Below are 115,343 nucleotides of genomic sequence, written 5' to 3' on the forward strand. Positions count from 1 at the left end.
ACGACCCAGGAATCTGCGGTGCGGTAATAATCTATACCACTCCCGTTGGTACCGACAATTGTACCGGTGCCACTACTTCGCAGACCGCTGGCTTGCCTTCAGGCGCTACCTTCCCCATCGGAACAACCACCAACACTTTTGTGGTTACCGATGGAGCCGGACTTCAATCTACGTGTAGTTTTGATGTAACAGTAAACGATACCGAAGCCCCCGTAGCAAACTGCGCTGCACCGTTCACCCTTCAATTGGATGCCAGTGGAAACGCTTCAATTACCGTTGCCGATATTGAAAATGGGAGCACCGACAATTGTGGTATTGCGACTACTTCCATAGATAAGTCAACGTTCAGCTGTGCCAACATAGGACCCAATACGGTGACACTCACCGTAACCGATGTAAACGGTAATACTTCAACCTGTACAACAGTTGTAACCGTTGAAGACACCGTAGCCCCAGTAGCAAACTGTGCCGCGCCGTTTACCCTTCAATTGGATGCAACAGGAAACGCAAGTATTACCGTTGGCGATATTGACGCTGGAAGCACAGACGCCTGCGGTATCGCAACCACGACAATTGACAAATCAACATTCACCTGTGCAGATGTAGGTCCGAACACGATTACCTTAACCGTAACCGATGTAAACGGAAACGTGTCAACCTGTACAACAACGGTTACCGTTGAGGATAGCATTGCACCAACAATTATTTGCCCAGCAGACATTACCGCCAACACAGATGCGGGAGATTGTGCTGCAACGGTAACCTTTGTTACTCCGGTGGCTTTCGATAATTGCGGCATTGCAAGCGTCGTCCAAACAATGGGCGACCCCAGCGGAAGTGGTTTCCCGGTAGGCGTAAACACCATTGAATTCACCGCGACCGATGTAAATGGAAACACCAGCACCTGCAGTTTTACTATTACCGTAACGGATAATGAACCACCCACTATGGTCTGCCAGAATATCACCATTCAACTTGATGCGGCCGGTAACGCAACAATTACCCCGGCAGATGTTGATGGAGGTAGTTCCGATAACTGTGGAATAGCGACTTCTTTAGTAAGTCCAAGCACGTTTGATTGTAGCGATGTTGGTACCAACAACGTAACGCTAACGGTAACCGATGTTCACGGAAATACGTCAACCTGTACCGCAATAGTAACCGTTGAGGATGTTACGGCACCCGTAGCTGTTTGCCAGGACATCACGGTAGCGCTTGATGCGTCGGGCACGGTAACCATTGCAGGAATAAACGTTGACGGAGGAAGCACCGATGCTTGTGGCATTGCGAGCTATGATCTCGATATAGATACCTTCGACTGTTCAAATGTTGGCGATAACATTGTAACATTAACAGTAACCGATGTAAACGGCAATACATCAACTTGTACGGCTACCGTAACGGTAGAAGACAATACAAGCCCAGTATTAGTTTGTCAAGACTTTACGCTTGAACTTGGTGCAGATGGTACTGCCGTTCTTGACCCAAGTGATGTGATAGCCTCTAACGATGACGCTTGTGGAATCTTTGCTTCGGCAGTAGATATTACAAACTTTAGCTGTGCCGATATAGGAGCGCCAATTACCGTTCAAGTATTCACAATGGATGTAAACGGCAACCTTGCAACTTGTACAGCGCAAGTTACAGTTGTAGACTTATTAGCGCCGGTTATTACCTGCCCTGCAGATCAGACCGTTGATCCGGGACCTGGCAACATTTTCTATATCCTTCCAGATTACTTTGCAACGGGTGAAGCTACAGCAATAGACAACTGTACAGATCCGGTTACGTTAACCTCTCAGAGCCCGGCGGCAGGAACGCCACTTTCTGACGGTACCTATACAATTTCCTTTACGGCCACCGATGCCTATGGCAACACCAGCACCTGCGACTTCGAGTTAATCGTTGAGAGCGAACTGGGGGTTGGCGAGAATAGCTACGACCTTGGAAGCATTACGATGTATCCGGTACCGGCCAAGAATATTCTAAACATCGGCAATCCGAAGTTATTGGAATTGGAGCGACTGGAGATTTACGATCTAAGAGGAAGATTGGTGCAGACCGCAGACCTTCGAGGTATGGGCAATGTTAAACCAATAAACGTTGACCAACTTGCCGCTGCTTCCTATTATGTGAAGATAAAGGGTAAATACGGACAGACAACCAAACGCCTTTTAAAAGAGTAGTTTTATAAGTGAATATTGAAATGAAAACCCTTCCGTTAGTAAATGGAAGGGTTTTTTTTTTAACTAATGCTTTTTTTAATTTTAAAAATTTGCAACCTCTTTTTTTGCCATTTCGAACTCTAAAACCATATCCTTTAAAATTTCTGCTGCTGGTTTTATATCGTGAATAAGTCCAGCAATTTGCCCTATTTCCAATTCTCCCTCTTCCAAATCGCCTTCGAACATGCCACGTTTGGCACGGGCCCGACCTAAATGTTTTATGAGATCTACTTTGGTAGGATTGGTAGTGTATAGTTGAACAACACTTTCAAAAAATTTATTCTTCAACATTCTAACAGGAGCCAATTCTTTTAATGTTAGTTGGGTGTCGCCTTCCTTAGCATCAACAACCATTTGTTTAAATGCACGGTGCGATGAAGCTTCTTCCGAAGCCACAAACCGACTTCCCACTTGCACTCCGTCTGCGCCCAAAACCATTGCGGCGAGCATTCCACGACCCGTGGCAATTCCCCCTGCGGCAATTAATGGCACCTTTAATTGTTCCTTCACCATTGGTATTAATGTAAAAGTCGTAGTTTCTTCCCGACCGTTGTGGCCACCGGCTTCAAAACCTTCGGCAACGATAGCATCTACACCAGCTTCCTGTGCTTTTAATGCAAATTTTACACTGCTTACAACGTGTACCACAGTAATTCCGTTTTCTTTCAATTTTGAAGTAAACGTTTTTGGGTTTCCTGCGGAAGTAAAAACAATTTTTACACCTTCTTCAATAATTATATCAATAATTTTTTCAATATCGGGGTAGAGCATTGGCACGTTAACGCCAAAAGGTTTATCTGTAGCTTTTTTGCATTTTACAATATGTTCGCGAAGAACTTCTGGATACATTGAACCTGCACCCAAAAGTCCCAAGCCACCAGCATTTGACGCTGCTGAAGCAAGACGCCAACCGCTGTTCCAAATCATTCCCGCTTGAATTATAGGGTGTTCTATATTAAAAAGCTTGGTAATTCGGTTTTCCACTACTTCTTAATAATTTTGTAACTGGTTGTCTTGTTATCTGAAGTTATAGAAGCAATATACATACCCGAAGCTAGCCCCGAAACATCAACACTGTTTTGTACCGTGGTAATGTTTGTTATAAGAATTCTTTCACCTAACACATTGAAAAGTGCAAATTCTGCACTATCCGAATTTTTTGGAAATGATATATTTATTTGTGTACTAACAGGGTTAGGGTATAAGGCAAAATGTGTATCCTGCATTTCTTCTTCAACACTCAATAAAAGTAGGGCGTTTAGGGCCTCTCCAAAATTTGGAATACCATAACCCAACTTATCGGTAGGGTTGGTGTATCTGCTCGCTGACTCGCGAATGGCCTGAGTAACAACTTCATTTTTTAAATGCGGAACAGCACTCCATAACGAAGCTACCGCTCCTGCTGTAATGGGTGAACTAAAAGAAGTTCCACTGGACGTTGTAACATTTCCGTATTGATCAACTACGGCAGCACTTGAACCTTGGGCTACCACATCGGGTTTAATACGGCCATCAACGGTTGGTCCGTATGAACTAAATCCCGAAGGATTCCCTGAACTGTTTACAGAACCAATAGTAAAACTGCCAGGCGCATCTCCTGGAGTGGCAACATATCCAAAATCGCCCGGTCTGCCATCGTTTCCGGCAGAAGTAACATTTATCATTCCTTTGTCATAAGCGGCGTTGGCTCCTCTGGCAGCAATTGTGGTTTGTCCGTCTAAATCTTGGTAGGTATGATCGTAAGAAGAATTATCAAAATCCTGATACCCTAGGGAAGTATTGGTTACATACACTCCCAAACTATCGGCGCGTTCTAACGCCTCTACCCAATATGCTTCTTCAGCAGGAGTTTCATCGCTGTCTTCGGTAATGTATAAATAGTACGAAGCCCCGGGAGCAGTACCTACAAACTGACCGTTTAATAATCCAGCAGCATCGCTAAAAGTACTAGCGCCGTGACTGCCATTGCCATTCGGATTTTCAACACGTGCAGCAAAATCGTAGTATCCTAATAGCCTGCCTTCATTTCTCAGAGTGGCATATGCCGGATTCGTTAATACACCAGGATATCCATTATCCATAAAAGCAACCAGTATATCTTGCCCAATAAAATCGTTTTCGTGAAGATAATCCACGGCAATCATTTCGGTTTGGTTTGTTGCAGAACCATAATTATACACTACTCTAGACTGTAATTCGTTTTCAACTTCAAACTTGTCCTTTGTAAATTGCTTTCCGCTGGTGGGTCTGTTTAAAGTTTTATCTGCAAATTCAATATCTTCAACAAAAGGAAGATTTAAAAGATTGTTGATGTTGTTTTCCGTCCCGCGAACGTAAACCGCATTTAACCATTTAGATTTAGCGAGAACAGTAATTCCGGTAGATGCGTTTATTTCGGCTTTTTGAGTTTCGTTTAAAGGAACATCACGGTCGTCTATTGGAGTGCCTTGGGCGTATTTTCTATCGAGTGCCGCTTGTGTTAAAATGCTAAGCGGATTTGCCAAGGCCGCAGAAACTACTGCTGGATCCTTCGACTCTAAAAACACCAAGGCGTCTTCTACTTGTGAAAAACAGAGGGTGGTAACAAATACAAATACAAATAGGGATAATTTTTTCATCATAGATTTTTTTTAGGAAATTACTCCGCTTCCCAATAACTCAGCACCTTTATACCAGGCAACAAATTGCCCTTCAGTTATTGCAGATTGCGGGTTTTCAAATATAATATAAAGTCCGGAAACAGTGCGGTGCAATGTGGCTTTTTCTAAAGGTTGCCTATAACGAATGCGTGCATCCACTTCCATTTTTTCGTCTTCAACAAGCTCCAAGTCTTCGCGAACCCAGTGAATTTCTTCTTTTTTTACAAATAGCCCACGTCTGTAAAGACCGGGATGTGATTTGCCTTGCCCCGTGTAAATTACATTTTCATCTACATCTGTTTCTATTACAAATAGTGGCTCTTTGGTTCCGCCAACTGCCAAACCTTTGCGTTGCCCTTTTGTAAAATAGTGCGCTCCATGATGCACTCCCACTTGCTTGCCATCGGTTATGGAATATTTGTGTTTTGAAGATAAATATGCCAGTTCTTCTTCTTCGGAAGAAAAAGTAGGGGCGGCAATTTTATATTCTGAAAAACTAGCGGGAACTTCTACTATAGCACCGTCTTTGGGAGCTAATTTTTGCTGAAGAAATTCAGGCAATCTCACTTTTCCGATAAAACACAACCCTTGCGAATCGCGCTTTTCGGCGGTAATTAACCCTTGCTCAGCTGCAATTTTTCGAACTTCGGGTTTTAATAATTCGCCAATAGGGAAGAGGGTTTTTGCAAGTTGCTCCTGCGAAAGTTGACACAAAAAATACGATTGATCCTTATTCGGATCTTTACCGGCCAATAAATGAAAAATTTCTTTCGTTTTGCCATTTTGGTCATTGTGCGAAGTTGAAGTGCCTTTGCGACAATAATGTCCCGTAGCTACATAATCGGCACCCAAACCAAGCGCAATTTTCATAAAAACGTCAAATTTTATTTCACGATTGCACAACACATCGGGGTTTGGCGTACGGCCCATCTTATACTCGCGAAACATATAATCTACAATGCGCTCTTTATAAGCTTCACTTAAATCTACAGTTTGAAAGGGAATGCCCAATTTTTCGGCTACGAGCATGGCGTCATTACTGTCCTCTAACCACGGGCATTCATCAGAAATTGTTACGGTGTCATCGTGCCAATTTTTCATAAAAAGACCAATAACATCGTAGCCCTGTTTCTTTAAAAGATAGGCTGCAACGCTGGAATCAACTCCTCCGCTCAGTCCTACAACTACTCGTTTTTTCATAGCAATTAAATGTGTAATCGTTTGCCTTATTGGCTAAAACCCACCGAGGTGCAAAGATAAAAAATACTTTTTGATTATATCTGTCGATCGGGAGGGTGCAAACTTACCGAACAGGCTAATTTTTAGGGTCTTTGGGGTAGGTTTCTTCCAAAATTACTTCCCCGTTTTTGTAATATTTCCAAAGTCCGTGTTTTTTGCCGTCTTTGTAAAAACCTTCAATGAGTACAGCACCCGCAGCATCGTAATAAGTGGCTGCACCGTGTAATTGGCCGTTGGTGTACTGCAGCTTTTTCAACAATACGCCTGTGGGGGAATAATAATTGTCTGCTCCCTCCTTTATGCCATTAATATATGTGGTTTCTTCAGTAATATTTCCGTTGGGATAATACGTAATTACTTTTCCGTCCAACTTGCCATTTGTGTACTGCTCGCGCGTCATTACATTTTTCGACTTTTCATGATAATAAACCCATTCGCCAATACGGTCCTTATCCCGCATTTGGCCTTCGCTTACCACTTTGCCCTTAATCGTAAAATACTTCACTTCCGCAACATTGTCTTTCCCGGTGAAGTTTTTAATTACCGTGGGCTTGTCTTTGCATTCTTCGCAATAAAACTTAAATGTTCCTACTTCTTTTCCATGCTCAAAAGTACCTTCGTACCGAAGTTGATTTGTGCCTTCATAGTTCTTTTTCCACACGCCATGACGTTTTCCCTGTGCGTCTAATTGATTAATTTCACCTTGTGAAAAACCATCAGTGGAGGTAAAAGCTATTCCGAAGAAAAGAATAAAAAGTAGTTTTTTCATTGTCTTGTTTTATTTCCCTAAAATGTAGAACGCCGTAATACAACTTCTATTTTAATACACCGTGATTATAGATTCTGGCATCCCAATCTTTACCTCTACAAAAAAAGGAGAGAAAGATTGGTTTTATTTTAAGAAAAAGCTGCGAGAGTTGGGGATTTTAAAAAATTCCTACTGCAGCCAAAAGGTTTTATTTTCCTCTTTTTTGCTGCTCAGCCTGTTCCATCATTTCAGCCATTTTACGCTGAAATTTATTCTGTTTTTTAGGCGTGGCTTTTTTCACTTGAATTTTAGCGTGAATTTTATCCTCATCAATAATAAAATTCTTTATCACAAGCATGATACCAATGGTAATCAAGTTTGAAACAAAGTAATACAAGGAAAGTCCACTGGCATAGTTGTTAAAGAACACCAACATAAACAAAGGCGACAAATACATTAGGAATTTCATATTTGGCATCCCCGGCTGTTGCTGCTGCTGCATATTCTGACCCATAGTCATCATCATATAAACAAAGATGGCAATGGAGGCCAAAATTGGAAATAAACTTACGTGGTCTCCGTAAAATGGTATGTGAAATGGCAATTCTGCAATGGTGTCATAACTCGAAAGATCGTCTGCCCAAAGAAAACTTTTCTGCCTTAAATCGAAGGCGGAAGGGAAAAACGTAAACAACGCATAAAACACGGGAATTTGAAGCAAGGCAGGTAAACATCCCTTTAACGGACTCGCGCCGGCAGAGTTTTGAAGCTTCATGGTTTCCTGCTGAATTTTCAGTTTGTTGTCTTTGTACTTTGCTTTTATCTCGTCCATTTCAGGCTTTAAAACCTTCATTTTTGCCTGCGCCAAATACTGTTTGTACTGTACGGGTGATAGTAAAAGTTTTATTAAAATGGTTAAAACAATAATGGCTATTCCCGCAGGTAAAAAGTCTGTTAAAAAGCCAAATACAGGAATAATTATATATTTGTTAATCATTCCAAATATTCCCCAACCCAGTGGCATAGCCTCGTCTAAATTGCGATCGTATTTTTTGAAAATCTGATAATCAGACGGTCCAATATACATATTCATATGCTGGGCCAGAGCACCATTCTTAGGCTCTATTAGCATTTTTGCCCCGTATTGTTTGGTGAAAACCGTATCTATTTCTTCGTCTTTCACCAAATCTACCGAAGTAAGTTTTACCTCTTTAAACGGCGTATCGGTAAGCAACATAGAACTGAAGAAATGCTGACGGAAGTTCATCCACGTTACATCCTTTTCCAACTCGTCATCTTCGCCAGTAGGGGAAAGTTTTGAATGTTTTTCACCGTCGTATTCATAGGTTAAACGCGAATATCGATTTTCGTACGAAATACTTTTCGCATGGCGATATCCCTTTAAATTCCAGTCTAAATACATGGGTTGCGATGTATTGATAACACCGTCTAAACCTTGGCTGTTAATGCTAAAATCTAACATATATTCGCCCGGGTGCAGTGTATAGCGGTATTCAATGAAACCATTTTCTGAAGTTTTAAGCTTCATAGAGAGCACTTGGTCCTCTCCATTGTTGCTCAGGGTAGGTTCAAAAAATAAATCTTGGGTATTTAGTGTTCTGTTTTCCGATGAAAACTGAAGGTTTAACGAAGCATTGCCATCCTTTATTAAATAAACGGGAACAGAATCGTACTTGGTAAAATTTTTCAGAAGCGCTTCGGCAATATACCCGCCTTTATTGCTTACTTCCAAATACAACACATCGTTTTCAAAAACAGTGATATCGTCTGTAGCAGAAGGTAGCGTTCCCGAATATGCAAAGGAACCTAATTTGTTTTTTAACTGCTCGTACGCCAAAGAATCTCCAGGCTTAACAGATTTCATTGTATCGGCGGTTGCTTCAGAGAGCGTAACATCCCCGGCTATTTTTTTGGCTTCGGCTTCTTGCTTGGCAGCCGCTTCGGTTTTGGCTTTTTCAGCTTGAAGCTCGGCTTCGGTGGGTTTGTTCATATAGAGCATCCAGATTAGGATACCACCAATTAATAAAAAGCCTACGAGTGAGTTTAAGTCGAATTTTTTTTGTTCCATCTTTTGTTTCTTCTTTTGAAATATTTCAAAAGTGTATTATCGTTAATTTTATAAGGCAAAACAATAATCCCGCCTATTTTGGCTTTACGCCAAATTGTCTTATTTTTTCTTTAAGGAATGGTCGTGTACAGCTTTTACAAAGGCCACAAAAAGTGGATGTGGATTGGCAACCGTACTTTTGTATTCTGGGTGATATTGTACACCTACAAACCACGGATGACTGGGTATTTCAATAATTTCAACCAAACCGGTATCCGGATTTACTCCCGTGGCCACAAGCCCCGCCGCCTCCAATTGCTCGCGATATTTATCGTTAAATTCATATCTGTGGCGATGCCGCTCTTCAATGGTATTGGCCTTATAAACGTTTCTGGCAATACTTCCTTTTTTTAGATCGCATTTCCAAGCACCCAAACGCATGGTGCCTCCCATGTCTGTTATATTTTTCTGATCCTCCATAATACTAATTACAGGATCTTTGGTTTGTGTGTCCATTTCGGTGCTATTTGCATCTTTAAGTTTTAAAACATTTCGTGCAAACTCAATTACCGCCATTTGCATTCCCAAACAAATGCCCAAAAAGGGTAAATTGTTTTCACGCGCGTAACGCACCGCAGCAACTTTGCCTTCAATTCCTCGTTCACCAAAGCCGGGAGCCACTAAAATTCCATCGAGTTTAGATAGTTTTTTCCCGATAGTTTTAGCATTTATATGTTCCGAATGAATAAATTCTAACTTTACCTTTACTTCGTTTTCCGCTCCTGCATGAATAAACGATTCTAAAATAGATTTATAACTGTCTTGCAATTCTACATATTTGCCAATTAACCCAATATGTACTTCGCCCTTTGGATTTTTATGTCTCTGTAGAAATTTATTCCACTGCTTTAAATCTGGTTTTTTTGAATTCTTTAAATTTAATTTCTGAAGTGTAACGGTATCCAACCCTTCATCGAGCATCATATTTGGCACATCGTAAATGGTTGAAGCATCTATAGATTGTATAACGGCTTCCTCTTTTACATTACAGAATAACGCCAATTTTCTTCTTAAATCAGAAGAAAGTTCGTGCTCCGTTCGGCAAACTAAAATATCTGCGCGAATTCCGCTTTCCATCAAGGTTTTTACCGAATGCTGTGTGGGTTTTGTTTTTAACTCGCCAGCAGCAGAAAGATAGGGCACAAGGGTTAAATGAATTACCAAGGCATTGTCATCGCCCATTTCCCACTTCATTTGGCGTACCGCTTCTATATAGGGCAACGACTCAATATCGCCCACTGTACCGCCAATTTCGGTGATAATAATATCGTACTCTCCAGTATTTCCTAGTAATTGTACGCGTTCCTTTATTTCGTTTGTAATATGTGGAATTACCTGAACGGTCTTTCCTAAAAATTCGCCTCGGCGTTCCTTTTGGATTACGCTCTGGTAAATTCGCCCCGTAGTTACGTTATTGGCTTGCGATGTATTTACATTCAAAAAACGCTCGTAATGCCCTAAATCTAAATCGGTTTCGGCTCCGTCATCAGTTACATAGCACTCGCCGTGTTCGTACGGGTTTAAGGTCCCTGGATCTACATTTATATAAGGATCTAATTTTTGCAGGGTAACACGATATCCTCTGGCCTGAAGTAGCTTCGCCAGCGATGCCGCAATAATTCCTTTCCCTAAAGATGATGAAACCCCGCCCGTAACGAAGATGTATTTTGTAGTATTCATGAGTGCCTGTGCTGAAATGTCTATACGGGATGCAAAGGTACATTTTTATTGTGGAAAGGAGGAAACGATACTAGTTAATTGTTAACAGTTTCTCGAAGTAGTTTTTTTTTACTATAAACTGCCTTTTTGAGCCACCAATAAGGTGTTTGTTCCTTGTACTTTTTTATAATGCTGAAATTGAAAATCACTGCCAAAATTAGTGCTAACCGTTTCAATTGTTTTTGAGGTTTTAGCGAGATTGATACCCGCATTAAATATTAAATAACCCTCAGTTTGCAGTAATTTAGATACATTTATACAAAATTCCTTTCCGAAAAAAATAGGAGGGACCTCCGTGTCAATAAATAAATCGATGATGATTAATTGAAATTGGTCTTTAGAGTTTTTTACAAATTGAAAAGCATCTTCCTCCACAATTTGTAGCTTTTCAGACGCCGAAACTGCAAATTCCGCCTTGGCTATATTTATTATTTGTGGGTCTATTTCAACGGCCACAATATTATTTTTATAGTCAAATGTTTCTCGTAGCGATTTTATAATACTACCGCCACCCATCCCCAGCAACAGTAAATTGTCAACCTTGTTTAAATCTACTTTTGTCAGACCTATTTCTAATATTTTTTGGAGCGAGCCATACGAGTAATTTGCGTTTTTTGTATCTAAAACTTTTTTACCATTAATATAGGTAACCTCCAGAATGCCATTTATTTCTGAAGAAAAACGACGCGTACTTGGCCAAAGATAGCTGAATAGCTTCTTCATTTTTTAATTAACTTTTGAAGTAATCCCTCCAAGCCATTTAATTTAAGCTCGTACATTTCAGCCATCATCCGTCCCAACTTGCCTTCGGGAAAGCCTTTCTGTTTAAACCACACAAAATAGTATTCGGGAATATTCGCCAGATAATAACCTTCGTATTTTCCAAAAGGCATTTTGTAATTGGCAAGTTCTACCAAGTGGTTTGGGTCTGGGCTATTTCCAGGATTCATAAGCAGCGAGTTGTTGTGCGATGTACTTTTGCCAAAATGCTTCTTTATCTGCATTTCTGGAATGGTCCGTCTCAGCATCGAACTTGGTTTGCATGGCGCGTCTTTTTTGTTCTACTTGCCTATAAATAGATTCGATTTCTGACTTAATTTTTTTTGAAAATTTTTTTCCCTCCAAGTTTTTTCGAAGCATACGTGCGTGCAATTCTGAAATATCAAAATGCGCTTGCTCGTGTTGTAATATGTGATCGTTTACCTTTTCAGGAATAAACCAAGAACTTTCAGGAGTAAAAAAACTAGCTATGGTATAGGTTACATTTACAACATTGTTTTTAATGGTATAGCTATATTCAAAACTTATCCCAGTATTGGTGCTGGCAACAAAACTAGCGCTGGGAATAGGCTTTCCGCGAAAATCTTCCCAAGTTAGTTTTTGATGTTCCCTCCAAAATAATTTTTCGGGCTTGTGCTGCGGAAAAAGCAACATAGAAAATACAAGAGCCAAAAATAGTTTCATAATCACGATATATCAAAAACAATACCTAGTTGGCCGCTTCCAAAAAAAGAAGTGTCCGAAGCCTACCAATTAAATTTAATTACCTTCTCAATATCCGGATGCAGGCTGTAGAGTACAGGGCAGGTTCTACCTGTGTTTTCAAGTATTTTTCTCGATTTTTCATCTATTCCCTTGGGAAAATCCAGAATCACTTCCACTTTTGAAATACGGCGCGGATTGGCGGCCATGGTTTTTGTTACCATCGCTGTGGTGCCATCCATATTTACGTTTATATCGCGCGCTTTAATGCCCATAACCGTAATCATACAATTTGCAAGGCCCGTAGCCACAGTGTCTGTTGGGGAAAATGCTTCTCCCTTGCCATTATTATCGGTGGGAGCATCGGTAATAAATTTATTGCCCGATTTTAAATGTTCGTTTTCAGTTCGCAGGTTGCCCAAATAGGTTACTTTGGAAGTGCTCATTCTACTATGTCAAATTTAAGTTCGTCGTTGTATTTTAAAATATAGGCAGCTTCATTGTGATAGCCACGACTTTCCGAAGGTTCGTATCTAAACTTGTTTTCAATGTATGTTGTTTCGCTTTCAGGATAAACAGCGTCGTAAATATTGTTATCTGATGCCAAGCGCAGCAACACGTCGTATGTAACATCAAAACCTCGAATGGCGTACCTATTGGGTAAAACCCCATACTTGTTTTTATAACTGATCATAAATGGATTTTTATCCACTTCTGAAATATTTTTATTCACCGATGGAAATGTGAAATTTAGCTTTGCCAAGCGCCTGCTCGATACCTCGTGCCATTCAAAAGCATCGTTTTTATCTAAAGTAAACAATCGCGTTTTATAGTTGGCAGGCATTGCTGCAGCAGCATTTACCGCACTACTAATTAAAACCGGATTTTTTGATTCGAGAAGAACCCAGTTTTCGCTGCCCTCCGTAGCGGCAGCAGTAATATCGCTCATTTGCACATAACCACCTCCGCGAGGTGTTACGGTTTTAGCCGATGGTATGGCCGCTATAATCATATCTCGTTGCTGCGTGTGTTTTGCATCGGAAATTATAATAATATTTTTCCCTGCACTGTGCTGCTTTATATACCGAATCATCGTTTTTTGAAGAATGGCATCTGTTGGTAGGGTCTGGAAAAGATTGTCGTTCATGGCCATTTCCCGATTGCTTAAAGGTGAAAAAACTGGAATCTTTTCGTCTTTTAATAGATCGGAAGCTCGTTCTACATTTTTTTGAAGTAGCGGGCCAATTACCGCATCCGCATTTTTAAATTTACCGCTGGAAACAATAGCAGCAACTTTGCTTTCGCTTTTTTCGGTATCATATACGTCTATCGTTACTGAAATGCCGTTGTCTTTGGCAAATTCAGCTGCCATTAAGGCTCCGCTATAAAAATCTAAGGCTACGCGAAGTGTGGGATCTCTTTTTAATAAATCGGTATTATTACTGGTAGAATCGCTCGGATTGCCCATTAATCGAAACGGTAACATTAAGGCAACCGTTTTCATTTTCTTATTCTTGATTCTGTTTTCTAGATTTATTTCTGAAACATCATCTTTAGTAATATCTGCTTTTTCCTTGGGAAGTTTTAGGATCATACCTTCTTTTAATCCATCTTTTGCATAGGGGTTTAAAGCGATAATTTCTTCCTCCGAAAGTCCAAATTTCACCTTCAGTCTATAAAATCCTTCTTTTGGGTTTACTTCGTAATACTGAAAGTTTTCTTCGTCTATTTCAGCATTTTCAAGTACAATTTTTTCGGGTACAACAAGTGTTGCGCCAACGTTTAATCCTTTTCCTAAATCTGGATTTAAATCCTCGAGTTCGGCAATGCTAATTCCAAATTTTCTGGCAATGCCAAACTTGGTTTCCTTTGCTTTTACAGTATAATGCTTAGTTCCGGGTGCTAATTCTGTATCTTTTCCTGTGGTTTTATTCGCCGCCGGAATTAGCAGCCTTTCGCCCTTTTTTAATCCACGTGAATACAATTCCTTATTCAGCTTTTTAATATCGTCCACACTTACGTTGTACATCTGTGCAATACCGTAAAGCGTTTCTTTTCTTTTTACCTTGTGGTCGCGATAATTATTTTTGTTTGTTCCGGAGCTAATTACACTGTTCGAAGGAATTATTAGCACGCTATTTACCTTGAGTTCACTTCTGGAATCTGGGTTGAGATTATAAATGGTCTCTTCCGAAATATTATACGCTTTGGCAATGCTATAAACCGTTTCGCCTTTTTGGACCGCATGACTTTTGTATTGTTGTTGAGCAGCGGAACCACAACTAACCATAAATAATAAGGTTACTGAAACGTATATTAAACACTTTAACATAGGGATAATCAATTTTTTAAATTTGCCAAACATAGTCTCTAATTTTAGTTATTCCCACTCAATGGTTGCAGGCGGTTTGGAGCTAATATCGTAGACTACTCTATTAACGCCTTTAACCCGATTTATTATATGGTTGCTCACTTCCTGCAAAAATTCGTAGGGCAAATCTACCCAGTCTGCGGTCATGCCATCGGTAGATTGCACGGCACGCAGCGCCACTACTTTTTCATATGTACGTTCGTCGCCCATAACACCTACACTATTTATAGGTAATAAAATAGCTCCGGCTTGCCATACCTTGTCGTAGAGTTCCCATTTTTTGAGCCCGTTGATAAAAATTGCATCAACCTCTTGTAATATACGAACTTTTTCGGCCGTAATATCGCCTAAAATTCTAATGGCCAATCCAGGCCCTGGAAAGGGATGTCTTCCCAAAAGTTCTGCATCAATTCCCATTTCCTTTCCAACCCGGCGAACTTCGTCTTTAAAAAGCATTCGCAAAGGTTCTACCACCTTCAACTTCATAAAATCGGGGAGTCCCCCAACATTGTGGTGGCTTTTAATTGTAACCGATGGCCCGTTTACCGAAACACTTTCAATAACATCCGGATAGATGGTGCCTTGACCAAGCCAATCTACTCCCGTTAATTGATGTGCTTCGTCGTCAAAGACTTCAATAAAGGCATTGCCAATGGCTTTTCGCTTTCGTTCGGGGTCGCTTTCGTTTCGCAACGCTTCCAAAAAACGCTCGGAGGCATCTACACCTTTTACGTTTAACCCCATGTCTTTATATTGGTGAAGCACGCTTTCAAATTCATTTTTACGAAGCAAACCGTTGTTTACAAAAATACAGTACAAGTTTCCGCCGATAGCTTTGTTCAAAAGAATCGCTGCTACCGTAGAATCTACACCCCCACTTAAACCAAGTACTACTTTGCCATCGCCAATTTGCTCTTTTAAGGTGGCAACCGTAGTTTCTACAAAAGCTGCAGGAGTCCAAGTTTGTGGTACTTCGGCAATGTTTACCAAGAAATTTTCAAGCAAGTGCTTCCCGTGGGTAGTGTGGTAAACCTCTGGATGAAATTGAATGGCATAGGTTTCTTCTCCTTCAATTCTATATGCGGCATTTAGCACATCTACCGTACTCGCCAAACGCACTCCGTTTTCGGGAAGTTTGGCGATGGTATCGCTATGGCTCATCCACACATTAGTGTTTTCTGGAATGCCTTGAAAGAAAGCTTCCCCAGATTTTATCATGGAAAGCTTTGCTCTCCCGTATTCGCGAATGTTTGAAGGCTCCACGCTACCGCCGCTAAAATGAGCCAAATATTGCGCTCCGTAACAAACTGCCAAAAGAGGCTTGTGGCCGCGAATTTTTGAAAGATCGGGGTGTGGTGCATCCTCCGCACGAACGGAAAACGGACTGCCGGAAAGTATTACCGCCTTAAAAGGGTCAAGGCTTTCCGGAATATGATGGTAAGGGTGTATTTCGCAGTAAATGTTCAGCTCCCGCACGCGTCTTGCGATTAATTGGGTGTACTGCGAACCAAAATCTAAAATGAGGACGTTGTTTTGCATAGGCAAAAATACTTTAAATATATAAGTTTGTAAATGGGTTGTGCGGAATTTTTTAATGGCTTTTCAACAGCGGTGTTTTCTGTCAATAATACACGAATAAATTTGAAATAATACTGCCGATTAAACCAAACAGGTTTTTTAAAACCTATTTGGTTTTGCCTTAATTTTGTATATTTATTCATAGAACAATAGTAATTATGAAGACAATCATCGTCCATGCTGTAAGCGATAAAATGAAAAAAATTACAGAATATTTGAAAGAACTAAAAGTTGCTTTTGAAACTGGAGACGAAGATAGTCCATACAACCCTGATTTTGTTGAAAAAATTAAAAAGAGTCGAAAACAGTATAAAGAAAGTAATTATTCAACCGTGGCTCAAGAAGATTTAGAGAAATATATTTAATATCGATTAAACCTAACAGGTCTTAAAGACCTGTTAGGTTTGGTTGTTCGAGCCGCAAAATAGAATAGTGTATGAAGTGAAGGAAAATAGAATTATTGTTCTATCATTAAATGGACATTATTGAATATATTGAAAAAATAGTTGATGAAAGTTCTTACTTCAATTGCTTTCTTAATTTCCTTGGATCCTGTCGAGTGTCGAAGAAAGTGATAATTTCAATTTCATTTAATTCAAAGCGTATTCGGTAATAAAATGTATTTTGTTTAGTAACAACACACTTATATACACCACCAGATTCTTTTGAAAATGGACAACTTTCTGGCTGTAATGCAATCTGTTCTATCTTTTTATTGAGTTTTAATAAAAAATCTTTTTTTACTTTATAACTCCATTTCGATAATAAATAAGTTGTTAGCTCTTCTAATTTAGTTTCGGCAATATCAGAAAAGTAGACATCCATCACGAAATTTTGTCTAAAACTTCTTTATAAGACTTTCTATTGCCTTGGTTTAACTGCTCAATCCCTCTTTTTATCTCTGCTTGTTCCTCTGCATTCAGTTCATTCCAGAAATCTGCCTTTTCATTATTTATAAAATCAGTTAATCTTTGAATAAATGTATCGTTCTCAATATTGAGAATCATTTTTACCAGTTCTATTTTTGAAGTTTTAATATCCATTGTTCGAGCTTTTTTCAAAGTTAAGGAATAAAATTTATTGAGCTAAATAGACCTATAGTTCTTATTACCCTGTTTGGGTTGTTATTACAGTTCCAAAACCGTAAAATTGAAATCCAGCGGATCCAAATTTTCTTTCAATAATGCCAGCAATTCTTCTTCGTATTCCAAGTAAAACTCTGAGAAATTAAGGTGCCGTTCCTGTAACCCCTGCTTCGGAAAAAGTTGGTTTTGAAGGTTTTTTAATCGGTCTAATTCTTCAGAAAATTTCCGTTTTTGGGCTTTTATCAAACGTTTTTCCAGATTGTCTAGCCCGTTTAACTGTTTTTTTTCTTGCGCGCCCACTGCTCCCAAAAAGGAAACATCGGTCTTTTCGGCCAAGGTGTACAAATCTTTAAATTGCTGCTGTAAAAATTCTTTTTGTTTAGAAAAATCTAGATCTATTGCCGAAACTTTATGCGTGTGCCGCGTAATGAGCTCGTGCTGTTTCAGGAATAATTCCTCAATTTCGGTATTCAGTTTTTTTAATTTATCAGAAATATGCTTCGGAATTAACAATGCCGAATTACGAAGCAACAGCATTGGGAAAGGAACTTCCACTTTCTGAAAATAATCTTTTAACTGAAACCAATACGCCAGCTCGCCCCCGCCGCCAATGTAACAGAGATTTGGCAAAATAACCTCTTGGTATAAAGGGCGCAGCAATGCATTTGGTGAAAAGCGCTCTGGATTATCGTGGAGTTCCGTTAAAATTTCTTCTTTGGAAAAGGAGATGTCTGTTTCATTTACATAAAACCGTCCCTCTTTTTCTATAATACGCTCTCGGAGATTTTCTTTTATATAAAACAAATTTATTTCTCGCGGATGTACCTGTTCCGGAAAACCTAAGGCGGTTAATTTTTTAGTGGTTTCAGAAATTAATTTAAAGCTGAGGTTTTCGGTTAGTTCCTTTTCGGCATAGGGAATAAATTCTTTTTTAAGTTCCGGATCGTTGCCATCTATAATTACCAACCCGTATTCCCAAAACATTAAATTGGCAAGATGGCGTGTGGCATCGGCAAGATTAGAGTTTTCTTTATATGCCTGCGCAAAATATGCGACCAATTTTTCGGCGTTCTTTCCAGGCCCTAATTTCTTTTTGAGAATTGCCTTTACTTCGTTTAAACCTTCGGTTGAAAGTTCGCCTACGGCACCGGAGGCATCGCGATTCCATTCTACCTTGCTTCCAAATAGATTAAAATAGTTTATCTCGTCGAAATCGTGATCTTCCGTGGCCATCCAATATATAGGTACAAAATAATGCTTTGGATATTCCTTATTTAACTGTTCGGCCAAATTTATTGTTGAAAAAATTTTATACAAAAAATACAACGGCCCAGTAAATAGATTGAGCTGATGCCCCGTGGTTACAGTAAATGTATCGGGTTCGTACAGCAAATCTATATTGCTTAAAGTGCTTTGTGAAAGATTGTTATAGCCGTACTGAAACATGATGCGTTTGGCCAATGCACGTCGCTGGTCTAGGGATAACTGACTCCTTTTTTCCTCAAATTGGGCTCGAAAGTTTTCCAGCTTTGGAAACCTGTTGTAAAAAGGTGAAATAGTTGGGTTTTCATCCAGATAATCGCAGATTAATTTTGTGAAATAACCTGTTTTTTTATAGGGAAGGGAATGGGTTCGCATAGAAAGTATAAAACGATTAAAACAAAAATACATTTTAATTCAGAATCCTGAATCCTGAATATGGTAAAACTTTAGTAGTTTTAACCCTTTCTTTAAACTGTTTATAATGACGCGTATTTTCAGCATTTTCGTTTTCCTTTTTCCCATTGTATTTTTTGGTCAACTTAAATCTCCATCCGAATTTTTAGGATATGAAATTGGTACCCAGTTTTCTCGCCACGCAAACGTGGTTTCGTATTTTGAACACCTTGCGGCTAATAGTGAAATGGTGCAATATTCAGACTACGGCAAAACAAATGAACGCCGAAGGCTTACGTATGCGGTAATTTCTTCAAAAGAAAACCTAAATAACCTTGAACAAATACGCACCGACAATTTAAAGAAAATTGGGATTATAATCGGCTCGGCTACACCCGAAAAGGCCATTGTTTGGCTTAGTTATAACGTACACGGCAACGAAGCCAGTAGTAGCGAAGCCGCCATGAATACCGCTTATAAGTTAATTACCGAACACGGAGATTGGCTAGAAAATACGGTGATTATTATGGATCCCAACGTAAATCCCGACGGTCGCGATAGATATGTAAATTGGTACAACCAAGTTAAGGCCAGTCCGTATAATTCGTCGCGCGACGCCGTAGAGCACAATGAGCCCTGGCCCGGCGGACGCCCAAATCATTATTTATTCGATTTAAACCGCGATTGGATGTGGGCAAGCCAAGTAGAAACCCAACAACGGTTAAAAATTTACAACCAATGGATGCCGCATATTCACGTAGATTTTCACGAGCAATTTATTAATAATCCATACTATTTTGCACCGGGTGCAGAACCTTATCACAGTATAATTACACCTTTCCAACGTGAATTTCAAACTAAAATAGGAAAAAACAACGCTAAATATTTCGACGACAACGGCTGGTTGTTCTTTACCCGCGAAAGTTTCGATTTGCTTTACCCAAGTTATGGCGATACCTATCCACTTTTTATGGGTGCCATTGGAATGACGTACGAACAAGCGGGCCACGGTATGGCAGGCCTGGGGATTATTAATGACGAAGCCATTGAACTCACCCTCATTGATCGCGTGGCACACCACACCACTACAGGACTTTCTACCATTGAGGTTGCTTCACAACAAGCGGCTTCGCTAAACGCCGAGTTTGGAAAATTCTTTAAAAATGAAAATTTAAAATATAAAAGCTTTGTGCTTAAAGGCAATCCCGATAACCTAAAGGCATTGACGCATATGCTGGATCGCCACCAAATAAAATACGGTTACGCCACGGGCGGTAAGGTCACTGGCTTCAATTATACCGACAATAAAAAGGGGACTATAGATGCTGCCGGGGCGTTGGTAGTAAGTACAAACCAACCAAAAGGAAAAATGGTACAGGTGCTTTTTGAGCCCAATGCGGCCCTTTCAACTCCCCTCACTTACGATATTACTGCTTGGAGTCTGCCTTATGCGTATGGGTTAGATGCAGTTGCCACAACTAGCTTACTTCCAGCAAATACTGAGGCTCCCGCCATTGCAGCTGTAAATGTTGCTTCCCCAACAGCAGCTGGATATATTGCAAAGTGGAATAGCTTACAAGATGCCGAATTTCTTTCCGCATTGTTACAGCAAAATATTAAGGTGCGTTTTTCAGAAAATGAACTCAGTTTTGGCGGGAATAATTTTGGCCGCGGAAGTTTAATTATTACGCGAAGCGACAATAAAAACAACGCAAATTTTGATAAAACTATTACTGAAATTGCCAACAAAATGGGACGACAATTATATGCTTCACCCACGAGTTTTGCAGATAGATTAACCGATTTTGGCTCGCAATATGTACATTTAATTAAAAATAAAAAGATTGCAATCTTACAGGGCGAAGGTACCTCCTCGCTTAGTTATGGTGCGCTTTGGCACTTTTTTGAAACGCAATTAAAATACCCTATTACAGCTATAAACACTGGCGATATTGGTAAAATACAATGGAGCGATTATGATGTTTTGGTGTTGCCTAACGGAAATTATAATTCTATTTTAAACGATGATGTTTTTAAGAATATAGAAACTTGGATTGCCGATGGAGGAAAGGTAGTGGCTATTGGCAGTGCATTAAAAGTATTTGAAAACAAGGATGGTTTTGAACTAAAAAAGAACGAAACTGAAGAAAGCAAAAAAGAAAGTGATAGTTTGGGAAATATGACTCCTTATGCTCAACGTGAAATGGAAAGCACAAAAAATTTTATTACCGGGAGTATTTACAAAATAGGATTGGATAATACACACCCCTTGGCATTTGGCTACGGAGATACTTATTATACGCTAAAGCTTGGCAGCCATTCCTATAAATTTTTAAACGATGGTTATAACGTTGGCTATATTAACGATAAACCCGAAAGTGTGTCGGGCTTTTCTGGAGAAAATGCTAAAAATAAATTAAGCAATTCCATTGTTTTTGCCGAAGCTAAAAAAGGCAGGGGTAGTGTAATTTATATGGTTGACGATGTTTCTTTTCGTTCCTTTTGGCAAAATGGGAAGTTGTTCTTAGCGAATGCTGTCTTCTTCGTAAACGCGGGGAATTTCTAACAATTTCTGAAAGTTGTCGTGTAAATAAAAAAGGACAAAAAGATTTTCATAAAAATCACAAAGAAAATTTCGTGTACTTTGCGCCACCTTAGTATTTTCCGTGGTTAAATTGTTCGAGCCTCAACCAATTCAGTTAAAACTTGCTTAAATACAGCTACGGCTTGCGCTCCTGTAACGGCACTTGTTCTATTAAAAACGAAAGTAGGTACAGAGTTTACGCCTAAATCGCGCCAATAGTTCTCCTTGCTTTTTACCTCTTTCCGTGCATTTTCATCAGCTAATTTTGAGAGTGCCTCATCGGCATTTAAACCTACATCTAGCAATGCTTGTTTTAAAATGGCTCTATCAGACACGTCTTTTTGTTCACTAAAAAAGGCTGTTATAAGTCGTAAATTTAATTCTGTTTGCTTGCCAAAATCTTTGGCATAGCCCAATAAAACGTGCGCATCAAAGGTGTTTCCCATTCGCATTTCCTCATAATAATTAAAGGTAAACCCCAGTTCGGCACCAGCCTTCGCCATAAATTGCTGCGACTCTTTTTGCTGTTCTAAACTAGAACCGTATTTTTCGGCAATATGTTCGTGTACATTTTGGCCTTCAACTGGCATGTTTGGATTTAGCTCAAAGGGTTGCCATTCAATTTCAACCAAATCTTCAATGCCCATTTCAGAAATAGCCTTCTCCAAGCGTTTGTAACCTATAATGCACCACGGACATACTACATCTGAAACGATATCTATTTTTATTTTTCCATCCATATACTTACACTATTTATCAAACTTCAACAATAGCCTTTTGCGAGCTACTTTTTATTAATCCTTCTTTGGCTTTATAGGCTTCACCGAAATATCTTCAGTATTAATTTCTGAAAGAAAAGTGAGCTCATTGGCTTCAAACAGCTCACCAAGGGTTTGCATTTCTACCGACTTCCACGGTTCAATCTTGTAATTTTCGTAATCTACAAAACGCAGCCCATTAATTATTCTTGGATTAACTGCCTTTCTAAAGCGAATGCCACCTTTGCCCGTATAAAATTTATATGCCAAATAATCTACCGTAAAATCTTCTTTGGCAATCCAATACATATACACATCTTCGTGATCGGTTCCGCCTCCATTTTCTGAAAACGTAACTTGAATTTCGTAGTAGTCCTTCCCGTTAATTTTTGATTCCCCAACCAATTTTTTGTTTACCGCAGCATCGTTTAAACCATACGGCAATTGCACAAAATAATGTACCGAATTAACCGAGTTGGAATATTTATTAACGGTAGAATCTGCCAAGGAGAGCTTGGTACCGTTCGCATACCGCTCAAAACTATTGTTGGTGAGCACATCGCGAGTTTCGCCCAAAGAATCTACGATGGTGCGCGTAAACTCAAAATCGCCGTTGTTTCTACGACTGCTGTATTTAATATCGCGAAAGCTAAACTGTATTGCTGCAGATTTGTATTTATCTCCCCCCGCATTATCAATGGTTTTATCAACTATTTGTTGGGCGGTGAGTTCTTTTGTTTCCTCTTTGCAGGAACCAAAAATTATTAGGAAACCGATTATTGGAAGGATTCGCATGGCAGGATTTTTATTTCAAAGATACGAATGAAGTTGCTATTTGTTGCGTAGATTATTTACAATTAGAACAATCTGCCTCTCCAACTAAATCGCCATTCTTATCGAACTCATATTTACAGCATTGGCTAAATTTTTCTTTTAAAATATCTTTTGACCGCCGGATGCGCGCCTTTAAATTTGCCAAGCTGATAGCTAAAATTTTTGCGGCTTCGTCCTGTTTTTTTCCTTTAATATAAACCAATTCAACGCTCTCTTTGTAGATTGTGGGCAGATCGTTTATAAATTTATCAAAACAGCAGTAATCGTCTTTTTTATCCGAAAATATAGTTTCCCTTTCTTTAACGGGCGCTACGTATTTAGATTCATTTTTAAAATAATTTGCAATTTCATTTCGCGCAATTTGGAACACCCACGCCTTTACTTTTTCCTCCTCCTGTATCTGCTTTAGATTTTTGTGAACCTTTAAAAAGGTATTCTGAAAAATATCGCTGGTGCTGGTTTCATTTTTCACTTTTTTTAAGATAAAAAAATATAGTTCCTCGTGAAATTCCCGCCAAATTTTTTCTGTTTCCATATTCAAAAATAAAAACAAAGGTTAGCTTTTACACTAACCTTTGGGAATTTAACAACAACTGCATTTATTGCATTCGCATCTATCACACGGACACGTATTTGCTGAGCAGTCTGTGCAATTGCATTTGGTGCAATCGCAATTGGTACATTTACAAGTATTCATAATATTGGTTTTTGATGTTTGTATAGTAGACTCAAAAACGGCAAAAAGGATACATTTTAAATACTGTTTTTTTCAATTCAACCAGCCTTTGCGTAAAAATTAGAGCGTTTTAATTACAAAATGAAATACATCATTTGAGTTATAAAGATAGTAAGGCCGCCATCGCTTATTTACAGAAGTGTTTTTTATTCTATCCCTATACTACTATACTCCAAATCCAAAATAATCCGTCCCTTCTTTTGGTCTTCTTCCCGCATCTTTTTAAGATCTACTTTTACGTCCTTCCCAGCAAAATTAAGCGGAATGCGTATTTTTTCAATTTCAAAGGAAATGGTAAGATTGGTAGGCAAAATAGCTTTGCTATCGGGATATACCAGTTGTAAGGCATAGGTACCGTCTTTTTTGGTATTGATCTCTGCCCAATCTATTCGTGTGTTTTTCGTGTCTAAATGCAGGGTAGCAACGCTAAAATCTGCTTTGTCGCTAGTAGGCAGGATGGAAACAGCACGTAGATCGGTTTTATTAGAAACTTCACCTCTATCAACAACAATAAAAGGATGTTCAAACAATTCGCGAAACGAAAGGTCTAAACCGCGTTTGGGAATAAGTGTAAAATCTTCGGAAGTAACAACAATAGGTTTGCCTTTTGTAAATATTGCCGCAGCTACTTTATCGGGCATTTGGATAAAGGATATATCTGCGTGCAATTTTATAGTTGCCGAAAAACTTTCAATACTGTCTAGTCTGGCCTTAACCTGTAAAACATCTTCTTCGGCGGTCTGCGCTGTAACTGCTAGACCTGTAGTAATTGCTATTATAACCAATAGTTTTTTCATGCGGTATCATTTTTTTGAAATACAAAAAGCCCTATTCCCACCGTAACTAAAGTATATACCAGCAACAGTGATGTATTAACTAGTATTACTTGCCAGTCAATTATAAACGTGAAAAAATTCTGCCAGGTATTGTTCAGTTTAAAATATGCTATTTGGTTTAAGAAATCGTTTGGCAGGTCTATCTTCAGCAAGAGCGTAGAAATAATCAAAAACAAGGCAGCTACAATCAAGGTTTTAAAGCTCTCTTTAAACAGCACCGCCAAAGTTAAACTCACCACCGAAAAGAAAACCAAGGAAAGCGTCCCAATCAAAAACGCAGAACACAACCGTAAAAAAGCTTCGTCCTGTTCAAAAAATGTGAGACCATCGCTATAAACCACTAAATCGCCCGTGCCGAATATAGCATACGAAAATACAAATGAAGTAGCTGCAAGAAAAAGCACTAAAACTACTGTAAAGAGGATGGCAGTTATATATTTTGCCAACAGGTATTTCCACTTTACAACGGGCTGCATAAGTACTGTTTGCAGGGTTTTATCTTCGTATTCGGTAGTGAATAATCCCGAAACTATAATCATACATAACAGCGGCACGTGAAACCAAAAGGAGTTAAGAATAAAATAAATAATTAAGTTGCCGTTGAGTAAATTTCCTTCAAAATAAAAGGTGTCTTTTAAATTCGCCAAGACAATATCTAAAATCTCCGCCCCCTGATAGTAACCGCTTACCAACACCACCGTTTCTATAAAGAGCAGCGCCAAAATTGCGTAGTAGGTGCGACTTTGTTTGCACAATTTGTAAATTTCTAAATACACCAATTGCCTCATACAGCTGTAGCCTTAAAAAGTTGCGCAACGTCTAACCGTGGTGTACAGGATGTAATTGCAATCCCCTGTTCGGACAACTTGAAAATGATCTCGGAAATTTCAGTCGCCGATGCGGGAATAGTGATACAGTTGGAGTGGGCGGCAGCGCTATATTCTTTTAAAAAGGAAACTTTTTGAAGTTCATTTCCGCAAAGTGTATAACTCTTTACACATTTGCTCAATATAGCTTGCGTTGGCCCCTGTTGTAATATTTCACCATTGTGTATTACGAATAATTTTGAGCAGAGTGTACTTAATACTTCAACAATGTGCGAGGAAATAAGAATTGCCATTCCGTGATCTTTTGCCAAGCTAACAATCAGTTTTTTCAACGCCTGAATCCCTACGGGGTCGAGACCCGAAAAAGGTTCGTCCAATAGTAAACACGAAGGTTTATTGAGCAAGGCAACAGCAATCCCCAAACGCTGTTTCATTCCCATGGAATAGTTTCGGCTTGGGTCTTCTCTGTCAAGCGATAAACCCACTTGTAATAAAGCTTCGTCAATAGCTTTATTATCTGCCGCAGCATTTTGCATTTTTGCAAAAACCCTTAAATTTTCGCGCGCGCTTAAATACGGATATAAAGAGGGTTTTTCAATAATACCGCCTATTTTTTTTGCTCCTTCACCTTGAAGGGTTATTGTGCCACTATCTGCAGAAACCAACCCCAATAAAATTTTAAACAAGGTAGATTTTCCCGCCCCATTGGCACCTACCAATCCGCAGATCTCTCCGCTATTACAAGCTATACTAACGTTTTGGAGCGCTTGCAGTTTTCCGTAGCTTTTAGATATATTTCGTCCTGAAATCATACAGACTGTGTTTCGGCGAGAAGGTGGTAATTGTATTTTGGTTTGTAGTGATTTTCTAAAAATGTACGCGACCAAAATTTTTTCTTAAAGAGGAAAAATGGCTCTTGTATCATAAAATAGGGGATGTAATGAAACCATTTTACACCACATTCTTTGTATAAATCTTGCACCTGCTGCTTGATCCCCAATTCTTCGGCAGCAGTTTCAGCGGCCATTCGCTGACATTTAGACCCCATATATAACATTGCGATTTTAGGATGAAAGCCGTGTTCAAAAAATTGGTCCTTCGCACGTTTATAATTTTGGTATCGAGACCATCCGTCCATAATTACCAAATAGATATGTACGAATGAAAAGAGAAAAAAACTGGCCCAGAAAATTATTTTAATTGTCGATAACGACGAGACAGCATTGCTTAATTGTATTCCGTATATCCAGGATTCCAATATAAAAAGCAGTAGGGCACCATACAAAAGCCTCCCAACCCTAAAATAGGAAACTAGGGGATGAGGCTGTTTAGGGATTACATTTATTTTCATTATTGCTAAGATAGGCTATATGCTTTCAAAGTGCAAGTGGATAGAGCGCACACACTAAATACAAAGTTTAAGCCCAAACAATTATTAGTGAATCCTTTTCGAGCGTAGCGAAGGAAAATAAAATTTGTGTATTTAACCAATTAACGAATCCCGATTCCCTAATATTCAACCCCCAAATTCTCAACCCCTACCGAGTTCGCACTCCTAAATAAATAATACGTTCCCTGCACCTCCTGATAAAATTTTAACCCAAGAACGGCTATCGCAGTACCGGCCACATCGGGTAAGTTAACTTGCATTTCAATGGAATTGGCACTGTAGCTTTTATCCAAATACAGCGGCGCACTGCTCTTTAATTGATTTTCAAGGCTGTTAAAATCAAAATGCAAAAGCCCCAAAGTAAGCGCCAAATGTGTGGCGCCTGTCGGAAATTGTACATTCCTCATATCAAAATTACTGATGTTCAAGCTACGTGTTGTAAAGTCAAAATTGCCTGAAGCCGCCAAAGTCTCCATAACGTTACACAAGGGCGTAAATTCAAAATCCTTTAACAATTGTCTGCCCCTGGGGGTTTCCACGCCAGGGCCAACGCCTCTCATTCCTCTGCTGTTAATTCTATCTTGATCCTTTATTCTGGTAAACAATTGTACCATCCGGCCGTGAAGATCCCCGTCTTTTCTCACGCATAAAAAAGGCGCAAGTGCCATTTTAAATGCTTTCTTCGTCTTGCTACACCTCCCGAATTCCGAAGCGTTTTCCATAGTTCGCACCGGTTTCTTCTTCTGATCTTTACTAAAACCGCCTCCCGCTTTTCGCGCTAGGGGTCCTGCATTTTTGGTATTGTAAAAATTAAGATCTCCAATGGTTCCTTTTAACTTAATAATTCCTACTTGCTTTGCCATAATATAAAGTTTAAATAAGGTAAATATACTACGTAAATATCTTAAAGTCAAGTTTATAGTAAAAATATTGTATTGATACAATAAGATTATAGTATGTTTATAGTAACTTTATAGTATGTTTATAGTATATATTAAGTATAAAATATTCTAGTTAATTACACCACTCTAATTATCTATAATAGATATAAGGTGTTTTATCCTAATACTTGTAAGCACAAGCATCCGTCTCTTTCCGCTCAAAAAAATTCTCAATGCTAAAAACCATACAGACTGTACGCCAGTATCAGTAAAAATGGGGGAGGTGTTTAAGTAATTTACCTTGAGTTCAAAAATTATAGTGATGTAATCTAAATCAACAAAAGTAAAATCAAGCCGATAATTAGTATTGTCTTGGTGAAAAGAATTGATTTTAGATAATATGCTAACCCTCTCTCCTGAATCCATTTTTTTACAAGTATAAACCAACTTGTAGCGGCAATAAAAATGGTTATAATGGATAGTTTAAATTCAAAAGTGCCTTTTATAATTTTTGCGTTACTGCCTTGAGTGAAGGTTTTATCAAGAAGCAAAGAAACCGAAGTAAACAAAAGCATAAGCGCAATTACATGAAATATAATTAATGCTATCTTATTTACTTCTGCAGTTTTCATTAAATTTTGGTGAGTTGTTTCATTACTTGTTAGTTGCGGTTAACGCTTCAAAATTCAGCAAACAGATATGCTTTTAAAACTTTAAATCTCCGAATTGTTGTTTTGTAGGGATGAGCTATTGTGCAGCTAACTTAACAATTACAAATTAAACTTTTCTGCGAGTTTGTGGATAATTGGCAAGGATGGGTGTTTAGATATTTGTAAGCAAGCGTGTGCTCACAATTATTTTTAGCCAGTGCTGGTTTTAGGTTTTGCTAAATTTAATTAATGGTTTGATGTTTCCGTCGTCTGCCGCTTGTAATGCAGTAATATATTTTTTTCTCGTGTCATCTACACTTGTCATATTTGAATTATGCCAACTGAAAATATCTTTTTTGAAAATAGATTCAATAATTATATCGGCCATCATTCTTGAGTGCCTACCATTTCCATTTGGAAAGCAATAAATTGAGACAATTCTATGCTTAAACCTAATTGCTATTTCTTCTGGCGAATACGTTTTATTTTTTATCCAGTATTTGGTGTCGTCAATGAGCTTTTTTAATTCTACACCAATTTGACTCCAATGTATTCCAATATTTTTGTCGGTCTTTCTAAATTCTCCTGCCCATTTCCAAACATCGCCATACATTCTTTTATGAAAGTCTTTTATAAATTTTTCAGTTAGTATTTTTTCTGGTTTTAAATTGGCGTGTATAGTCCATTCAACAGCCTTTTCAATGTTTAGCTGTTCAAATTGATCCAATTCTTTTTGCGTGGTTATAGACTTAATCTTAAGGCCTTCCTTTTCTTCTTCATCTAAAGGCGTTTGACTATCCTGGTCTTGCAATTCTAATCCCATAATGATTTTTTCATCTCGCGTTTTATTTCATTCGCCAGTTCTTTAATGGTTTCATTAATATTTTTATCTCCTATTCCTTGGTTTTCTAATTTCATATTTTGATTGGTTCTTAGCACTATTTTCTCAGCCAGTTTCTCAGCTTTTAAACTAATAAGATTATCAATGGTTCCATCTTTAGGGACAAATCCATAAACTAATTTTAAATCTAATGCTTCGCCCACTTCTTTTAATGACTTAATTGAAATAGAACCTTTTGCCTCGCTCTCTTCAATATTCCTAACACCTTGTCTGGTAATTTTAAGCTTGGCGCCAAGTTGCGCCATAGTCATATTAAGGGCAGTCCGAATTGTATTTATCCATCCTTTAGCAGGAACCAAAACCATTTCTGTTTTTTGAAAAGGCTGAAGTTTTTGGTCTAATTGTTCAATTAAAAGTTTCCTCTTATTTCTCATAATTTGTAATGAATTAGGTTTGCAAATTTTCTATAATGTAAACTAATATAATTACAAATATATAAATAAGTAAAGATATATCCTTACATATTACAGAATAAGTACAGGTGATGGTTTACTTTTTTAGAATTTTTTGATTGTGCGAGGGGGGAATAATGGAGATTGGTTTAGTAATTAGGAAGCCAATTTTGTTGTAACTGTACAGAAATTTCGCAAGTTAAGAATCGTTGTGTACAATCCCGATAGCCCTTTTTTTTCTTAATTCTATGGTGAATTATAAATAACAATGCCCCAAGCAAAAGCGCAATAAATGCACTTCAAAAGCTTAAAAAGTTAGCCCAAACCCCAAATTCAAAATCACTAAAGAGTAACAATTTAATCTTTACCCTACTATCGTTCTAAATGTCAAATTAACCCTCGGAAAATCCACTTTTTTAGTGGGCGGTAAACGGTGTAGCCAGTGCTTTTGGGTGGTGCCAGCCATTATTAAAAGGCTACCGTGTTCTAAATTTATTGAAATTGTTTCCTTCGTCTCTTTGTGTTTAAAAGCAAATTTCCGCTCCGCCCCAAAACTTACTGAGGCAATAGCGCCGTTCTTTTTAAGATCCTTTTCAGCATCACTGTGCCACGTCATGCCCTCTTCGCCAGTGTGGTAAAGGTTTAGTAAACAACTGTTAAATGTTTCACCGCAAACGGATTCAATGTGTTTTTTTAGTTGAAGCAATTCAGGAGTCCACAAATGGGCTGTCTTGGTTACTTTGGAATACGTGTATTCAAATTCGCGTTCGCCATACCAAGCTGCCTTTCGTTTGGTAATAATCTTTTTTCCGAAAATAATTACTTCGTCATTTTTCCAAACAATTGTGTGTAACAATAAGTCGAAATAACGGTTTGCCGCTGCTTCAGTAAAAACCCTGCCGTAGTAATTTACCGTTCCGTCCTTGGGTAGCAAATTGCGATTGGTATCCATTTTAAAATTGAACAATTCCATTTCTGTCAAAACTATTATATTTTTCTATTGATGGACAAATAAAATAGCGACTAATTCGGTAAATTCCATAATATATATGCCAGCTATTGATTGCAATGTTTAGCGCATTCCACTATTTCTTACTATTTATGGCCTTCGTTTAAATAATTCAATTACAATATATTATACCGCTATTTTTGGATGGATGTTTTCCACATTTTAAAAGAATTATAGTATCTTAGTTTTTCATTTTAAACTAACAACCAAATACTATGAGTACCATTCTACTTTTAATAGGCGTAATAGTTGTTGCGGGCCTTTTGCTCGTAATTGTTTACAACCGTTTTGTGAAAAACAAAAATATGGTAAAAGACGCCTGGAGCAATATAGACGTGGCCCTAAAACGTCGATACGATTTAATTCCAAACCTTGTTGAAACCGTAAAAGGCTACGCCGCACACGAAAAGTCAACTTTAGAAAACGTAATACAAGCCAGAAATGCAGCAATGGCAGTGCCTTCCGATGAAATAAATGCAAAGATAAAAGCCGAAAACCAATTGCAGCAAACCTTGCGAAGTATTTTTGCTTTAAGCGAAGCATATCCAGACCTAAAGGCAAATGCAGGGTTTATAGACCTTCAGCAGAAACTCAACGAAATAGAGGAAAATCTTGAACGCAGCCGCAGATACTACAATGGCACGGTTCGCGAAAACAATACCTATGGCGAAAGTTTCCCCGGAGTACTGTTTGCCGGTATGCTAAACTATCAACACTTCGATTATTTTGAAGTTGACGAGGCTACCCGTGAAAACGTAAAAGTGAGTTTTAACTAAGGCCGTATCTACCTCATGCCAGTTTTTGGGGCAAACCCAGTGAACAAAACTTGAAACTATTGCACTATTTTAATAACTGAAAAGGTGACTATAAGTAAAAAGCATAATTGTTATTATCGTAAAACCCTGTTGCTGTTGCTCTTTGCACTACTGCTTGGTTTTAAATCCATCGCACAGGGATTTACGGTAAATCATTGCCAAGTAGATATCTACATTCACGAAGAAGGTTATTTTGATGTAGTTGAAAAATACGATTTAACTTTTTCGGTTTACAAACACGGCATTTACCGAAATATTCAAACCAATTATGAGCTGCTAACAGAAAATGGAACCCAGGAAGAACGCCGTATTAAAATTAAGAACATAAAGGTGCCAAACCATAAGTTTGAAGCCGATTTCGATTTTGTACAAAAGCTTAGTGACAATCTTCAAATAAAAATTGGCGATAAGGATGTAACGGTTATCGGACCGCAACATTACGAAATAAAATACCGGGTTTACAATGCTTTCCTTTTCGAAAAGGAATATATACGCTTTTATTGGAACATTAAAGCTTCAGACTGGAGCGCCGCTTTCGATAAAATAGACTTCTCCATTCACCTTCCCCAAAACATGGAATTAGGGTTGGATGATATATTTGTATATTCTGGGTTTACAGGTGAAACGGTGGAAAGTTCAAATTTTAATGTAGCCTATAATGATGGCGTGTTTACCGCTAAAAGCATTCCAGAATTTAAATCCTACAGCGGTCAGAGTGTTACGGTTCTGGTAAACCTACCTTTAAATTCGGTAACGGAAATTAAACCCATGTGGCCTTTTTGGACGCATTACGGATGGACCCTAATTTTGGGCGTATTACTGCTAGTGTTTTACGCAATTTGGAATAAATACGGGAAAGACGATAGGGTAGTGGCAACCACCAGTTATTTTCCACCAAATGGCATTGATCCGTCTATGGCCGGATTTTTAATTGACGATAGTGAAGATACACAAGACCTAATTTCATTAATCCCATATTGGGGCTCACGCGGACTTATAACTATGGAGCAGATTCCCAAAAAGGGCTGGTTCGCGAAGGACGATACCAAACTTACCCGACTTAGACCCTTACCCGATGGCGCTCCGGATTATGAAGTAAAAATTTTTAGTGGCCTTTTTGGAAGTGCTTCCAATCACGGAAAGGAAGAAGTGCTAATCAGCAGTCTTAAGGATACTTTTTACACTAAAATGGCTAGCGCCAAAACCATGTTAAAACAAAAGGCTCAAAAATATTACGATCCCAAAGCCAAAAAAATTCAAACACGAACCATCATTGGAGTCTTACTAAGTGGGGTAGTGCTATTTATGATATTTCTGTTCTCATGGGGCCTCCTTGAAGCTCTGGCAGTAATTCCTGTTGTTGTTTTCTTATTGTTTATGAGCGTACATTTAGTGAAGAAAAACGCCAAAGGCAACCAAATACTCTCCGAATTAAAAGGGTTTAGAAACTTTATAAAAATAGCCGAAGAAAACAAACTAAAAATGCTGCTTCACGATAGTCCTTCCTATTTTGAAACTACCATGGGCTACGCTCTTGCCTTTGGTTTGTTTGAACAATGGGCAAAGAAGTTTGAGGCACTCAACGTTCAACCGCCAAGTTGGTACACCTCGTCAACGGGTGCTTTTACTATGAATAATTTCTCTAATTCGTTTACTTCTTCTATTTCAGCCGCAAAATCTACCATGGTAAGCTCGCCTTCCAGCAGTAGTTCCGGAGGTGGTGGGTCTTCGGGAGGTGGCTTTGGTGGCGGTGGTGGCGGCAGCTGGTAGTTACCATAGCCTTAAAACACCAAATTAGCACAACAAGACACTCACACAAGCGAACTTTTTATAGTTTTATAAAATACATCGGTTTTCACCTGTATAAAACATGCGGCCATTCTTAATGTTACACCGCAACACTGTATTCGCGCAGCGCATCGTTTAACGAGGTTTTAAGATTGGTGCTTTCCTTTCGTTGCCCGATAATTAAGGCGCAGGGTACTTGGTATTCCCCAGCGGGAAACTTTTTGGTATAGCTGCCTGGAATAACCACAGAACGCGGCGGCACGGCTCCTTTTAACTCAACCGGGGTTTCTCCCGTAACGTCTATTATTTTTGTTGAAGCCGTTAGCACCACATTGGCGCCTAACACAGCTTCCTTTCCAACGCGAATGCCTTCCACCACAATACAGCGCGAACCAATAAATGCACCATCCTCAATTATAACTGGTGCGGCTTGCAAAGGTTCTAAAACCCCTCCTATGCCTACACCACCGCTGAGGTGTACATTTTTTCCAATCTGGGCACAACTGCCCACTGTGGCCCAAGTATCTACCATTGTGCCTTCATCTACATAAGCGCCAATATTTACATAACTCGGCATTAAAATCACTCCGCTCGAAATATAGGCCCCGTGTCGTGCAACCGCATGTGGCACTACGCGAATTCCTTTCGCCTCGTACCCGGATTTTAAAGGAATTTTATCGTGATATTCAAAAATACCAACCTCCATTGTTTTCATCATTTGAATAGGGAAGTAGAGCACAATTGCCTTTTTAACCCATTCGTTTACCAGCCACCCGTCTTCCGAAGGCTCGGCGCAGCGCAATTTGCCTTGGTCGCAGTAATTAACTACTTCACGTATTGCTACAATTGTTTCGGTTTCAGACAAAAGGGAACGATCGTCCCAAGCTTTTTCTATGGTTTTTTGTAATTCTTGCATGGTTATAAGGCTTTTATTATTGGTACATAAGTGTAAGATACGCATCTCCGTTACTATGGGGTAAAACTATTTTTGTGGGATAGTTTTCAATATTGTATTCAAAATTAAACGTTCCAATACCGTCTGCTGATTCAACCGAACTAATATTGTTTTTATTGAAATAGACAATCAGGTTATCGTCATCTCCGGGCGAATAACCCCCAAAATTAGGATGCGAATCTACAGCTTCAAGTTGTTTAATTGTTAACCCATTTGGAAGTTTGTAGTCAAAAACAAATAATGGGTTCAATTTATCGTCAAAAGTATAATTGAATGTACGGTAAGGATCGTTTCTACTGAAACGTTGCGACGCAACGGTTACATTGCCATTTGCATCATATTCAAAGTTTATAAAATTTATAAAATCCTGTACATCGTCATAAAACCTATCTGCAGATACAATATATCCAGCTGCATTTAAATTCATTCTAATGGCGTTAGTTGTACCTTCGTCTATATAAATCGCGTTGTTCCGGTAAGTGAAAGTTTGAGTGTAATCTGAATTATAACCCACGAAATGACGAGTCTTTAAGTTTCCATCGGAATAATACGTATAGGTAGTTTCCCTCGAAGGGAAGGTAGAAGTAGAGTGTATTTTGCTAATTTTAATTAACTCACCTGAATTGTTATAAATGAAATGATGATTATAATCTAGAAAATCTCCAACGTACTCTTTTCTAAGAATAAGGGTGTTGTTGGCATACACTAACGTGTCCGTGGTAGTTTCACCCACCGAAGTAAAAGCAGTAAGATACTGCCGTTCGGCTATTGGATCTTCGTTTTCTTCCTGCGTAATTGGGTCGTCAGTAGAGCTACAGGAAAGGAGTATAAGGCAACTAAGAAGTATATAAATTGGGGACTGCATAGTATATATTTAAGTAAAAGTACAAATATAGCTTCTGTTATTTAATTATAAAATGGAATTTTAGCATACTATTTCTTAATCCCTTATTTTTGCAGTCGGTATGGGACGGATTTTAGCTTTAGATTACGGTAGCAAACGCACAGGCATCGCCATTACAGACGAGTTGCAATTAATTGCTTCTGGTTTAACCACAGTAGCTACTCCTGAATTATTAGATTTTCTGAAAAAGTATTTTACTTCAGAAAAAGTTGAATTAGTTCTGGTTGGGGAGCCAAAACAAAAAGATGGCACTCCTTCCAACATCGAAGATGAAATTCAAAAGTTCTTAAAGAAATTTTCGAATGTTTTTCCCGACCTACAAGTTAAGCGGGTTGATGAACGCTATACCAGTAAAATGGCTTTTCAAACAATGATTGATAGCGGCCTTAAAAAAAAACAACGCCAAAATAAAGCCTTGGTAGACGAAATAAGCGCGACTATTATTTTGCAAGAATATCTTTATAACAAATAGATTGACGATTTTTCAATTCATTGAAGCCAAACAAATAACAATATCAATATACATTAAAAATGATTTTACCCATAATAGCCTACGGCGACCCTGTTTTACGAAAAGAAACCGTAGAAGTAACCCCAGATTATCCCAATCTGGATAAGGTAATCGAAAATATGTTCGAAACCATGTACGAGGCTCACGGCATTGGCCTTGCAGCGCCACAGGTAAATTTGCCAATCCGTTTATTTATAGTAGATGCCACCCCGTTTGAAGAAGACGAAGACCTTTCGGACGAAGAACAAAAATTTGTTTCTACCTTTAAAAGGGTTTTTATAAATGCGCGTATTATTGAAGAATCCGGCGATGAATGGGCTTTTAACGAAGGTTGTTTAAGCATTCCAGACGTGCGCGAAGATGTTTTTCGCCAACCCGATATTGTAATGGAATATCAAGACGAAAACTTCAAAAAACACAAAGAAACTTTTAGCGGTATTGTGGCCCGTATCATTCAGCACGAATACGATCATATTGAGGGAATTCTCTTTACAGACAAGCTTTCCCCCTTGAAAAAGAGATTGATTAAAAGCAAGCTGATCAACATTTCTAAAGGAAAAGTGGGCATAGATTATAAGATGAAATTTCCCAACGCAAAAAAGAAACGTTAACACGCTTGTTTATATTAACCAAACCAAAGATATTTGTATCCATTAAAACATTTTAAAGGTAATTTATGAGCTTAGAAAAAGTGCTTTCCATTTCAGGTAAACCTGGACTTTACAAATTAAAATCACAAACCCGAGCGGGCTTTTTGGCCGAATCGCTATTAGACGGTAAAACAATAAACGTAAGCGGTCGCCACAATGTGAGCCTGCTTTCCGAAATTGCTATTTATACCCTCACCGAAGAAGTGCCGCTTCGCGAAGTTTTCAAGAAAATTTCTGAAAAGGAAAACGGCAAGGAAACCATAAATCACAAAGCCTCCAAAGAGGAATTGGAAGAGTTCTTCTTCGGGGTTATGCCAGACTATGACGAAGATCGCGTATATGCAAGCGATATTAAAAAAGTGGTGCAATGGTATAATATGCTCATCAAAAACGGAATAACAGATTTCTCTGAAGCCGAAGAAAGCGAGGAAGACCAAACCGAAACTGACGAAACTAAAGACACAAAAAAGCCAGCCGCCAAAAAAGCCGCTGCGCCAAAGGCCGCAACTCCTAAGGCTGCTGCTCCTAAAGCTTCTTCAGCTAAAAAAGGCGGATCTACCAAAAATGCAGCTTCACGCAAAACCTAAAATTTAACTACTGAACTTTTAGGCTATTAAGTTATACAGTATAAATCCTCAAGTCCTAAATGGATTTGGGGATTTTTTGTTACGTTAAAACTGGGCAAACAAAGTAGTCGTTATTTAGTGGCAAATTATTTACATTGTAACCCACAAATCACGAATTCCAAATTAATCAATCCCGAAGCAAAATGAATTCCCGAAAAGACCAACTAAAAGCATTCGATAGATTATTAACCATTATGGATGAGTTGCGCGAGCAATGCCCGTGGGACAAAAAACAAACCATGGAAACCCTGCGCCATCTAACCATCGAAGAAACCTACGAGTTGGGCGATGCTATCTTGGAAAACAATCTGCAGGAAGTAAAAAAGGAATTGGGCGATGTGCTGTTGCATATTGTTTTTTATGCAAAAATAGGCAGCGAAACAAACCATTTTGACATCGCAGATGTATGCAATACTATTTGCGATAAGTTAATTTCGCGTCACCCACATATTTATAGCGATGTAAAGGTGAAAGATGAAGAAGAAGTAAAACGAAATTGGGAAAACTTAAAGCTAAAAGAAGGAAAAACAAGCGTATTGGAAGGCGTTCCCAAATCGCTTCCGGCCTTGGTAAAAGCCAGCAGAATTCAAGAAAAGGTCGCCGGTGTAGGATTTGACTGGGAAGAACCACAGCAGGTTTTTGAAAAATTACAGGAAGAACTCGGGGAGCTACAACACGAGATAAATGATAATAATCCTGAAAAAATAGAAGCCGAATTTGGCGATGTACTCTTCTCTATGATTAACTACGCCAGATTTCTGAATGTAAATCCTGAAAACGCGCTGGAACGTACCAATAAAAAGTTTATTAATCGCTTTCAATATTTGGAAGGCAAAGCCAAGGAAATGAACAAATCTCTAAAAGATATGACCCTGGCCGAAATGGATATATATTGGAACGAAGCCAAAAAATCAGATACCCCCTCGTCCCCCGCGTAGAGAAGCAGTGCGGTGCGTCTCTACAGGACAACAAAAATATATATTATTCCCGCACCTCTTTTATTTTCGATAATTTAGCCTTCCAAACCTCTAATTGTTCCTTGTGGCGTGCAATGTTATTATGCACTTCCTTTACCAACGGATTGCTTTCATCTACATGATGGAAAAAACCTAAATTGTTTTCCAGCTGTCTAATTTCATCCCGGGTTTCATCAATCTTTTTCGAAATAAAGAAATGCTCGTTTTGTAGTTTTCGTTCGTCTTCGCGATTTACTAACGTATTAAGTTTATTGTCAAATTTAATAAGCTCGGTTTCTTTTTTGCCCAAATCTAGCTTAGAGAATAAACCGTCTAATGTTTTATTAAATTTCTGCTCAATATTTCGCTTGTTATACGGTACGCGGCCTATTTCTTTCCAAGCGGTAATATGTTCCTTAATCGATTTTAAATCGGCTTTATGGTCGCCACTCAATTCAAAAGAATTCAGTTTTTCAAGCATTTTTTGCTTAGTTTCAAAATGTGCAACTTCTTCTTTGTTAGCCTCGTTTTTCTGGGCGTGCAATCTGTCAAAATAATGATTGCAGGCTTTTTTAAACTGCTTCCAAATTTTGTCGCTGTCCTTACGCGGTACGTGCCCGATGCTTTTCCAATCGTTCTGAATTTTCTTCATCAATTGGGTGGTGGCGTCAAAATCTTCGCTGTCCTTATTTTCCTCTGCAATTTTTATAAGCTCGCGTTTCTTTTCCAGATTAGCGTATTGCTCCTTTTTCTGGTTTTTATAAAAACTGTTTTTTAAGTGATTAAAGTTTCCGGTGGCATCTTTAAATGCCTTCCAAATTTCCTTGTTGTTTGCGCGTGGTACTCTTCCGGTGTTAAAAAATGTATCCCGAAGTTCCTGAACATTTTTAATGGCATTTTGCCAGCCCTGATGACTCGGTTTTGCTTCTTCCGCAGCCTTCTTTATAGCTTCAATTAGTTCTTTTTTCTTTTCGAGGTTTTCCTCAAAATCCTTTTCCATGGCTGCCAATTGTTCTTGGCGTCTATCGTGGATTACCTTTGTGGCCTCACTAAATTTATCCCAAACTTCGTCGCGATATTCCTTAGCAACGGGACCAATATCTTCCTTCCACATTTTGTGAAGCATCTGCAATTCGCGGAATGCCTTATTTATATCGGCTTCCTGGGTAAGTTCTTCGGCACGGGTAATAAGCTTTAACTTGGCGTCGAGATTGTGTTTAAAATCTAAGTCGCGAAACTCGCGGTTTAAATGCAAAAAGTCGTAAAAATTCTCAACGTGATGATGGTACGTATTCCAAACGGTGTTGTACTTATCTCTGGGAATAGCGCCGGCCAAGTGCCACTTTTCCTGAATTTCCTTAAAGTGCTTATACGTAGTATTTATATTTTCCTCAGCGCCTAAAAGCCCTTTTAATTCCTCAATTAATTCCCAGCGTTTGTCTAGGTTAGATTGAAGATCCTTTTTAAGATTTTTATAGTGGTTGTTGCGCTTCTCTTTATAATCGAAATAAAGCGAATTAAATTCCTTTTTTAAAGGCGTTGTATAATGAAAGTCAATAATGTTTCCGCCGTCTGCTAAAAATTCTTCCTTTTTGCGTTCCAATTCTTCATTAAACTTGCTGTTAAATTCAGAACGGATTTCTTCAACATCGTGCTTTAATTCCTGTATTTTCTTGCTCTTTAAAAGTTTGTCGAACTCTGCCACCAATTCTTTTTCCGAAAGGGTACTGTAGTCTTTTTGAGCAGTTTCCTCGGCATGCTCATCTTCTTCTTCATCTTCAGACGAGGCAACTTCCTCTTCATCTTCCTCTTCCGAAGCTTCAGTTTCCGCAACGGTCGTTTCGGTAGTATCGCTATCTGCAGATTCTATTTTTTCGTTGGTAGTTGGCTCTAAAGTATCTTTTTCAGCAACAGCTTGCTTTTCATCTACCATAGCATTTTCAACAACGGTTCCCTTTTCCAATTTTTCCGCTTCCGTAGTAGTTTTATCAGCAGCGTCATCAGTTTTTAAACTGTTTTCTGAATTTTCCTCAGAAGGTTTATCCGTTTCCGTTTTTACAGCAGTATCTTCAGTCGTAACTTCTTCTACCGTTTCTTCTTTTGAAGTTGCAGTATCTTCAGTTTCATCTTTTGTTCGCTCAGTGGTTTTGCTGGTTGAAATTTCTTTCTCGTTTTCTTCCTGTGGCAAGTTTTTGTCAGACATTTTTTTCAATGTTTAGGTTCTTTTTTCTTGGAGGGTCAATATACTAACAACTGCGCAATTGGCAAAGCACACAGCGGTTTTTTGAAATTTTTTATACGAATTTTATGAATTCCAGATTTCCCAGGCTTTCTCTGCTTGTAGCTCTAGCATTTTTAAGCCATTGCTGCATTTAGCCCCGTGTTGTTTTCCGCGTTTTAAAAATTCCGTCTCGGCGGGGTTGTAGATTAAATCGAAAAGTAAATGCTCTTTCGTAAGAAATTGATAGGGAATTGCCGGACATTCGCTTACATTCGGAAAAGTGCCCAAGGGCGTGCAGTTAACAACTAAGGAGTGATTTTCAATTGTGCTGCGGTCTATTTCAGCATAAGTTAACCTATTTGTGCCCTGCTTTCTGCTAACAAATTTATATGTGAATCCTAACTTTTCCAACGCGTACGCCACGGCTTTGGAAGCCCCGCCCGTTCCTAAAATTAATGCCGTTTTTTGCCGAAGTGGCAAATAAGACTCCAGTGCCTTTTGAAATCCGAAATAATCGGTGTTGTAACCCGTTAATCGGTTGTCTGAAGATATTTTAACAGTGTTTACAGCTCCTATTTTCTCTGCTTCAATATGTAAAGCGTTTAAATACGGAAGTATTGCCTGCTTATACGGAATAGTAACGTTTAACCCCTTTAATGATTGGTTTTCCTGCAAAACCTTTGGAAAGAGCTCAATTGTTTTTATATCGAAATTCAAATAAATGTGGGAAAGATCTTCTCTTTCAAATTTTTTGGAAAAATACGTTCTTGAAAATGAATAATCAATATTTCTGCCCAATAACCCAAACTTAGCCATGATGTCTGTTTTTATGATTGTCATACCAATCTAGGCTTAGCACGATTAAAATTCCTATAATTATAAAAACAATGGCATACATGGTTTCTGAATTAAATTCCGAAGGAAAATATCGGGTGTAGCCCACGATTATATCTCTACCATTGGCATCCACTTTTATATTGCCGAAGCTGTCAAAAACGTACTTTTCTTCCTTCCACGGCCAAACCACTCCCAACGAACCGGCAATAAACCCAATAATTACCGCGTACGTGGCTTTTTTAAATCGTTTTAAAACATAGGCCAAAAGGTGTGATAACGAAACTAAACCTACCAACGAACCCAACGAAAATACCGCCAAAACCTCTAGTAATTCAATGCGTTGTGTGTTGTAAATCCAGCTAAAATCAAATTGAAATACATCTATAAACGTATCGAATAGGGCATTTACGGAATCTACCAAAAGCAGCACATAATTCCCCAAAAGCATAAGAATAAACGAACCGGAAAGCCCCGGAAGCGTCATCCCCGAAACACTGATTATTCCGCAGAAAAATACAAAAAATAGATTGTTGTTTTCCTTGGCTGGTTCTAAGAAACTAATTGCAACTCCCGCAATTACCCCGCATAAAAGATAGGCTACGTACTTTCGATTCCAATCCCCAAAATCCTTCGCAATAAAATAAATGGAGCCGATAATCATTCCGAAGAAGGCACTCCAAACGTACAGTTCGTAATGCACTATAAGATAATCCAGAATTTTGGAAACGCTAAAATAGCTAATTACCATTCCTAAAATCAACAACCCCAAAAACTGTCCGTTTATATATTGGTAAAAACTTTTAAAACGGCCTCCCCACAGGAGCTTAAAAGCTTTCTTGTTTATTTTTTGAAGTGAATAAATAAATTCCTCGTAAAATCCAGCCACAAATGCCACTACTCCGCCCGAAACTCCAGGTACCTTATTGGCCGCACCCATCCCGAGCCCTTTTAGGACTAGCCAAGTTTTATCTGAAATGGAGCGATTTTCGTACAATGCGAATGTTTCTTGTTAAGCGTTTATAGCTACTTAATTATTGTATTTTCAATTGCCAATTGTTTCTTTTTTCGTTGCAACCCGTTCCAATAAAAAGATTGTCAGAAAACCTATTACTGCGAAAATTAACGCGTATAAAATTTGTGGATTGCCATCAAAATTTTGAGGTAGCACACTCCGTTCAATAAATGGAACTTCCTGCCCAGCGTGATTCATTCTGTATTGCAGCACTTCTTTCCACGGCCATATTTTGTTTAACGCCCCAATCATAAAACCGGTAAGTACCGCCAAAATTAGATTTTTATGATGTTTAAACATCCAGTTTAAGACTTTAGAAAATACTTTTAATCCTAAAATTGCACCCACGGCAAAGATTAATAGTTTCCCCAACGCCCCCATTATTAGCGAGCTGTTTAATGTTGTAACGCCTTCCCCAAATTGGGTTACAATACCAATAACGGTAGTGTATGCGCCCAATAGCAATAAAATAAAAGCGCCCGATATACCGGGAAGTATCATTGCTATAATTGCAATAAATCCTGCAAAAAACAGGAACCAAGTACTATCTGGCGAACCCACAGGATCTGCAATGGTAATTAAATATGATGCCACGGAGGCGAGTAATATTGCCACAATTACACTCCACCGCCAATTACTTATTTGATTGCCCACATATACAATACTGGCGATTACAAGACCGAAGAAAAACGACCAAACCAGTATCGGGTAAACGTCTAATAGATAGGTTATAAGTTTTGCAAGGGAGATTATACTTATAAAAACTCCCGAAAACAAGGCGAGTAAAAAGCCCAGATTGTAATGTTTCCAAGCTGTTATAAAACTTTCGTTTTTCCAGATTTTGAAAAAGCCAAGATCTATGTTATGAATGGTTTCAATAAGCTCTTCGTAAATTCCGGAAATAAAGGCGATAGTACCGCCGGAGACACCTGGAACAACATCGGCAGCGCCCATTGCGAGCCCTTTGGCAGTTATTGTTAAATACTGAATAAAATTTCTTTGAGGCATAGGTTTTCTTTACAAATAACCCCAAAAATACAGAAATTAAATCGAAGGATTTTTGTGTTGTTTAATTATTTCCACAACCGATTTCATTTGGATTATCTGCGGGAACAGCTCTTCGATAATCATTAAAAATTCAGGTTCAGATTTCAAGGCATTTTTAAGGTGAAATGCGCCCTTGTCGCTTTCGCTTAGCGTGTAGTACAGTCCAGAAAGACGGTATTCTATCTCGGCGTGCTCGGGGTAAAATTCCAAAGCTTGGTTAAAATTGTTTACCGCTGCTTCAAATTCGCCGAGGTTAATTAATATATCGCCGCGGGTTAACCACGATTCTATTTCGTAATTGCCTAACTCCAAGGCTTTTCTAAATCCAACTTCTGCTTCTTCAAAAAGGTTTAACTTGTTGTTTATTTTAGCATAACGCTTCCAATAATGCACGTTTTCGCCATCAATGCTTATTGCTTTTTCAATATAATATAACGCTTTTTGAAACTGCTTATTTTTTAAATAGAAATCGGTTATGGCAATCCAGCCCTTGTCTAAGAGCGAATCCTCGGCTACACATTTGGTGTAAAATTGAATCGCCATTTCGGTATTGCCCAATTTTTCGTAACATTTCCCCATTCGCAATAGCGCATAGGAGGTAGGATCGTCTAAGCCCAAAGTAATGCTATAACTATCTATCGCTTCGGTATATCTTTTTAGTTTTTCGAGTACGCGGCCCTTTTCTAGATATGCGCCAATAAAACGGTCGTCGCTAATAATGGCAAAATCGTAGGCGGCAAGCGCTTTTTTATAGTCTTTAAGCTCGTAATACATTTTACCAACTTGGTGCCAAGCAACTTCGCAATAGGGGTTTTTATTTAGGAAATCGTTTAAATAATTTATGGCAGCTTCGTATTCATCAAGAAATTCAAAACAATAGATTACGTTGTAAAGCGCTGAATAATCTTCTTCGTCTATTTCCAAACACTTTATAAAACATTGTTTCGCGTTCTGGTAATCTTCCAGAAAAAGATGTTCCATTCCCAATAATGACAAAACATCGGCCTTGTCGTCTGTAATTTCTAGGGCTTGTTCCAAAAGAAGGATTGCCTCTTTGTGCTTATCGCGGCGCGAAAAGATATTTGCTTTTTGAATGTAAATTTCCTCATTGCCCTGCTCTAATAAGTGGAGCTCGTCCAATAATTCATCTGCGATGTCTAATTGGTTTTCAAAAATGTACATTTCAATTCTAAAAAGTTTCAGATTGGTGGAAGATGGATGCTGCTCCAATCCTAATTTGGTGGCTTTTTTAGCTAGTGCAATTTTGCCGTTTTCTAGGTAATGGTGCACTATCTCTTCAAATTCCTCTGAGTCGAAAAATAGAACGCTGTTGGTTTTCAACATGGATTCAAATCTTTCCAGCGAGAAGTTGTTATGCTCGTTTGAACTTAATTGCATACGCACGTTTTAACGGGTTTCTTCTATTTTAAAGATAATAATGTATAAATAAGTTCAATAGTTATGCCGTGTTTCTTGTTAACGTACTTATCAACAAAAACGAAGCTTGTAAAAGCTTATATATAAAGGCTTTATGTGTTTTTTATTGCTGTTTTACCGCGTTTAAAACCTCTGTCAGTATTTTACAGCCTTCCTCAATTTCGTCAATACTGATTGTGAGCGGTGGCGTTATACGGATGGCGCGGCCTTCAAAAAGCAGCCAAAAAAGAACCAATCCGCGATCTTTGCAGGCGAGGATTACTTCGCTGGCAATATCTGCAGTTTCAACCATTGCCGCAAGCATTAAACCTCTTCCACGCACTTCTTTTATCATGGGGTGTTTAAGCAATTTTCTGAAAAGCTTTTCCTTTTGAAGCGTTTGCGCAATAAGATCTGTTTCGGTAATTTCCTGAAGTGTTGCCAAAGCGGCAGCGGCAATTACGGGGTTTCCGCCAAAAGTAGTAATATGCCCCAACTTAGGATTGTCCTGTAGCAAGGCCATTACCGTTCGTGAAGCCGTAAATGCACCAATTGGTAGCCCACCGCCCATTCCTTTTCCCATTACCAATATGTCGGGCGTAATGCCAAAATGTTGAAAAGCAAATAGCTTTCCGGTTCGGCCAAAACCGGGCTGTATTTCATCTAAAATTAAAAGGGTGCCGGTTTTATCACATTGCTGCCGTACTTTTTTTAGAAAATCATTCTTGGGTTCAATAAAACCGGCGCCGCCTTGAATGGTTTCCAAAATTATGGCTGCCGTTTTCTCGGTTATCTTTTGGATAGCTGCTTCGCTATTAAAATTTATAGCAAAACAATCTGGCACCAATGGTTTAAATGCATTTTTGCGTTCCTCAAAACCCATCACGCTCATCGAGCCCATAGTATTGCCGTGATATGCGTTGTTTGCGTACAAAATTTGCGTTCTTCCCGTGGCACGGCGCGCGAGCTTTAAAGCGCCCTCAATTGCCTCGGTACCACTGTTTACAAGGTATGTAGTGTCTAAACTCTTTGGGAGATTATCTGCGAGCAACTTTGCAAGGGCCACCGGTTGGTTCTGAATATACTCGCCATAAACCATAACATGCAAATATTTTTCAGCTTGTTCTTTTATTGCCGAAACAACTCGCGGATGGCAATGCCCCAATGTGCAAGCTGAAACGCCCGCAACAAAATCTAAGTGCTTTTTACCGGAAGTGTCATAAATATAACTCCCTACAGCATGCGAAATTTCCAACGCCAACGGATGGGGTGTAGTCTGCGCTTGGTATTTGTAGAAATCGTCTTTCATTTAATTGGGTGTCAGCTTTTGCATAATCGAAGCCTTCTTTGAGGTTCTTGACTGGGCTCGAACGGACATTATTAATTAATGTTTGGTATAGAATCATTCCCCTTCTTTTGGATGGAATCCCGTTTCGCTTCGCTTTCCAAAGTTTCGGGTTTGGGATCGTCGGGTCTATTTTGCAAATCTTTCGGACTCAGTTTTGATTCCTCGGGAAGTTCAATTTCATCTTCTGGCAGCTCCTCAAAAAATTCACCTTCATCTTTCGGTAACGGTATTCCAGTTATCTTCGGAAGTACGGGTGCAGGTTTTCCCTTAAATAAATCTTCTACAGCAAATAATCGTTCATCGCCCCGCCATTGAAAGCCCGGAAGCAATCGTGCATTTTCGGGTAGCAGGGAGGGCGGATACACTTTTCCATCAGCTTTTTTTATAAACCTAATTCCGGTAATTTGCTGCTCTTCCAAATACATTTGAATGGAACTGGAAACTGTATTGTTTATACCTACCAATTCGTCTTTGTCGTTTCGCGAATAATAGATTACTTGTGTGTTTTTATTGATATTTACGGTATCTAATTCATTATTTGTGAATAGCCCAATAAGCCGCTCTCCCTTTACTTGATTAAAGCCCATACTGTCTTTTTGCACCAAAAATGCATTGTTGAATACTTTAAGCGTATCGAGTTTATCGGTAATGGTATCTGAAAGTAAATGAATGGTGTCGCCAGTCATTTGGTTTTCGCCGCTCCAAAGTACAGGATTTCGCAAAAGTTTGGTAATTCCGCGTTTTTCATTCACATAAATAGAATCGCATTTTCCACTGGTTGGGTCGTCGCCAGCTTTCCCGGGTTTAAAAAGACGAGCGCGATAAAACCCTCTTAAAATTCTATTGTCCGGCTTACCGGTAACCCGCAAGGTATCTGCATGTACATAAATGGAATCTGTATCGCGTACCGTTATCGCTACAGCGCGTTTGGTAATAAAAACGGAGTCCTTTTCGCGGAAAACTTCTGCGTAATGCCCGCGGATTACACTTTTGTTGATAGTGTCTAACACGCGAATGTTATTGGTGGCAGAAGCAAAATTTTTATTGCGATCAAAATAAATACTATCGCCGTACAAGGTTCGGTTCTCGTAATCTACTTTTGAATTTTTTACAAAATAACCCGTATCCCCACGCGTGTCGTAATATCCGCGTTCACAGTAAACAGTGCTAGTTTCGCTTACAATTGTGGAAGGGCCGTAAAGATACGCAGCTCCAGACTCCGAATAAAAATCTAATTGATTGCTGTTTACGGTATATTTCGGATTAACAATTTTTACATTTTGAAGGAATTGATATTTTTTACTTTCAGCAAAATACCTACCCGATCTACTTGTTAACACGCTGGCAGTATCCTGTACCGTGCCGCCGGTTCTGTAATAAGCCTGTTGTTTTATTCGGTCAAAATAGAGAGTATCTGTTTTTAATGTGGTTTTTGGCTCGGTTAAAACTACATCGCCAGTAGCGAATGCAAACTGTGTATTTCCGTTGTATTCGGCGTATTTGCTGTTCATAGACACCGTGTCGCCTTGACTTATACGCACGTCGCCATAAGCTTTTACAAAATTACTTTTTAAGTAAACAAACGCTTGGTCGCACCACATTTCTACCCCTTCGTGCACAATATAAACTTGGCCTGTCTCGTCTTTGGTATAAATAGCCGCGTCGGGAAATTCTGGTCGTAATTCCAGATAACCGGATTGTATATCTACCTTTTGTTTTTCCTGGGCAGTAAGGGTGGCTCCATATCCGAAAAGAAGAAAAAAAAGAAAAAAACTATATATCGAATTTACTCTCAAATAATATTATGTTTAAAATCCCAAGTTTCAAATCCCAAATCCCAAATTTCAAATCCCAAGATTTTCATCCTAGCGCAGTCAAAGGGCTAAATCCCAACCTAAAACCTCCAGCTTAATCCCGATGAATGGTCTGTTTTCTATCTGGCCCAACGGAAACTATTTTAATAGGCACTTCCAGTTCTTTTTCCAGGAAATCGATATAATCATTTAAAGCTTGTGGCATTTGTGAAGCGTCAGTCATTTGGGTTAAATCTGCATGCCAGCCTTTCATTTCGGTGTAAACCGGCGTAACATTTTCGGCTTCAATATTATATGGAAAATGATGAATGGTTTCACCATTATAATTATAAGCGGTACATACTTTTAGGGTTTCAAAACCACTTAAAACGTCGCCTTTCATCATTATTAACTGGGTTACTCCATTTACCTGCACCGCATAGCGTAGTGCTACCAAATCTAACCAGCCACAGCGTCTCGGACGCCCTGTGGTTGCGCCAAACTCATTCCCGATACGGCCCATGGATTCGCCAACTTCATCAAAAAGTTCAGTAGGGAAGGGGCCACTACCCACGCGGGTTGTGTATGCTTTAAATATTCCAAAAACTTCCTTTATTTTACCCGGTGCTACCCCTAAGCCTGTACAGGCTCCGGCAGCTGTGGTATTGGATGAGGTAACAAAAGGATAGGTTCCAAAATCTATATCGAGCAACGAACCTTGAGCGCCTTCGGCAAGAATTGTTTTACCTTCCTTTTGTGCTTGATGAAGGTATTCTTCACTATCAATAAATGTTAGGTTTTTTAAGACTTCAACAGCCTTAAAGAATTCGGCTTCAAGATCGGCTAAATCGTACTGCACATCTACATTGTAAAAACCAATCATCGCTTCGTGCTTATCGGCCAAAGCTCTATATTTTTCTTGCCAATTTTCCAATTCCAGATCGCCTACCCGTATTCCGTTTCTACCTGTTTTGTCCATATAGGTAGGGCCAATTCCCTTTAAAGTAGAGCCTATTTTTGCCTTTCCTTTTGAAGCTTCGGAAGCCGCATCCAACAAGCGGTGAGTGGGTAATATAAGATGTGCTTTTCGCGAAATAAGTAAGCTCTTTTTAAGGTCTAGATTAAATTTCGCGAGATTGTCTAATTCCCTTTTAAAAATTACCGGATCAATTACAACCCCGTTGCCGACCAAATTGATGGTGCCTTCGTGAAAAATTCCACTCGGGATGGTGTGCAACACGTGTTTATGACCGTCAAATTCCAGTGTATGCCCAGCATTTGGTCCGCCCTGAAAACGTGCAATTATATTGTAGTTTTTTGTTAGAACATCGACAATTTTTCCTTTGCCTTCGTCGCCCCATTGTAGTCCAAGTAGTAAGTCTACTGCCATAATTTTTTATTGATTGTTCCCGTCATCGGATGTGGCGGGCGTTTTTTTAGTTCCGTAGAAATATAGTGAATGGTTTGTTATTTCAATATTAAAAACCTCTTCAATTGTTTTTTTGATGCTGTGGATGCGCGGGTCGCAAAACTCAATTACCTCGCCATCTGTAAGGATAACATGATCGTGATTGCGATCAAAATACGACTTTTCGTAATGAGCTTGGTTTTGGCCAAATTGATGCTTGCGTACCAAGCCGCACTCTAATAGTAATTCAATGGTATTGTAAAGCGTGGCACGGCTAACGCGGTAATTTTTATTCTTCATATTTATGTACAGCGACTCAATATCGAAATGGTCGTCGTGGTCGTAAATTTCTTGTAGAATAGCGTAGCGTTCAGGCGTTTTTCGGTGTCCCTTATCTTCGAGAAAACCGGTGAAAACATTCTTTACAATGGCCTGATTTGTTATGTCTGTTTTTGAACTCATAATTAAGTTTGCAAAGTTACTCAAATTTTAGATGTGGCATTGGCGAAATGATAGAAAATGAAAGTCATCCGTGAAATGGACCTAACCTTCACCCGACAACCCACAACCTCCAACCGATAACCGTCAACCCACAACCCACAACCGTCACCCGTCAACCGACAACCGACAACCGACAACTGACAACCGACAACTGACAACCGACAACTGACAACCGTCACCCGACAACCGTCACCCGACAATTAAATTCGCGTAACCTTATCAATTCCATTAATTTTTTTAATGTTTTCAACAAGATTGTTTAGTATGGTTTTGTTTTTTACAACTACTACAATTTTACCTGTGAAAACCCCGTCGTTACTGTCAAAATGAACACTCTTCATATCTATGTGCAGGTTGTTCGAAATTACTTTTGTCACTTCGTTTACCAACCCAATGGTATCAATACCGCTTATGGTTAAAACTGCTTTAAATTCGCGTTGGGTGCTGTCAATCCATTTGGCAGGCATAATGCGATAGCTGTAATTGCTCTGTAATTGCAATGCGTTAGGGCAATTGGTTTTATGAATTTTAATACCTTCATTAACGGTTACAAAGCCGAAAACATTATCGCCCGGAATTGGGTTACAACAGTTCGCTATTTTATAATCCAGCTTATCTTCGTTTTTGCCGAATACAAGTTGGTCAAATTTTTCGGTTATTTCCTCCTTATTAACATCTTCGGGCTTCTCTGGCTTGCGTATCCTATTTTTAAAGAAGCTAATAAATGCATTGCTTCGCGAAGCTGCAAAATCCTTCAGTTTCGGGTTGTCAATAATACCTGCCCCTACGCGGTAGTACAAGTCTAAACTCGTTTTTACCTTAAAGAAAACAACTAGTTGATTTAAGGTGTGTTCGTCTAAATTTATCTTTAAGGATTTTAATTTGCGCGCTAATATTATTTTTCCTTCTTCGGCAAGTTGTTTCTTTTCGTCTTTTAATGAAGATTTAATCTTGGAACGGGCGCGACCCGTAGTGGCATAATTTAGCCAGTTGGCCGTTGGCTTAGAGCTTTCGGAGGTTATAACTTCTACTTGATCGCCGCTTTTAAGTTCGTGGCTTAGCGGCACTAATTTTCCGTTTACTTTTGTGCCACGGGTGTGCATTCCTATTTCGGTGTGAATGTGGAATGCGAAATCCAAACCAGTTGCTCCTTTTGGAAGGGAATACAAATCGCCCTTTGGTGAAAACACGAAGATTTCCTTTGCATAGAGATTCAGTTTAAATTCCTCCACAAAATCCACCGCGCTGATTTCTGAATTCTCTAAGGTTTCCTGTAATTTGTTTAACCAATTTTCAAGACCTCCGTCGTCTTTTTCCTTGTTTTTGTATTTGTAGTGAGCAGCAAAACCTTTTTCGGCAATTTCATTCATTCGTTCACTGCGAATCTGTACTTCTACCCAGCGTCCTTTTGGCCCCATAACGGTAATGTGCAGTGCCTCGTAACCAGTAGATTTGGGTGAGGAAATCCAATCGCGCAAACGAATAGGGTTGGGGCGAAAATGATCTGTAACGATAGAATATATTTTCCAAGCAAAGAACTTTTCGTTTTCGGGGGCGCTTTTATAAATAATCCGAACGGCGAACTTGTCGTAAACCTCGTCAAAACTCACATTTTGAGCCAGCATTTTCCTTCGGATTGAAAAGATAGACTTTGGCCTACCTTTAATTTCGTATTCTAAATTTTCGGCGTCCAAAGTGTTTTTAATCACTTTTGTAAATGCTTCAATATATGCGTCCTGTTCTTCTTTGCTTTCCTTTATTCTTCCTAAAATATCTGCATAAACTTCGGGTTCGGTAAACTTTAAGCCTAAATCCTCCAATTCAGATTTTATGTTATAAAGCCCTATCCGGTGGGCTAGGGGAGCATAAATATAAAGCGTTTCCGAAGCTATTTTTTGCTGTTTATCCCGCGGCATGCTTTCCATGGTTTGCATATTGTGCAACCTATCTGCAATTTTTATAATAATTACACGAATGTCTTCATTTAACGTAAGAAGCATTTTCCGAAAGTTTTCGGCTTGCATAGAAACATCTTCGGCCATGTTTATATGTGCAATCTTAGTGAGGCCGTCTACAATTCGTGCCACCACCACGCCAAACATTCGTTCTATGTCGTCTAGGTTGTAATCGGTGTCCTCCACCACATCGTGCAAAAGGGCAGCTGCAATAGATGTAGCGTCTAATCCAATCTCCGAAGCAACGATTTTAGCGACCGCAATGGGGTGAAAAATATAAGCCTCGCCACTTTTGCGGCGCTGGTCTTTATGGGCATCTACAGCCAAGTCAAAAGCACTGCGAATCAGTTTTTTATCCTCTTTTGTGAGGGTCCTGTAACTAATTTTCAGCAACTGTTTGTATTGCTTTGCGAGCTCCTTTTTCTCTTCTTCTATTGCGGCTTCTGTCATAAACCTAAATGTACTGATAACTAATTTAATTGGCAAGAAAATTATCGCGACGCCTTAAAATACCCAGATTCGTAAAAGCACGGCTAATTCTTAAACTGAAAAGAGAAATGATAGCGGTACGCATGATTTAATCGTGAGTTATAGGATTGTTTTACCGCTCTAATAGTTTGTTCGAAACTTTATAAGTAGCCGAATATGTAAGCTCAGCCTGCGAAGTTTTAAAAGTTAAATACGCTTTATTATACCATCTTGGGTCGGTGGCTTTTTTCTTAAAATCGGTATGTGCAGCAGTTGTGTGCATTTTATTTTGCTCCCAAGTTTCAATAGTGTAAACGCCAATTCCGAAGTAGGCAACACGCTCAAGAACAATTTTGAAATCGGCTTCAGAAAATCGATGCACATCCACATCGTCGTTGTTCAGGTTTTCTAAATCTACAAAAATGTTCTTTTCTAAAAACTCTGATTGTTCCATATGCTAACGGTTGTGTTGTTTTTATAATTGCTAATTAAATGTAAAACTAGCATTCTTTAAATAAAATAAGAGGTTGAATTAATGGCTTATTCCAAAACAATTTTTTTAACTACCCGATAATTTTCGGACTGAAATATTCCGAAGTAAATTCCTCTTTTTAAACCAGATATGCTAATGTAGTTGGTTGAATTGTTTAAGGGGTTGTTATAAATCATCTTTCCCAATACATCAAATACGGTAAGCTCAATTTTTTCCGCTGGAAGTGCGCTAAATGAAACCGTAAATTGGCCCTTGGAAGGATTGGGAAAAATAACAATATTTTTAGTAAAGTCATTTTCAAAAACACCTAACGGTTCGCGTCCCAACGCAAAATGTAGAGCCGATCCCAAAGCTCCTTTGGTTACTTCAAAAACGTAATTGAGATCCATGTTTTCAATAACATCGTCTGGAGTATGCGGATAAGGCGATTCATTTGCTTCGTATAAACCGGTAATTATTTCACCATTATTTTCAAATGGCACATAGTCTGATCCGTATGCGTTTGAAATTGTAGTTTGCAAACTTGAATAAAGCCCAAAGCAGTTAGCCATTTCTTGAGTGGCCTGTGCAGATGCAGCATTGTTTGAGTTAGGCGCACTTTCGTCGCGTTCGCAAACAATTGTATTGTTGTTCATACCGGCAACACCTCCTACTTCGTCTATGTTTAAAACCAATTTTATATCTAGATTTTCTGGTATTACAGTGTTGTTTACATAGTACTCACTGCCAATTAAACCTTCTTCCTCGCCGCTAAAGTGAATAAATTTGATGGAGTATTCGGTATCTACGTTTTTTAGCAGTCTTGCCAATTCTAATAAAAGTACCGTGCCACTGCCATTATCATTGGCACCAGGGCCATTTAGGGTGTCGTAATGGCCGTCTAGTATTAAAAAGGTATTTGGGTAAACGCTCCCTGTTTTTGTAACAATTATATTTGATGTTACCTGGCCGTAAACGGTAAAGGGTTGCGTTTCAATGTCGGTATATCCCAAGGTTTGGTATCTGTTAATTATCCAGTCCTTCGCATTTTCAATAGCATTGGTTCCGGGCTCTTTAACGCCAAAATTGACCAAAGTTGTAAGGTCGTTACTTAAGTTGGCGGCTGATACGTTTTCAGCAATTTCGTTGTAAAAGGAGTTAAAAACCTGTGCCTTGCTACCCGAAATTGAAAAAACCAGAAGACAGAAAGTTAAGGGGAGTGCAAATTTCATTTTAAATTATTTTTTGCGAAAGTATTTCTTTTTCAGTTAAAACTGAACCGGGATGTCTGTTTTTGTGGAAGATAATTTAAAATCTGCATAAAGTTTTACGCCGCTTGTAAACTTTTTTAAGTTCGCAAATTCTGGATGGCAGCAATTTCACGGTTGCGTTGGGTGCCAGTTACTTTATTTTGGTAAAATAAAAGTCGGTTATATCGCTTAAAAGCAGATGTCCTTCTTCATTTACAGCATAAGACGTGGTTTTAATGTCGCCATTAAAATCTAGGGTTAGGGTGCTGTCATCCATAGTCCATTCAAAAGTCATTGCGCTGGAAATTCCTTGGGTACTGTTTCCTTCGCGCTGAAATCTAATGCCGCTATTGTTGGAGTGAAAAGTTAATTTGTACTCAAATTCATCGTTAAAATCGCTACGACGCCATTCGCCTATTAAATCTACGGTTTGCTTTTCGTCTTTTGGATCGTCATTACACGCTATTACGGAAATTGCAACAATTATAAGAAGACTTAAGTTAAGTAATTTAAAAATTTTCATGCCGTGTTTTTTCGAAATTACCATACTGCTTTAATGGGTTTTTATTTTTTTTCAAATGTAATCAAAAGACATTGTTTTTTTAGATTTATTTTTAGAATTCAGTATCGCTATGTTATTCTTTTATGAAATATAATTCCAAATATTCCGATATTTCACAAGCTGTGCATAGGTGTTCTTTATAGGAATATTTTCCGTGGAAGTGAGGTTGGGGTCTGCTTTTAAGATTTGGGCGGCATAGCTTCGGGCTATTTTTAATATCTCTGAATCTTTTACAATATCTGCAATGCGAAGGTTTAATACGCCGCTTTGCTGGGTGCCCATAATATCGCCGGGGCCGCGTAGTTTTAAATCTACTTCGGCAATTTCAAATCCGTCGCTGGTACGCACCATGGTGGCCAAACGGGTTTTTGCGTCTGCCGAAAGTTTGTGGCTGGTCATTAAGATACAGTAGCTCTGTTCCGCACCGCGACCCACACGACCACGCAACTGATGCAATTGCGAAAGCCCGAAACGTTCCGCGCTTTCAATAATCATTACACTGGCATTTGGTACATTCACGCCAACTTCAATTACCGTGGTGGCGACCATAATATGGGTTTCGCCTTTTATAAATCGGTTCATTTCGTATTCCTTGTCGGCAGGTTTCATCTGTCCATGCACAATGGATACTTGATACTTCGGCTGTGGAAATTCGCGCACAATACTTTCGTACCCGTCCATCAAATCCTTGTAATCCATTGTTTCGCTTTCCTGTATTAAGGGATACACAATATACACCTGCCGGCCCTTGTTAATTTCATCCTTTATAAAGCGAAAAACCTTTAGTCTATTTGCATCAAAACGGTGTACGGTTTTAATGTCTTTTCTGCCCGGCGGAAGCTCGTCAATTACACTAATATCCAGGTCGCCATAAACGCTCATGGCGAGGGTGCGGGGGATGGGGGTAGCGGTCATTACGAGAATGTGCGGAGGGATAGCCCCGGCCCCTCCAACCTCCCCCGAGGGGAGGCTTTTTAAAATAGTTTCTATTTTTTTTAACGAGGCATCGATATTGCCTATTATTTCTTCATTTGTGAACCGTAGTACTTTAAACTTCAGTTCTTTTAAAATTTGCGTTCTTAGTTCATCAGCTTCTTTTTGTTGTGGGTGGTTGTGATAGCCTCCATCTACTTCAATTATCAGCTTTTTTTCGAGACAGACAAAATCGACAATAAACTCATCTATGATATGTTGTCTTCTGAATTTATAATCAAGTTTTTTGGTCCGTAAACAATCCCATAAAATTGCTTCTGCTTGGGTTGGTTGCTTCTTGTTTTTTTGCTGAAGCTCTTTCAGCAAGTTATAAGTAGATGACCTAGCTGTCATGTACTTTTTACGCACCCTAGCTGCTTCCTCCCTCAGGGAGGATTGAGGTGGGCCTCCCTTATGCCATAATTTACTTCTTTGTTCAACTCCAAAACGGTGTTGCTCATCCACAATTGCAAGCCCTAAATTTTTAAATTTCACCTTGTCTTCCAATAGGGCGTGAGTGCCAATTAAGATGTTTAATTCGCCGTTTTCCAATTTTTCATGAATCTCTCTTCTCTTTGAAGTTTTAGTTGAACCAGTTAAAAGTTCTATACTGGTATTGAGGTTTTTACATAAATCAATTAAACCGTTATAATGTTGGACTGACAAAATTTCAGTAGGCGCCATTAAACAGGCTTGAAAACCATTGTCAATAGCTATTAACATTGACATGAGCGCTACAATTGTTTTGCCAGAACCCACATCGCCCTGCAAAAGTCTATTCATTTGCGCATGGCTACCCAAATCATTGCGAATTTCTTTAACAACTCGCTTCTGCGCATTGGTTAAATTAAAGGGTAAATGTTCTTTGTAAAAAGTATTAAAATTATGCCCTATTTTATCGAAAGTATGGCCCTTGATTTTTGATTTATGGATGAGGTTTTTCCGAATTAATTGCAGTTGAATATAGAATAATTCTTCAAACTTTAATCGGTATTGTGCCCGTGCTAAATGCGCCTGACTTTTTGGAAAATGTATATTGAAAAGTGCTTCCTTTTTCGACACCAATTTTAGCTGTTCCAAAAGTGTTTTTGCAAGTGTTTCGGCGAAGGCATTTTTGCTCTCTAAAAATAGTTGTTGCATCAATCCGTTTATCACTCTATTTGTAATCCCGCTATTGCTTAATTTTTCGGTTGAAGGATAAACGGGCTGCATGGCAGAACGAATGCTTTTTTCATGTGCCTCCAGCAATTCCATTTCGGGATGTGGCATGGAAAAACTACCGTTGAAATAATTGGTCTTTCCGAAAACTACATACGGAACGTTGAGCTTTAAATTGTCGCGAATCCATTTTTGACCACGGAACCAAACCAATTCCATGCTGCCTGTTTCATCAATAAAAGTTGCAACCAATCGCTTTCCTCTTTTCTGTTCCACACTTTTTATGTGGGTAATCTTTCCCACAATTTGCACCTCGGCATTGGTTTGTTGCAATTGACCAATTTTGTAGTATTGCGTTCGGTCCAAATATCTATTCGGAAAAAGATTCAGCAAATCCTGAAAGGTATGAATGCCCAATTCTTTTTTTAGCAAATCGGCCCTATTCGGTCCTACGCCTTTTAAATAATCTATTGGGGTTTGTAAAAAATTATTATTCATAAATTTGGCTTGCAATTTTCTCCAAATAAAATCGCGCTAATTGCAACTAATGTACTTAAAAAGATATATTTGTTAAAACATTGGCTAATTTAAACATTCCAATTCACCCAAAGTCCATCGTAAAAACATAAACTATTTCAGGAAGTCTATTTGGACCTTGCAACTTCCTAAAAATCAAACCTTATTTAAAGATGAAAAAAAACTACTTTCTTTTTGCTTTAACGCTTTTGCTCCAAATGTCGGTATTTGCGGCAGCGCTAAGTACTCCGGAACTAACAACCAGGCTAACGGAAGATTATCCCCTCGAAATGCCCGTTTTAAAACCGTACCCAATTTATATGAATGCATCGGTAGATTTGCCTGATAGCATTTCGGAAGTGATTGTAAACATTAATGGCACAGATTACCCCGCAGTGGCTGAAACAGGGTTTTATTATTATTTATGGACTCCCGCTAATTACGGAGCGCATACAATTGTAATTACCGCGAAAACTACTAACGGCGATGAAGCTACACTAACGCGAAATATTACCGTGAATGAAACTTCAACAACCCAAGTAGTGCGAAGTTTGGAAGATGTAGTAATTGAATTTACCGGTCAAAACGACCGTTGGTACTACGGAATGCACACCTTTCCGCAATTTGTTGGCGCATACAACGATTTAAATGCTTTTTTAGAAGTTGAATGTCCAAATATTTCAGGTGGTTGCGACGACTGGGATCGTTGGGCCTTTATAGATGTAAAGGCACCGGACGGCAATTGGATTCAGCTTATTAGATACATCACACCTTTTGGAGTAGGGTGCAATCACCAATTGAATATTACTGATTATTCGTCTCTGCTGCAAGGTGAAGTAGAAATACGCGTGTTTATTGATACGTGGGGCACTGGTGGCTGGCAGCTTACCTTAGACACAGAATATACCGCTGGCGCGCCTCAATACGCTTACAGCAATGTAGTAGAGGTTTGGGACGACGGTTACGCCTTTGGCGATCCTGCAAACTTGCAACCTGTTGAAACGTTTAGTGTAGCTATTCCTGCGCAGGTTGAAGCTTCGCATTTGCGTGTTTCTAACACGGGTCATGGCTGGGGCGCTAACAATACTGCAAACGCAGCAGAGTTTTTTAATGCATATCACTACTTTGATATTGATGGGGTTGAAACCTTTGAGCAGCATCTTTTTAACTCCTGTAATCCCAATCCGGATAACTGTACGGGCCAGCAGGGAACGTGGCAGTACAACCGTTCGGGATGGTGCCCGGGAGCAATTTCGCCACCACATATTTACGATTTTACACAGTATGCAGGAACTACATTTAATTTAGATTACCGCTTTCACCCATCGTATCAGGATTTTTGTCACCCAAACAATCCCGATTGTGTTTCGGGACAAACTTGCCCCGATTGTAACGATGGCTATAACCCAATTTATTATGTAGATACACACATAATTAACCAAAGTAACAACCCAATGGTTTACGGCAACATTTTGGGTGTGAACAGCATAGACAATACCCAGATTTACGATATTTCTGTATTTCCGAATCCTTCTAATGGAATATTTCACATAAAAACCAAGTATCCTGAAACCATTTCACGATTGACCATTAATACTGTTGATGGCAAATCTGTAAAGGCTTATTACTTTCAATCGGTTGCCGAATTAAACAATTATTCTTTCGATGTTTCTAACTTATCAAGCGGTGTTTACTTCATCAATCTTGAAAATAGTTACGGTACCGGCGTTAAAAGGATTATATTAGAATAGAAATATATTTCACAGACTTTTAAAAAGGTTATTTTTGAATATCAAGAATAACCTTTTTTTATGCTTTATTTTTTGAAATTAAACGCGACTAAGTTGCAGCGAAGATTTTCGGCAATACTATTTCTGCTAGTTCTTGTGTCTGCAACAAACTCAAGATTGCAAGCGCAACAAACAGCGGTTGTAGATTTTTTAAAGATTGATGCTTCCATCGGTACGGATGCTGCTGAAAAGAAAGTTGAAGGAAGATTTCTTGCCACCTTTAAGGTTTTAAAAGAAACAGACTCCATTTTTATGGATGCCGTACAAATTCAATTAAACGATATAAACTCTAAAGACTTCAGTATAACTTCCACAGAAAATAAGGTTTGGTTTATCGGTGATTTTAAAGTAGATAAAACGTACAAAGCAGTTTTTTGGTACGAAATGAAGCCGAAACAAACGGTGTATTTTTTTGAAGACCAGATTTGGACGCAGGGCCAGGGAAAGTACACTTCGCATTGGTTGCCAAGCATTGACGATGTAAACGATAAAATTGAGTTCGATTTACAACTTTTGGCACCAAGTGATAAAGTGGTAATTGCCAATGGAAAATTAATAGATGTACAAAAAATACACGAAATTAATGCTTGGCGTTTCAATATGAAAAACGCAATGTCCAGCTATTTGGTAGCCTTCGCAATTGGCGATTTCAACAAAAAAGAACTCGTTTCAAACTCTGGAATTCCTATTGAATTATACTTCAATCCGAAAGATTCACTTAAAGTTGAACCAACCTATCGTTACAGCAAACAAATCTTCAACTTTTTAGAAGCTGAAATTGGCGTGCCGTATCCGTGGCAAAACTACAAGCAAGTACCCGTACGCGATTTTCTGTATGCAGGAATGGAAAACACAACCGCCACCTTTTTTTCCGAAGCATTTATGGTGGATTCCACAGGTTATAGCGATAGAAATTACGTAAACGTAAACGCCCACGAATTGGCGCATCAATGGTTTGGGAATTTGGTGACCGCATCGGCAAACGAGCATCATTGGCTGCAGGAAGGGTTTGCAACCTATTTCGCGCTGCTGGCGGAAAGAGACGTTTTTGGCGATGATTATTATTACTGGCAATTGTACCAAACCGCAGAGCAGTTAAAGGCAATGAGCGACGAGGGCAAAGGTGAATCGCTACTAAATCCGAAAGCCAGCTCGCTTACCTTTTATCAAAAAGGGGCGTGGGCACTCCATATTTTAAAAGAATTGATTGGTGAAGAAGCGTTTAAACTAGCTGTAGCAAATTATCTTTTAAAATACCAGTTTACCAACGTTACCACCGAAGATTTTTTGGAGGAAGTGCGCGCTGCTACCTTTGTTGATATTACCCAATGGGAAGAAAATTGGTTGTATCAATCGGCTTTTCAAAGTGAAGATGCCTATCAAGCTTTGTTGAAATCGCCTTTTATAAAAAACTATTTTGAAATTTCTGCGCTTCGGGCAATGCCTATTTCAGCTAAGAAATTGCAGTTAAAAACAGCACTTACCTTTCCAAATGATTTTATTGGGCAGGAAGCCGTGTATCAATTGCTGGACGAACCGCTTTCTGAAACGCTTCCGTTGTATAAAGCTGCTTTTAACAGCAATAATCTATATGTTCGGCAGGCTATTTCACTTTCGCTCCAAACCATTCCGAAGGAGCTTCAAACCGAATACGAAAGTTTGTTAAAAGATGAATCTTATGTTACCAATGAAACGGCACTATATAACTTGTGGATGCAATTTCCCGATAAAAGAGTAGATTATCTTAACCAAACAAAAGGTGTTGAAGGTTTTCAAAATAAAAATATTAGGCAGTTGTGGCTTGCCTTGGCATTGATTACAGAAGGATATGAAACTTTAAAAAAGGAAGAGTTTTTAATTGAATTAAAAAAATATTCCTCCCCAACCTATAGTTTTGAAATTCGTGAAAAAGCATTTAATTATATAAACGAGCTTCAATTGTGGGATTTGGAAACACTTAAAAATTTGGTTGAAGCAACTGTGCACCCCACTTGGCGTTTTGCAAAAACTTCCAAAGAATTGTTGGGGGAGCTGCTTCAAAATGAAAAATATCACAATCAAATTAAAATTTTGGGCAAACAGGTTTCAGAAAAAGCGGCAAATTATTTAAATTCAATGATAAAGGAATGAGAGCGTTGGTAATATCAGGAGGAGGGAGTAAGGGCGCCTTTGCAGGCGGCGTGGCGCAGTATTTAATTCAAAAACTTAATTATAAATACGATCTTTTTGTTGGCACATCTACGGGTAGTTTGCTTATATCGCACTTAGCGCTGGACAAGGTGGAAAAAATAAAAAACGTATATACTTCGGTAAACCAAAAGAGCATTTTTAGCAGTTGCCCATTTGTGGTAAAGAAAGATAAATTTGGCGGAAAACAAATTGGTATTGACCACCTAACGGTACTTCGAAATTTTATTAAAGGCAAAAAGACTTTTGGTGAAAGTTTAAATTTGAGAAAACTGATAGGAAAAACAGTAACCGAAGAAGAATTCAATATTTTAAAGTCTTCTGAGAAAGAAGTAGTTGTAACGGTTTCGAACCTATCGCTAAATCAAGTAGAATACAAATCGGTTAACGATTTTGAATACGCAGATTTTTTAGATTGGATTTGGATTTCTTCAAATTACACCCCTTTTATGAGTCTTGTAAAAAAAGACGGCTGCGAATATGCCGACGGCGGTTTTGGGAGTATGGTGCCTATTGAAGAAGCCATAAATCGCGGAGCTACTGCCATAGATGTAATTATTTTGGAAACGGAGATTACCTACTACAATCGCTTGCCTTCTAAAAATGTGTTTTCGCTCCTCACCAATATGCACAATTATATGGCAGACCGTATTGAAAAACAAAATATTAGAATCGGAAAATTTGTGGCTACAAACAAAGATGTAATAATAAACCTCTATTACACCCCAACGGTATTAACGACCAATTCGTTAATATTCGACAAGAATATGATGACCAAATGGTGGGAGTTGGGCTACCAATACGCCGACCATAAAAACAATGAGTTAAACGAAATACGTACCCTCGACGATTAGTTTGTGGAAAATTATTTAAAAAAGCTCGCTAACTTCTTTTTTTACAAAGGCCATGGCTTTTTGCGAGGGCGAAATTTCCTCCATAAAATGCTGTAATAACCATTCGCGCATTTTATCTACATCGCTGTTTTTTTCATTCATCGCAGCCTGACGGATAATGTGAATTGTCGCGTTTTTAGCAGCATTTATCAAATTCCAACATTCTGGCGTAATATATATTTGTTGGGTTAAATTATGGTCGTATTCCTGTTCAATATTTTTTACCAACAAGCTTTCATAATCGTCCTTTGCATCGGAAAAAGGCTTTACGCGAATTAGCAACTTTTTAGGGTCAATGCGTTCTAAAAATAGGGTTATGCGCTCGTAGGCCTGAAGTCTAAGAGGCAATACTTGCTTTTGGGCTTCTTTCTGAACTAAATATCTTCTTCGGCCTTCTTCATTGGCCGTATGGCCCTTAAAAAAAAAGTAGGCGATTAACCCCACAACAATTGCTGGTAAAAGGTAGGCTACATAGCTAATAACTTGGGTTGCTTCTTCCATTTTATTTTTAAATTAGCAACAAACTTAAGTTGTTTGCGGCACTTTGGCAAAACAGTTTACAAAAATATCAATACCTAACTTTGTTTTCTTTCTTCATTGCCTTTACTTCTTTTTTAGCTTCTTTTTCGTGGAAATTACCTCCTAAGAATTCGCATTGAGAAAGTGCCTTCATACTTTCAAAGGGCACCGCGCACTTATGATACATGAACGATTGCGATAAGGTTTTAATTAAATTTTTATCACCAACGGTCAAATCTACATCGTCCATCGTAAATTGGCAGGGATGTTCGTAACCGCAGGCGTGGGTCATTTCTAACAATTCTTTACTAAAGTTCTTAAAATAGAAATGTGCCCGCACAGATTTGTCTTCTATATTTATACCGCGCTGTAGCCACTTGTTTTGCGTGGCAACTCCACTGGGGCATTTATTGGTGTGGCACAGCTGCGCTTGAATACAGCCAATGCTCATCATTGCTTCGCGGGCTACATTTATTAAATCTACCCCCATGGAAAATGCCATGGCAGCTTTAGCGGGAAAGCCTAATTTGCCACTTCCTATAAAAACTATTTGTTGGCAGATATCGTGCTTTTTAAAAATTTTATAAATTTCTGCAAAGCCGAAAAGCCACGGAAGCGAAACGTGATCTGCAAAACTTGGTGGCGAGGCTCCGGTACCGCCTTCACCGCCGTCAATAGTTATAAAATCTGGTCCTTTGCCAGTTTCTTTCATAATTTTTGCCAACTGTTCCCATTCGCCTAAACGACCTACAGCCGATTTAATACCAACCGGCAAGCCCGTTGCTTCTGCAATGCTCTCTATAAACTCAACCATGCTTTTAACGTCAGTAAAGGCCGAATGGTTTGGCGGAGAAAGCACATCTTTGCCCAAGGGTACGTGCCTAATATCTGCAATTTCCTGTGTAATTTTTGAACCCGGTAAAACGCCTCCTTTACCAGGTTTTGCACCTTGTGAAAGTTTTACTTCAATGGCTCGTACTTGTGGATTGCTATTGACGAGTTTTACTATTTTTTCCATGGAAAAATTTCCATCTTCATCACGTACACCAAAGTATCCAGTTCCAAAATGGAAAACAACATCGGCCCCAGTTTTATGATAGGGAGAAAGTCCGCCCTCACCTGTGTTATGGTAAGCGTAGGCCATGGCGCAACCTTTGTTTAAAGACTCTACGGCGCGGGCCGAAAGGGAACCAAAACTCATAGCTGAAACATTAATAATTGATGCTGGACGATACGGTCTGCGGCGTTTATGGAATTCGCCCATAACTTTAGCACAGGGTAAAAAATAAGGGTTTTTATAGTTGGGATTATGTTTTTCAACTTTAAATGGAAGCATGGAGTTATTTATGAAAATGTAGTTGGGTTCATAAATATCGCGATCGGTACCAAAGCCTTCGTAATTGTTCTCGTTTTTTGCCGAAGCGTAAATCCATCCGCGTTCAATACGGTTAAAAGGAAGTTCCTCGCGGTTGTTGGCTACAATATACTGCCTTAACTCGGGCCCAATACTTTCGAGCAAATACCGAATATGCCCAATTAGCGGAAAGTTATGGCTAATAGTATGCCGCTTATTAAAAAATATATCGCGAATTACAACAATCGCTAAAAAAAGTAGAACCCAACCCCACCAAGGAATTTGGGAAAGAAAAGACAAGATAGAATCCATTGCTAGTTTTTTTATAAAGATATTTAAAAATATATGTTTCTAGAGAATTGTTTGGAAGTAAAAATTAGCTTGGCAACAAAATATTTGTTTATAATTAATACCAAATCCTTTTTCGAGAATGTTTCATAATAGCTATTTTCACACCTTGAAGAAAATGAAGTTTTGGAAAAATATTTAGAACAACTTAACGAAGCTCAACTTGCGCCAGTACTGCAAAAAGAAGGTGCCATGATCGTAATTGCAGGCGCCGGATCTGGGAAAACACGAGTGCTAACTTTTCGTATCGCGTATTTAATGTCTAAAGGTGTGGACCCGTTCAATATTTTGGCATTAACTTTTACTAACAAAGCGGCCCGCGAAATGAAAAAGCGTATCTCGGAAATTGTAGGGGCGAGCGAAGCAAAAAACCTTTGGATGGGTACATTCCATAGTATTTTTGCAAAAATTCTTCGTTTTGAAGCAGATAAGTTGGGCTACCCTTCAAATTTCACCATTTACGATACGCAGGATTCACAAAGCGTTATTCGCGCGGTAATAAAGGAAATGCACCTCGATAAAGACGTGTATAAATACAAACAAGTTTACTCGCGTATTTCTTCGTATAAAAACAGCCTGATTACCGTAAAAGCATACTTTAATAATCCTGAATTGATGGAGGCCGATGCGATGGCCAAAATGCCGCGATTGGGCGATATTTACCAAGCCTATGTAGATAAATGCTTTAAAGCAGGTGCCATGGATTTTGACGATTTATTGTTAAAAACAAACGAACTGCTTACCCGTTTTCCCGAGGTTTTGGCAAAATATCAAAACCGTTTTCGCTATATTCTGGTAGATGAGTATCAAGATACAAACCACAGCCAATATTTAATAGTACGGGCACTATCAGATAAATTTCAAAATATTTGCGTGGTAGGCGATGATGCGCAAAGTATCTATGCTTTTCGTGGAGCGAATATCAACAACATTTTAAATTTTCAGAAAGATTACGACCAAGTAAAAGTGTTCCGTTTGGAGCAAAATTATCGTTCTACCAAAAACATTGTAAACGCGGCAAACAACGTAATTGAAAAAAATAAAACCAGACTCGACAAAGTGGTTTGGACTGCAAACGACGAGGGCAATAAAATACTCGTAAACCGTACCATGACCGATGGTGACGAAGGAAGGTTTGTAGCGAGTTCCATTTTTGAAAATAAGATGAACCATCAATTACACGATGGCGATTTTGCAGTGTTGTACCGAACCAACGCACAAAGTCGCGCCATTGAGGATGCACTGCGTAAAAAGGACATTCCGTATAGAATTTATGGGGGTCTGAGTTTTTACCAACGGAAAGAGATTAAAGATGTTTTGGCATACCTCCGATTGCTGTTAAATCCTAAAGATGAAGAAGCGCTAAAACGCGTTATTAATTATCCGGCTCGCGGTATTGGAGGCACCACTATGGAGCGATTGATTGTGGCATCAAATCATTACAATCGATCAATTTTTGAGGTGATGAAAAACATTGAGAAAATTGATTTAAAAATAAATTCGGGTACCAAATCTAAGTTACAGGATTTTGTAACAATGATAGAAAGTTTTCAGGTGTTAAACCAAAATTACGACGCTTTCACCATAACAGAACATGTGGCGAAAAAAACCGGTTTGCTCCAAGAACTTAAAAAAGACGGTACGCCAGAGGGTATTGCTCGCATAGAAAACATAGAGGAATTGCTAAACGGAATGCGCGATTTTGTAGAAGAGCAAAAAGAAATAGCCGATGCCACAGGATCGCTTGCCGAATTTATGGAAGATGTAGCCCTGGCTACCGATTTGGATAACGACAAGGGCGATGCGGATCGCGTAGCCTTGATGACGGTGCATTTGGCCAAAGGCTTAGAGTTTCCATATGTGTATATTGTCGGGATGGAGGAAGAATTGTTTCCAAGCGGAATGAGCATGAATACGCGAAGCGAGCTGGAAGAGGAGCGACGTTTGTTTTATGTAGCCCTTACCCGTGCCGAAAAACAAGCATATCTTACCTATACACAATCGCGCTATCGTTGGGGGAAATTAATAGACGCCGAACCCAGCCGTTTTATTGAGGAAATAGACGAAAGCTTTTTAGAATACTTAACGCCAATTACCGAAAATAGATATAAACCTCTTTTAGATGCCGATATTTTTGATGAAGTAGATCATAGCAAACTCAGATTAAAAAAGCCAGTGGCAGGACGAGCTCCTACCGGTCCAACCGAGGAACAACTTCGAAAGTTGCGACGATTAAAACCTGTAGCCAGCGATACGGATAAAAATTTTAGTGCCAAAGACGCCAATTTAGAGGTAGGTACTATGGTAGAGCACGTGCGCTTCGGAAAAGGAAAAATCTTAAAAGTTGAAGGTGTAGGTGCAGACACAAAAGCTGAAATTGATTTTGAAAACGGCGGTTTAAAAAAATTACTGCTTCGCTTTGCAAAATTAAAAGTGTTGGATAATTAATTGCATTTACTGCGCAACCGCCAAATGCGTATCTATATACGTACTTATTTGCTCCTTCATATTTTCTATAGCCATTGGTGCCCAATCGCCATGGCCGCCTTCGTAAACCATAAAATTATGATCTATTTGAAAAGCAATTAAAGCTGTGTTTAACGTGTTGCCATTTGTAAGTGGCACCAAAGGATCTTCACTTCCATAAAAAAGTAGGGTGGGGCTACTATCAGCAGAGACGCGTAAAGCTGGACTTAAAACTTCCATATAATTTGTTCCCGAAGGGTACGCACTTTCATCCACCAAAGCAGCCATTAAAACAGGGAAGTTAGGGTTTTCGCTGTAAAATGGATCGGTAAAATCTGTAGGGCCAACAATATCGCCCACCATTTTAACTTGATCATCTGCATCGTACACATAATCGTACATCAGCGAGATATGCGCTCCCGCACTGGCGCCAATTAACGCAAATTCTGGCAATATCTGCAGTTCGTCTTTTTCTGAAGTTAGTTTGTTAATAACCGCATCAACATCTAAAAATTGATTTGGAAAGGCAGGAGTATCTGCATCGGCAAGTACATAGTTTATATTAACTATTGCATGGTTTGGATGCCGAAGTTTTATATACGGAATAAATAAATCCATATCGCTTTTATCGCCTTCAACCCAACCGCCGCCGTGAATTAATAGTATTACTTTAGTTTTAGATACAGATCTGTTTGCGGGTAAGTATAGATCGTATTTTTGTTGCGGGTCATTGCCATAGGAAACGTTTAAGGAAATTGTTTCGGTTAAAGTTTCGGCTTCATTGTTTTCACTGTCTTTTGAACAGGAAATAAAGCTATATTGAATTCCAAAAAAGAGAAGTAGTATAAAAAATTTTTTCATTGCGTGATTTTGCTTTGACGATAACGCCAAAAATCATATTTTATGCGAAGAACGATACCGGAAATTTTCTTTTTATAAAATTTCGAGTAATTTTAAATAAAATTAATTGCAATGGCAGAATTCATAAAAATCTACGAAGAAAATCCAAACCCGAAAGAAATAAAACGCGTTGTTAAAACACTTCGTGAGGGGGGCGTAATAATTTATCCCAGCGATACGGTTTATGCCTTGGGATGCGATATTAAGAATAACCGGGCAATGGAGCGAGTAGCCCAGCTGCGCGGGGTAAAGTTAGAGAAGGCAAACTTTTCCTTTGTATGCGAAAACTTGAGTAATTTAAGCGATTATGTAAAACAAATAGATACGCCGACCTTTAAATTATTAAAAAGAAACTTGCCTGGGCCGTACACATTTATTTTGCCCGGCAACAATAATTTGCCAACTGTATTTAAAAAGAAGAAGGAAGTGGGTATTCGCGTTCCCAATAATGCAATAACCTTAGCAATTGTTCGCGAATTGGGCAATCCCATAATTAGTACCTCTATTAAAGATGAAGATGAGGTAATAGAGTACACCACCGACCCTGAACTGATTTATGAAAAATGGGACAACCTAGTAGACGTAGTAATAGATGGCGGTTATGGCGGTAATATTGCTTCAACGGTTGTAGATTTAACGGGGCCTGAGCCAATAGTTGTACGAGAGGGTAAGGGAAGTTTGGAGCTCTAAATACCGGTATTCTGTTTTCTTTGAAATTCCAAAAGCAAGGATTGTGTTTGGTTGCGTAATTTGTTTTTAAAGAATGGCGTCCAACCAATTAAAAATCCCTTAAATCCCAAGGCTTGTTTAGACCAATTGTAAAGGTTGAAACTATCCTTATGGTTTATAATTTTTCCGTCTTTCAATTTAAAGGTCGCATCAATTTTATTGTGTATTTTTCTACCTGTGCTACTAAAAGTATAAAAGGCTTCCCAATGCGCTTTTCCGGATTCTGAAGTACATACTATGTTAGTCGCTATAACTTGAAACCTTTTGTTCTGTTGGGATTTACAGAGCATACGCCACATGTTTTTGGCCTTTTCGCCTTGAATTTTGCCAAAGGCAGGATCCTCAAAAGTTATTTCGTTGTGATAACAGGCCACCATACGCTCAGCATCTAAATCTGCAAAGGCTTGGTAAAAATTTTCAATAATATTTAATTTGGTGTGGCTAATAGTTAGAATTTATTTTTTTAATAAATGTTTTAGTCCGCGATAGAGGTTTTTTTCTAAAATATCCATTTCGCCGTCCGCGAGGAATAATTTTTTAATACTGCGGAATGCTTCGTCTATTTCTTCTTTAGAATATTCAAATCTTTCTATGGCAGCATTTATTTTTTGAATTTGCTGGTAGTCATTATCATTTTCAAATTCCTTTAGAACCTTGTGGTATTTTTTGTCGCCAATTCTCGATTTAATGTATTCCTTTTCTTCTTTTGAAACATTAAAATCTGCGTGTGCACAATATAATAACATATAGCCCTTTAACTCTTCGTGGGTCCAATTGGTGGTGAATTCGTCCATTGCGATTTTCTTTTCTAATTAATATATACGCTATACAAGATACAAAAAGCTACCCAAATATTTCAGGGTTTTATAAAAACAAAAAACCCAACCTTTTAAGGCTGGGTTTTGATGTTTTAAGCATTCAGATTTATTATCCTCCAGCTTCAAGATTTTTCATTTCTTTTTCAATCATATCGTAAAACTGGTCTATTTTTGGAAGAACCAAGATACGAGTACGTCTGTTTTTCGCTCTGTTTTCTGCGGTTGTATTAGGTACTAACGGATCGTATTCGCCACGTCCCGCTGCCACTAAACGCTCTGGTGCAATACCAAGGTCTTGCAATGCTCTAACAATTGCAGTTGCGCGTTTTACACTTAAGTCCCAGTTGTCTAACAACTCGCCTCGCTTACCGTAAGGCACATTATCTGTGTGGCCTTCAACCATAGCTTCAAAATCAGGCTTGCCGTTAATTACTTTTGCAACTTTACCTAAAATTTCGTTGGCTCTTGACGAAATTTGGTAGCTACCGGTTTTAAATAAAACTTTGTCTGACAGTGAAATGTAAACCACACCTTTTTCAACGTTTATCTCAATATCTGGATCGTTTATACCAACTTCTCTTTTTAAACTGGTAACCAGGGCCAAAGTAACGCTATCTTTCTTGTTAAGCGCATCCTGTAAACGAGTAATCTTTAAATCTTTTTCTTTAAGGCTCTCCAACGATTTTTCAAGATTGGTTGCTCCTTTAGACGTTAACATAGTAAGATCTTTTGAGCTTTGAATAAGCTCCTCATTGGTTTTTTTCATGTCGGCCAAACGCGCCTCAAGTTGAGAAGCTTTAGCATTTAGTGCTGCTCTTTCTGCAAGGCAGTCATTAAGTTTAACAGTTGCCGTGTTCAGCAAATCTTGAGTAGTCTGTTGTTTCGCTTCAAGCTCAGCGTATTTCTTCTTAGATACACAAGAAGTAAATGCAAGACTTGAACATACGGCTAAAATCAATAGTTTCTTCATAGTTTAATAAGGGTTATAATTAGATTGTTGTTTCAACATTTTCGAACCAAAATTATTAAATTACCACTTAGTGTAATAACGATTAACAATACTTTAGGTTATAATTTGTTAAAAATCTTCTTATTCTTTATAAAATATTGAAACACAATAGATTTGGTTGTGAAATATGCAATGTTAGTAGCGTGAATTTTACGTTTGCGGAGAAATTTTGGAACTAATAAATAAAAGCTGAAGTGTGCTTCTAGCACCGCAAAAAAGTGTTTGGGTTTACCTTGAAACAAAAATTGAAATGCAGCCAATGCATCCAAAATCATTCGCGTAAAAATTACGACAAATGCGTTAATACCTGCAATGTTCTTTAGAAGATTTAAAAGTGAATTTCGAAAATTGTAAAAGGTTTTACGCGGATTTAAAGCCGCTAAGGTTGCGCCCCCAACGTGAAATATTTCCGAAGCTCCCACATATAGTATTTTTCCGCCATTTGCTTGCAAGCGCCAGCAAAGATCAATTTCTTCTTGATGTGCAAAATAATCTTCGTCTAATGCACCTGCTTTCCAAAAGGCATCGGCTTTTACGAATAAACAAGCTCCGGAGGCCCAAAATATCTGCGATACATCGTTGTATTGCCCGCTGTCTTTTTCTAACGTATTAAAAATTCGTCCGCGACAGAACGGATACCCGTACTTATCTATAAAACCACCGGCGGCACCAGCATATTCAAAGTATTCCTTGTTTTTGTAATCGAGAATTTTGGGTTGTGCGGCAACTATAGAGGAATCTTTTTCAAACTCTGAAATAATGGGTTGCAGCCAGTTTTTGGTTACTTCCACATCACTGTTCAACAAAACGAAAATGGATTCGGAAAGGTGTTTTAAAGCGTCGTTATATCCTTTTGCATACCCGCCGTTTACCTTGTTTTGAAGAATCTTAACACTCGGAAATTTTTCTGAAACAAATAGAACCGAATCGTCGGTAGAGGCATTATCGGCGACATAAACAGTGGCGTTGGTAGAAAATTTCACTACCGAAGGCAGAAACTTTTCCAACAAATCTTTTCCGTTCCAATTAAGAATTACTACGGCTACACTCACGTTGCAAAGATAGATTTTTGAAGGGGTTTTACGCACTCATTTGTAAACGGGAATATCTTTTAAAAAAACATACTTCTCCGCCTGCAAATCCATTTGGCAAAAATAATGCTCCAAACCGTTGGAGACCATTAAAAATTCGGCATCCAACACAAGATTATAGCGCGCAATTTGATCGAAGGTTAGCTGTGTAATCTGGATTGAAGGTGCTTTGCATTCCACGATTAAAAAAATACTGCCATCGTTTTTATAAACAACCACGTCATAACGTTTGGTGGTGTTGTTTAGTTTTAGTTGTTTTTCAACATTTATAAGGCTTTTGGGATAGTTTTTTTCTTTTAAAAGAAACTGAACAACGTGCAACCGAACCCATTCCTCGGGTGTGAGTATCACAAATTTTTTTCTAATTTCATCAAAAACCAACGTTTTATTTTCGCTACTTTTGAAGCGGAAGGAATACTGCGGAAAATTGAGTTTTTGCATAAAACAAAGAAACAAATTCTGAATGTATTTCCTTTTATAATTTAATTTGAAATTCCACCCGAGCGCAGTCGGGAGACTAAAAAACAATACCACTGCACTCGAACAGATATACTACTACCAATGCCGCTGGACAAAGTAAAAGCTATTATTACCGATATTAAAAATGGAAACACCAAACCTATCTATTTTTTAATGGGAGAGGAGCCGTATTATATAGATGGTATTTCAAAATACATTGAAAATAACGTGCTGTCCGAAGAAGAAAGGGGTTTTAACCAAATGGTACTTTATGGCCGCGATGTTTCGGTAGATGATATTATTAGCCAGGCCAAGCGCTACCCGATGATGGCCGAAAAGCAAGTGGTAATTGTAAAGGAAGCGCAAGATCTTTCGCGTTCAATTGAAAATTTAGCCGGTTATGCCGAAAATCCCCAACCCACTACCGTCTTAGTACTTTGTTACAAGTATAAAAAGATTGATAAACGAAAATCTTTGGCCAAAAAAATTGTAGAGAAAGGTGTTCTTTTTGAAAGTAAAAAACTGTACGATAACCAAGTGCCGGATTGGATAAAACGCGTTTTGGCAAGGAAAGGGTACACCATTACACCAAAGGGAGCACAGATGCTAGTTGAATTTCTTGGCAACGACTTAAGCAAGGTAAACAACGAGCTCGAAAAACTTCAACTTATCTTAAAACCTGGTCAACAAATTACGCCACAAATAATTGAGGAAAATATTGGGATTAGTAAAGATTTCAACAATTTTGAACTTCAGAATGCCATCGGAAACAAGGATGTTAAAAAAGCTTTTGCAATCATCCAATATTTTTCACAAAACCCTAAAAACAACCCGATGCCAATGACTGTGGCATTATTGTATAGTTTCTTTTCAAAAGTATTGAAATATCATGCACTTTCCAATAAAGGTGAAGCCGCAAAGGCACTTGGAGTTAATCCCTATTTTGTAAAGGATTACCAAACCGCGGCGCGTAATTACCCAATGAAACAAGTGAGTGCCATAATTGCTGCAATTCGCGAAATAGATATGAAAAGTAAAGGTGTGGGTGCTGCCAACCTTTCGCAAGCCGATTTGTTAAAAGAATTATTGGTGAAGATTTTCAACTAACACCTTTAATATTTCTACTTTAAGCGTATTCTCATCGTTTATCAACAGCGTATTTTCCTGAACCTAGAAGAGAAATAGCTGTAAAGCCAAACATATAAAGTATAGCCATTTCTTTTGTTCCCAACGGATCTGCCGCGTGTACAATAAAAGCGGCAACAGCCATAGTAACAATTATCGGAATCGCGGCTATTCGTACTCTAAAACCTATTATTACCAAAAGTGGAAAGAAAACTTCGCAAATTACCGCTATAACTAAAGTAGCTGTAGTACCAATGCCAATGGGGTCGCCAAATGCGAAATCGCCCGAAAACATTTGTAATAGTTTTGGTATGCCATGAGTAAGCATCATTCCGCCAAAACCTATACGTAACAGTAGTAATCCGATATTAGAACTAGTTGAAATTTGCATAATTTAGTTTTTAATATTCTGAAAAGCTAATTTAATAAAATATCGGTAGCTTAATTAAATGGTAACCTGAATTCATAAAAATTGGTACAGCCCTTTTTTAAAATGTATTTTTGCCAACCAAAAATTAGTGAATGAAAAAATTTAAAGCTTGGTTTGCCGCTGCACGATTGCGAACTCTTCCGCTTTCGGTATCTGGTATTATTGTAGGGGCCAGTGCTGGGATTTTTGAAAAAAACAGACTTTTGCAATCGCAATTGGATCTAGACTACAACGGGTTAGTTTGTTTGGCAGGCAGATCTATTCTGGAATCGCCCATGTTTTGGCTTGCTATTTTGGTTACCGTTGGTTTTCAGGTATTGTCCAATTTCGCTAACGATTACGGCGATGGCATTCGCGGAACCGATGCAAAGCGAGCCGGTGAAAAACGCATGGTGGCATCCGGGATTATTTCGCCAAAACAAATGAAAATTGGAATGATAATTACAGGTGTACTTACGTTCTTTTTGGCAACAATATTAATTTTTATGGCCTTCGGAAATAAAAACTTTATAATTTCATTTGTATTCTTCAATCTTACAATTGTTTCCATAATAGCAGCCGTAAAATACACCGTTGGCAAAAAAGCTTATGGTTACTCCGGTTTGGGCGATGTTTTTGTGTTTCTGTTTTTTGGCTTATTGAGCGTTTTGGGAAGTTACTACCTATTTACGCATACTATTAATTGGCAGCTCCTGTTGCCGGCCATTGCAATTGGCAGCTTTAGTACAGCCGTTCTAAATTTAAACAATATGCGGGATATTAACACCGATGCCGCAGTTGGGAAAAATACTTTGGTGGTAAAAATGGGCAGCGAAAAATCAAAACGGTATCACGCCTTTTTGTTGCTCGTCGGAATGTTTTGCGCTATTTTATATACGCTGATAAATTATAAAGAACCCCTGCAATTTGTGTATTTAATAGCGTTTATACCATTTTTACTAAATATTAAGACGGTTTTTAAAAATAAGACCCCAATGCTGCTCGATGCCGAATTAAAAAAGGTTGCACTCAGCACTTTTTTGTTTGCAATCTTGTTTAGTATATTTATATATTAAAAAAAATTTAAAATGAAAATTACATTCTACGGACAAAACTGCTTAGGCATTGAAATAAAAGGAAAGCATATTTTGGTTGATCCTTTTATTAGCGGGAACGATCTCGCCAAGGATAAAATAGATGTGGATTCCTTAAAAGCAGATTACATTTTACTTACGCACGCCCACCAAGATCACACTTTAGATGCGGTCCGAATAGCGCGAAGAACAGGCGCTATAATCGTGAGTAATTTTGAAATTGCAACGCATTACGAGGCCAAAGGCATTGAAGTTCACCCCATGAATCACGGAGGAAGTTGGAAGTTTGAATTTGGAAAGGTAAAATACGTAATTGCCCTACACACCAGTAGTTTTCCCGATGGTAGCTACGGCGGCCAGCCTGGCGGATTTGTAATTGAAGGCGAACACAAAAATATTTACATTGCCGGCGATACCGCTTTAACGATGGACATGAAATTAATCCCGATGCACACAAAATTAGATTTGGCCATTCTCCCCATAGGCGATAATTTTACTATGGGAATTGAAGATGCAATAATTGCCAGCGATTTTGTACAATGCGATAAGGTTCTGGGCGTACATTACGATACTTTTGGCTATATTGAAATAGACCACGATGAAGCGAAGCGCAAATTTTACGATGCCGATAAAGATTTGATGTTGCTCGAAATAGGAGAGTCTATTGAGTTATAAACCAAATGTCGTCCTGACAAGCCTGTACTAATCGCAGTCAAAGGGTAATTTTACAATGCTAAAAGCAACATTTCAAAAATACATCCTAAACTTTAAACGGCCCAGCGGCACTTCGAGGGGAGTTTTAAATATCAAGGAAACCTATTTTCTTATTCTAAAAACTGAAGATGCTTTTGGGGTGGGCGAGTGCGGTTTGCTTCGTGGTTTAAGTATTGATGACCGCGCCGATTACGAAGAAAAACTTCAGTGGGTTTGTGATAATATTTCAATGGGAAACACCAATTTGGTAGAGGCGTTAACCGAATTTCCATCCATGCAATTCGGAGTTGAAACCGCTTTTAAATCGTTGCGATCAAAAAATCCTTTCGAAACATTTCCTTCGGAATTTTCGCGTGGCGAGGCGTCAATCCCAATTAATGGTTTGGTTTGGATGGGCGATAAAGCGTTTATGAAACAACAGATTTCAGAAAAATTGAAAGAAGGTTTTACTTGTATTAAAATGAAAATTGGCGCTATAGACTTCAAAACTGAAATTGAACTTTTAAAATCCATTCGGAAAGAATTTTCAGCAAAGGAAGTTGAACTGCGCGTAGATGCCAACGGCGCATTTTCACCCCAAGAAGCGTTGGAAAAACTTAAAATACTTTCAGATTTACAATTACATTCTATTGAACAGCCCATAAAACAGGGTCAATGGCAAGAAATGGCACGCCTTTGTGAAGACAGTCCGTTACCAATTGCGTTAGACGAAGAGTTAATCGGCGTTTTTTCTGAAGAAGAAAAAAATAATCTACTGGATACCGTAAATCCACAATTTATAATCTTAAAACCCTCATTAATTGGTGGTTTCCGCGGAAGCGATATTTGGATTAAACTCGCCGAAAAATACAATGCTGGTTGGTGGATTACTTCGGCTTTGGAAAGCAATATAGGTTTAAATGCAATTTCGCAATATACCTTCACAAAAAACAGTAAATTGCCGCAAGGTTTGGGCACGGGCAGCCTTTACACAAATAATATTAAAAGTCCGCTGGAAGTTATAAACGGTGCGTTGCACTATAATCCATCCGTTGATTGGAACTTTCAAGTTTAAACCTTTTACATTAATTTAATGTCTTACATCTAATATCTCAAATCTAAAAAATGTATATACAACAAGCTTTTAAATCGCTTCACGAATGGTGGCGTTATCTGGTAGGTTTTATCATTATTTTTGTGGCTAGCCAAATAGGAACCGTACCACTAATTATTGCGGTGCTTCTAAAAACGGTTTCGGAAGGCGGCTCTATTTTTTCAATACAGGATCAAAACGTATTAATGACCGTTCTGGATTCGAACCTGACATTATTTTTAATGTTGCTGAGTTTTGCAATTGGTTTGTTGGGAGTTTATTTGGTTGTAAAATACCTACACAACCAACCCTTCGTTCAACTTACTACTTCGCGTAAAAAAACCGATTGGGGACGTGTATTCTTTGGTTTTGCAGTAATTACCATAACTACTTTGATTGCTACTGGAATAGATTATTACAGCAATCCCGAAGATTATGTGGTTCAGTTTAATTTGGTGCCGTTTATTATTTTGGTGGCAATTGCCGTTGTAATGATTCCGCTACAAACCAGTTTTGAAGAGTATCTTTTTAGAGGCTATCTAATGCAGGGAATAGGCGTTTTGGCAAAAAACCGATGGCTGCCTTTGATTATTACTTCGGTAGTTTTTGGAGCACTTCATCTCGCGAATCCGGAAGTTGAAAAACTTGGAAACATAATAATGATCTATTACATCGGTACGGGCTTCTTTTTGGGAATAATAACGCTAATGGACGAAGGTATGGAACTTGCACTTGGCTTTCATGCGGGCAATAATTTAATTTCTGTACTTTTGGTTACCGCAGATTGGACCGTTTTTCAATCCAATTCTATTTTAAAAGATGTTTCTGAACCTTCGGCTGGGTTTGATGTTATTGCGCCTGTATTAATACTGTATCCAATTTTCTTGTTAATTATGGCGTATCGTTATAAATGGAAGGATTGGGGCGGAAAGCTCTTTGGAAAAGTAGAAGAACCCATTGCTTTAGCTGAAGAAAATACCCAGAATTCAACTTATATTGAATAGTGAAAACCTTGCTACATTCCAAGTTTAGATTAAATGGCCAAGCTTTTGCTTCTTCCGACGTTTTGTTGAAATATGCAAAACAATTAGTTGAAACGGGAAAGGACAACGAAAGTGCCATCGGTAAATTTATCGTGGAATGGCTTGATGAAAATAATTTTATAACGGTAAAAACTTCAGGTTCTACAGGGTCTCCAAAAGAAATTAAAATTCAGAAAAAGCACGTAAATAACAGTGCTGAAGCTACCGTAAATTATTTCAATTTAAAAGAAAGTACGAAAGCATTACTTTGTTTGCCGGCAGAATATATTGCTGGCAAAATGATGCTGGTACGTGCAATGATTGTGGGCTGGGATTTGCACACAGCTGCGCCCGGAAAGAACCCGTTGGAATATCAAGACAGTGATTTCGATTTTTCTGCCATGGTGCCCTATCAGGTTTTTCATTCGTTAGAAAACTTGCGCAAAGTAAAGATGCTTATTGTTGGTGGTGGAGCAGTTTCTGCGGAATTGGAACAACAATTACAAAATGTGAATACAAGTATATTCGCTACGTATGGAATGACCGAAACCATTAGTCATATTGCCGTCCGACCAATAAATGGAAAGGAGAAATCAGCTGTTTTTTCTGCGCTTCCGAAAGTGGGTTTTTTACAAACTGAAAATGGTTGTTTGCAGATTCACGCTCCTGAAATTTCTGAGGAATTGGTTGTTACAAATGATGTGGTGGAGTTAATTTCCCCAACTTCGTTTAAATTTTTGGGAAGAATTGATAACGTTATAAATACTGGTGGGGTAAAAGTTTATCCCGAAATGATTGAAGAAAAGCTTTCGCTATACATAAACAAACCGTTTTTTATCGCTTCGGAAAAGGATGATGCCTTGGGCGAACGTATTATTTTAGTAGTTGAAAGCGAAAGGCAGTTGCAATTTGAAGATTATTCAGATGCTTTCGGAAAACTCTCAACCTATGAAAAACCCAAAAAAATATACGCCACACCTGAATTTGTTTATACTGAAACAGAGAAAATAAAACGTACTGCGGTTTTAGATATGCTTGCCTTAAAAAAGCGGTTATAGCAATGGTTTTTCTTCTTGCTGAAATTCACTTTTTAATTTGCCTTCCAATTGCAAATCTGTTTCAATCCTGTCGCGGGAAGGTTTTTGTACTAAAAGCCACCCGAGTAAAATTAAAGAAATTATTAAAAAATACTGGTTTCCCTTATTTATAAATGCCACAATCGCCAAGAATGCTGGAGCTTCCAAAAGAGCATATTTTACTAAAGAAGCTGTTTGGAAACCACTTAATTTTTCTTTTAAAGTTACTTTTTTAGTCAAGGCCTTTAGCATATTTGTGTATAAAAAGTTTGCTATTAAAATACAAACTACCGCTATTATTGGAACGACAAAAATCATACTGTCTTCCATGTAATCTATTGAGAAGTTTTGGTTTTCAGATTGTAAATACATCACAATTATAAAAAGTGATACTCCCATAACCAATGCAAAATGAATTATGGAGATTGTTTTTAAAAATGATTTCGGAGTGAAGGCAGGAGTGATGTGCGACATAATTTTTACTACTTTTTAAATTACGGAATAGTATTAGAGGCTTTGCGATATTTATTCCAAATAACGAATAATTCAAAAGGGGCGAATAAAAAATTCTTCAGCTTTAATTTTGAACCGGGAATATCGGTCCATTTAGACAATGGATGTTCGTAAATCATATTCATATTATTTGGGAAATACACTTTCCACCTAAATAGCAATTCAACGTCAAATAACCATTTGCTTACAAACTCAGCTTCAAAAAGTTTAAAAACCGCCGAACTATCAATAAGTTTAATCCCGCATTGGGTGTCGTAAACCGGCTCGTTGAGCAATGAACTTACAAAAGTTGCGAAAACCCTTCCCAAATAATGTCGCCTTTTTTTCCGTTTTATATTGGCACCCAACCGTGCCAGTCTAGCTCCCATTAAAAACTTAATGTTTTTGTTTTGATGAAGAATATTTAAAAATTCGGGTATTTCTTCCAGTGGTACAGACAAATCTGCATCTAAATAACCAATAAATGCATAATCGTCTAAGTTGTTTTTAGTGACGAGTACACCAGCTCTAATAGCTTCTGCCTTGCCTACATTCTGCTGGAGATTTAGTGAAGTAGCGTGCTCCGTGCTATCGCATATTTTTTGAATTACTTTTGCCGTATTGTCTTTACTGCCGTCGTTTACAAATAAGAAATGTACGTGGGGATTATTATTTCCAAAGTGCGAAAAAACTTCGGTTTGCAACCTATTTTCTTCGTTATAACACGGTATAACAAACATAACCTTCATAACTGTATCGTGGGGGCTATTCAATATATAATAGTTTGCAAGTTAATTTTCTTACACTTTAAATTAGTGGGAAAAATAATCAAATTGGAATGATTTGGTGTTTTTTTAAGGATTTAATTTCTGTTCAAGTTCACCAATGATAGTCGCTACTTGGGTTTTGGCATCGTAAGCTACCAATACGGTAGTGCCCACTTCAAATTTATGGATTTGTAGTCGCGAGATAAGTTGCTCTGTAGAGGTATAAAATTTTGGTGCGTTTTTGGGCATCACTTCCAAGTCAAAACCCACCATATACGAATTGTTCACGGTGGTGCCAGTTTCATATACCCGTTTTATTATTGCGGGAGCTTCCTTTCCCGATTGTAGCAATCTATTTTTGGATATTTTGGAAATTATTACCGACCCGATAAAAAAGACAAATGTAAGGATAAATAAAATTGACAATGCAATTAGAGAGTACTGTGTAAGTTGCGGCAATTCATTAAAATCATAGGAGCCACTAGGCAGTTTATACAGCCCAGCGAACATAGTAAAAAAAGGAATCCACATAAGCCCAAAACAACTCCAGCCCAATTTGCGGAGCGTGGTAGAACGGATTTTCATAAACAGCTGGTTTTGAAATTTTATAATTAAAGATTATAAAACCAAATGTAGTGAAAATCAAGCGATTAATGCGCTATGGCTTCCGTGGAATAAAAGCGTTTACAATAATTAAACCTGGATGACACCCAAATTAAAGGGTTTTTCAATAGGTGCATGATTAGCGGCTTCAATCCCCATCGAGATCCATTTTCGGGTATCTAACGGGTCAATAACGGCATCGGTCCAAATTCGTGACGCTGCATAATAAGGCGAAATTTGTTTATCATATCGCGCCTTAATCTTGTCGAATAATTCCTTTTCAACTTCAGGCGTAATTGTTTCGCCTTTCTTTTTTAAGGAAGCAGTTTCAATCTGAAGCAACACTTTTGCGGCACTATTGCCGCTCATTACGGCAAGTTCTGCACTGGGCCAGGCCACGATTAATCTGGGGTCGTATGCTTTTCCGCACATAGCATAATTTCCGGCGCCATAACTATTACCAATTATAATTGTGAATTTTGGCACCACACTATTGCTAACGGCATTTACCATTTTGGCACCATCTTTTATAATTCCGCCGTGTTCACTTTTACTACCTACCATAAAACCAGTGACATCCTGTAAAAAAACCAATGGAATTTTCTTTTGATTACAGTTGGCAATAAAACGTGTGGCTTTGTCTGCACTATCGCTATAAATTACGCCCCCGAATTGCATTTCGCTGGGCTTTGTTTTTGCTTTTGTAGTTTTTACCAATGTACGTTGGTTGGCCACTATGCCAACGGCCCAACCGTCTATACGTGCGTAACCGGTTAAAATAGTTTGTCCGTAACCTTCTTTGTATTCTTCAAAATCGCTATCGTCAACAAGACGTTTTATTATTTCGCGCATATCGTATTGTTCTGCGCGCGATTTTGGTAGTATACCGTATATTTCGTCTTGCTTTTCTTTTGGCTTTACAGCCTTTTCTCGATTAAAGCCGGCTTTATCGTAATCGCCAATTTTAGAGACAATATTTTTTATTTTATCGAGAGCGTCTTTATCGTCTTTGGCCTTATAATCTGTTACGCCGCTAACTTCGCAATGGGTGGTTGCGCCACCTAGCGTTTCGTTGTCAATAGTTTCACCAATTGCAGCTTTTACCAAATAACTTCCAGCAAGAAAAATGCTCCCGGTTTTATCTACAATCAATGCTTCATCACTCATAATAGGAAGGTATGCGCCCCCTGCAACGCAACTGCCCATAACTGCTGCTATTTGGGTTATACCCATACTGCTCATTACGGCGTTGTTTCTAAAAATTCTTCCGAAGTGTTCCTTATCGGGAAAAATTTCGTCCTGCATAGGGAGATATACCCCTGCGCTATCTACCAAATAAATAATTGGTAGGCGGTTTTCAATTGAAATTTCCTGCGCGCGAAGATTCTTTTTGGCAGTAATCGGAAACCAAGCGCCAGCTTTTACTGTGGCGTCGTTGGCAACAACTATGCACTGTTTGCCTTTTACATAACCTATTTTTACAACTACGCCGCCGCCGGGTGCTCCGCCGTGCTCTTCGTACATGCCTTCTCCTGCAAAAGCACCAATTTCTACTGTTGGTTTTTTATCGTCCAACAAATACGCAATGCGTTCTCTAGCAGTGAGTTTTCCTTGCGCGTGCTGTTTATCGATACGTTTTTGGCCACCGCCAAGTTTAACTTTTGCTAGTTTGTTTTTTAATTCTGAAACTAGAAGTTTATTGTGATCTTCGTTCTTATTGAAGTTTAAATCCATAGTAAAAATATGTTTGGGCTAAAATACAAAATGCTACCAACCCGCTTCCTAAACTAAAGTAAAAAAATCTGTCTTTCTTCGGTCTTTTTCATCTTTTCGGAACTATGACATTTTGTTAACGAAATTCTACGATATATTGCCGATATTTGTTTTTGCGCGTAAATTTGCGACAAAAAAAATCAACCAAACTGAAATAAACTATGGGAATGAATAAAAATACTGTATTAGCATGGGCCACATTTATAATGATTTTAATGGGTTGTGTTTTAATTGCACTTGGAGCCTTCCGTTATGACGATGTTGCTGGTTGGGGTTTCGCCGCGGTAGGGATTGGTTTTTTCGCTATTGCGTGGGTTTTTAATGCGCTCAAAGGAAGGGTGTAATTTCCAAATATGAATCCCGCAGTAAGCCGCATTAACAGCTGTATAACCAATAATTTTCAGAACCGTGTTAGAAGAAATACAAATACGCAAACGCTTAGCGAAACACCTGGAAGGAGGCGAGGCTTTTATGCCCGTAACTGAAATGTTAAAGAAAATTTCTTTTGAAGATGTTAATACACGTCCGTCAAATTTGCCGTATTCATTTTATGAATTGTTTTATCATATAACATTTACGCAAAAGGATATTGTAAAATTTACTTGCTCCCTTGACTATACTGAACCTAGATGGCCGGACTATTATTGGCCCAAGGAAAAAACCTGTAAAAATAAGGAGCAATGGGAGACCCTGAAAGCCGAATACACAACAGATCGCGAACGATTAAAAAACTTTCTTTTAAGTGAAGAAAACCAATTAACGCAGCCTGTAAAAAACGGTAAGGACCAACAAACCCTTTTGCGCGAAGTACTGCTGGTTATTGAACATACAGCATACCATACAGGGCAGATGCTTGTGCTGTTAAGGCTGCTGAATCTTCATTAACATCGAATCTCGAATTAACCAATCCCGAAGTAACGAATTAACCTATCACCAAATAACAATTAACAACAAACACATATGGCTGACGATAAAAAAGTAATTTTCTCAATGTCTGGGTTGACCAAAACCTATCAAAGCGCCCAGACTCCTGTACTTAAAAATATATATTTAAGCTTCTTCTACGGTGCCAAAATTGGTATTCTCGGTCTAAACGGAAGCGGTAAATCCACCCTACTTCGAATCATTGCCGGGGAAGAAAAAAACTATCAAGGCGATGTGGTTTTTGCACCCGGCTATACCGTAGGGTATCTGGAACAAGAACCTAAACTGGACGAGTCCAAAACTGTTTTGGAAGTAGTAAAAGAAGGCGTACAAGAAGTGGTTGATGTATTAGATGAGTACAATAAAATAAACGACATGTTTGGCCTACCGGAAGTTTATGAAAATCCGGCGAAGATGGATGAGTTAATGGAAAAACAGGCCAAGCTTCAAGACAAAATTGATGCAACCAATGCTTGGGAATTGGACACTAAACTAGAAATTGCGATGGACGCCCTGCGTACGCCAGAGCCTGATAAACTTATCAGTGTACTTTCCGGCGGGGAACGCAGAAGAGTGGCACTCTGCAGATTGCTTTTAAAAGAGCCCGATGTATTGTTGCTCGATGAGCCTACAAACCACTTAGATGCCGAAAGCGTACATTGGCTGGAGCATCACCTTGCGGAATACAAAGGGACCGTAATTGCAGTAACGCACGATAGATATTTTCTAGACAATGTTGCAGGCTGGATTTTGGAATTGGACAGGGGAGAAGGCATTCCGTGGAAAGGAAATTATTCGTCTTGGTTAGATCAAAAATCGAAGCGTTTGGCGCAGGAACAAAAGCAAGCTGGTAAACGACAAAAAACTTTAGAGCGTGAGCTAGAGTGGGTGAGGCAAGGGGCCAAAGGCCGCCAGACAAAGCAAAAGGCCCGTCTGCAGAATTACGATAAACTTTTAAGCCAAGACCAAAAACAATTAGACGAAAAACTTGAAATATACATCCCCAACGGACCGCGATTGGGAACCAATGTAATTGAAGCCAAAGGGGTTTCAAAAGCATTTGGCGATAAATTGCTTTACGAAGATTTAAATTTCAAACTGCCACAGGCGGGTATTGTGGGCATTATTGGACCAAATGGCGCCGGTAAAACCACTATTTTCAAAATGATTATGGGTGAGGAAACCCCCGATAAAGGAACTTTTGAAGTGGGTGAGACTGCAAAGATTGCGTATGTAGATCAGGCACATTCAAATATAAACCCAGATAAGACCATTTGGGAAAATTTTAGCGATAGTCAGGAATTAATTATGATGGGCGGGCGCCAAGTTAATTCACGCGCCTATTTGAGCCGTTTTAATTTTAGCGGAAGCGAGCAAAACAAGAAGGTATCTATGCTTTCCGGTGGAGAACGAAACCGTTTGCATTTGGCAATGACCCTAAAAGAAGAAGGCAACGTGCTTTTATTGGATGAGCCAACAAACGATTTGGATGTAAACACCCTCCGTGCTTTAGAAGAAGGTTTGGAAAACTTTGCAGGTTGTGCCGTAGTTATCAGTCACGACCGTTGGTTTTTAGACAGAATCTGTACACACATCCTTTCATTTGAAGGAAACAGCCAAGTGTATTATTTTGAAGGTGGTTTCAGTGAATATGAGGAAAATAAAAAGAAACGTCTTGGTGGCGATTTAATGCCGAAACGAATTAAATACAAAAAATTAATACGCTAAGCTATGTGGAAATATTTAGTCATACTTACATTGTTAATTACTTTTTCTTCCTGTGGAAGCAAGAAATCTGCAGTAAAAACTTCCGAAGATTCAAAGGAAATCGTTCTCGGGAAAAGTGAGACGGTTTCCTATAAAAGTTTAGGAAATGGAGTGGCTTCAATAGCAATTCACCTATTTGAGAATAACACTTTCAAGTTCAACTTTAAAAGTATTCCACAACCGGGTACGGATGAGAAACCGATACGAATTTCAGAGAAAGGAACCTACACCTCCGATGGAAGCTGGAAAACCTTACACTTTAAAAACCCGAAATTTTCACTGGCAGCAATCTTTGATGCACAATATTCGGCTACCTCAGATTTTAAGGTAATTGACGAAGAAAGTGTAAAGATAAATACTTCAAAAAACGCCCTGTCTATTTGGGGCGTAGTTTGTGAGAAGCAATAAATTAATAGATCAGGCACAGTTGAAACCTATTTTAAAGTTTCAATTGTGCCTGAATAAATAACATTTTTATTTATTGATTATCAATTTCTTCGTAGCAGATTGCTTCCCACTATTTACTTTTACTAAATAAATTCCCGCTGCAATTCCATCGGTTTTTATTGGGATGCTTTTATTTATGCCGAAATTTCCACGGAACAATTCCTTTATCTTTTTTCCTGAAATATCAAAAAGTTGCACATTTCCTTCCGAAGAAAGATTATGCGTTATTGTAAACTCTGATTTCGCAGGATTTGGATAAACTTTAATTGAATGTGAAGCCAATTCATTTTCACCAACACTTAAAATATCGCTTACGTCATAGCTGTGCATTGCTCTTCCGAAAGTTCCGGCAAAGAGCGTTTTGGTTGGTTCGTGAAATTTTAAATCCATTACCACCGTCATCGGTAGGTTGTTTCCTAAAATAGTCCAATTGCCACCGTCGTCTTTCGAGTACCAAACATTTAAATCGGTAGCTACAAAAAGTATGTTTTCGACTGGATAAGTAATTATATCATTAACAGGAATGTTAGGCAAATTTGAAGAAATATCCGTCCAATTTTGTCCGCCGTCAATAGTTTTAAAAACCCGTGGAGTATAATCTAAATATTTAAATCCGGAAACTGTAACATAAGCAATCATATCATCACTTGGAACCATTGCTATTGAAGTAATGTATTGATCGGGAAGGCCAGCGCTAACATTTGTCCACGTTGTTCCGCCATCGAAAGTTACATTCACATTTCCATCGTCGCTGCCTGTGTAAATTACATTCAAATTATTATACGAAGACGCAATTGCTGTAAGTGTTCCAAATGCTAAAGAGCCGCTAGGGTGGAGTCCATCGGTTAAATCTGGACTAATTACCGACCAATTTGCCGCTTTGTTCGAAGTATAAAGCTTATTGGTACCATAATAAAGAATTTCATGATTAAAGGGTGAAATTATTACGGGGGTATTCCAATTATTTCTATCGCCTGAACTAATGCCGCTAGTAGCATTGGTAAAGCTGTTTCCGCCGTTGGTACTGCGTCCTAAATTACCGTATTGCGATTCCACATAAATATAATTATTGTCCACCGGATCTACATTTACGTGAAAACCATCGCCGCCCCAAATTGCGTTCCAATCGCTTGCGCCGCCGGTAATGGTTCTAATTGTGTTGTTGTCTTGCGTACCGCCGTAAAGTCTTTCTGGCTGTGTTTTATCAACTTCAATATTGTAAAATTGTGTAATCGGAAGGTTTACAAACTTTGTCCAACTGCTTCCCCCGTTTGTTGAAATATAGGCTCCACCATCATTTCCAGAAAGCATAAAATTGCTATTTGTTCTAGAAAAATCTAACGCGTGATGGTCCACATGCATGCCCGGTAAGATTTGCCACGAAGCGCCACTATTAGTAGATTTTGCAATATCGAGACCTATAATATATACTTCGGAAGAATTACTTGGGTTAACGCGAACATTTCCAAAGTACCAACCAAAATTGGCATCAATATTACTCAGGGCGTTTGGCGGCGTTACTTGCGACCAGTTTTCACCATTATCGGTAGATTTATACAAGCCATTGAAAACATTGGTTATTTGGTTTGTGGTAAAACGCGCATAAACTGTTGAAGGATCAGATTCCGAGACAGCAATACCAATACGTCCTGTTTGTGCATTTGGAGCGGGCAGTCCGTTTGTAGCGCCAAGTTCAGTCCACGTTGTGCCACCATCCATAGAACGATGGATTGCCGAGGTAACACCCCCATAATCGCGTTCCCAAGGTTTGCGGGTACGTTCCCACATTGCGGCATAAATAATATTTGTATTTGCCATATTCATGGCTACATCAATTGCGGCGGTGGAATCCGTAACAAATAGCACGCGTTCCCAATTTGTTCCGCCGTTAGTAGTTTTATAAATTCCTCTTTCAACATTTTTGCCGTATAATTCGCCTGTAGCAGCTGCAAAAACCCGATCGGGATTTGTGGGATCTACCACAAGACGGCCAATATGATTGCTTTCTGGCAGACCAACGTTTGTCCAGGTATCACCAGCGTCATTACTTCGGTAGATTCCATCGCCAAAATAGGCACCATCTGTTGCGCTTCCATTTGCTTCACCAGTTCCAGCGTAAATAATTTGTGCATTTGAAGGAGCAATGGCAATATTGCCTATAGATAGTCTGGATTCATCATCAAAAATAGGTGTCCAGTTTACCCCGCGGTCGTAACTTCTAAAAATCCCTCCTGTGGCTGTTGCCACGTAAAGATGGTCGTCGTTATCTGGCGAAATGGCAACATCGGTTACGCGCCCACCGGTATTTAGGGGGCCAACAAAAGTCCATTCGCCAGCCGCTTCGGGCGACCTGTTAGCCAGAATTTGTTTTGTTTGATACACGGCTTCATTATATGCCTCTTTGTTGATGTAGTTGTTTGGATAGGCGCGCTGGTTGTACATCCACTCAGCGGGATATTCCATCTTTCCGGTTTCTTTGGTAATTATTTTTTCTTCGGGAGTATTTTTACAACTAAAAAAGAGAAGTGCGACAAACACGGTTGATAAAGCGTAGCTAAAAGATATTTTAAAGTTTCCCATCGCAAAGATTTAGATTTTTAAAGATTGAAATTCACAATTCGTTGATAGTAAATATCGTAATTATTTTTTTTGATTCTATCCTATTCAAAAAACTCTTTTTAATATGTAACTTTAATGGGCTACAATATCGCTCACCAAATACCCAATAGCCTTCCCAACTTGATTCGGAAAAATAGCCGCTGTGGGCGAACCCTCGCAAATATGAAGATAACGTGCGTTTTTGTTTTTCGAAAAATAGTGAATAAATTTTCGAGCTTCCGTTAAAGTAAATCCGCTGGGGGTAATGGCGCTACTGCCCATCATTTCTATGGCGTCCATATCCAGCTCTATACCAAAGTTTTCGTTACAGCAGAAATTTTCGGCTTCTTGCATTGCTTCGGAAAAGGATTGCTTTTGTTTTACTGAAATATCCTCAAAAAGATTGAATTTTACCCTTTCGGAATTCTTTTCAATTGAATTGAATACTGCCTCCGAAGTATAATTTCTGTGAAGCCCAAAGATGAAATATTTGTCCAAAAATTCACCTTCAAAAGCATACGAAAACCCATTGCCGCTATGCCTGTGTTCCAAGGCTCGAAAATCTGTATGCGCATCAAAATTGATGCAATTAATTGGTTTTTTCAATGCTTCAGAAGTGCCTTTTAAATTTCCAAAACTATTGTTATGGCCACCGCCTATGATGATTGGAAACTTACCCGCTTCAATAACTTTTTTTACAACTTCGGAAACTTTATGGTCTATTTGGGTAACGAGTTCGCCAAGTTTTTCAACGGCATGGGGTTCTTGTTTTGAAATGTTGTCAGCCTGTTTCATTTGGGTTTCGCAATCAATTTCGCCCAAAAGAATCACGTTTTCAGCATTTGTTAAATGGTTGTGTTGAATATTCAAAAGACTTCCCAAAGCCGCTTCCCAAGCTTTTGAAGTTCCCGGTATGCCGTAATTGGCACGAACGCCAATATCTTCTGGAATTCCAAAAAGCACATATTTTGCGGAATGGTTCTTTAAATCTTCGAGCGTTTTAACAAAGTTTATTTTTTCGCCAAACTTTGTCTCTCCTTTTCTTTTTCTTAGAAATGAAGAAATATCTTTTTCGGAATAAATTTTTAAAACACTCATTTTACTTCCTTTCCATCTATAATTACTGAATCAATTAAATTACTGCCAAATGCGTAGGGCAAATATCCGTACGATGGTACTGGTTTTGTAATGATGAGGTTTGCTTTTTTACCTTTGGTAATGCTGCCGTGGGTTTTGCTCAGGCCCATTGCATAAGCTCCGTTGATGGTAGCGGCGTTTATGGCTTCTTCGGGAGTTAAGCGCATTTTTATACAAGCTGTGGCTACCACAAAATTCATATTTCCGCTGGGGGTGGAACCCGGATTGTAATCGGTTGCAAGCGCTAATGGCAATCCCGTATCAATCATTTTCCGGCCCGGGGCGTATGGGATGCTTAAAAAATACGAGCAGGAGGGAAGTGCCACCGGCATGGTTCTGGAGTTTTGGAGCGCAGCAATATCTTCATCGGTCATAACTTCTAAATGGTCAACGCTTAAAGCTTGATATTTTACTGCTGAAGCAATTCCCCCAATACTGTTAAACTGATTTACATGTACTTTGGGGATAAGGTTGTATTTTTTTCCTTCGGAAAGAATACGCTCCATATCTGCTACTGAAAAATACCCTTCTTCGCAGAATATATCTATGTATTCCGCCAACTTTTCTGCGGCTACTTTGGGCATCATTTCGTCGCACAGTAAATCTAAATATCCGTCTTTATTGCCCTTGTATTCGGTGGGAATAGCGTGTGCGCCCAAAAATGTGGTTTTAATTGAAATGGGATATTCTTCGGCAAGCTTTTTTGCAACGCGGAGCATTTTTAGTTCGGCGTCCGTGGTTAATCCGTAACCACTTTTTATTTCTATGGCTCCCGTACCAAGGCGCATCACTTCTTCTAAACGTGCTGCCGATTGGTGATAGAGTTCTTCCTCCGAAGTATTTTGCAATTTTTTTGCGCTGTTTACAATACCCCCGCCATTTTCGGCAATTTCCTGATAGCTTAGTCCGTTAATTCTATCTACAAATTCCTGTTCTCTATTGCCGGCATACACAATATGGCTATGGCTATCGCACCAGGCCGGAAGTACTGTTTTTCCGCTGCAATTTAAAGTTTTAAAACCTTGATGTGGTCCCATTTCGTCCATGGTTCCATAATCTTCAATTATGCCGTGATTTATGAAAACCCAAGCGTTTTTTAATGTCGGGAGATTTTTCATTTCTAAACCGCTTACCTTTTCGGGGCAGTTTTCGCGTACTTGAAGCAATTCTTTTATGTTTGTGAGTAGTAGTTTCATTTGCGTATTTTTATTTCTGAAATTAGTGTGTCGCCAAAATACAGCTTTCCATTTGTAAGGCCATTCGGAACTACAAAAAATACATCGAGCACGTTTTTATCTACTGTATTCGGACGGAAATAAATAGTGTGTATGATTGGCTTTTTATTGGTTCCAAAATTAAGGTCTAATGGGCAGTCTAAGTAACCTTCAATGGAAAAATCCTTAAAAGTGTTTTTTATTGAAGGATCGTACTTTGCGAAAACGGGTTTCTCGGTATTATTTGTAGTTAACATCTGAAATCCTTTCGATCTAAAAAAAGTGGCAAAATATATTTCCGAAACACTAAAACGAGCTTTATAGCCTTCGCTTACAAGGGAGAGTTTATTTGGGTCAAAATCTATTTCGCCATCATTTAGTGATTTTGCTTTAAGCCGCACTTGAACTCTCTTATGGTCTTTCCCGGAGTTTATAAAATATGTACCTCCAAATTGAACCGAAAGCACGCCAATTTTTCGTGCTTTTACCATTTTTAATGAAAGCTCTGCCTCTGGAATTTCAACCTGGCCATACGCAACAAAACTAAGTGATGTAAAGAGAAGCAAAACAAGTATTCTAACCATAGTATAAAGATAGAAAAAAACAATGGTTCCGGTTTAAAATTCCGAGCTGTCTAAAATATAATTTATACCTTAGTCCTTCAAAAATAAATCACGGAATGAAATCAGAAAATCTTGGTATAAACACCATCTGTACGCATATAGGCGAAGTAGAAGACAAGCAATTTAAAGGCGCAATTTCGCCATTATTTATGTCGAGTAGCTATGCTTATGAAGATGTAGAAGTAAAGCGTTACCCGCGTTATTTTAATACACCAAATCAAGAGGCGCTATGTAAAAAAATCGCCAAGCTTGAAAAATGCGAAGCCGCACTTATTTTTGGAAGCGGTATGGCTGCAGTTAGCACAACCATGCTCGCATTTTTGCACAAGGGCGATCACGTGGTACTGCCACAGACTTTGTACGGTGGAACGTATAATTTTGTAGTTGAGGAATTTCATAAATTTGGAATTGAATATTCGTTCGCCGAAGGATTTTCCGAAACGGATTTTTCTGAAAAAATTCAGCCAAATACCAAAGTAATCTTTATTGAAACACCTTCTAATCCGCTAATGCGAATAACCGATCTGGAAATAATTTCAAAATTGGCTAAACAACACGGAGTTATAACAATGATTGACAATACATTCGCTTCTCCGGTAAACCAAACCCCGGCCGATTTTGGAATTGATATTATGATTCATAGCGCCACAAAGTATATGGGTGGCCATAGCGATATTTGTGCAGGTGCCGTCGCGGCAAGCGAGGAACACATTAAAATAATCTGGAATCTTGCCAAAAATCTTGGTGGAAGTTTAAGCGATTATACCGTTTGGTTATTGGAACGAAGTATGAAAACCATGGTGCTTCGGGTAAAAGCGCAGAACAAGAATGCTAAGAAAATGGCAAAATGGTTGGAAAAGCACGCGATGGTTGAAAAGGTTTATTATCCGGGATTAAAAAATCATCCCGACAACGCGTTGGCAAAAAAACAGATGACGGGTTATACGGGAATGCTTTCGTTTGAAATTAACAATTCCTTGAATGTAGAGGAATTTTTAAAGGCCCTGAAATTAATTAAGCCGTCCATGAGTTTGGCAGGTGTGGAATCGACCATACTTTCACCGGCCAAAACATCGCATGGATTGTTATCTCCCGAGGCGCGGAAAGAACAAGGGATAGAAGACGGTTTGCTTCGATTTTCGGTGGGAATTGAAGAAGTTGAAGATTTAATTGCAGATTTAGAAGAAGCTTTTCAAAAAGTTTCAAAAATGGAAAAAATTTAAAAACACTTTTATGAAGATTGATATATTGGCCATAGGCGCCCATCCAGACGATGTAGAATTGGGCTGTTCGGCTACTTTGGCAAAAGAGATTAGTGCTGGAAAAACAGTAGGGATTTTAGACCTTACCCGTGGGGAACTTGGAACACGCGGAACTGCGGAAATTCGAGATAGCGAAGCGGAAGCGGCTGCTAAAATTTTGGGTGTTAAGTTTCGTCATAATCTTGAATTTTCGGATGGTTTTTTAGTGAATAATGCTGCCTCTCAGTTGGAAATAATAAAGATAATAAGAAAGTACCAACCCGAAATGGTGCTGTGCAACGCTATAGACGATAGGCATACTGACCATGCAAAAGCCAGCAAAATGGCCAGCGATGCTTGTTTTTTAAGCGGATTGCAGAAAATTGAAACTATTTATGAAAGCAACCATCAAAAAGCTTGGCGTCCAAAATACGTTTACCATTATATTCAATGGAAAAATATTGAACCAGATTTTGTGGTAGATGTTACCGGATTTTTGGATAAAAAATTGGAAACTGTTTTCGCGTATAAAAGTCAATTTCACCAAAAAGAAGCCAATGAACCCGAAACCCCGATTACTTCAACAAATTTTAGAGATAGTATTACGTACCGGGCGCAGGACTTGGGAAGGCTTATTGGCACTGAATATGCCGAAGGTTTTACAACAGAACGGTATCCTGCAGTAAGCTCTATTTTCGATTTAATTTAATTTTCTTCAAAAAGAGTGTTGCGCAACCGTTATAATTGATTTATATTTGCGTCCGCTTAGCGAAATTGTGTTTTGAAGCACAATAAATGGTGGTTGTAGCTCAGCTGGTTAGAGCGCCTGATTGTGGTTCAGGAGGTCGCCGGTTCGAACCCGGTCTTCCACCCGAAAGTAAAATCCTCCCTTTTTTGGGAGGATTTTTTCGTTTAGAAAAGGTTTTATTATTTCTTAGAATTGTTTTTAAACGCTGCCTTTAATCTATAGTTATTCTGTTTTCGCGATTGGCAATTTCCCAAGCGGTATGAAATATTAGCTTGGTGCGTTTTTCCAATAAATCGTATTCAATTTTATCAGGGGTATCGGTTATTTTGTGATAATCTTCGTGTACTCCATTAAAATAGAAGATAATTGGAACATTATTTTTGGCAAAATTATAATGGTCACTTCGGTAATAAAAACGGTTGGGATCATTTGGATCATCGTATGTGTAATCCAATTTCAATTGGGTGTATTTTTCATTCACTTCCGAAGAAACATCTTGTAATTCCTGACTGATTTTATTGCTTCCTATTAAATAAATATAATTAGGATCTTCCTCTTTGTCGGGATCAATCCTTCCTATCATATCAATATTTAGATTGCACACGGTATTTTCTAAAGGAAACAATGGATTTTCGGTATAATAGCGCGAGCCGTACAGACCAATTTCCTCACCTGTAACATGTAGAAAAAGAATAGATCGTTTTGGTGGGTATCCGTCTTTTACAGCCTGTTTAAAAGCTTGGGCAATCTCCATGATGGCCACAGTGCCACTGCCGTCATCGTCGGCTCCGTTAAAAACATTGCCGCTATTGTCTACCCCCACGTGATCTAAATGTGCGGAGATAACGATAATTTCATCAGGTTTTTCACTTCCTTTTATAAAGGCGACAACGTTTTCAGTTTCCTTCGGGTCTCTGCGGCCTTCAAAAAAACTGGCGGGAATGTATTGGTAATAATCTTCGGTTCCTGGAGCAGCGGCTATTCCATTCTCCTTGTAAAAATCGCGAATAAAATTTGCAGCCATTTTCTGCCCTTTTGAGCCGGTCATTCTACCTTCCATCTCATCACTTGCGTACACGTACAAAAGGTCTTTTAGCTTTTGTGCGGTTATTGTGTTCGCGTATTGAACGCTTTTTTCTTTGGTGTTTATGGATTTCTGTGCCGTACTGCACGAAAATATTAACGAGGAAATTGCTGCTAAAAATAAAATTTTCATAAATAAGTTAACTGTGATTATTCAAAAGAGGTTAATTCATAATCTTGTTCTGAGAGACCGCCTTCGCCTATTTTTTTATAGTTAAAGGTGTGTGTTTTAACAATTTCGTTGCCATCGCGATCTTGCGATTTTACAGTTATTTTTACAAGATACGTTACACCAATGGCTCCTTCGCCATCAGCGGTTTCGGTAACGTCTATATTTTCATCGCTAAATTTTGTGCCTTCGGGAAGTTGCAGTTTTTCAATAGCATCTTTTTTGGCTAATTCGCGAATTACTCCTTCTTGTTTGTCCTGCGTAGAACAGGAAGCAACCAATACAGTTATTAGAACAAGCATTAATTTTTTCATAATTAATTTTTTATGGTTAACGGGTAAAGATAAAATAAGTTTGAAGTCTAAATGCAAAATTTTTGTGAAAATGGATACTTTGAATACGAAGGCTTTAATTATGGAAAATACAATTGGTATATTTGCCAAAAAGATAAAATAATGAAGGTAGAACAAATTTATACAGGATGCCTTTCTCAGGGCGCCTATTATATTGAAAGCAATGGTGAAGTTGCTATAATTGACCCGTTGCGCGAAACCAAACCATATTTGGAACGCGCCCAAAACGATAACGCAACGATAAAATATATTTTTGAAACTCACTTTCATGCAGATTTTGTGAGCGGCCACGTTACACTGGCTGAACAAACGGGTGCCGCAATAGTTTACGGACCACTTGCGAACCCTTCTTTTAAAACCATAATTGCGAAAGATGGTGAAGTATTTAAGTTGGGCAATGTAACCATTACCGCATTGCACACCCCGGGGCATACTATGGAAAGTACCACATATTTACTGAAAGACGAAAGTGGAAAAGATTATGCTATTTTTAGCGGCGACACCTTGTTTTTGGGCGACGTTGGCCGGCCGGATTTGGCGCAAAAGGCCAATGAAATGACGCAGGAAGATCTCGCAGGCATTCTCTTCGACAGTCTTCGAAATAAAATAATGCCTCTCGCAAACGATGTAATTGTATATCCTGCCCACGGTGCCGGTTCTGCCTGTGGAAAAAATATGATGAAAGAAACGGTTGATACTTTAGGCAATCAAAAGAAAATGAATTATGCGCTCCGTGAAGATATGACCCGTGCCGAGTTTATTAAAGAAGTTACCGATGGTTTAGCACCACCGCCACTCTATTTTCCGATGAATGTTAAGATGAATCGAGAAGGATATACTAATTTTAATGAAGTGGTATCGCAAGGCACAACACCGTTAAACCCAGATGATTTTGAAAAAATAGCGAACCAAACGGGTGCCGTAATTTTAGATGTTCGCCATCAGTCGGCCTTTATTGAGGGCCATATTCCTCGATCTATTTTTATTGGATTGGATGGTGGTTTTGCACCATGGGTTGGTGCGTTACTCGCCAATGTGGAACAAGAAATACTGCTGGTGGTTTCACCGGGAAGAGAAGAGGAAGCCGTAACCAGATTATCAAGAGTTGGTTTTGATAGAACGCTGGGATATTTAAATGGAGGAATAGAAGCTTGGCAAAACGCCGGTAAGGAAATAGATACTTTAGAATCTGTTGAAGCCGATGTTTTTAAGGAAAAACTGGAAAACAACATTCCCGTTTTTGACGTTCGCAATGATGGCGAATTTGCCAATGGTCGTATAGCCTGCGCTACCCACGCTCCTTTAGGATTTTTAAACCAATATGTAAGCGCTTTTCCCGATGGGAACAAATGTTATTTATATTGTGCCGGCGGATATAGATCAGTAATTGCTGCTTCAATTTTAAAGGGCAGAGGTATTCACAACGTGGTAAACGTAGCCGGTGGCTTTGCCGCTATAAAAAATGTTGGCATCCCGGTTTCATAGTTTTTAGAATAATATTTTACAATTTAAAGCAAGCTCTCATCAATTGAGGGCTTTTTTAATGCGCTTCGGTTTCGGGCGCGATGCTTTATCTATTAGTATTATTAATACAATTGAATATTTGAGTTGTTTGTAATCAGCTGTAAATCAATTGAATTAATTATTTTGTTAAACTTTTTCTAAAAAAGATTAAACAAAATAATTTATTTTTAGTTTTACCTCGAACTAAAAACGTTATATAAGATGAAAAAAGGATTACTAATTATTTCAATTGCCTTACTAACAGGCAATTTATTCGCACAAACAGCCCGTGTACAAGTGATACACAACTCAGCCGATGCAGCTGCAGCAGAAGTAGATGTTTACGTAAACACAGATTTAGCATTAGATGATTTCGCATTTAGAACAGCTACACCTTTTTTAGATTTACCGGCAGGAGTAGAAATTAATATTGGAATAGCTCCGGGGAACAGTACTGGAGTGGGAGACGTACTTTTAAATGTGCCAGTTACCCTTACTGAAAATGAAAAGTATATTGTAGTAGCAGACGGAATTGTAAGTGCGTCTGGTTACAACCCTGCTCCGCCCCTCAGTTTACAGGTTTTTCCGATGGCACGGGAAATGGCTACCAACCCAACAAATGTTGATGTACTCGTACACCACGGATCAACCGATGCTCCTACAGTAGATGTAGTTGAAACCGGAGTTGGTGCAGGTACAGTGGTTGACAATATTTCTTATACGGAATATCAAGGTTATTTAGAACTTCCAACGGCAGATTATGTTTTAGATATTACAGATGAAACAGGTACCGTAACCGTAGCTCGCTATCAAGCGCCTTTAGCAACCTTAGGCTTAGACGGAGCTGCACTAACTGTGTTGGCTTCAGGATTTTTAGATCCTGCGCAAAATTCAAACGGTCCTGCTTTTGGATTGTATGTTGCAAGTCCTGCTGGTGGGGCATTGCTGGCATTGCCATCTGTACCGCTAAGTGTTTCTGAATTTGATTCTACTGAGTTTGTAATTTACCCGAATCCGGTAAACGACAGACTTACCATTAATGCATCTGGAATAGATATGAGTGAATATTCGGTTGCCATTACCGACATGCTTGGTCGAATAGTTTTAAATGGAAACATAAACACCAACAATACAATTGATGTAAATAATTTAAGTGAAGGGGTTTATAATCTCACCCTACTGCGTGGCAATAACGTAGTGATTAGTAAGAAGTTTGTAAAAAAATAATTTTTATAATCTTCCAGTTAATTTAAAAGCCCTGCGAATTATATCGCAGGGCTTTTTTTTCTTTTTCTTTTTCAGAAATGCCAATTAAAAATTAATCATCGGCTAGATCTTCCAATGTTTTTACTCGGTTTAAGGTTGCGTGAATTTCAGCCGCTTGTTTGTGGATTACACTAGAAATAGTTGGCGGGAAATTTTCTTCCTTTAACTTTTCATCATACTCTTTCCAGCTGGCTTTTTCGCCTCTAATGCACTCTTCCAAAACCGCTTCGTCTGTATTTCCGGCAACGGCACTTTTAATATCTATCCAGGTTCTGTGCAGATCGCCTGTAAAACTTCCGCTTTCTTTTGGCGTTTCATTTAAACTGCGGATTTCGTGATCGAGCTCCGTAGCAAAGCGATTGCGTTGCGCAGCCTGATGCTTTAAAAAGTTTTTAAGCTGTGGACTCTTAGCATCTTCCATGGCTTTTGTAAAACCTTTTTGGGCATCATAATTTTTTTCCAACAATTCTTGTAGGTTGTCAACAAGTTTGTCGTGGTTGCGTTCTTTAGCTTTTTCGTTTGTAGTCTTCATAGTTTTCTTTTTTTGTTTATATCGTAAAAATAGATTTATAACGCCCATTAAAATCTTATAGAATTCACAATTTAGAGGTGTTTAACGTATTTGTTACTAAATTTTAAGAAAAGACTTCCCATTCATTAAATAAATATTAAAATGGAATTTGTAACAATTAAGTTTTCTAACTTTAGAAAAAGTTTACACTATGAACGTTCGCTCCAACGAGCCTTTTTGGCTAATTAAAAATGCATTACCACAGAGCTATCCTTCACTTAAAGAATCAATTTCTTCGGAAGTATTACTAATAGGTGCCGGTATTACGGGTGCGTTGGTGGCTTTTCAATTATTAAAAAGTGGAAAGAAAATAATAATGGTAGATCGTCGCGATATCTGCAACGGTAGCACTGCTGCCAGCACTTCTATGCTTCAATATGAAATTGATGTTCCACTTCACAAATTAATTGAAAAAGTAGGGCTAACCTGTGCCGTATCGAGCTATCAAAATTGTGAAAAATCTATCAGCGATATAAAGAAAATTATAAACGAAGTAAAGAGCGATTGTGGTTTTCAACAAAAGTACAGCGTGTATTTTGCCTCGTCTAAAAAAGATGTAGATTTTTTAAAAGATGAATTTAATGCCCGAAAAGAACATGGGTTTAGCGTAAAGTGGCTTTCAAAGGAAGCATTGGAAAAATTGGGCTTAAAAGCATATGCCGCCATTGAATCTAAGGCTGGCGCCGTAATGGACGTGTATAGATTGGCCAATGATATTTTAAAATATTGTACCGAAAATGGTGTAAAAATCTACGACCGAACCAATATTGAAGGTATAAAGCATGAAAAAGAAAAAGTAATAGCAAAAACAGATTCGGGATTTACTATTACTGTAGAAGATGTTGTGCATTGTACCGGTTACGAAAGCGTTGAAACAATTAAGGAAAATATAGTAGATTTAAAAAGTACTTTTGCCCTCGCTTCCGAATCGTTTAAGAAAATACCCGACGCTTTTAAAAAACATATTTATTGGAATACGGATTCGCCTTACCTCTATTTTAGAAGTACCGACGACGGAAGAATTATAATGGGCGGAGGCGACAGTGATTTTAAAAATGCCGCTCGGCGCGATGCCTTGCTTCCCAAAAAGGAAAAAGCATTGACTGCAAAATTTTCCAAGTGTTTTCCCGATATACCTTTTGTGGCAGATTATTCGTGGGCGGGAACTTTTGGCGAAACAAAGGACGGACTGCCTTATTTTGGAAATCCCGATCCAAATAAGAGAGAACATTATATTTTAGGGTTTGGCGGAAATGGAATAACTTTTAGCGTTATGGGAATGGAGGCAATTTTACATGCCATCAACAGAACCCCACACCCGTATTTAGAGTATTATAAATTTAACAGATAGAAATTATTAATTAAAAACTACCAAAATGAAAGCATGGTTTGAAGCATCTTCCACCTCCCTAATTGCAATTGTATTAACTACCATAGGAATTTATGTAGCTGTAATTCTATTTACCCGATTGGCTGGTAAACGCAGTTTTTCAAAGATGAGTAGTTTTGATTTCGCTATGACCGTAGCAATTGGTTCGGTTATAGCAACTACCATTTTATCAAAATCGGTAAGTTTATTGCAAGGCCTTGTGGGTTTGGCTGCTGTGTATGTTCTTCAAATTACGATGGCAATGCTTAGACGTTTTAATACAGTGCAAAAAATTATAGACAATCAGCCGCTACTTTTAATGGAAGGCGAACAAATATTTCACGATAATTTAAAGAAAGCCCGTGTTACCGAATCTGATCTTCGCGCCAAACTTCGAGAAGCAAATGTTTTAAAATTATCGCAAGTACGAGCCGTTATTTTTGAATCAACCGGCGATATTGCGGTTTTGCACACAAAAGATGATAACGTACAAGTAGAAGATTGGCTATTAAAAAATGTAAATAGATAAATGTTAATTCTGTTTTAAACTTTTGATTTTCAATATTGTGTTGCGTAACTTTTCCTTCGGATAAAAAAATAACGCTATGAAAAACAACGAAAAAGACATTGAAAAAGAAAAGCAGAGTAAAAAGGAACAGGCAATAAATAAAAGTGCCACACAAGGAAAAGATATTAATCATCAAGTAAAGGAACGTAAAGAAAAACATCAGCCGCGCGATACCGCGTAGCTCGGTAGCTTTACAAAGTGAGAGGCTGTTTTAAGAAGTTTAATAAACTTTTTAAAACAGCCTCTTTTAATTAAAAATTCAACTTTTAGCAGACCGAATCTTTCAATTAACAATTAAAAATTAAGATCCGCAGCCATAGTAATAATTAAAGTTGTCTGCAGCTTTTGGTTTGATTGATAATTTTACTTTGTGCGTATTTTTTTTATTGTTTGTAGGCGTTATACATTCTTCTTCCGTTAATAAAACCTCCATCAGAACCCGATGCGATGAGGCAACGTATTTTTTGGTATTACCGTTAATTTCAGGTTGGGGGATTGGCGCTACAAAAGAACGGAGTGTTTCGCCGGGAGCGGTGAAATAAATTTGACCATCTTTAAACTCAACCGTCCAAGAAGGATCTGCGCCGCCGCCACTAAAGGTAAAATCTTCGGCGCTTTCAGATTGTTTTGGAACGCTGTCCAGCCGGTTTTCATTGTACTCCATTGTAGCACGTGTATCTGCTGGAACAACGGTTTCAGATTGTTTATTGTTTGGCTCTTTGCAGGAAACAGCAATCATTAAAGTGAAAAAAGGAACTAGTAGTACTTTGTATTTCATTGTATTAATTTTTTAAAGATTTGTAAAGCTAAAAAATATTCAATTTTATAAAAAGTGATAGACTTAATTTTAACTATTTCGGTAAATTTTATTTAAGTAGTTTTAGGATTTTACGAGCTCTGGCTTGGTATCCCGCACTTTTGTTTGGGATGTTTTGTAGTAATATTTGTTTTAATTCTGGATAGATCCACTTTTCATCTTTATCTGCTCCCAAATAAAAAAGACACTGCATGGCGTGTGCTTGGCACGCTACTTTTTGGTCTGTAATAAGCCAATCAAAACAGCACTCGGTTATTGTTTTGCGTTCCTCTAAATTTAGAACTTTATAAAATAAGCCCAAGATTTTCCTAAAATGATAATAGCATAACATTTCACAAATTTTAGAACAGGAGCGCAAGGCCGAATCAGTTTTGATTGTTGGCAATTTTTCAAAAAACAGGTACTTGTATTTAATGAAATTTTTTGGTTTGTATTGACAAATAATTTCTAATACATAGGCAGATGACACTAAAAGTTCATTGCCCTCATTAAAACAATATTGTAGGGTTTCCCGAACATAATGGGGTTTTTTGGTAATCCAAAAGGCAACCTCGAGTCTTTTGTTCCGACTGCTATCTACCTCCATTAATTTTTCGTTTAAATCTTCGGGAAGCATACTTTTTATTTTAAAAGTTCCACAACTTTTGGAACACCGGTTGAAGCCTTTTCAGGAAAAACGGTAATTCTATTATTTTCTGAAATAGATGGGTTGGGATCTACAAAATATATATGCGCTTCGGGTTTTGCATATTGCATTAAGCCCGCTGCGGGATATACCTGCATGGAGGTTCCTATAATTAAAATTGCGTCTGCCTTTTCCACCACGGCAGCAGCAACTTCAATCATGGGCACCATTTCGCCAAACCAAACAATATGTGGACGTAGTTGGTGTTTATTTTTGCAAAGATCGCCCAGATTTAAATCGGTTTTCCAGTCCAATACCAGATTTTCGTCATAAGTACTTCTCACTTTTAGCAATTCTCCGTGAAGATGAATAACGTTTTTACTACCTGCTCTTTCGTGCAAATCGTCTACATTTTGTGTTATAATGGTAACGTCGTGCGTTTGGTCCAGTGTTGCTAAAGCCAGATGTGCAGCGTTGGGTTGTACGGTTAATAACTGTCTTCGTCGTTGATTGTAAAAATCTAACACTGAGGCAGGATTGCGTTGAAAACCTTCTGGCGAGGCAACTTCCATTACGTCGTGACCTTCCCAAAGTCCGTCACTATCTCTAAAGGTTTTTATTCCACTTTCCGCGCTAACGCCAGCGCCTGTTAATACTGCAATTTTCATTATTTTATAATTGAGTTACTAAAGTATTCAAAAATTGCGATTTTTAAAAAGATACTATTAATTGAATAACTTTTATCTTAGCAAAATCAAAATTAAATTCGAAACTGAATTTTATTCGAACAAGCATTTTTTAAATACCGAATAATCAATAACCAATACTATTTTTTCTTGGATTTAGAATTATTTCAATATTTACAAACCTATCTCACCGAACGTAGAACAGCCCTGTTCAAACAAGTACTAGCGGAGCGTACCCGCCATTTTACCGTTGCCACCGAAGATGTTTATCAACTGCACAACACCAGTGCCGTAATGCGAACCTGCGACGTATTTGGGATTCAGGATTTGCACGTGGTGGAAGAGCGTTTGGGAAAGCGAGTTGACAAAGAAATTGCGATGGGCGCACAAAAATGGGTGAGCTTAAATCGGTATAATTCAATTACTGATTGTATTGAAAATTTAAAAAAATCGGGCTATCAAATTATTGCTACCACGCCGCACGATAATTCTACTATGCTTCACGAATTTGATGTTACCAAAAAGAGCGCTTTTTTCTTTGGAAAGGAAAGCGATGGACTCAGCGATACAGTGATGGATGCCGCCGATGGTTTTTTAAAAATACCGATGTACGGTTTTACGGAGAGCCTGAATATTTCGGTTTCTGCGGCAATTATTTTGCAAAGTGTGGTTTCAAAATTAAAACAGAGCCCAGTAAATTGGAAGCTTTCTGAAGACGAAAAACTGGAAATTGAATTGGCGTGGATGAAGAAAACAATTAAAGCTTCAGAAGAAATAATTGAACGATACTATTCTGAAAATCCCAAATCACAAGCACCAAATAATAAATAAAATTCAAAATAAAACATGCAAAATTTAAAATTTTCATCTCACGTCTCACGTCTAAAAGCTCACGTCTAAAATGAAACTCGTCTTCGCAACCCACAATAAAAATAAATTTGCCGAGGTAAAATCGATGCTGCCGAAACATATTGAATTATTAAGCTTAAAAGATATCGGCTGCAATGAAGATATTGCAGAAACCGCAGATACTATTGAAGGTAACGCGATTTTAAAAGCCAATTATGTGCGGGAAAAATACAAAATAAATTGTTTTGCGGACGATACGGGTTTAGAAGTAAAATCTTTAAATAACGAGCCCGGTGTTTTTAGTGCGCGGTACGCTGGAGATTCCAACGATTCAAAAGCGAACATGGAAAAACTTTTAAAAAATTTGAAAGGCAAGGAAGATCGCTCGGCAAGATTCAAAACCGCAATCGCTTTAAATATGGAACGCGAGGAAATTATGTTTCTCGGAATCTGCGAAGGCAAAATAACCAAAGAAGCCCGCGGTAATTCTGGTTTTGGCTACGACCCGGTTTTCCAGCCTAAAGGCTTTACAACAACCTTTGCAGAAATGACGCTGCAACAGAAAAGTGAAATAGGCCATCGCGGAAAAGCAATGCGCCAACTAATAGATTACCTTTCCCAATAGGACGTAGTTTTTAGTTTTTTATAAAAAAAGCCCAACAATCACTGTCAAATAAAAACTTTAGCTTACTTTTGCGCCCTTGAAAAATACGAGGCCCTTGGTGGCATCTTGTTTCAAGAAAATTCCTCAGGGTGAGGAGTGCTATAGTGAAGCTGTCCGTTTTTTATATGTCCAGTCGCTTCCCGTTAGCACATATAAAAATATATATTACAAAAAAATGACAGCATTTAAAGCACTCGGCTTGGAAGAGCATCTTCTAAAAGCCATCGCCGACATGGGTTTTGAAACTCCATCGGAAGTACAAGAAAAAGCAATCCCAATTCTTTTAGATCGCGAAACCGACATGGTTTCGTTAGCGCAGACAGGAACGGGAAAAACCGCAGCATTTGGTTTCCCGATGTTGCAAAAAATTGACGTAAACAGTCGTACAACTCAGGGTTTAATCCTTTCGCCAACCCGCGAACTTTGCCTTCAGATTACAAATGAAATGGTTGCGTACGGCAAATATATGCCGGGCCTTAACGTTACCGCTATTTACGGGGGTGCCAGTATAACAGACCAAGCGCGTCAAATTAAGAAGGGTTCGCAAATTATAGTTGCCACTCCGGGACGAATGAAAGATATGATTGGCCGTGGTTTGGTTGACATTTCAAAAATAGAATATTGCGTGCTCGATGAGGCCGATGAGATGCTCAATATGGGCTTTTATGAAGACATAACCGAAATTCTTTCGCACTCGCCAAAAGATAAAAGCACCTGGCTTTTTAGCGCAACCATGCCGAAAGAGGTTTCTACAATTGCTAAAAAGTTTATGCACACTCCCGTGGAAATCACGGTTGGAACTAAAAACGTTGGTTCGGATCAGGTTACGCACGAGTATTATTTGGTAAACGCTCGCGATCGTTACAATGCTTTAAAGCGTTTGGCAGATGCGAACCCAGAGATATTTTCGGTAATTTTTTGCAGAACTAAGCGCGACACCCAAAAAGTTGCAGAACAATTAATAGAAGATGGGTATAACGCGGCGGCAATCCACGGAGATTTAAGTCAGAGTCAGCGCGATACCGTAATGAAATCCTTCCGCAATCGGCAAATACAAATGCTAGTTGCAACCGATGTAGCAGCTCGCGGAATTGATGTGGACGATATTACCCACGTTATAAATTATCAGTTGCCCGACGAAATAGAAACTTATACACACCGTAGCGGGCGTACCGGTCGTGCGGGAAAGACGGGTATTTCAATGGTTATCGTTTCAAAAAGTGAAGTGCGAAAAATTCACACAATTGAAAAGATGATTCAAAAGAAATTTATTGCAAAGGAAATTCCATCGGGTATGGAAATTTGTGAAGTGCAAATGTTTCACTTGGCAAATTCTATTAAGGATACAAAAATAAATCCCGAAATTAATGCCTACCTTCCCAATATAAACGAAGTATTGGCAGACTTTTCAAAGGAAGAACTTATTCAAAAAGTTTTTTCCGTAGAGTTTACGCGCTTTTTAAATTACTATAAAAACAGTAAAGATTTAAACATTTCTAACGATCGCAATTTTTCGGATGAAGACGCTAAAGATAGTACGCGCTACTTCGTGAATATTGGTAACAAAGACGATTTTGATTGGATGAGTTTAAAAGATTTCCTTCGCGATTTACTTCAATTGGGAAAGGACGATATTTACAAAGTTGACGTAAAGGATAGTTTTTCATTCTTTAATACAGACACCAAGCACCAGGAAATGGTGATGGGTATTTTTAAGGACTTTAAGCTAGACGGCAGACAAATTAATGTTGAAATATCTAAAGACACCGGTCGCGGCGGAAGAAGTAGTGGCGGTGGAAGAGATCGTGGAAAGCGAAGAGGCGACCGCAGTGGGAGCGATCGCGGAAATAGAGGCGATAGAAGCGGCGGGTTTAAAAAACGCAGCGGCGGCCGTGGAGACAAACCAGCTTTTAAAGGCAAAAGCCGAAGAAGCCCCGATCGTCCAGATACAAAGGGAACGGGTGGAAGACGCAGAAGAAAGTCGTAAGAACAAACAAGTTTTGGGATTTAATAATCAGGGAGAAAACCACCGGTTAGCAATTCCCTGTAGCGATTAAGTATTTTCGCTCTGCAAAAGATTAAACTTTCGTTCATCTTTTGAGTCTATATAAGTATATTTACGGGCCTTTTATATCGAGGCCCGTTTTTTTTAAACTTATGAAAACCTTCAATTTTCTAACGGAACATATACTGGAAAATAACCGTGTGCAACTTAGTCCGTTGCATCCGGAAGATATTGATAGGATTTTACACTTTTCTGTGAAGGAGCCCGAACTATGGGAATATTCGCTTCAGCCGGCCAATGGTTTAAAGAATTTGCAAACCTATGTAGATTTTGCCATCGATGGACGAAAGCGAGAAACTGCATACCCCTTTTTAATTTTCGACAAGCACAGCCAAAAAATTGCAGGTAGCACCCGTTTTTACGATTATCAAAAAACGCACAATACTACGCAATTGGGTTACACGTGGATTGGAAATGAATTTCAGGGAACCGGACTCAACAAACAGTGTAAATTGTTAATGCTGGAATTTGCTTTTGAATCGTTAAAACTAGATCGCGTTGAGTTTCGGGCAGATGCCAAAAACAGCCGGAGTATCGCGGCCATGAAAAGCATTGGCTGTATTGAAGAGGGAATTTTAAGAAGCAATTGTGCCGCCCCAACCGGCAGACGCGATAGCATTGTTTTAAGTATTTTAAAAGATGAATGGTTTGGAGGGGTTAAAGAAAAATTGAAAGCTAAAATTGAAAAAGAAAGGAACATTTCATCTCGGTGAAATTTTTCCGTATATTATACTTTATATGAAAAAATATATCCTCATAGCCTTTTTGTTTATCGTAGCAAACACGGTTGCGCAAGACAATAACATAATTAAAGGAACTGTTATGAACGATGCAACCGACGCTATTTTGGAAAATGTAAATATTGTAAACCTAAATCAGGTAATAGGTACTACAACCAACGACAAAGGGGAATTTGCAATAAAGGCAGCCGTTAACGACACGCTTTATTTTTCGTATCTCGGGTTTAAGTCGCTTCGGGTTCGAGTTACCAATGACTGGTTAAAATTTGGCGATATAAAAGTGAAAATGACCGAGCTTGGCATTGCGTTGGAAGAAGTGGTTGTAAAACCCGTACAACTCACGGGCTATGTAGAGATTGATGCAAAATTAATTCCAATTTACGACAATTACCGCTACCGAATTTCGGGACTAAGCACTGGATATGAAGGCGGTAGCAATCAACCCGGGGCAGTGAGCAAAGTGCTGAGTTCAATTTTTAATCCCGCCGATTTTCTCTACAATGTTTTCGGAAAACGACCCAAACAGATGCGCAAACTCCGCAAAATGAAAGAGGATGATGAAATTAGAAATCTTCTTCAAAGTAAATTTGATCGCGAAACCTTGATGGCGGTACTGCAATTGGAACGGGTAGATATAGATGAAATATTGAATAAATGCAGTTATTCCAAAGATTTTATCCGTACGGCAAACGATTTGCAAATTCTAGACGCTATTAGTGGCTGTTATGAAGAATACAAGATTCTAAATCGCGAGAAGTAACAATTTTCTTCTTTTTTTAACAACATTCAATTTCTTTAAAAGTATTTTTAAGGAAAATTGATTTTATGAAAGAAATAGTCGAAAAACAGCGCAAGTTCTATAATTCGCATGCCACAAAACATATTCGGTTTAGAAAAGCGCAACTAAAGACGCTTCAAAATGCCTTGCAGGAAAATGAAACGCTCTTGCACGATGCAATTTACAAAGACTTCAAAAAATCAGAATTCGATAATTATTCTACAGAAATCTCGCTGCTTTATAAAGATATAAAGGAGGCCAGAAAAAATTTATTTCAGTGGGCGCGGAGAAAACATGTTTTTACGAGCATTTTAAACTTTCCGGCTTCCAGTTATATTGTTCCCGAACCTTTGGGCGTGTGTTTGGTAATTGGAGCGTGGAATTATCCCTACCAACTTTCCTTCGCTCCGGTAATAGCCGCAATAGCAGCGGGAAACACAGTGGTGTTAAAACCCAGCGAATTACCTACCCACACGGCTGCGGCAATGGCTAAAATTGTTAAAGAAAATTTTGATCCGGCATTTTTCACCGTGGTTGAGGGTGGGGTAGAAGAGACTCAAGAATTGTTAAAACAAAAGTTTGACAAGATATTTTTTACCGGCAGCACCAAAGTGGGCAAAATAGTTTACAAAGCGGCTGCCGAAAATTTAACCCCAGTAACCTTGGAATTGGGCGGAAAAAGCCCAGCCATCGTTACTGAAAGTTGCAATCTTAAAATTTCAGTGAAACGATTGGTTTGGGGAAAATTTCTCAATGCGGGTCAAACCTGCATTGCACCAGATTATGTCCTGGTTCATAAAAGTATTGAAAAGAAATTTTTAGAGCAGACAAAACAAGAAATTATAAGTCAGCATTTTGCTTTTGAAAACGATAACTACCTTCAGATAATAAACAACGTTAATTTTGACCGACTCACTAAATTAATCGATTCGGAGAAAATATATTTTGGAGGCAAATCAAATTCTGAAACGCGCTACTTTCAACCTACTGTTATGCAGAATGTAACTTTAGACGATGCTGTTATGCAGGAAGAAATATTTGGTCCTATTCTTCCAGTTATTTCTTATAGCACCATTGAGGAAGCTATTTCAATTGTAAACAGCTTACCGAAACCACTATCGTGTTATGTATTTACCAAACGCGATTCAATTAAAAGGAAAGTATTAAAGGAAATTTCGTTTGGGGGCGGGGCAATAAACGATACTGTGATGCATATAACAAATTCTAACCTACCTTTTGGTGGCGTGGGCCACAGCGGTATTGGCAACTATCACGGCGAGGCCGGGTTTAAAGCCTTCACCCATTACAAAAGCGTGATGGATAAACCTACGTGGTTGGATCCGTCAATTCGCTATTATCCCCACACACCTTTTAGATTGAAGTTAATGCGGTGGTTTTTAAAATTATAAATTGAAATATAATAAATTAGCAAAAGCCGTTTTTTTAAATTTCGTTAACTTACCGAGCAGAATCACAAACCCATACCTATGAAAAACCTTTACATAATTGTATTTCTGTTTAGCACTTATTGTTCGTTCGGCCAAATACGCTTTCAGAACATTCCCGAAAACGCAATATTTCCCGAAAGCCAAGCGGTTGAAACAATTACGGCAAACATAGCATATCAAGGATATGAAGAAACTCAAGCCTATTTCGGGCAGGGGGAGTACGAAATATTTTTAGATAATGTTGATGGTGTTTTAGACCACCCAATTATTGTTCTGGACGGTTTTGATCCCGGAAACTCAAGAGATATTCCTGGGCTGTATGCCAGCTTAAGTTTTGGCGGGCAAAACATGGCAGATATTTTACGAGATGAGGGTTTTGATATTGTAATTTTAAATGCACCGGTATATACCACTGATGGAAAAACCATAGACGGTGGCGGCGATTACATTCAGCGAAATGCTATGGTTTTAGTGGCCATGATACAGCAACTAAATAACGACAAAGTAGGCAATAACGAGCTTGTTGTTCTTGGCCCAAGTATGGGAGGGCTTATTGGGCGCTACGCACTTTCGTATATGGAAAACAATAGTCTAGACCCTGAAACCCGTCTTTATATTTCATTTGACTCGCCACATCGCGGGGCGAACATTCCTATTAGTCTGCAATATTTAATTAACTATTTTGCAGAACAGGTGGGCGATGCAACGGCACAGCAAGTTGTTGCCCAGCTATTAAACTCACCCGCAGCCAAGGAAATGCTCACCGATCATTTACTCGGTCATCTTTTGGCGGGTTCAACCTATGAGCAAGACCCAACAAAATTATTGCCTTTGGGCGCTCCGGGATTTAGAAATGAATTTCAAGCAGAGCTCGATGCGCTTGGTTTTCCGAGTTCGGTACGCAATGTAACCATGATTAATGGTGCCGCCAATGGAACTACCACGGGAAGTCCGGGGATAACTATTGTTGATACCAATTTACAGATAGATGCATTTACCGATGTAGATGTAGCTTTAAAATTTACACCCGATGCTGGCCAAACCAACACTGTTACCGATGTAACGGTAAACTTTTTTGGCGCTCCAATTAATACATTTCAAACCACGGCACAATCACCAAACAATAGCGCTGGTGTTGATAGTGCTCCGGGCGGAACCGGTAGTATTAGCGACGCTCTTGGCGATGGTGGTGGCAACCAGGTTTTAATAGATTTTATTAATGCATTGCAACAAGATTTATATAGTTTTATTCCTACTATGAGTGCTTTGGCGATAGACAATCCGGATTGGTTTGCCACACCTAATTTGAGCGATTCGCCATTTGTGAATTTTTATATTCCCGATGAAAATGAAGACCACGTTACCGTTACGGCAGCAAGTGCCCAATTTGCTTTAGAGGAGATAAGAAATGGCGCAATGTCGGTTAGTGAGAATCAATTTTCCAATTTATTTATACTTGCACAGAATCCTGTTCAAAATACCATTCAAATTGTAATTCCGAATAATATTTCAGCAAACAACTTAACTACCACTGTTTATAGTATTACTGGTCAAAAATTGATGCAAAAAACTTGGGTGAATAAAAATGGTACGCTGAGTTGGAGTCACGATCTTTCCGCAGGAATTTATATTTTGAAATTGGACACTGGTACTTTTGTGCAAACTATAAAAATGATTGTTGAGTAAGCATTTATAATTTATGAAGAAATATTTTATCGCCGCAGCAATTGCTTTCGGGCTATTGTCTTGCACTACAAAAGAGAAAAATATAATTGCAGTAGATGTGCTTTTAATCCCTTCGGAAGAAATGCAGGCGCAGGCCTTTCAGCTAAATTCACTAATTTATAAAAACAATCCCGAAACCATAAAGCTAGACGAAAATCACGTGCCGCATATAACCTTGTTGCAATGTTTTATAAATGAAAGCGATTTGCCTAAAGTGAATAAAGCTTTGGAAGGTTTATTTGAAACTATTAAAGAAGAAAATTTTAAAGCTGAAAGTCTGTTTTATTACGAAGAAAAGGAGGAAAGTTTTTCGATGATTCGAGTGGAAAATTCAAAGGCATTGATGGAAATTCACAAAAAATCCATCGAACTTTTAAAGCCATTTATTGTCGCTAACGGCTCTGAAAATTCTTTTGTACAAAACCCCGACGGCAGTGCAATTAGCAAATCTACCGTAACGTATGTACCGGCATTTGTGTTAGAACATAGTTATGAAAATTTTGATCCACACATAAGTCTCGGTGTTGCAGATGTTTCTCTTTTAGACAGCCTCGCCGCGCACATTTTTAAACCTATAAAATTTAGGGCGGCTTCGGTTAGTTTATATCAATTGGGCGATCACGGTACTGCCCAAAAACTGCTTTGGACATCTGAGTAATTTAAAATATCATTTCACAAAAAAAGCACTTGGAACTAACCAGGTGCTTTTTTAATGGTAAGGTTTAAATTTTAGATCTTTTCGAGTGCCGCTTTAATATACGTTTCGCCTTTTAAAATTTCAAAAGTTTTATTATTTGCAACTGAATCTTCCAGCGAGCCTACCAAGGTTTCTGCAACATCACGACGCGGTATTTCGCCACTTTTATTTAGTTTATTGTCTATTTCAATTTTCCCGTTTCCATCATCATTTGTAAGCGCACCCGGACGCACAATTGCGTAATGCAATCCCGATTGTTTTAGATGTTCATCGGCATTGTGTTTTGCTCTTAAATACTCCTGTAAATCAGATGCCTGTTCCGGATTATCGGCACCCATTGAGCTTAGCATTACAAATTTCTTAACGCCATCATTTTTAGAGGCATCCATCAATTTTTTAGCGCCTTCCTGATCAACTTCCTTTACTTTTTTTCCACCTGAACCTGCGGCAAAAATTACGCGGTCAATTCCTTTGGTAGTATTGCTCACATCTTTTTCAAGATCTGCCAAAACTGTTTCCACACCTTCGTTTTTAAAATGTGAAACTTGCTCTTCTTTTCTAACCATTGCAATTGGTTGGTATTTATCAGAATGCTGTAAAATTGAAATTATCTTTTTTCCTGTGGTGCCGTTTGCACCTGCTACTAATATTTTTTCCATAGCTCCAAGATAAGCCACTTTAAAAGGAACCTAATACAATTTCACACCCTTTAACCTTTTAAAAACTGTTTTTTGTAGTTTCATTAACAAGCGAAAGTTTAGCGGTAAAACTTGGCTTTAAATCTTTAAGGAGCGCTATTTATTAATAACTAATTCTTCAATCATAATTTTACTGCTTATCTTTACAGTAAAACAAAATATTTTATGGATTATACTTCAAAAATGCTGCGTGACGACGCACTAAAAGGAAAAACAATAGTGGTAACTGGCGGCGGTAGCGGGTTAGGAAAAGCAATGACAACTTACTTTTTGGAGCTCGGCGCCAACGTGGTTATAACTTCCCGCAATTTAGAAAAGCTACAAACCGTAAAAAAGGAACTCGAAGATGCTACTGGCGGAAAAGTGTTGCCGGTACAATGCGATGTGCGAAATTATGACGAAGTAGAGGCCATGGTAGCAGCCGCAATTGAAGAATTTGGCACTGTGGACGTATTGTTAAACAATGCTGCGGGTAATTTTATTTCTCCAACCGAAAGACTTTCTGCAAATGCTTTCGATACTATAATAGACATTGTTTTAAAAGGAACAAAAAACTGTACCCTAGCTTTTGGGAAACATTGGATTGATAAAAAAGAAACCAATAAAACGGTTTTAAACATAGTTACTACCTATGCTTTTACGGGGTCGGCTTACGTGGTGCCAAGTGCAACTGCAAAGGCTGGTGTTTTGGCATTAACGCGTTCTTTGGCAGTTGAGTGGGCAAAATACGGCATTCGATTTAACGCTATTGCACCGGGGCCATTTCCTACAAAGGGCGCTTGGGACCGATTGCTTCCGGGCGATTTAAAAGAAAAATTCAATCCTGCGAAAAAGGTGCCTGTAAAACGTGTAGGCGAACATCAGGAATTAGCAAATCTTGCGGCTTATTTAGTCTCCGATTTTTCAGCATATATAAATGGTGAAGTGGTTGTAATAGACGGTGGCGAATGGCTAAAGGGCGCAGGACAGATGAATCTTTTAGAAGAAGTACCGCAACAAATGTGGGATATGCTGGAAGCGATGATTCGTGAAAAGAAATCGAAATAGTTCATCTTATAGTTTACATTCTCAGCATTAAATAACCATTTTTATAATTTGGAAAGAACGCCAAAATTTGTGGATATAGCATATTGAAATTTACTTGGAATTTAGAGATTTAAAGTTTGAAATTTTCTGGAAAGGGCAGTGTTCACTTCATGTTAACAAAAATGATTTTCTATCCACATAATTAATTGTACTTTTATCTGCTAAAATCGCAAGTAAATTAATGGGTAAAATAATTGCAATTGCAAACCAAAAAGGAGGTGTTGGCAAAACAACGACCTCAGTAAATTTAGCGGCCTCATTGGGCGTTTTGGAAAGGAAGGTTTTACTTATAGATGCAGATCCGCAAGCCAATGCCACCTCCGGTCTGGGTATTGATGTAGAGGGGGTTGAAATTGGCACATATCAATTACTCGAGCACAGTGCTTCGGCAAAAGAAGCTATTGTTGCTACCAATTCACCCAATTTAGATTTAATTCCGTCGCATATAGATTTGGTGGCTATTGAAATAGAATTGGTAGATGTGGAAAATCGGGAATATATGCTAAAAAATGCTGTAGAAGCATTAAAAGCAGATTACGATTACATACTAATAGATTGCGCCCCATCTTTGGGATTGTTAACCTTAAATGCCTTAACCGCAGCAGATTCGGTAATTATTCCAATACAATGCGAGTACTTTGCTTTGGAGGGCCTCGGAAAACTTTTAAACACTATTAAGAGTGTTCAAAAAATACACAACGTAGGTCTTGATATTGAAGGGTTGTTGCTTACTATGTACGACCAGCGGTTGCGACTTTCCAACCAAGTTGTTGATGAGGTAAAAAAGCACTTTGACGAAATGGTTTTTGAAACAATCATTCAGCGCAATGTGCGTTTAAGTGAAGCGCCCAGTTATGGCGAAAGCATTATTAGTTACGATGCTTCGAGTAAAGGAGCCGACAATTACTTAAGTTTGGCGCAGGAGTTAATAAAGAAAAACGAAATAGAATAAATGGCGAAAGCGACCAAAAAACAAGCATTAGGCCGCGGACTTTCAGCTTTGTTGAAAGACCCGACTAATGATATAAAATCTGTAGCCGATAAAAACGCCGACAAAGTTGTTGGGAGTATCGTAGAGCTAGATTTGGGCAGTATAGAAGTAAATCCCTTTCAACCGCGAACCAGTTTTAATGAAGAATCGCTTCGCGAATTGGCTTCGTCTATAAAAGAACTCGGCGTAATTCAGCCTATTACAGTTCGCAAATTAGATTTTAACAAATACCAATTGGTAAGTGGGGAACGCCGTTTTCGCGCTTCAAAATTGGTGGGACTGGAAACCATTCCAGCTTATATTCGGATTGCAAACGATCAAGAATCTTTGGAAATGGCTTTGGTTGAAAACATCCAAAGACAAGATTTAGACCCTATTGAAATTGCACTTTCGTACCAACGATTAATCGAAGAAATTAGTGTTACCCAGGAAGAATTGAGCGATCGCGTTGGAAAAAACCGATCTACAATTGCCAACTACCTACGTTTACTAAAACTAGACCCAATAATCCAAACCGGAATGCGCGATGGCTTTATAAGTATGGGGCACGGGCGGGCACTTATAAACGTTGAAGACTTAAGCGATCAGTTAGATATTTATGAAAAGATTTTAAGTCAAAATTTATCCGTGCGCGACACTGAGGCTTTGGTACGCGGTTATAAAAACCCGAAGGAGAATTCAAAACCGCAGAAAGCGAGCGCGCCTCCATTTGCAAAAAAAGCAAAAAGGGAACTAACCGATCTTTTTGAGACATCGGTAGCGATAAAAGTTTCTAAGTCGGGTAAAGGGCAATTAGTAGTTCCTTTTAAAAGCCAAGAAGACTTCGAACGTATTTTGAAGCTAATAAAAAGTGAAAAATAACTTTCTATATATTCTCTTTACATTCTTCGCCACCTCGCTGTTTGCGCAGACCTCAGATTCTTTGACGGTTAAAAATGAAGCAAAGGCAATCGTGGTTAACGATACTATTTCGGCAAAAGATGAATATAGGCCTTTAGCGCCGGCAAAAGCGGCATTTTATTCTGCCGTTGTACCAGGATTGGGACAGGCCTACAACAAGAAATATTGGAAAATTCCTATTATCTACGCAGGAATGGCGGCGGGAGTTTACTTCTACAAACAGCAAGACGACGATTACAACCGGTTTAGAGATGCGTATAAACGCAGACTGGCCGGTTATACCGACGATGAGTTTCAAGGTATATCTAATGATCGGCTCATAAATGCGCAGAAGTCTGCGCAAAAAAACAAAAGCATTAGTGTAATCGTCACCATTGCATTCTATTTATTAAATGTGGTTGATGCCAACGTTGATGCCCATTTAAAGCAATATGAAGTAAGTGAGGATCTTTCATTGCGTCCCAACTTTAATTATAACGAATTTAATGCGAAACCGCAGTATGGAATGTCGCTAACGTATCGTTTTAAGTAAAAATGGAATAGAGAGAAAAGGATAAAGATGAAAGAATAAAGAATAAAGAGTAAAGATGAAAGATGAAAGAATAAAGAGTAAAGATGAAAGAATAGAGAATATAGAGTAAAGAGTAGAGAATACGGGTGATACGTATTTTTTAAGCTGTAATTTATTCGTCATTAAGTATTTAAATTATGAAAATAGCACTTCTCGGTTATGGTAAAATGGGTAAAGTCATTGAGAAATTGGCTTTGGAAAACGGGCATTCGGTGGTTTTTAAAAGTACGATTGATTCTTCTGAAGGAAATTTTAAGGAAGCCGATGTTGCCATTGAGTTTTCGGCACCCGAGGCGGCGGTTAGCAATATTTCAAAAGCATTGGAAGCAGGAATACCGGTAGTGTCTGGCACTACGGGATGGCTTGCGAGATATGACGAAATGGTAAACTTATGTGAAAGTCGTAACGGAAGTTTTATTTCGGCGTCCAACTTTAGTGTTGGGGTAAATCTTTTTTTCAGTATTAACGAATACGCAGCAAAACTAATGGCCCCTTGGAAGGAATACGATGTTTCGGTTGAGGAAATTCATCATACCGAAAAGAAAGATGCGCCCAGTGGCACGGCAATTACAATAGCCGAAGGGATTTTAAAACACAGCGATAAACGCGATTGGCAGTTAGATTCTTCCGACGAAAAAAGTTTAAAAATCACTGCCAAACGGGAAGAAGATGTAAAAGGTACGCATACTGTTAGTTACAATTCAACAATAGACGCTATTTCGTTAGAACACGTAGCACACAGTCGCGACGGATTTGCAAAGGGCGCTATTTTGGCAGCGGAGTTTTTAAAGGACAAAAAGGGAATATTTACAATGAAGGATGTGCTTGGGATTGAGGATTAACGATTGAGGATTAACGATTGTTGATTGGTGATTTTTGATTGTTGATTGGAGAATAACGATT

At 38.6% G+C, this 115,343-nt stretch carries 111 protein-coding genes and 1 tRNA gene; 45 read left to right on the plus strand and 67 right to left on the minus strand.

Annotation, left to right across the window (positions count from 1 at the left end):
* Positions 1–2,186: HYR domain-containing protein (locus VZD24_RS00005; RefSeq protein ID WP_342686706.1), on the plus strand; the 2,186-nt coding region annotated here is incomplete at its 5' end.
* An 81-nt stretch (positions 2,187–2,267) separates the two neighbouring features.
* On the opposite strand, the gene VZD24_RS00010 is transcribed toward VZD24_RS00005, so the two are convergent.
* The 12 genes from VZD24_RS00010 to guaA form a co-directional block, all read right to left on the minus strand.
* On the minus strand, positions 2,268–3,209 hold the full coding sequence (locus VZD24_RS00010) for an NAD(P)H-dependent flavin oxidoreductase (RefSeq protein ID WP_342686705.1): 942 nt from the start codon (positions 3,207–3,209) through the stop codon (positions 2,268–2,270).
* Entirely contained in the window at positions 3,209–4,846 is a 1,638-nt protein-coding gene (locus VZD24_RS00015) for a S8 family peptidase (protein WP_342686704.1), read from the minus strand. Before VZD24_RS00015 ends, VZD24_RS00010 begins: the two co-directional genes overlap by 1 nt.
* A gap of 9 nt (positions 4,847–4,855) precedes the next feature.
* Positions 4,856–6,064 carry a tRNA 2-thiouridine(34) synthase MnmA gene (mnmA, locus tag VZD24_RS00020; RefSeq protein WP_342686703.1) on the minus strand — a complete coding sequence of 403 codons (1,209 nt, stop codon included), beginning with the start codon at positions 6,062–6,064 and terminating at the stop codon, positions 4,856–4,858.
* A 115-nt stretch (positions 6,065–6,179) separates the two neighbouring features.
* Positions 6,180–6,872 (minus strand): toxin-antitoxin system YwqK family antitoxin, encoded by a 693-nt coding sequence (locus VZD24_RS00025; protein ID WP_342686702.1) that lies wholly within the window; start codon positions 6,870–6,872, stop codon positions 6,180–6,182.
* A 187-nt stretch (positions 6,873–7,059) separates the two neighbouring features.
* The gene (gene yidC, locus VZD24_RS00030; protein ID WP_342686701.1) at positions 7,060–8,940 is read right to left on the minus strand and encodes a membrane protein insertase YidC; all 1,881 of its coding nucleotides are present in this window, start codon (positions 8,938–8,940) and stop codon (positions 7,060–7,062) included.
* Between the two features lie 99 nt (positions 8,941–9,039).
* The gene (gene pyrG, locus VZD24_RS00035; RefSeq protein WP_279447363.1) at positions 9,040–10,659 is read right to left on the minus strand and encodes a CTP synthase; all 1,620 of its coding nucleotides are present in this window, start codon (positions 10,657–10,659) and stop codon (positions 9,040–9,042) included.
* 111 nt (positions 10,660–10,770) lie between these two features.
* Positions 10,771–11,421 (minus strand): spermidine synthase, encoded by a 651-nt coding sequence (locus VZD24_RS00040; RefSeq protein ID WP_342686700.1) that lies wholly within the window; start codon positions 11,419–11,421, stop codon positions 10,771–10,773.
* Positions 11,418–11,648: a DUF3820 family protein gene (locus VZD24_RS00045; protein ID WP_279447365.1), complete on the minus strand. Its 231-nt coding sequence runs from the start codon at positions 11,646–11,648 to the stop codon at positions 11,418–11,420. The genes VZD24_RS00040 and VZD24_RS00045 overlap by 4 nt, the downstream gene beginning before the upstream one ends.
* The gene (locus VZD24_RS00050; protein WP_342686699.1) at positions 11,632–12,162 is read right to left on the minus strand and encodes a DUF922 domain-containing protein; all 531 of its coding nucleotides are present in this window, start codon (positions 12,160–12,162) and stop codon (positions 11,632–11,634) included. Before VZD24_RS00050 ends, VZD24_RS00045 begins: the two co-directional genes overlap by 17 nt.
* 62 nt (positions 12,163–12,224) lie before the next feature.
* Positions 12,225–12,626, minus strand: a complete 402-nt coding sequence (locus VZD24_RS00055; protein ID WP_279447367.1) for an OsmC family protein — start codon at positions 12,624–12,626, stop codon at positions 12,225–12,227.
* Positions 12,623–14,512, minus strand: coding sequence for a LysM peptidoglycan-binding domain-containing protein (locus tag VZD24_RS00060; RefSeq protein ID WP_342686698.1), 1,890 nt, complete (start codon positions 14,510–14,512; stop codon positions 12,623–12,625). The genes VZD24_RS00055 and VZD24_RS00060 overlap by 4 nt, the downstream gene beginning before the upstream one ends.
* A gap of 48 nt (positions 14,513–14,560) precedes the next feature.
* Positions 14,561–16,090 carry a glutamine-hydrolyzing GMP synthase gene (gene guaA, locus VZD24_RS00065; RefSeq protein ID WP_279447369.1) on the minus strand — a complete coding sequence of 510 codons (1,530 nt, stop codon included), beginning with the start codon at positions 16,088–16,090 and terminating at the stop codon, positions 14,561–14,563.
* 197 nt (positions 16,091–16,287) lie between these two features.
* Here guaA and VZD24_RS00070 point away from each other — a divergent pair, with 197 nt between their 5' ends.
* The gene (locus VZD24_RS00070) at positions 16,288–16,494 is read left to right on the plus strand and encodes a DUF2683 family protein (RefSeq protein WP_279447370.1); all 207 of its coding nucleotides are present in this window, start codon (positions 16,288–16,290) and stop codon (positions 16,492–16,494) included.
* Between the two features lie 154 nt (positions 16,495–16,648).
* On the opposite strand, the gene VZD24_RS00075 is transcribed toward VZD24_RS00070, so the two are convergent.
* From VZD24_RS00075 to bshC, 3 genes are all read right to left on the minus strand, one after another.
* Positions 16,649–16,954 carry a type II toxin-antitoxin system RelE/ParE family toxin gene (locus tag VZD24_RS00075; protein WP_279447371.1) on the minus strand — a complete coding sequence of 102 codons (306 nt, stop codon included), beginning with the start codon at positions 16,952–16,954 and terminating at the stop codon, positions 16,649–16,651.
* Positions 16,954–17,172 (minus strand): hypothetical protein, encoded by a 219-nt coding sequence (locus VZD24_RS00080; RefSeq protein WP_279447372.1) that lies wholly within the window; start codon positions 17,170–17,172, stop codon positions 16,954–16,956. Before VZD24_RS00080 ends, VZD24_RS00075 begins: the two co-directional genes overlap by 1 nt.
* A gap of 84 nt (positions 17,173–17,256) precedes the next feature.
* Positions 17,257–18,852, minus strand: a complete 1,596-nt coding sequence (bshC, locus tag VZD24_RS00085; RefSeq protein WP_342686697.1) for a bacillithiol biosynthesis cysteine-adding enzyme BshC — start codon at positions 18,850–18,852, stop codon at positions 17,257–17,259.
* Positions 18,853–18,958: 106 nt separating this feature from the next.
* Between bshC and VZD24_RS00090 the strand changes: the two genes are divergently transcribed.
* Positions 18,959–21,436: a M14 family metallopeptidase gene (locus VZD24_RS00090; protein WP_342686696.1), complete on the plus strand. Its 2,478-nt coding sequence runs from the start codon at positions 18,959–18,961 to the stop codon at positions 21,434–21,436.
* A 104-nt stretch (positions 21,437–21,540) separates the two neighbouring features.
* Here the strand turns inward: VZD24_RS00090 and VZD24_RS00095 are convergent, their stop codons facing one another.
* The 12 genes from VZD24_RS00095 to VZD24_RS00150 all read right to left on the minus strand — a co-directional run bounded on the left by VZD24_RS00095 (position 21,541) and on the right by VZD24_RS00150 (position 30,632).
* A complete protein-coding gene (locus VZD24_RS00095; protein ID WP_342686695.1) occupies positions 21,541–22,194 on the minus strand; it encodes a DsbA family oxidoreductase in 654 nt (217 codons plus the stop codon).
* Between the two features lie 54 nt (positions 22,195–22,248).
* The gene (locus VZD24_RS00100; RefSeq protein ID WP_342686694.1) at positions 22,249–23,007 is read right to left on the minus strand and encodes a DUF6503 family protein; all 759 of its coding nucleotides are present in this window, start codon (positions 23,005–23,007) and stop codon (positions 22,249–22,251) included.
* Positions 23,008–23,059: 52 nt separating this feature from the next.
* Positions 23,060–23,581 (minus strand): sigma-70 family RNA polymerase sigma factor, encoded by a 522-nt coding sequence (locus tag VZD24_RS00105; protein WP_342686693.1) that lies wholly within the window; start codon positions 23,579–23,581, stop codon positions 23,060–23,062.
* Positions 23,582–23,928: 347 nt separating this feature from the next.
* On the minus strand, positions 23,929–24,579 hold the full coding sequence (locus tag VZD24_RS00110; RefSeq protein ID WP_342686692.1) for a hypothetical protein: 651 nt from the start codon (positions 24,577–24,579) through the stop codon (positions 23,929–23,931).
* Complete coding sequence (locus VZD24_RS00115; RefSeq protein WP_342686691.1) at positions 24,576–25,406, minus strand: ABC transporter permease; 831 nt, start codon at positions 25,404–25,406, stop codon at positions 24,576–24,578. The genes VZD24_RS00110 and VZD24_RS00115 overlap by 4 nt, the downstream gene beginning before the upstream one ends.
* Positions 25,403–26,257, minus strand: a complete 855-nt coding sequence (locus VZD24_RS00120) for an ABC transporter ATP-binding protein (protein WP_342686689.1) — start codon at positions 26,255–26,257, stop codon at positions 25,403–25,405. Before VZD24_RS00120 ends, VZD24_RS00115 begins: the two co-directional genes overlap by 4 nt.
* A complete protein-coding gene (locus VZD24_RS00125; protein ID WP_342686688.1) occupies positions 26,254–26,796 on the minus strand; it encodes a hypothetical protein in 543 nt (180 codons plus the stop codon). Before VZD24_RS00125 ends, VZD24_RS00120 begins: the two co-directional genes overlap by 4 nt.
* A 158-nt stretch (positions 26,797–26,954) precedes the next feature.
* Positions 26,955–27,698, minus strand: coding sequence for a hypothetical protein (locus VZD24_RS00130; RefSeq protein ID WP_342686687.1), 744 nt, complete (start codon positions 27,696–27,698; stop codon positions 26,955–26,957).
* A 347-nt stretch (positions 27,699–28,045) separates the two neighbouring features.
* Positions 28,046–28,348: a hypothetical protein gene (locus tag VZD24_RS00135; protein WP_342686686.1), complete on the minus strand. Its 303-nt coding sequence runs from the start codon at positions 28,346–28,348 to the stop codon at positions 28,046–28,048.
* 244 nt (positions 28,349–28,592) lie between these two features.
* Positions 28,593–29,189: a mobile mystery protein B gene (locus VZD24_RS00140; protein ID WP_279447385.1), complete on the minus strand. Its 597-nt coding sequence runs from the start codon at positions 29,187–29,189 to the stop codon at positions 28,593–28,595.
* Positions 29,180–29,641, minus strand: coding sequence for a mobile mystery protein A (locus VZD24_RS00145; RefSeq protein WP_279447386.1), 462 nt, complete (start codon positions 29,639–29,641; stop codon positions 29,180–29,182). The genes VZD24_RS00140 and VZD24_RS00145 overlap by 10 nt, the downstream gene beginning before the upstream one ends.
* Before the next feature lie 382 nt (positions 29,642–30,023).
* Positions 30,024–30,632, minus strand: coding sequence for an alpha-ketoglutarate-dependent dioxygenase AlkB family protein (locus VZD24_RS00150; RefSeq protein ID WP_342686718.1), 609 nt, complete (start codon positions 30,630–30,632; stop codon positions 30,024–30,026).
* Between the two features lie 251 nt (positions 30,633–30,883).
* Here VZD24_RS00150 and VZD24_RS00155 point away from each other — a divergent pair, with 251 nt between their 5' ends.
* Entirely contained in the window at positions 30,884–31,444 is a 561-nt protein-coding gene (locus VZD24_RS00155; protein ID WP_279447387.1) for a LemA family protein, read from the plus strand.
* A gap of 84 nt (positions 31,445–31,528) precedes the next feature.
* Positions 31,529–33,253, plus strand: a complete 1,725-nt coding sequence (locus VZD24_RS00160) for a DUF2207 domain-containing protein (RefSeq protein WP_342686685.1) — start codon at positions 31,529–31,531, stop codon at positions 33,251–33,253.
* A 118-nt stretch (positions 33,254–33,371) separates the two neighbouring features.
* On the opposite strand, the gene VZD24_RS00165 is transcribed toward VZD24_RS00160, so the two are convergent.
* Positions 33,372–34,187: a 2,3,4,5-tetrahydropyridine-2,6-dicarboxylate N-succinyltransferase gene (locus tag VZD24_RS00165; RefSeq protein WP_342686684.1), complete on the minus strand. Its 816-nt coding sequence runs from the start codon at positions 34,185–34,187 to the stop codon at positions 33,372–33,374.
* A gap of 16 nt (positions 34,188–34,203) precedes the next feature.
* Positions 34,204–35,091 (minus strand): hypothetical protein, encoded by an 888-nt coding sequence (locus VZD24_RS00170; protein WP_279447390.1) that lies wholly within the window; start codon positions 35,089–35,091, stop codon positions 34,204–34,206.
* A 100-nt stretch (positions 35,092–35,191) separates the two neighbouring features.
* Between VZD24_RS00170 and ruvX the strand changes: the two genes are divergently transcribed.
* From ruvX to mazG, 4 genes are all read left to right on the plus strand, one after another.
* Positions 35,192–35,602 (plus strand): Holliday junction resolvase RuvX, encoded by a 411-nt coding sequence (gene ruvX, locus VZD24_RS00175; RefSeq protein WP_279447391.1) that lies wholly within the window; start codon positions 35,192–35,194, stop codon positions 35,600–35,602.
* Positions 35,603–35,661: 59 nt separating this feature from the next.
* Positions 35,662–36,252: a peptide deformylase gene (gene def, locus VZD24_RS00180; RefSeq protein ID WP_279447392.1), complete on the plus strand. Its 591-nt coding sequence runs from the start codon at positions 35,662–35,664 to the stop codon at positions 36,250–36,252.
* Positions 36,253–36,317: 65 nt separating this feature from the next.
* Positions 36,318–36,878 carry a DUF5606 family protein gene (locus VZD24_RS00185; RefSeq protein ID WP_342686683.1) on the plus strand — a complete coding sequence of 187 codons (561 nt, stop codon included), beginning with the start codon at positions 36,318–36,320 and terminating at the stop codon, positions 36,876–36,878.
* Positions 36,879–37,060: 182 nt separating this feature from the next.
* Positions 37,061–37,855, plus strand: a complete 795-nt coding sequence (gene mazG, locus VZD24_RS00190; protein ID WP_279447393.1) for a nucleoside triphosphate pyrophosphohydrolase — start codon at positions 37,061–37,063, stop codon at positions 37,853–37,855.
* A 43-nt stretch (positions 37,856–37,898) separates the two neighbouring features.
* Here the strand turns inward: mazG and VZD24_RS00195 are convergent, their stop codons facing one another.
* From VZD24_RS00195 to VZD24_RS00260, 14 genes are all read right to left on the minus strand, one after another.
* Positions 37,899–40,076, minus strand: coding sequence for a DUF349 domain-containing protein (locus VZD24_RS00195; RefSeq protein WP_342686682.1), 2,178 nt, complete (start codon positions 40,074–40,076; stop codon positions 37,899–37,901).
* A gap of 102 nt (positions 40,077–40,178) precedes the next feature.
* Complete coding sequence (locus VZD24_RS00200) at positions 40,179–40,910, minus strand: shikimate dehydrogenase family protein (protein ID WP_342686717.1); 732 nt, start codon at positions 40,908–40,910, stop codon at positions 40,179–40,181.
* Positions 40,903–41,925, minus strand: coding sequence for a DUF368 domain-containing protein (locus VZD24_RS00205; RefSeq protein WP_279447395.1), 1,023 nt, complete (start codon positions 41,923–41,925; stop codon positions 40,903–40,905). Before VZD24_RS00205 ends, VZD24_RS00200 begins: the two co-directional genes overlap by 8 nt.
* 48 nt (positions 41,926–41,973) lie before the next feature.
* The gene (locus tag VZD24_RS00210; RefSeq protein WP_342686681.1) at positions 41,974–42,951 is read right to left on the minus strand and encodes a DUF368 domain-containing protein; all 978 of its coding nucleotides are present in this window, start codon (positions 42,949–42,951) and stop codon (positions 41,974–41,976) included.
* A gap of 36 nt (positions 42,952–42,987) precedes the next feature.
* On the minus strand, positions 42,988–44,388 hold the full coding sequence (locus tag VZD24_RS00215; protein ID WP_342686680.1) for a tetratricopeptide repeat protein: 1,401 nt from the start codon (positions 44,386–44,388) through the stop codon (positions 42,988–42,990).
* Between the two features lie 142 nt (positions 44,389–44,530).
* Positions 44,531–45,715, minus strand: coding sequence for an aspartate aminotransferase family protein (locus tag VZD24_RS00220; protein WP_342686679.1), 1,185 nt, complete (start codon positions 45,713–45,715; stop codon positions 44,531–44,533).
* A gap of 71 nt (positions 45,716–45,786) precedes the next feature.
* A complete protein-coding gene (locus tag VZD24_RS00225) occupies positions 45,787–47,550 on the minus strand; it encodes an OstA-like protein (RefSeq protein ID WP_279447400.1) in 1,764 nt (587 codons plus the stop codon).
* A 112-nt stretch (positions 47,551–47,662) separates the two neighbouring features.
* Entirely contained in the window at positions 47,663–48,937 is a 1,275-nt protein-coding gene (locus VZD24_RS00230) for an adenylosuccinate synthase (RefSeq protein WP_279447401.1), read from the minus strand.
* Positions 48,938–48,943: 6 nt separating this feature from the next.
* Positions 48,944–49,417 (minus strand): Fur family transcriptional regulator, encoded by a 474-nt coding sequence (locus tag VZD24_RS00235; RefSeq protein WP_279447402.1) that lies wholly within the window; start codon positions 49,415–49,417, stop codon positions 48,944–48,946.
* Positions 49,418–49,656: 239 nt separating this feature from the next.
* Positions 49,657–51,861, minus strand: a complete 2,205-nt coding sequence (locus tag VZD24_RS00240) for a RelA/SpoT family protein (protein ID WP_279447404.1) — start codon at positions 51,859–51,861, stop codon at positions 49,657–49,659.
* A gap of 151 nt (positions 51,862–52,012) precedes the next feature.
* A complete protein-coding gene (locus VZD24_RS00245; protein WP_279447406.1) occupies positions 52,013–52,333 on the minus strand; it encodes a hypothetical protein in 321 nt (106 codons plus the stop codon).
* 86 nt (positions 52,334–52,419) lie between these two features.
* Positions 52,420–53,583 carry a M28 family peptidase gene (locus tag VZD24_RS00250; protein WP_342686678.1) on the minus strand — a complete coding sequence of 388 codons (1,164 nt, stop codon included), beginning with the start codon at positions 53,581–53,583 and terminating at the stop codon, positions 52,420–52,422.
* Between the two features lie 169 nt (positions 53,584–53,752).
* Entirely contained in the window at positions 53,753–54,124 is a 372-nt protein-coding gene (locus VZD24_RS00255) for a hypothetical protein (RefSeq protein ID WP_279447410.1), read from the minus strand.
* 120 nt (positions 54,125–54,244) lie between these two features.
* Positions 54,245–56,791: a DUF559 domain-containing protein gene (locus tag VZD24_RS00260; RefSeq protein ID WP_342686677.1), complete on the minus strand. Its 2,547-nt coding sequence runs from the start codon at positions 56,789–56,791 to the stop codon at positions 54,245–54,247.
* Between the two features lie 191 nt (positions 56,792–56,982).
* Here VZD24_RS00260 and VZD24_RS00265 point away from each other — a divergent pair, with 191 nt between their 5' ends.
* From VZD24_RS00265 to VZD24_RS00275, 3 genes are all read left to right on the plus strand, one after another.
* On the plus strand, positions 56,983–58,560 hold the full coding sequence (locus VZD24_RS00265; protein WP_342686676.1) for a T9SS type A sorting domain-containing protein: 1,578 nt from the start codon (positions 56,983–56,985) through the stop codon (positions 58,558–58,560).
* A gap of 93 nt (positions 58,561–58,653) precedes the next feature.
* On the plus strand, positions 58,654–60,729 hold the full coding sequence (locus tag VZD24_RS00270; protein WP_342688749.1) for a M1 family metallopeptidase: 2,076 nt from the start codon (positions 58,654–58,656) through the stop codon (positions 60,727–60,729).
* Positions 60,726–61,640, plus strand: a complete 915-nt coding sequence (locus VZD24_RS00275) for a patatin-like phospholipase family protein (RefSeq protein ID WP_279447414.1) — start codon at positions 60,726–60,728, stop codon at positions 61,638–61,640. The genes VZD24_RS00270 and VZD24_RS00275 overlap by 4 nt, the downstream gene beginning before the upstream one ends.
* 15 nt (positions 61,641–61,655) lie before the next feature.
* On the opposite strand, the gene VZD24_RS00280 is transcribed toward VZD24_RS00275, so the two are convergent.
* Both VZD24_RS00280 and VZD24_RS00285 read right to left on the minus strand, forming a co-directional pair.
* Entirely contained in the window at positions 61,656–62,180 is a 525-nt protein-coding gene (locus VZD24_RS00280) for a DUF7935 family protein (protein ID WP_342686674.1), read from the minus strand.
* 67 nt (positions 62,181–62,247) lie between these two features.
* Positions 62,248–63,864 carry an FMN-binding glutamate synthase family protein gene (locus tag VZD24_RS00285; protein ID WP_279447416.1) on the minus strand — a complete coding sequence of 539 codons (1,617 nt, stop codon included), beginning with the start codon at positions 63,862–63,864 and terminating at the stop codon, positions 62,248–62,250.
* A gap of 162 nt (positions 63,865–64,026) precedes the next feature.
* Here VZD24_RS00285 and VZD24_RS00290 point away from each other — a divergent pair, with 162 nt between their 5' ends.
* The gene (locus tag VZD24_RS00290; protein WP_279447417.1) at positions 64,027–66,348 is read left to right on the plus strand and encodes an ATP-dependent helicase; all 2,322 of its coding nucleotides are present in this window, start codon (positions 64,027–64,029) and stop codon (positions 66,346–66,348) included.
* 6 nt (positions 66,349–66,354) lie between these two features.
* On the opposite strand, the gene VZD24_RS00295 is transcribed toward VZD24_RS00290, so the two are convergent.
* Positions 66,355–67,227 carry an alpha/beta hydrolase fold domain-containing protein gene (locus VZD24_RS00295; protein ID WP_342686673.1) on the minus strand — a complete coding sequence of 291 codons (873 nt, stop codon included), beginning with the start codon at positions 67,225–67,227 and terminating at the stop codon, positions 66,355–66,357.
* Between the two features lie 111 nt (positions 67,228–67,338).
* Here VZD24_RS00295 and VZD24_RS00300 point away from each other — a divergent pair, with 111 nt between their 5' ends.
* Positions 67,339–67,956, plus strand: a complete 618-nt coding sequence (locus VZD24_RS00300) for an L-threonylcarbamoyladenylate synthase (protein ID WP_279447419.1) — start codon at positions 67,339–67,341, stop codon at positions 67,954–67,956.
* Here VZD24_RS00300 and VZD24_RS00305 read toward each other — a convergent pair.
* The 5 genes from VZD24_RS00305 to VZD24_RS00325 form a co-directional block, all read right to left on the minus strand.
* Positions 67,953–68,450, minus strand: coding sequence for a nuclear transport factor 2 family protein (locus VZD24_RS00305; protein WP_342688758.1), 498 nt, complete (start codon positions 68,448–68,450; stop codon positions 67,953–67,955). The two genes, VZD24_RS00300 and VZD24_RS00305, sit on opposite strands and share 4 nt — an antisense overlap.
* The gene (locus VZD24_RS00310; protein ID WP_279447420.1) at positions 68,451–68,789 is read right to left on the minus strand and encodes a tellurite resistance TerB family protein; all 339 of its coding nucleotides are present in this window, start codon (positions 68,787–68,789) and stop codon (positions 68,451–68,453) included.
* A 133-nt stretch (positions 68,790–68,922) separates the two neighbouring features.
* Positions 68,923–69,783, minus strand: a complete 861-nt coding sequence (locus VZD24_RS00315) for an OmpA/MotB family protein (RefSeq protein ID WP_279447421.1) — start codon at positions 69,781–69,783, stop codon at positions 68,923–68,925.
* A 98-nt stretch (positions 69,784–69,881) separates the two neighbouring features.
* On the minus strand, positions 69,882–70,874 hold the full coding sequence (locus VZD24_RS00320) for a glycosyltransferase family 2 protein (protein WP_342686672.1): 993 nt from the start codon (positions 70,872–70,874) through the stop codon (positions 69,882–69,884).
* Positions 70,875–70,910: 36 nt separating this feature from the next.
* On the minus strand, positions 70,911–71,354 hold the full coding sequence (locus VZD24_RS00325) for a type I restriction enzyme HsdR N-terminal domain-containing protein (protein ID WP_279447423.1): 444 nt from the start codon (positions 71,352–71,354) through the stop codon (positions 70,911–70,913).
* A gap of 120 nt (positions 71,355–71,474) precedes the next feature.
* Here VZD24_RS00325 and holA point away from each other — a divergent pair, with 120 nt between their 5' ends.
* Positions 71,475–72,479 (plus strand): DNA polymerase III subunit delta, encoded by a 1,005-nt coding sequence (holA, locus tag VZD24_RS00330; protein WP_373693805.1) that lies wholly within the window; start codon positions 71,475–71,477, stop codon positions 72,477–72,479.
* A gap of 31 nt (positions 72,480–72,510) precedes the next feature.
* Here holA and VZD24_RS00335 read toward each other — a convergent pair whose 3' ends face one another.
* Positions 72,511–72,888 carry a DoxX family protein gene (locus VZD24_RS00335; RefSeq protein ID WP_279447424.1) on the minus strand — a complete coding sequence of 126 codons (378 nt, stop codon included), beginning with the start codon at positions 72,886–72,888 and terminating at the stop codon, positions 72,511–72,513.
* 131 nt (positions 72,889–73,019) lie between these two features.
* Here VZD24_RS00335 and menA point away from each other — a divergent pair, with 131 nt between their 5' ends.
* The 5 genes from menA to VZD24_RS00360 are packed head-to-tail and all read left to right on the plus strand — an operon-like array spanning position 73,020 to position 77,866.
* Positions 73,020–73,982 (plus strand): 1,4-dihydroxy-2-naphthoate octaprenyltransferase, encoded by a 963-nt coding sequence (menA, locus tag VZD24_RS00340; RefSeq protein ID WP_279447425.1) that lies wholly within the window; start codon positions 73,020–73,022, stop codon positions 73,980–73,982.
* Between the two features lie 12 nt (positions 73,983–73,994).
* The gene (locus VZD24_RS00345; protein WP_342686671.1) at positions 73,995–74,675 is read left to right on the plus strand and encodes a metal-dependent hydrolase; all 681 of its coding nucleotides are present in this window, start codon (positions 73,995–73,997) and stop codon (positions 74,673–74,675) included.
* 55 nt (positions 74,676–74,730) lie between these two features.
* Positions 74,731–75,768 carry an o-succinylbenzoate synthase gene (locus tag VZD24_RS00350; protein WP_342686670.1) on the plus strand — a complete coding sequence of 346 codons (1,038 nt, stop codon included), beginning with the start codon at positions 74,731–74,733 and terminating at the stop codon, positions 75,766–75,768.
* Between the two features lie 50 nt (positions 75,769–75,818).
* Positions 75,819–76,790, plus strand: coding sequence for a CPBP family intramembrane glutamic endopeptidase (locus tag VZD24_RS00355; RefSeq protein ID WP_342686669.1), 972 nt, complete (start codon positions 75,819–75,821; stop codon positions 76,788–76,790).
* Positions 76,790–77,866, plus strand: coding sequence for an AMP-binding protein (locus VZD24_RS00360; RefSeq protein ID WP_279447429.1), 1,077 nt, complete (start codon positions 76,790–76,792; stop codon positions 77,864–77,866). Before VZD24_RS00355 ends, VZD24_RS00360 begins: the two co-directional genes overlap by 1 nt.
* Here the strand turns inward: VZD24_RS00360 and VZD24_RS00365 are convergent.
* The 4 genes from VZD24_RS00365 to VZD24_RS00380 all read right to left on the minus strand — a co-directional run bounded on the left by VZD24_RS00365 (position 77,861) and on the right by VZD24_RS00380 (position 81,480).
* The gene (locus VZD24_RS00365; protein WP_279447430.1) at positions 77,861–78,358 is read right to left on the minus strand and encodes a hypothetical protein; all 498 of its coding nucleotides are present in this window, start codon (positions 78,356–78,358) and stop codon (positions 77,861–77,863) included. The genes VZD24_RS00360 and VZD24_RS00365 overlap by 6 nt on opposite strands.
* Before the next feature lie 20 nt (positions 78,359–78,378).
* Positions 78,379–79,125, minus strand: a complete 747-nt coding sequence (locus VZD24_RS00370; protein ID WP_279447431.1) for a glycosyltransferase — start codon at positions 79,123–79,125, stop codon at positions 78,379–78,381.
* Positions 79,126–79,230: 105 nt separating this feature from the next.
* A complete protein-coding gene (locus VZD24_RS00375; protein WP_342686667.1) occupies positions 79,231–79,728 on the minus strand; it encodes a hypothetical protein in 498 nt (165 codons plus the stop codon).
* Between the two features lie 108 nt (positions 79,729–79,836).
* Positions 79,837–81,480, minus strand: coding sequence for an acyl-CoA carboxylase subunit beta (locus VZD24_RS00380; RefSeq protein WP_342686666.1), 1,644 nt, complete (start codon positions 81,478–81,480; stop codon positions 79,837–79,839).
* Between the two features lie 200 nt (positions 81,481–81,680).
* Between VZD24_RS00380 and VZD24_RS00385 the strand changes: the two genes are divergently transcribed.
* The 4 genes from VZD24_RS00385 (at position 81,681) to VZD24_RS00400 (ending at position 84,618) form a co-directional block, all read left to right on the plus strand.
* On the plus strand, positions 81,681–81,863 hold the full coding sequence (locus VZD24_RS00385) for a CAL67264 family membrane protein (RefSeq protein ID WP_279447434.1): 183 nt from the start codon (positions 81,681–81,683) through the stop codon (positions 81,861–81,863).
* Positions 81,864–81,927: 64 nt separating this feature from the next.
* Positions 81,928–82,404, plus strand: a complete 477-nt coding sequence (locus VZD24_RS00390) for a DinB family protein (RefSeq protein WP_342686665.1) — start codon at positions 81,928–81,930, stop codon at positions 82,402–82,404.
* 75 nt (positions 82,405–82,479) lie between these two features.
* Positions 82,480–84,171, plus strand: coding sequence for an energy-dependent translational throttle protein EttA (gene ettA, locus VZD24_RS00395; RefSeq protein WP_279447437.1), 1,692 nt, complete (start codon positions 82,480–82,482; stop codon positions 84,169–84,171).
* A gap of 3 nt (positions 84,172–84,174) precedes the next feature.
* The gene (locus VZD24_RS00400) at positions 84,175–84,618 is read left to right on the plus strand and encodes a hypothetical protein (RefSeq protein ID WP_342686664.1); all 444 of its coding nucleotides are present in this window, start codon (positions 84,175–84,177) and stop codon (positions 84,616–84,618) included.
* A gap of 66 nt (positions 84,619–84,684) precedes the next feature.
* On the opposite strand, the gene VZD24_RS00405 is transcribed toward VZD24_RS00400, so the two are convergent.
* The 4 genes from VZD24_RS00405 to VZD24_RS00420 all read right to left on the minus strand — a co-directional run bounded on the left by VZD24_RS00405 (position 84,685) and on the right by VZD24_RS00420 (position 90,190).
* On the minus strand, positions 84,685–87,237 hold the full coding sequence (locus VZD24_RS00405; protein ID WP_342686663.1) for a T9SS type A sorting domain-containing protein: 2,553 nt from the start codon (positions 87,235–87,237) through the stop codon (positions 84,685–84,687).
* 111 nt (positions 87,238–87,348) lie between these two features.
* Positions 87,349–88,353: a formimidoylglutamase gene (locus tag VZD24_RS00410; RefSeq protein WP_342686662.1), complete on the minus strand. Its 1,005-nt coding sequence runs from the start codon at positions 88,351–88,353 to the stop codon at positions 87,349–87,351.
* The gene (gene hutI, locus VZD24_RS00415; RefSeq protein ID WP_279447441.1) at positions 88,350–89,588 is read right to left on the minus strand and encodes an imidazolonepropionase; all 1,239 of its coding nucleotides are present in this window, start codon (positions 89,586–89,588) and stop codon (positions 88,350–88,352) included. The genes VZD24_RS00410 and hutI overlap by 4 nt, the downstream gene beginning before the upstream one ends.
* Positions 89,585–90,190 carry a hypothetical protein gene (locus VZD24_RS00420; protein ID WP_279447442.1) on the minus strand — a complete coding sequence of 202 codons (606 nt, stop codon included), beginning with the start codon at positions 90,188–90,190 and terminating at the stop codon, positions 89,585–89,587. The genes hutI and VZD24_RS00420 overlap by 4 nt, the downstream gene beginning before the upstream one ends.
* A 95-nt stretch (positions 90,191–90,285) precedes the next feature.
* Between VZD24_RS00420 and VZD24_RS00425 the strand changes: the two genes are divergently transcribed.
* The 3 genes from VZD24_RS00425 to VZD24_RS00435 all read left to right on the plus strand — a co-directional run bounded on the left by VZD24_RS00425 (position 90,286) and on the right by VZD24_RS00435 (position 92,343).
* Positions 90,286–91,452, plus strand: coding sequence for a trans-sulfuration enzyme family protein (locus VZD24_RS00425; protein WP_342686660.1), 1,167 nt, complete (start codon positions 90,286–90,288; stop codon positions 91,450–91,452).
* Between the two features lie 10 nt (positions 91,453–91,462).
* Positions 91,463–92,179, plus strand: coding sequence for a bacillithiol biosynthesis deacetylase BshB1 (bshB1, locus tag VZD24_RS00430; RefSeq protein WP_279447444.1), 717 nt, complete (start codon positions 91,463–91,465; stop codon positions 92,177–92,179).
* Between the two features lie 88 nt (positions 92,180–92,267).
* Positions 92,268–92,343: transfer RNA gene (locus tag VZD24_RS00435), tRNA-His, on the plus strand.
* 86 nt (positions 92,344–92,429) lie between these two features.
* Here VZD24_RS00435 and VZD24_RS00440 read toward each other — a convergent pair.
* Together VZD24_RS00440 and VZD24_RS00445 are read right to left on the minus strand one after the other, a co-directional pair.
* Positions 92,430–93,434 (minus strand): M28 family metallopeptidase, encoded by a 1,005-nt coding sequence (locus tag VZD24_RS00440; protein ID WP_342686659.1) that lies wholly within the window; start codon positions 93,432–93,434, stop codon positions 92,430–92,432.
* A gap of 17 nt (positions 93,435–93,451) precedes the next feature.
* Positions 93,452–93,784: a hypothetical protein gene (locus VZD24_RS00445; protein WP_279447446.1), complete on the minus strand. Its 333-nt coding sequence runs from the start codon at positions 93,782–93,784 to the stop codon at positions 93,452–93,454.
* A 141-nt stretch (positions 93,785–93,925) separates the two neighbouring features.
* Here VZD24_RS00445 and VZD24_RS00450 point away from each other — a divergent pair, with 141 nt between their 5' ends.
* Both VZD24_RS00450 and VZD24_RS00455 read left to right on the plus strand, forming a co-directional pair.
* Positions 93,926–95,308: an MBL fold metallo-hydrolase gene (locus VZD24_RS00450; RefSeq protein WP_279447447.1), complete on the plus strand. Its 1,383-nt coding sequence runs from the start codon at positions 93,926–93,928 to the stop codon at positions 95,306–95,308.
* Between the two features lie 240 nt (positions 95,309–95,548).
* Positions 95,549–96,553, plus strand: coding sequence for a T9SS type A sorting domain-containing protein (locus tag VZD24_RS00455; protein ID WP_279447448.1), 1,005 nt, complete (start codon positions 95,549–95,551; stop codon positions 96,551–96,553).
* Positions 96,554–96,644: 91 nt separating this feature from the next.
* Here VZD24_RS00455 and VZD24_RS00460 read toward each other — a convergent pair whose 3' ends face one another.
* A complete protein-coding gene (locus VZD24_RS00460) occupies positions 96,645–97,124 on the minus strand; it encodes a ferritin-like domain-containing protein (protein ID WP_279447449.1) in 480 nt (159 codons plus the stop codon).
* A gap of 190 nt (positions 97,125–97,314) precedes the next feature.
* Here VZD24_RS00460 and VZD24_RS00465 point away from each other — a divergent pair, with 190 nt between their 5' ends.
* From VZD24_RS00465 to VZD24_RS00475, 3 genes are all read left to right on the plus strand, one after another.
* Positions 97,315–98,514: an NAD(P)/FAD-dependent oxidoreductase gene (locus VZD24_RS00465; protein WP_342686658.1), complete on the plus strand. Its 1,200-nt coding sequence runs from the start codon at positions 97,315–97,317 to the stop codon at positions 98,512–98,514.
* 25 nt (positions 98,515–98,539) lie between these two features.
* Entirely contained in the window at positions 98,540–99,061 is a 522-nt protein-coding gene (locus VZD24_RS00470) for a DUF421 domain-containing protein (RefSeq protein ID WP_279447451.1), read from the plus strand.
* Between the two features lie 76 nt (positions 99,062–99,137).
* On the plus strand, positions 99,138–99,281 hold the full coding sequence (locus VZD24_RS00475; RefSeq protein WP_342686657.1) for a hypothetical protein: 144 nt from the start codon (positions 99,138–99,140) through the stop codon (positions 99,279–99,281).
* 120 nt (positions 99,282–99,401) lie between these two features.
* Here VZD24_RS00475 and VZD24_RS00480 read toward each other — a convergent pair whose 3' ends face one another.
* The 3 genes from VZD24_RS00480 to VZD24_RS00490 all read right to left on the minus strand — a co-directional run bounded on the left by VZD24_RS00480 (position 99,402) and on the right by VZD24_RS00490 (position 101,213).
* Positions 99,402–99,878 (minus strand): hypothetical protein, encoded by a 477-nt coding sequence (locus VZD24_RS00480; RefSeq protein WP_342686656.1) that lies wholly within the window; start codon positions 99,876–99,878, stop codon positions 99,402–99,404.
* Between the two features lie 88 nt (positions 99,879–99,966).
* Positions 99,967–100,533, minus strand: a complete 567-nt coding sequence (locus VZD24_RS00485; RefSeq protein WP_342686655.1) for a hypothetical protein — start codon at positions 100,531–100,533, stop codon at positions 99,967–99,969.
* 5 nt (positions 100,534–100,538) lie between these two features.
* Positions 100,539–101,213, minus strand: a complete 675-nt coding sequence (locus VZD24_RS00490; protein ID WP_342686714.1) for an SIR2 family NAD-dependent protein deacylase — start codon at positions 101,211–101,213, stop codon at positions 100,539–100,541.
* Between the two features lie 165 nt (positions 101,214–101,378).
* Between VZD24_RS00490 and VZD24_RS00495 the strand changes: the two genes are divergently transcribed.
* The 8 genes from VZD24_RS00495 (at position 101,379) to VZD24_RS00530 (ending at position 110,155) form a co-directional block, all read left to right on the plus strand.
* The gene (locus tag VZD24_RS00495) at positions 101,379–102,059 is read left to right on the plus strand and encodes a TrmH family RNA methyltransferase (RefSeq protein WP_279447455.1); all 681 of its coding nucleotides are present in this window, start codon (positions 101,379–101,381) and stop codon (positions 102,057–102,059) included.
* Between the two features lie 70 nt (positions 102,060–102,129).
* Entirely contained in the window at positions 102,130–102,702 is a 573-nt protein-coding gene (locus tag VZD24_RS00500) for a non-canonical purine NTP diphosphatase (protein WP_342686654.1), read from the plus strand.
* Positions 102,703–102,916: 214 nt separating this feature from the next.
* Complete coding sequence (locus VZD24_RS00505; protein ID WP_279447457.1) at positions 102,917–104,728, plus strand: DEAD/DEAH box helicase; 1,812 nt, start codon at positions 102,917–102,919, stop codon at positions 104,726–104,728.
* A 170-nt stretch (positions 104,729–104,898) separates the two neighbouring features.
* Entirely contained in the window at positions 104,899–105,519 is a 621-nt protein-coding gene (locus VZD24_RS00510; protein WP_342686653.1) for a GNAT family N-acetyltransferase, read from the plus strand.
* A 25-nt stretch (positions 105,520–105,544) separates the two neighbouring features.
* Entirely contained in the window at positions 105,545–106,306 is a 762-nt protein-coding gene (locus VZD24_RS00515) for a carboxypeptidase-like regulatory domain-containing protein (RefSeq protein ID WP_279450255.1), read from the plus strand.
* Positions 106,307–106,371: 65 nt separating this feature from the next.
* On the plus strand, positions 106,372–107,733 hold the full coding sequence (locus tag VZD24_RS00520; protein WP_342686652.1) for an aldehyde dehydrogenase: 1,362 nt from the start codon (positions 106,372–106,374) through the stop codon (positions 107,731–107,733).
* A 78-nt stretch (positions 107,734–107,811) separates the two neighbouring features.
* The gene (locus VZD24_RS00525; RefSeq protein ID WP_342686651.1) at positions 107,812–109,458 is read left to right on the plus strand and encodes a T9SS type A sorting domain-containing protein; all 1,647 of its coding nucleotides are present in this window, start codon (positions 107,812–107,814) and stop codon (positions 109,456–109,458) included.
* 13 nt (positions 109,459–109,471) lie between these two features.
* The gene (locus VZD24_RS00530; RefSeq protein WP_342686650.1) at positions 109,472–110,155 is read left to right on the plus strand and encodes a 2'-5' RNA ligase family protein; all 684 of its coding nucleotides are present in this window, start codon (positions 109,472–109,474) and stop codon (positions 110,153–110,155) included.
* Positions 110,156–110,226: 71 nt separating this feature from the next.
* On the opposite strand, the gene VZD24_RS00535 is transcribed toward VZD24_RS00530, so the two are convergent.
* Positions 110,227–110,853, minus strand: a complete 627-nt coding sequence (locus tag VZD24_RS00535) for an SDR family oxidoreductase (protein WP_279447462.1) — start codon at positions 110,851–110,853, stop codon at positions 110,227–110,229.
* Positions 110,854–111,057: 204 nt separating this feature from the next.
* On the opposite strand from VZD24_RS00535, the gene VZD24_RS00540 reads away from it, so the two are divergent.
* The 5 genes from VZD24_RS00540 to dapB all read left to right on the plus strand — a co-directional run bounded on the left by VZD24_RS00540 (position 111,058) and on the right by dapB (position 115,282).
* A complete protein-coding gene (locus VZD24_RS00540; protein ID WP_279447463.1) occupies positions 111,058–111,939 on the plus strand; it encodes an SDR family oxidoreductase in 882 nt (293 codons plus the stop codon).
* Between the two features lie 220 nt (positions 111,940–112,159).
* Positions 112,160–112,930: a ParA family protein gene (locus VZD24_RS00545; protein ID WP_279447464.1), complete on the plus strand. Its 771-nt coding sequence runs from the start codon at positions 112,160–112,162 to the stop codon at positions 112,928–112,930.
* Complete coding sequence (locus tag VZD24_RS00550) at positions 112,931–113,830, plus strand: ParB/RepB/Spo0J family partition protein (RefSeq protein ID WP_279447465.1); 900 nt, start codon at positions 112,931–112,933, stop codon at positions 113,828–113,830.
* Positions 113,820–114,401: a DUF5683 domain-containing protein gene (locus VZD24_RS00555; RefSeq protein ID WP_342686649.1), complete on the plus strand. Its 582-nt coding sequence runs from the start codon at positions 113,820–113,822 to the stop codon at positions 114,399–114,401. The genes VZD24_RS00550 and VZD24_RS00555 overlap by 11 nt, the downstream gene beginning before the upstream one ends.
* A gap of 176 nt (positions 114,402–114,577) precedes the next feature.
* Positions 114,578–115,282 carry a 4-hydroxy-tetrahydrodipicolinate reductase gene (gene dapB / locus VZD24_RS00560; RefSeq protein ID WP_342686648.1) on the plus strand — a complete coding sequence of 235 codons (705 nt, stop codon included), beginning with the start codon at positions 114,578–114,580 and terminating at the stop codon, positions 115,280–115,282.
* Positions 115,283–115,343: the final 61 nt, after the last annotated feature.

This window comes from Aequorivita flava (assembly GCF_038742595.1).
GTDB lineage: Bacteria > Bacteroidota > Bacteroidia > Flavobacteriales > Flavobacteriaceae > Aequorivita > Aequorivita marisscotiae.

Bases quoted from the DNA above. Each gene is read 5' to 3' on its own strand.
- VZD24_RS00215 (WP_342686680.1), bottom strand. From the start codon at position 44,388: ATGCAATTAAGTTCAAACGAGCATAACAACTTCTCGCTGGAAAGATTT.
- pyrG (WP_279447363.1), bottom strand. From the start codon at position 10,659: ATGAATACTACAAAATACATCTTCGTTACGGGCGGGGTTTCATCATCT.
- holA (WP_373693805.1), top strand. From the start codon at position 71,475: ATGCCGCTGGACAAAGTAAAAGCTATTATTACCGATATTAAAAATGGA.
- VZD24_RS00155 (WP_279447387.1), top strand. From the start codon at position 30,884: ATGAGTACCATTCTACTTTTAATAGGCGTAATAGTTGTTGCGGGCCTT.
- VZD24_RS00545 (WP_279447464.1), top strand. From the start codon at position 112,160: ATGGGTAAAATAATTGCAATTGCAAACCAAAAAGGAGGTGTTGGCAAA.
- VZD24_RS00170 (WP_279447390.1), bottom strand. From the start codon at position 35,091: ATGCAGTCCCCAATTTATATACTTCTTAGTTGCCTTATACTCCTTTCC.
- VZD24_RS00465 (WP_342686658.1), top strand. From the start codon at position 97,315: ATGAACGTTCGCTCCAACGAGCCTTTTTGGCTAATTAAAAATGCATTA.
- VZD24_RS00550 (WP_279447465.1), top strand. From the start codon at position 112,931: ATGGCGAAAGCGACCAAAAAACAAGCATTAGGCCGCGGACTTTCAGCT.
- bshB1 (WP_279447444.1), top strand. From the start codon at position 91,463: ATGAAGATTGATATATTGGCCATAGGCGCCCATCCAGACGATGTAGAA.
- VZD24_RS00265 (WP_342686676.1), top strand. From the start codon at position 56,983: ATGAAAAAAAACTACTTTCTTTTTGCTTTAACGCTTTTGCTCCAAATG.
- VZD24_RS00525 (WP_342686651.1), top strand. From the start codon at position 107,812: ATGAAAAACCTTTACATAATTGTATTTCTGTTTAGCACTTATTGTTCG.
- VZD24_RS00310 (WP_279447420.1), bottom strand. From the start codon at position 68,789: ATGGACGAATTCACCACCAATTGGACCCACGAAGAGTTAAAGGGCTAT.
- VZD24_RS00325 (WP_279447423.1), bottom strand. From the start codon at position 71,354: ATGCAAAAACTCAATTTTCCGCAGTATTCCTTCCGCTTCAAAAGTAGC.
- VZD24_RS00075 (WP_279447371.1), bottom strand. From the start codon at position 16,954: ATGGATGTCTACTTTTCTGATATTGCCGAAACTAAATTAGAAGAGCTA.
- VZD24_RS00530 (WP_342686650.1), top strand. From the start codon at position 109,472: ATGAAGAAATATTTTATCGCCGCAGCAATTGCTTTCGGGCTATTGTCT.
- VZD24_RS00315 (WP_279447421.1), bottom strand. From the start codon at position 69,783: ATGAAGAAACTATTGATTTTAGCCGTATGTTCAAGTCTTGCATTTACT.
- VZD24_RS00230 (WP_279447401.1), bottom strand. From the start codon at position 48,937: ATGGCAGTAGACTTACTACTTGGACTACAATGGGGCGACGAAGGCAAA.
- VZD24_RS00410 (WP_342686662.1), bottom strand. From the start codon at position 88,353: ATGAGTGTTTTAAAAATTTATTCCGAAAAAGATATTTCTTCATTTCTA.
- VZD24_RS00450 (WP_279447447.1), top strand. From the start codon at position 93,926: ATGAAGGTAGAACAAATTTATACAGGATGCCTTTCTCAGGGCGCCTAT.
- VZD24_RS00505 (WP_279447457.1), top strand. From the start codon at position 102,917: ATGACAGCATTTAAAGCACTCGGCTTGGAAGAGCATCTTCTAAAAGCC.
- VZD24_RS00210 (WP_342686681.1), bottom strand. From the start codon at position 42,951: ATGCCTCAAAGAAATTTTATTCAGTATTTAACAATAACTGCCAAAGGG.
- VZD24_RS00375 (WP_342686667.1), bottom strand. From the start codon at position 79,728: ATGAAAATCCGTTCTACCACGCTCCGCAAATTGGGCTGGAGTTGTTTT.
- VZD24_RS00500 (WP_342686654.1), top strand. From the start codon at position 102,130: ATGAAACTCGTCTTCGCAACCCACAATAAAAATAAATTTGCCGAGGTA.
- VZD24_RS00125 (WP_342686688.1), bottom strand. From the start codon at position 26,796: ATGAAAATAAATGTAATCCCTAAACAGCCTCATCCCCTAGTTTCCTAT.
- VZD24_RS00115 (WP_342686691.1), bottom strand. From the start codon at position 25,406: ATGAGGCAATTGGTGTATTTAGAAATTTACAAATTGTGCAAACAAAGT.
- mnmA (WP_342686703.1), bottom strand. From the start codon at position 6,064: ATGAAAAAACGAGTAGTTGTAGGACTGAGCGGAGGAGTTGATTCCAGC.
- VZD24_RS00055 (WP_279447367.1), bottom strand. From the start codon at position 12,626: ATGAGCACTTCCAAAGTAACCTATTTGGGCAACCTGCGAACTGAAAAC.
- VZD24_RS00445 (WP_279447446.1), bottom strand. From the start codon at position 93,784: ATGAAAAAATTAATGCTTGTTCTAATAACTGTATTGGTTGCTTCCTGT.
- VZD24_RS00100 (WP_342686694.1), bottom strand. From the start codon at position 23,007: ATGCGAATCCTTCCAATAATCGGTTTCCTAATAATTTTTGGTTCCTGC.
- VZD24_RS00060 (WP_342686698.1), bottom strand. From the start codon at position 14,512: ATGTTAAAGTGTTTAATATACGTTTCAGTAACCTTATTATTTATGGTT.
- VZD24_RS00245 (WP_279447406.1), bottom strand. From the start codon at position 52,333: ATGGAACAATCAGAGTTTTTAGAAAAGAACATTTTTGTAGATTTAGAA.
- VZD24_RS00365 (WP_279447430.1), bottom strand. From the start codon at position 78,358: ATGTCGCACATCACTCCTGCCTTCACTCCGAAATCATTTTTAAAAACA.
- VZD24_RS00355 (WP_342686669.1), top strand. From the start codon at position 75,819: ATGTATATACAACAAGCTTTTAAATCGCTTCACGAATGGTGGCGTTAT.
- VZD24_RS00110 (WP_342686692.1), bottom strand. From the start codon at position 24,579: ATGAAAAAACTATTGGTTATAATAGCAATTACTACAGGTCTAGCAGTT.
- def (WP_279447392.1), top strand. From the start codon at position 35,662: ATGATTTTACCCATAATAGCCTACGGCGACCCTGTTTTACGAAAAGAA.
- VZD24_RS00515 (WP_279450255.1), top strand. From the start codon at position 105,545: ATGAAAAAATATATCCTCATAGCCTTTTTGTTTATCGTAGCAAACACG.
- VZD24_RS00350 (WP_342686670.1), top strand. From the start codon at position 74,731: ATGCTAAAAGCAACATTTCAAAAATACATCCTAAACTTTAAACGGCCC.
- bshC (WP_342686697.1), bottom strand. From the start codon at position 18,852: ATGCGAACCCATTCCCTTCCCTATAAAAAAACAGGTTATTTCACAAAA.
- VZD24_RS00195 (WP_342686682.1), bottom strand. From the start codon at position 40,076: ATGTCTGACAAAAACTTGCCACAGGAAGAAAACGAGAAAGAAATTTCA.
- VZD24_RS00220 (WP_342686679.1), bottom strand. From the start codon at position 45,715: ATGAAAGACGATTTCTACAAATACCAAGCGCAGACTACACCCCATCCG.
- mazG (WP_279447393.1), top strand. From the start codon at position 37,061: ATGAATTCCCGAAAAGACCAACTAAAAGCATTCGATAGATTATTAACC.
- VZD24_RS00275 (WP_279447414.1), top strand. From the start codon at position 60,726: ATGAGAGCGTTGGTAATATCAGGAGGAGGGAGTAAGGGCGCCTTTGCA.
- VZD24_RS00200 (WP_342686717.1), bottom strand. From the start codon at position 40,910: ATGGCTAAGTTTGGGTTATTGGGCAGAAATATTGATTATTCATTTTCA.
- yidC (WP_342686701.1), bottom strand. From the start codon at position 8,940: ATGGAACAAAAAAAATTCGACTTAAACTCACTCGTAGGCTTTTTATTA.
- menA (WP_279447425.1), top strand. From the start codon at position 73,020: ATGAAAAAATTTAAAGCTTGGTTTGCCGCTGCACGATTGCGAACTCTT.
- ettA (WP_279447437.1), top strand. From the start codon at position 82,480: ATGGCTGACGATAAAAAAGTAATTTTCTCAATGTCTGGGTTGACCAAA.
- VZD24_RS00185 (WP_342686683.1), top strand. From the start codon at position 36,318: ATGAGCTTAGAAAAAGTGCTTTCCATTTCAGGTAAACCTGGACTTTAC.
- VZD24_RS00470 (WP_279447451.1), top strand. From the start codon at position 98,540: ATGAAAGCATGGTTTGAAGCATCTTCCACCTCCCTAATTGCAATTGTA.
- VZD24_RS00425 (WP_342686660.1), top strand. From the start codon at position 90,286: ATGAAATCAGAAAATCTTGGTATAAACACCATCTGTACGCATATAGGC.
- VZD24_RS00015 (WP_342686704.1), bottom strand. From the start codon at position 4,846: ATGATGAAAAAATTATCCCTATTTGTATTTGTATTTGTTACCACCCTC.
- VZD24_RS00400 (WP_342686664.1), top strand. From the start codon at position 84,175: ATGTGGAAATATTTAGTCATACTTACATTGTTAATTACTTTTTCTTCC.
- VZD24_RS00460 (WP_279447449.1), bottom strand. From the start codon at position 97,124: ATGAAGACTACAAACGAAAAAGCTAAAGAACGCAACCACGACAAACTT.
- VZD24_RS00150 (WP_342686718.1), bottom strand. From the start codon at position 30,632: ATGGAATTGTTCAATTTTAAAATGGATACCAATCGCAATTTGCTACCC.
- VZD24_RS00045 (WP_279447365.1), bottom strand. From the start codon at position 11,648: ATGAATCCTGGAAATAGCCCAGACCCAAACCACTTGGTAGAACTTGCC.
- VZD24_RS00240 (WP_279447404.1), bottom strand. From the start codon at position 51,861: ATGACAGAAGCCGCAATAGAAGAAGAGAAAAAGGAGCTCGCAAAGCAA.
- VZD24_RS00255 (WP_279447410.1), bottom strand. From the start codon at position 54,124: ATGAAAATTTTTAAATTACTTAACTTAAGTCTTCTTATAATTGTTGCA.
- VZD24_RS00080 (WP_279447372.1), bottom strand. From the start codon at position 17,172: ATGGATATTAAAACTTCAAAAATAGAACTGGTAAAAATGATTCTCAAT.
- VZD24_RS00105 (WP_342686693.1), bottom strand. From the start codon at position 23,581: ATGGAAACAGAAAAAATTTGGCGGGAATTTCACGAGGAACTATATTTT.
- VZD24_RS00235 (WP_279447402.1), bottom strand. From the start codon at position 49,417: ATGAGTTCAAAAACAGACATAACAAATCAGGCCATTGTAAAGAATGTT.
- VZD24_RS00070 (WP_279447370.1), top strand. From the start codon at position 16,288: ATGAAGACAATCATCGTCCATGCTGTAAGCGATAAAATGAAAAAAATT.
- VZD24_RS00380 (WP_342686666.1), bottom strand. From the start codon at position 81,480: ATGGATTTAAACTTCAATAAGAACGAAGATCACAATAAACTTCTAGTT.
- VZD24_RS00040 (WP_342686700.1), bottom strand. From the start codon at position 11,421: ATGAAGAAGCTATTCAGCTATCTTTGGCCAAGTACGCGTCGTTTTTCT.
- dapB (WP_342686648.1), top strand. From the start codon at position 114,578: ATGAAAATAGCACTTCTCGGTTATGGTAAAATGGGTAAAGTCATTGAG.
- VZD24_RS00120 (WP_342686689.1), bottom strand. From the start codon at position 26,257: ATGATTTCAGGACGAAATATATCTAAAAGCTACGGAAAACTGCAAGCG.
- hutI (WP_279447441.1), bottom strand. From the start codon at position 89,588: ATGAAACTACTACTCACAAACATAAAAGAATTGCTTCAAGTACGCGAA.
- VZD24_RS00535 (WP_279447462.1), bottom strand. From the start codon at position 110,853: ATGGAAAAAATATTAGTAGCAGGTGCAAACGGCACCACAGGAAAAAAG.
- VZD24_RS00520 (WP_342686652.1), top strand. From the start codon at position 106,372: ATGAAAGAAATAGTCGAAAAACAGCGCAAGTTCTATAATTCGCATGCC.
- VZD24_RS00385 (WP_279447434.1), top strand. From the start codon at position 81,681: ATGGGAATGAATAAAAATACTGTATTAGCATGGGCCACATTTATAATG.
- VZD24_RS00260 (WP_342686677.1), bottom strand. From the start codon at position 56,791: ATGAATAATAATTTTTTACAAACCCCAATAGATTATTTAAAAGGCGTA.
- VZD24_RS00165 (WP_342686684.1), bottom strand. From the start codon at position 34,187: ATGCAAGAATTACAAAAAACCATAGAAAAAGCTTGGGACGATCGTTCC.
- VZD24_RS00420 (WP_279447442.1), bottom strand. From the start codon at position 90,190: ATGGTTAGAATACTTGTTTTGCTTCTCTTTACATCACTTAGTTTTGTT.
- VZD24_RS00280 (WP_342686674.1), bottom strand. From the start codon at position 62,180: ATGGAAGAAGCAACCCAAGTTATTAGCTATGTAGCCTACCTTTTACCA.
- VZD24_RS00140 (WP_279447385.1), bottom strand. From the start codon at position 29,189: ATGGGATTAGAATTGCAAGACCAGGATAGTCAAACGCCTTTAGATGAA.
- VZD24_RS00345 (WP_342686671.1), top strand. From the start codon at position 73,995: ATGAAAATTACATTCTACGGACAAAACTGCTTAGGCATTGAAATAAAA.
- VZD24_RS00285 (WP_279447416.1), bottom strand. From the start codon at position 63,864: ATGGATTCTATCTTGTCTTTTCTTTCCCAAATTCCTTGGTGGGGTTGG.
- VZD24_RS00145 (WP_279447386.1), bottom strand. From the start codon at position 29,641: ATGAGAAATAAGAGGAAACTTTTAATTGAACAATTAGACCAAAAACTT.
- VZD24_RS00480 (WP_342686656.1), bottom strand. From the start codon at position 99,878: ATGAAATACAAAGTACTACTAGTTCCTTTTTTCACTTTAATGATTGCT.
- VZD24_RS00485 (WP_342686655.1), bottom strand. From the start codon at position 100,533: ATGCTTCCCGAAGATTTAAACGAAAAATTAATGGAGGTAGATAGCAGT.
- VZD24_RS00510 (WP_342686653.1), top strand. From the start codon at position 104,899: ATGAAAACCTTCAATTTTCTAACGGAACATATACTGGAAAATAACCGT.
- VZD24_RS00025 (WP_342686702.1), bottom strand. From the start codon at position 6,872: ATGAAAAAACTACTTTTTATTCTTTTCTTCGGAATAGCTTTTACCTCC.
- VZD24_RS00440 (WP_342686659.1), bottom strand. From the start codon at position 93,434: ATGAAAATTTTATTTTTAGCAGCAATTTCCTCGTTAATATTTTCGTGC.
- VZD24_RS00370 (WP_279447431.1), bottom strand. From the start codon at position 79,125: ATGAAGGTTATGTTTGTTATACCGTGTTATAACGAAGAAAATAGGTTG.
- VZD24_RS00130 (WP_342686687.1), bottom strand. From the start codon at position 27,698: ATGGCAAAGCAAGTAGGAATTATTAAGTTAAAAGGAACCATTGGAGAT.
- VZD24_RS00300 (WP_279447419.1), top strand. From the start codon at position 67,339: ATGGCAGAATTCATAAAAATCTACGAAGAAAATCCAAACCCGAAAGAA.
- ruvX (WP_279447391.1), top strand. From the start codon at position 35,192: ATGGGACGGATTTTAGCTTTAGATTACGGTAGCAAACGCACAGGCATC.
- VZD24_RS00540 (WP_279447463.1), top strand. From the start codon at position 111,058: ATGGATTATACTTCAAAAATGCTGCGTGACGACGCACTAAAAGGAAAA.
- VZD24_RS00050 (WP_342686699.1), bottom strand. From the start codon at position 12,162: ATGAAACTATTTTTGGCTCTTGTATTTTCTATGTTGCTTTTTCCGCAG.
- VZD24_RS00455 (WP_279447448.1), top strand. From the start codon at position 95,549: ATGAAAAAAGGATTACTAATTATTTCAATTGCCTTACTAACAGGCAAT.
- VZD24_RS00475 (WP_342686657.1), top strand. From the start codon at position 99,138: ATGAAAAACAACGAAAAAGACATTGAAAAAGAAAAGCAGAGTAAAAAG.
- VZD24_RS00135 (WP_342686686.1), bottom strand. From the start codon at position 28,348: ATGAAAACTGCAGAAGTAAATAAGATAGCATTAATTATATTTCATGTA.
- VZD24_RS00250 (WP_342686678.1), bottom strand. From the start codon at position 53,583: ATGAAATTTGCACTCCCCTTAACTTTCTGTCTTCTGGTTTTTTCAATT.
- VZD24_RS00295 (WP_342686673.1), bottom strand. From the start codon at position 67,227: ATGAAAAAATTTTTTATACTACTTCTCTTTTTTGGAATTCAATATAGC.
- VZD24_RS00335 (WP_279447424.1), bottom strand. From the start codon at position 72,888: ATGCAAATTTCAACTAGTTCTAATATCGGATTACTACTGTTACGTATA.
- VZD24_RS00090 (WP_342686696.1), top strand. From the start codon at position 18,959: ATGACGCGTATTTTCAGCATTTTCGTTTTCCTTTTTCCCATTGTATTT.
- guaA (WP_279447369.1), bottom strand. From the start codon at position 16,090: ATGCAAAACAACGTCCTCATTTTAGATTTTGGTTCGCAGTACACCCAA.
- VZD24_RS00405 (WP_342686663.1), bottom strand. From the start codon at position 87,237: ATGGGAAACTTTAAAATATCTTTTAGCTACGCTTTATCAACCGTGTTT.
- VZD24_RS00095 (WP_342686695.1), bottom strand. From the start codon at position 22,194: ATGGATGGAAAAATAAAAATAGATATCGTTTCAGATGTAGTATGTCCG.